General features: G+C 67.2%; 110 protein-coding genes and 1 tRNA gene (2 of these 111 only partly in view). 55 read left to right on the top strand and 56 right to left on the bottom strand.

The genetic code is table 11. The annotated features are described in order from the left end of the window. The 13 genes from motA to flhF form a co-directional block, all read left to right on the top strand. Positions 1-348: the 3' end of a flagellar motor stator protein MotA gene (gene motA / locus Q0263_RS14725; RefSeq protein WP_298017708.1), read on the top strand. 522 nt of this gene lie to the left of the window's left edge; only the last 348 of its 870 coding nucleotides appear in the window; its start codon lies beyond the left edge, outside the window; its stop codon occupies positions 346-348. Positions 349-360: 12 nt separating this feature from the next. Further along, positions 361-1,476, top strand: a complete 1,116-nt coding sequence (gene motB, locus Q0263_RS14720; protein WP_298017705.1) for a flagellar motor protein MotB — start codon at positions 361-363, stop codon at positions 1,474-1,476. Positions 1,477-1,478: 2 nt separating this feature from the next. Continuing rightward, positions 1,479-3,536 carry a chemotaxis protein CheA gene (gene cheA / locus Q0263_RS14715; RefSeq protein WP_298017702.1) on the top strand — a complete coding sequence of 686 codons (2,058 nt, stop codon included), beginning with the start codon at positions 1,479-1,481 and terminating at the stop codon, positions 3,534-3,536. A gap of 28 nt (positions 3,537-3,564) precedes the next feature. Continuing rightward, positions 3,565-4,062, top strand: coding sequence for a chemotaxis protein CheW (locus Q0263_RS14710; protein ID WP_298017699.1), 498 nt, complete (start codon positions 3,565-3,567; stop codon positions 4,060-4,062). Positions 4,063-4,120: 58 nt separating this feature from the next. After that, a complete protein-coding gene (locus Q0263_RS14705) occupies positions 4,121-5,848 on the top strand; it encodes a methyl-accepting chemotaxis protein (RefSeq protein WP_298017697.1) in 1,728 nt (575 codons plus the stop codon). Between the two features lie 14 nt (positions 5,849-5,862). Next, positions 5,863-6,708: a CheR family methyltransferase gene (locus Q0263_RS14700; protein WP_298017695.1), complete on the top strand. Its 846-nt coding sequence runs from the start codon at positions 5,863-5,865 to the stop codon at positions 6,706-6,708. A gap of 20 nt (positions 6,709-6,728) precedes the next feature. Further along, positions 6,729-7,796, top strand: coding sequence for a chemotaxis response regulator protein-glutamate methylesterase (locus tag Q0263_RS14695; protein WP_298017692.1), 1,068 nt, complete (start codon positions 6,729-6,731; stop codon positions 7,794-7,796). A gap of 57 nt (positions 7,797-7,853) precedes the next feature. Further along, a complete protein-coding gene (gene cheY / locus Q0263_RS14690) occupies positions 7,854-8,237 on the top strand; it encodes a chemotaxis response regulator CheY (protein WP_298017690.1) in 384 nt (127 codons plus the stop codon). Between the two features lie 10 nt (positions 8,238-8,247). Next, positions 8,248-8,892, top strand: a complete 645-nt coding sequence (gene cheZ, locus Q0263_RS14685) for a protein phosphatase CheZ (RefSeq protein WP_298017687.1) — start codon at positions 8,248-8,250, stop codon at positions 8,890-8,892. Positions 8,893-9,167: 275 nt separating this feature from the next. Beyond that, entirely contained in the window at positions 9,168-10,718 is a 1,551-nt protein-coding gene (locus Q0263_RS14680) for a methyl-accepting chemotaxis protein (protein WP_298017685.1), read from the top strand. 94 nt (positions 10,719-10,812) lie between these two features. Further along, positions 10,813-11,976 (top strand): flagellar biosynthesis protein FlhB, encoded by a 1,164-nt coding sequence (flhB, locus tag Q0263_RS14675; RefSeq protein ID WP_298017683.1) that lies wholly within the window; start codon positions 10,813-10,815, stop codon positions 11,974-11,976. Then, entirely contained in the window at positions 11,973-14,087 is a 2,115-nt protein-coding gene (flhA, locus tag Q0263_RS14670) for a flagellar biosynthesis protein FlhA (protein ID WP_298017680.1), read from the top strand. Before flhB ends, flhA begins: the two co-directional genes overlap by 4 nt. Then, a complete protein-coding gene (gene flhF / locus Q0263_RS14665) occupies positions 14,084-16,435 on the top strand; it encodes a flagellar biosynthesis protein FlhF (protein ID WP_298017678.1) in 2,352 nt (783 codons plus the stop codon). The genes flhA and flhF overlap by 4 nt, the downstream gene beginning before the upstream one ends. A gap of 22 nt (positions 16,436-16,457) precedes the next feature. On the opposite strand, the gene Q0263_RS14660 is transcribed toward flhF, so the two are convergent. Together Q0263_RS14660 and Q0263_RS14655 are read right to left on the bottom strand one after the other, a co-directional pair. Beyond that, entirely contained in the window at positions 16,458-16,895 is a 438-nt protein-coding gene (locus Q0263_RS14660) for a flagella synthesis protein FlgN (RefSeq protein WP_298017676.1), read from the bottom strand. 76 nt (positions 16,896-16,971) lie between these two features. Beyond that, the gene (locus Q0263_RS14655) at positions 16,972-17,877 is read right to left on the bottom strand and encodes an RNA polymerase sigma-70 factor (protein WP_298017675.1); all 906 of its coding nucleotides are present in this window, start codon (positions 17,875-17,877) and stop codon (positions 16,972-16,974) included. 190 nt (positions 17,878-18,067) lie between these two features. Between Q0263_RS14655 and Q0263_RS14650 the strand changes: the two genes are divergently transcribed. Continuing rightward, a complete protein-coding gene (locus Q0263_RS14650) occupies positions 18,068-18,547 on the top strand; it encodes a carboxymuconolactone decarboxylase family protein (protein WP_298017672.1) in 480 nt (159 codons plus the stop codon). A 95-nt stretch (positions 18,548-18,642) separates the two neighbouring features. Further along, positions 18,643-19,689: a LysR family transcriptional regulator gene (locus Q0263_RS14645; protein ID WP_298017670.1), complete on the top strand. Its 1,047-nt coding sequence runs from the start codon at positions 18,643-18,645 to the stop codon at positions 19,687-19,689. Position 19,690: 1 nt separating this feature from the next. Here Q0263_RS14645 and flgM read toward each other — a convergent pair whose 3' ends face one another. After that, positions 19,691-19,975, bottom strand: a complete 285-nt coding sequence (gene flgM, locus Q0263_RS14640; protein WP_298017668.1) for a flagellar biosynthesis anti-sigma factor FlgM — start codon at positions 19,973-19,975, stop codon at positions 19,691-19,693. A 95-nt stretch (positions 19,976-20,070) separates the two neighbouring features. After that, positions 20,071-20,814 (bottom strand): flagellar basal body P-ring formation chaperone FlgA, encoded by a 744-nt coding sequence (gene flgA / locus Q0263_RS14635; RefSeq protein WP_298017665.1) that lies wholly within the window; start codon positions 20,812-20,814, stop codon positions 20,071-20,073. 210 nt (positions 20,815-21,024) lie between these two features. Between flgA and flgB the strand changes: the two genes are divergently transcribed. The 13 genes from flgB to Q0263_RS14570 all read left to right on the top strand — a co-directional run bounded on the left by flgB (position 21,025) and on the right by Q0263_RS14570 (position 34,130). Then, a complete protein-coding gene (gene flgB / locus Q0263_RS14630; protein ID WP_298017663.1) occupies positions 21,025-21,441 on the top strand; it encodes a flagellar basal body rod protein FlgB in 417 nt (138 codons plus the stop codon). 22 nt (positions 21,442-21,463) lie between these two features. Then, complete coding sequence (gene flgC / locus Q0263_RS14625) at positions 21,464-21,871, top strand: flagellar basal body rod protein FlgC (protein WP_298017660.1); 408 nt, start codon at positions 21,464-21,466, stop codon at positions 21,869-21,871. 11 nt (positions 21,872-21,882) lie between these two features. Next, positions 21,883-22,569: a flagellar hook capping FlgD N-terminal domain-containing protein gene (locus tag Q0263_RS14620; protein WP_298017658.1), complete on the top strand. Its 687-nt coding sequence runs from the start codon at positions 21,883-21,885 to the stop codon at positions 22,567-22,569. A 76-nt stretch (positions 22,570-22,645) separates the two neighbouring features. Beyond that, positions 22,646-23,857, top strand: a complete 1,212-nt coding sequence (flgE, locus tag Q0263_RS14615) for a flagellar hook protein FlgE (protein WP_298017657.1) — start codon at positions 22,646-22,648, stop codon at positions 23,855-23,857. Positions 23,858-23,872: 15 nt separating this feature from the next. Then, positions 23,873-24,622 carry a flagellar basal-body rod protein FlgF gene (flgF, locus tag Q0263_RS14610; RefSeq protein ID WP_298017655.1) on the top strand — a complete coding sequence of 250 codons (750 nt, stop codon included), beginning with the start codon at positions 23,873-23,875 and terminating at the stop codon, positions 24,620-24,622. Between the two features lie 30 nt (positions 24,623-24,652). Then, positions 24,653-25,438: a flagellar basal-body rod protein FlgG gene (gene flgG, locus Q0263_RS14605; protein ID WP_298017652.1), complete on the top strand. Its 786-nt coding sequence runs from the start codon at positions 24,653-24,655 to the stop codon at positions 25,436-25,438. Positions 25,439-25,443: 5 nt separating this feature from the next. After that, positions 25,444-26,142, top strand: coding sequence for a flagellar basal body L-ring protein FlgH (locus tag Q0263_RS14600; protein ID WP_298017649.1), 699 nt, complete (start codon positions 25,444-25,446; stop codon positions 26,140-26,142). Positions 26,143-26,242: 100 nt separating this feature from the next. Then, a complete protein-coding gene (locus tag Q0263_RS14595; RefSeq protein ID WP_298019137.1) occupies positions 26,243-27,343 on the top strand; it encodes a flagellar basal body P-ring protein FlgI in 1,101 nt (366 codons plus the stop codon). A gap of 4 nt (positions 27,344-27,347) precedes the next feature. Then, positions 27,348-28,316: a flagellar assembly peptidoglycan hydrolase FlgJ gene (flgJ, locus tag Q0263_RS14590; RefSeq protein WP_298017647.1), complete on the top strand. Its 969-nt coding sequence runs from the start codon at positions 27,348-27,350 to the stop codon at positions 28,314-28,316. A 116-nt stretch (positions 28,317-28,432) separates the two neighbouring features. Then, on the top strand, positions 28,433-30,115 hold the full coding sequence (gene flgK / locus Q0263_RS14585) for a flagellar hook-associated protein FlgK (RefSeq protein ID WP_298017645.1): 1,683 nt from the start codon (positions 28,433-28,435) through the stop codon (positions 30,113-30,115). A 26-nt stretch (positions 30,116-30,141) separates the two neighbouring features. Further along, the gene (flgL, locus tag Q0263_RS14580; RefSeq protein WP_298017643.1) at positions 30,142-31,368 is read left to right on the top strand and encodes a flagellar hook-associated protein FlgL; all 1,227 of its coding nucleotides are present in this window, start codon (positions 30,142-30,144) and stop codon (positions 31,366-31,368) included. 141 nt (positions 31,369-31,509) lie between these two features. Further along, complete coding sequence (locus tag Q0263_RS14575) at positions 31,510-33,417, top strand: methyl-accepting chemotaxis protein (RefSeq protein WP_298017640.1); 1,908 nt, start codon at positions 31,510-31,512, stop codon at positions 33,415-33,417. Between the two features lie 2 nt (positions 33,418-33,419). Beyond that, positions 33,420-34,130, top strand: coding sequence for a hypothetical protein (locus tag Q0263_RS14570; protein ID WP_298017638.1), 711 nt, complete (start codon positions 33,420-33,422; stop codon positions 34,128-34,130). A gap of 70 nt (positions 34,131-34,200) precedes the next feature. On the opposite strand, the gene fliR is transcribed toward Q0263_RS14570, so the two are convergent. The 13 genes from fliR to fliF form a co-directional block, all read right to left on the bottom strand. Then, complete coding sequence (gene fliR, locus Q0263_RS14565) at positions 34,201-34,986, bottom strand: flagellar biosynthetic protein FliR (protein WP_298017636.1); 786 nt, start codon at positions 34,984-34,986, stop codon at positions 34,201-34,203. Positions 34,987-34,995: 9 nt separating this feature from the next. Continuing rightward, a complete protein-coding gene (fliQ, locus tag Q0263_RS14560) occupies positions 34,996-35,265 on the bottom strand; it encodes a flagellar biosynthesis protein FliQ (protein WP_298017633.1) in 270 nt (89 codons plus the stop codon). Positions 35,266-35,277: 12 nt separating this feature from the next. Beyond that, on the bottom strand, positions 35,278-36,072 hold the full coding sequence (gene fliP, locus Q0263_RS14555; protein ID WP_298017630.1) for a flagellar type III secretion system pore protein FliP: 795 nt from the start codon (positions 36,070-36,072) through the stop codon (positions 35,278-35,280). Then, a complete protein-coding gene (gene fliO / locus Q0263_RS14550) occupies positions 36,072-36,389 on the bottom strand; it encodes a flagellar biosynthetic protein FliO (RefSeq protein WP_298017628.1) in 318 nt (105 codons plus the stop codon). The genes fliP and fliO overlap by 1 nt, the downstream gene beginning before the upstream one ends. A 6-nt stretch (positions 36,390-36,395) precedes the next feature. Continuing rightward, entirely contained in the window at positions 36,396-36,950 is a 555-nt protein-coding gene (fliN, locus tag Q0263_RS14545) for a flagellar motor switch protein FliN (RefSeq protein ID WP_298017626.1), read from the bottom strand. Further along, the gene (gene fliM / locus Q0263_RS14540) at positions 36,947-37,963 is read right to left on the bottom strand and encodes a flagellar motor switch protein FliM (protein WP_298017624.1); all 1,017 of its coding nucleotides are present in this window, start codon (positions 37,961-37,963) and stop codon (positions 36,947-36,949) included. Before fliM ends, fliN begins: the two co-directional genes overlap by 4 nt. Next, entirely contained in the window at positions 37,963-38,427 is a 465-nt protein-coding gene (locus Q0263_RS14535) for a flagellar basal body-associated FliL family protein (protein ID WP_298017621.1), read from the bottom strand. Before Q0263_RS14535 ends, fliM begins: the two co-directional genes overlap by 1 nt. 76 nt (positions 38,428-38,503) lie before the next feature. Further along, positions 38,504-39,718 carry a flagellar hook-length control protein FliK gene (locus Q0263_RS14530; RefSeq protein ID WP_298017619.1) on the bottom strand — a complete coding sequence of 405 codons (1,215 nt, stop codon included), beginning with the start codon at positions 39,716-39,718 and terminating at the stop codon, positions 38,504-38,506. Positions 39,719-39,737: 19 nt separating this feature from the next. After that, positions 39,738-40,187, bottom strand: a complete 450-nt coding sequence (fliJ, locus tag Q0263_RS14525) for a flagellar export protein FliJ (RefSeq protein ID WP_298017615.1) — start codon at positions 40,185-40,187, stop codon at positions 39,738-39,740. Then, complete coding sequence (gene fliI / locus Q0263_RS14520; protein WP_298019134.1) at positions 40,177-41,589, bottom strand: flagellar protein export ATPase FliI; 1,413 nt, start codon at positions 41,587-41,589, stop codon at positions 40,177-40,179. The genes fliJ and fliI overlap by 11 nt, the downstream gene beginning before the upstream one ends. Positions 41,590-41,629: 40 nt before the next feature. Then, positions 41,630-42,418: a flagellar assembly protein FliH gene (locus Q0263_RS14515; protein WP_298017613.1), complete on the bottom strand. Its 789-nt coding sequence runs from the start codon at positions 42,416-42,418 to the stop codon at positions 41,630-41,632. Further along, on the bottom strand, positions 42,411-43,412 hold the full coding sequence (fliG, locus tag Q0263_RS14510) for a flagellar motor switch protein FliG (RefSeq protein WP_298017611.1): 1,002 nt from the start codon (positions 43,410-43,412) through the stop codon (positions 42,411-42,413). Before fliG ends, Q0263_RS14515 begins: the two co-directional genes overlap by 8 nt. After that, positions 43,399-45,069 (bottom strand): flagellar basal-body MS-ring/collar protein FliF, encoded by a 1,671-nt coding sequence (gene fliF, locus Q0263_RS14505; RefSeq protein ID WP_298017609.1) that lies wholly within the window; start codon positions 45,067-45,069, stop codon positions 43,399-43,401. The genes fliG and fliF overlap by 14 nt, the downstream gene beginning before the upstream one ends. Positions 45,070-45,401: 332 nt before the next feature. On the opposite strand from fliF, the gene fliE reads away from it, so the two are divergent. Beyond that, positions 45,402-45,740 carry a flagellar hook-basal body complex protein FliE gene (gene fliE, locus Q0263_RS14500; RefSeq protein ID WP_298017606.1) on the top strand — a complete coding sequence of 113 codons (339 nt, stop codon included), beginning with the start codon at positions 45,402-45,404 and terminating at the stop codon, positions 45,738-45,740. 25 nt (positions 45,741-45,765) lie between these two features. On the opposite strand, the gene Q0263_RS14495 is transcribed toward fliE, so the two are convergent. From Q0263_RS14495 to Q0263_RS14470, 6 genes are all read right to left on the bottom strand, one after another. Continuing rightward, positions 45,766-46,065 (bottom strand): EscU/YscU/HrcU family type III secretion system export apparatus switch protein, encoded by a 300-nt coding sequence (locus tag Q0263_RS14495; protein WP_298017604.1) that lies wholly within the window; start codon positions 46,063-46,065, stop codon positions 45,766-45,768. Continuing rightward, positions 46,046-47,356: a flagellar hook-length control protein FliK gene (locus tag Q0263_RS14490; RefSeq protein ID WP_298017602.1), complete on the bottom strand. Its 1,311-nt coding sequence runs from the start codon at positions 47,354-47,356 to the stop codon at positions 46,046-46,048. Before Q0263_RS14490 ends, Q0263_RS14495 begins: the two co-directional genes overlap by 20 nt. 3 nt (positions 47,357-47,359) lie before the next feature. Next, positions 47,360-47,695 carry a flagellar protein FliT gene (locus Q0263_RS14485; RefSeq protein WP_298017600.1) on the bottom strand — a complete coding sequence of 112 codons (336 nt, stop codon included), beginning with the start codon at positions 47,693-47,695 and terminating at the stop codon, positions 47,360-47,362. A gap of 17 nt (positions 47,696-47,712) precedes the next feature. Continuing rightward, positions 47,713-48,141 carry a flagellar export chaperone FliS gene (gene fliS, locus Q0263_RS14480; RefSeq protein WP_298017597.1) on the bottom strand — a complete coding sequence of 143 codons (429 nt, stop codon included), beginning with the start codon at positions 48,139-48,141 and terminating at the stop codon, positions 47,713-47,715. An 8-nt stretch (positions 48,142-48,149) separates the two neighbouring features. Beyond that, positions 48,150-49,526, bottom strand: a complete 1,377-nt coding sequence (fliD, locus tag Q0263_RS14475) for a flagellar filament capping protein FliD (RefSeq protein WP_298017595.1) — start codon at positions 49,524-49,526, stop codon at positions 48,150-48,152. A 103-nt stretch (positions 49,527-49,629) separates the two neighbouring features. After that, complete coding sequence (locus Q0263_RS14470) at positions 49,630-50,037, bottom strand: flagellar protein FlaG (RefSeq protein ID WP_298017593.1); 408 nt, start codon at positions 50,035-50,037, stop codon at positions 49,630-49,632. A gap of 171 nt (positions 50,038-50,208) precedes the next feature. Here Q0263_RS14470 and Q0263_RS14465 point away from each other — a divergent pair, with 171 nt between their 5' ends. The 7 genes from Q0263_RS14465 to trmD all read left to right on the top strand — a co-directional run bounded on the left by Q0263_RS14465 (position 50,209) and on the right by trmD (position 56,426). Further along, positions 50,209-50,961 carry an RNA polymerase sigma factor FliA gene (locus Q0263_RS14465; RefSeq protein WP_298017590.1) on the top strand — a complete coding sequence of 251 codons (753 nt, stop codon included), beginning with the start codon at positions 50,209-50,211 and terminating at the stop codon, positions 50,959-50,961. 119 nt (positions 50,962-51,080) lie between these two features. Beyond that, positions 51,081-51,509, top strand: a complete 429-nt coding sequence (locus Q0263_RS14460) for a hemerythrin domain-containing protein (RefSeq protein WP_298017588.1) — start codon at positions 51,081-51,083, stop codon at positions 51,507-51,509. Between the two features lie 151 nt (positions 51,510-51,660). After that, positions 51,661-54,288 (top strand): alanine--tRNA ligase, encoded by a 2,628-nt coding sequence (alaS, locus tag Q0263_RS14455; protein ID WP_298017585.1) that lies wholly within the window; start codon positions 51,661-51,663, stop codon positions 54,286-54,288. Beyond that, complete coding sequence (locus Q0263_RS14450) at positions 54,285-54,530, top strand: sulfurtransferase TusA family protein (RefSeq protein ID WP_298017582.1); 246 nt, start codon at positions 54,285-54,287, stop codon at positions 54,528-54,530. Before alaS ends, Q0263_RS14450 begins: the two co-directional genes overlap by 4 nt. 119 nt (positions 54,531-54,649) lie before the next feature. Beyond that, on the top strand, positions 54,650-54,910 hold the full coding sequence (gene rpsP / locus Q0263_RS14445; protein ID WP_298017580.1) for a 30S ribosomal protein S16: 261 nt from the start codon (positions 54,650-54,652) through the stop codon (positions 54,908-54,910). Between the two features lie 20 nt (positions 54,911-54,930). Beyond that, on the top strand, positions 54,931-55,554 hold the full coding sequence (gene rimM / locus Q0263_RS14440; RefSeq protein WP_298019131.1) for a ribosome maturation factor RimM: 624 nt from the start codon (positions 54,931-54,933) through the stop codon (positions 55,552-55,554). 65 nt (positions 55,555-55,619) lie between these two features. Further along, complete coding sequence (trmD, locus tag Q0263_RS14435; RefSeq protein WP_298019128.1) at positions 55,620-56,426, top strand: tRNA (guanosine(37)-N1)-methyltransferase TrmD; 807 nt, start codon at positions 55,620-55,622, stop codon at positions 56,424-56,426. Positions 56,427-56,479: 53 nt separating this feature from the next. On the opposite strand, the gene Q0263_RS14430 is transcribed toward trmD, so the two are convergent. Then, the gene (locus tag Q0263_RS14430) at positions 56,480-57,481 is read right to left on the bottom strand and encodes a PIG-L family deacetylase (RefSeq protein WP_298017577.1); all 1,002 of its coding nucleotides are present in this window, start codon (positions 57,479-57,481) and stop codon (positions 56,480-56,482) included. A 117-nt stretch (positions 57,482-57,598) separates the two neighbouring features. Continuing rightward, positions 57,599-59,656: a methyl-accepting chemotaxis protein gene (locus Q0263_RS14425; protein WP_298017574.1), complete on the bottom strand. Its 2,058-nt coding sequence runs from the start codon at positions 59,654-59,656 to the stop codon at positions 57,599-57,601. Positions 59,657-59,879: 223 nt separating this feature from the next. Between Q0263_RS14425 and Q0263_RS14420 the strand changes: the two genes are divergently transcribed. Beyond that, positions 59,880-60,719: a c-type cytochrome gene (locus Q0263_RS14420; protein ID WP_298017572.1), complete on the top strand. Its 840-nt coding sequence runs from the start codon at positions 59,880-59,882 to the stop codon at positions 60,717-60,719. 75 nt (positions 60,720-60,794) lie between these two features. On the opposite strand, the gene Q0263_RS14415 is transcribed toward Q0263_RS14420, so the two are convergent. Continuing rightward, positions 60,795-62,351, bottom strand: a complete 1,557-nt coding sequence (locus Q0263_RS14415; protein ID WP_298017569.1) for a methyl-accepting chemotaxis protein — start codon at positions 62,349-62,351, stop codon at positions 60,795-60,797. A gap of 305 nt (positions 62,352-62,656) precedes the next feature. Between Q0263_RS14415 and Q0263_RS14410 the strand changes: the two genes are divergently transcribed. Both Q0263_RS14410 and Q0263_RS14405 read left to right on the top strand, forming a co-directional pair. Beyond that, positions 62,657-63,238: a TMEM175 family protein gene (locus tag Q0263_RS14410; protein ID WP_298019125.1), complete on the top strand. Its 582-nt coding sequence runs from the start codon at positions 62,657-62,659 to the stop codon at positions 63,236-63,238. Beyond that, entirely contained in the window at positions 63,235-64,629 is a 1,395-nt protein-coding gene (locus tag Q0263_RS14405) for an MATE family efflux transporter (RefSeq protein WP_298017567.1), read from the top strand. The genes Q0263_RS14410 and Q0263_RS14405 overlap by 4 nt, the downstream gene beginning before the upstream one ends. A gap of 37 nt (positions 64,630-64,666) precedes the next feature. On the opposite strand, the gene Q0263_RS14400 is transcribed toward Q0263_RS14405, so the two are convergent. The 3 genes from Q0263_RS14400 to Q0263_RS14390 are packed head-to-tail and all read right to left on the bottom strand — an operon-like array spanning position 64,667 to position 66,991. After that, entirely contained in the window at positions 64,667-65,419 is a 753-nt protein-coding gene (locus Q0263_RS14400) for an amino acid ABC transporter ATP-binding protein (RefSeq protein WP_298017565.1), read from the bottom strand. Then, a complete protein-coding gene (locus Q0263_RS14395) occupies positions 65,403-66,158 on the bottom strand; it encodes an amino acid ABC transporter permease (protein ID WP_298017562.1) in 756 nt (251 codons plus the stop codon). Before Q0263_RS14395 ends, Q0263_RS14400 begins: the two co-directional genes overlap by 17 nt. A gap of 59 nt (positions 66,159-66,217) precedes the next feature. After that, the gene (locus Q0263_RS14390; protein WP_298017560.1) at positions 66,218-66,991 is read right to left on the bottom strand and encodes a basic amino acid ABC transporter substrate-binding protein; all 774 of its coding nucleotides are present in this window, start codon (positions 66,989-66,991) and stop codon (positions 66,218-66,220) included. Positions 66,992-67,222: 231 nt separating this feature from the next. Here Q0263_RS14390 and Q0263_RS14385 point away from each other — a divergent pair, with 231 nt between their 5' ends. Both Q0263_RS14385 and Q0263_RS14380 read left to right on the top strand, forming a co-directional pair. Further along, positions 67,223-67,693 carry a MerR family transcriptional regulator gene (locus tag Q0263_RS14385; RefSeq protein ID WP_298017557.1) on the top strand — a complete coding sequence of 157 codons (471 nt, stop codon included), beginning with the start codon at positions 67,223-67,225 and terminating at the stop codon, positions 67,691-67,693. After that, positions 67,620-68,009 (top strand): carboxymuconolactone decarboxylase family protein, encoded by a 390-nt coding sequence (locus tag Q0263_RS14380; protein ID WP_298019122.1) that lies wholly within the window; start codon positions 67,620-67,622, stop codon positions 68,007-68,009. Before Q0263_RS14385 ends, Q0263_RS14380 begins: the two co-directional genes overlap by 74 nt. Before the next feature lie 96 nt (positions 68,010-68,105). Here Q0263_RS14380 and Q0263_RS14375 read toward each other — a convergent pair. Further along, a tRNA-Ala gene (locus tag Q0263_RS14375) sits at positions 68,106-68,181 on the bottom strand. Between the two features lie 213 nt (positions 68,182-68,394). On the opposite strand from Q0263_RS14375, the gene argG reads away from it, so the two are divergent. Next, complete coding sequence (gene argG / locus Q0263_RS14370) at positions 68,395-69,738, top strand: argininosuccinate synthase (protein WP_298017555.1); 1,344 nt, start codon at positions 68,395-68,397, stop codon at positions 69,736-69,738. Between the two features lie 176 nt (positions 69,739-69,914). Here argG and Q0263_RS14365 read toward each other — a convergent pair whose 3' ends face one another. Further along, on the bottom strand, positions 69,915-70,229 hold the full coding sequence (locus Q0263_RS14365) for a DUF3579 domain-containing protein (protein ID WP_298017552.1): 315 nt from the start codon (positions 70,227-70,229) through the stop codon (positions 69,915-69,917). Between the two features lie 131 nt (positions 70,230-70,360). Here Q0263_RS14365 and argF point away from each other — a divergent pair, with 131 nt between their 5' ends. Further along, complete coding sequence (gene argF, locus Q0263_RS14360) at positions 70,361-71,299, top strand: ornithine carbamoyltransferase (protein ID WP_298017549.1); 939 nt, start codon at positions 70,361-70,363, stop codon at positions 71,297-71,299. 139 nt (positions 71,300-71,438) lie between these two features. On the opposite strand, the gene rpsT is transcribed toward argF, so the two are convergent. The 9 genes from rpsT to Q0263_RS14315 form a co-directional block, all read right to left on the bottom strand. Beyond that, positions 71,439-71,702 (bottom strand): 30S ribosomal protein S20, encoded by a 264-nt coding sequence (rpsT, locus tag Q0263_RS14355; RefSeq protein ID WP_298017547.1) that lies wholly within the window; start codon positions 71,700-71,702, stop codon positions 71,439-71,441. A 68-nt stretch (positions 71,703-71,770) separates the two neighbouring features. Next, on the bottom strand, positions 71,771-73,327 hold the full coding sequence (gene murJ / locus Q0263_RS14350; protein WP_298017544.1) for a murein biosynthesis integral membrane protein MurJ: 1,557 nt from the start codon (positions 73,325-73,327) through the stop codon (positions 71,771-71,773). Between the two features lie 127 nt (positions 73,328-73,454). Then, positions 73,455-74,213, bottom strand: coding sequence for a 3-hydroxyacyl-CoA dehydrogenase (locus Q0263_RS14345; RefSeq protein WP_298017541.1), 759 nt, complete (start codon positions 74,211-74,213; stop codon positions 73,455-73,457). Between the two features lie 13 nt (positions 74,214-74,226). Continuing rightward, complete coding sequence (gene adk, locus Q0263_RS14340; protein WP_298017540.1) at positions 74,227-74,895, bottom strand: adenylate kinase; 669 nt, start codon at positions 74,893-74,895, stop codon at positions 74,227-74,229. An 87-nt stretch (positions 74,896-74,982) separates the two neighbouring features. Continuing rightward, entirely contained in the window at positions 74,983-75,744 is a 762-nt protein-coding gene (kdsB, locus tag Q0263_RS14335) for a 3-deoxy-manno-octulosonate cytidylyltransferase (RefSeq protein ID WP_298017537.1), read from the bottom strand. Beyond that, positions 75,741-75,923 (bottom strand): Trm112 family protein, encoded by a 183-nt coding sequence (locus Q0263_RS14330; RefSeq protein WP_298017534.1) that lies wholly within the window; start codon positions 75,921-75,923, stop codon positions 75,741-75,743. Before Q0263_RS14330 ends, kdsB begins: the two co-directional genes overlap by 4 nt. Before the next feature lie 37 nt (positions 75,924-75,960). Next, complete coding sequence (lpxK, locus tag Q0263_RS14325; protein ID WP_298017531.1) at positions 75,961-77,046, bottom strand: tetraacyldisaccharide 4'-kinase; 1,086 nt, start codon at positions 77,044-77,046, stop codon at positions 75,961-75,963. Continuing rightward, positions 77,043-77,456 carry a biopolymer transporter ExbD gene (locus Q0263_RS14320; protein ID WP_298017529.1) on the bottom strand — a complete coding sequence of 138 codons (414 nt, stop codon included), beginning with the start codon at positions 77,454-77,456 and terminating at the stop codon, positions 77,043-77,045. Before Q0263_RS14320 ends, lpxK begins: the two co-directional genes overlap by 4 nt. Next, positions 77,453-78,061, bottom strand: coding sequence for a MotA/TolQ/ExbB proton channel family protein (locus tag Q0263_RS14315; protein ID WP_298017526.1), 609 nt, complete (start codon positions 78,059-78,061; stop codon positions 77,453-77,455). The genes Q0263_RS14320 and Q0263_RS14315 overlap by 4 nt, the downstream gene beginning before the upstream one ends. Before the next feature lie 345 nt (positions 78,062-78,406). Between Q0263_RS14315 and xseA the strand changes: the two genes are divergently transcribed. Next, on the top strand, positions 78,407-79,711 hold the full coding sequence (gene xseA, locus Q0263_RS14310) for an exodeoxyribonuclease VII large subunit (protein ID WP_298017524.1): 1,305 nt from the start codon (positions 78,407-78,409) through the stop codon (positions 79,709-79,711). A gap of 48 nt (positions 79,712-79,759) precedes the next feature. Next, on the top strand, positions 79,760-80,338 hold the full coding sequence (sodB, locus tag Q0263_RS14305; RefSeq protein ID WP_298017522.1) for a superoxide dismutase [Fe]: 579 nt from the start codon (positions 79,760-79,762) through the stop codon (positions 80,336-80,338). A gap of 99 nt (positions 80,339-80,437) precedes the next feature. Here sodB and Q0263_RS14300 read toward each other — a convergent pair whose 3' ends face one another. Together Q0263_RS14300 and Q0263_RS14295 are read right to left on the bottom strand one after the other, a co-directional pair. After that, positions 80,438-80,866 (bottom strand): DUF192 domain-containing protein, encoded by a 429-nt coding sequence (locus Q0263_RS14300; protein WP_298017520.1) that lies wholly within the window; start codon positions 80,864-80,866, stop codon positions 80,438-80,440. Positions 80,867-80,972: 106 nt separating this feature from the next. After that, positions 80,973-81,212 (bottom strand): cold-shock protein, encoded by a 240-nt coding sequence (locus tag Q0263_RS14295; protein ID WP_066454117.1) that lies wholly within the window; start codon positions 81,210-81,212, stop codon positions 80,973-80,975. 133 nt (positions 81,213-81,345) lie between these two features. Between Q0263_RS14295 and clpS the strand changes: the two genes are divergently transcribed. The 6 genes from clpS (at position 81,346) to putA (ending at position 91,636) form a co-directional block, all read left to right on the top strand. Then, a complete protein-coding gene (clpS, locus tag Q0263_RS14290; RefSeq protein ID WP_298017514.1) occupies positions 81,346-81,669 on the top strand; it encodes an ATP-dependent Clp protease adapter ClpS in 324 nt (107 codons plus the stop codon). A 126-nt stretch (positions 81,670-81,795) separates the two neighbouring features. Continuing rightward, entirely contained in the window at positions 81,796-84,114 is a 2,319-nt protein-coding gene (gene clpA / locus Q0263_RS14285; protein WP_298017511.1) for an ATP-dependent Clp protease ATP-binding subunit ClpA, read from the top strand. Further along, entirely contained in the window at positions 84,114-85,367 is a 1,254-nt protein-coding gene (locus Q0263_RS14280) for a PqiA/YebS family transporter subunit (protein ID WP_298017509.1), read from the top strand. The genes clpA and Q0263_RS14280 overlap by 1 nt, the downstream gene beginning before the upstream one ends. Further along, entirely contained in the window at positions 85,357-87,045 is a 1,689-nt protein-coding gene (locus tag Q0263_RS14275) for an MlaD family protein (protein ID WP_298017506.1), read from the top strand. The genes Q0263_RS14280 and Q0263_RS14275 overlap by 11 nt, the downstream gene beginning before the upstream one ends. 37 nt (positions 87,046-87,082) lie before the next feature. Next, on the top strand, positions 87,083-87,730 hold the full coding sequence (locus tag Q0263_RS14270) for an ABC-type transport auxiliary lipoprotein family protein (protein WP_298017503.1): 648 nt from the start codon (positions 87,083-87,085) through the stop codon (positions 87,728-87,730). 123 nt (positions 87,731-87,853) lie between these two features. After that, positions 87,854-91,636 (top strand): trifunctional transcriptional regulator/proline dehydrogenase/L-glutamate gamma-semialdehyde dehydrogenase, encoded by a 3,783-nt coding sequence (putA, locus tag Q0263_RS14265; protein ID WP_298017500.1) that lies wholly within the window; start codon positions 87,854-87,856, stop codon positions 91,634-91,636. A gap of 212 nt (positions 91,637-91,848) precedes the next feature. Here the strand turns inward: putA and Q0263_RS14260 are convergent, their stop codons facing one another. The 12 genes from Q0263_RS14260 to Q0263_RS14205 all read right to left on the bottom strand — a co-directional run bounded on the left by Q0263_RS14260 (position 91,849) and on the right by Q0263_RS14205 (position 103,872). Next, positions 91,849-92,130 (bottom strand): peptidylprolyl isomerase, encoded by a 282-nt coding sequence (locus Q0263_RS14260; RefSeq protein WP_298017497.1) that lies wholly within the window; start codon positions 92,128-92,130, stop codon positions 91,849-91,851. Between the two features lie 67 nt (positions 92,131-92,197). Continuing rightward, positions 92,198-92,908 carry an ABC transporter ATP-binding protein gene (locus Q0263_RS14255; protein ID WP_298017494.1) on the bottom strand — a complete coding sequence of 237 codons (711 nt, stop codon included), beginning with the start codon at positions 92,906-92,908 and terminating at the stop codon, positions 92,198-92,200. Next, a complete protein-coding gene (locus Q0263_RS14250; RefSeq protein ID WP_298017491.1) occupies positions 92,905-93,750 on the bottom strand; it encodes an ABC transporter ATP-binding protein in 846 nt (281 codons plus the stop codon). The genes Q0263_RS14255 and Q0263_RS14250 overlap by 4 nt, the downstream gene beginning before the upstream one ends. Continuing rightward, positions 93,747-94,745, bottom strand: coding sequence for a branched-chain amino acid ABC transporter permease (locus Q0263_RS14245; protein WP_298017488.1), 999 nt, complete (start codon positions 94,743-94,745; stop codon positions 93,747-93,749). The genes Q0263_RS14250 and Q0263_RS14245 overlap by 4 nt, the downstream gene beginning before the upstream one ends. Positions 94,746-94,748: 3 nt before the next feature. Continuing rightward, positions 94,749-95,651: a branched-chain amino acid ABC transporter permease gene (locus Q0263_RS14240; protein WP_298017485.1), complete on the bottom strand. Its 903-nt coding sequence runs from the start codon at positions 95,649-95,651 to the stop codon at positions 94,749-94,751. Between the two features lie 259 nt (positions 95,652-95,910). Continuing rightward, complete coding sequence (locus Q0263_RS14235; RefSeq protein ID WP_298017481.1) at positions 95,911-97,059, bottom strand: branched-chain amino acid ABC transporter substrate-binding protein; 1,149 nt, start codon at positions 97,057-97,059, stop codon at positions 95,911-95,913. A 282-nt stretch (positions 97,060-97,341) separates the two neighbouring features. After that, positions 97,342-97,806, bottom strand: coding sequence for a dUTP diphosphatase (gene dut / locus Q0263_RS14230; RefSeq protein WP_298017478.1), 465 nt, complete (start codon positions 97,804-97,806; stop codon positions 97,342-97,344). 83 nt (positions 97,807-97,889) lie between these two features. Further along, complete coding sequence (locus Q0263_RS14225; protein WP_298017475.1) at positions 97,890-98,213, bottom strand: DUF190 domain-containing protein; 324 nt, start codon at positions 98,211-98,213, stop codon at positions 97,890-97,892. A gap of 79 nt (positions 98,214-98,292) precedes the next feature. After that, a complete protein-coding gene (coaBC, locus tag Q0263_RS14220; RefSeq protein ID WP_298017473.1) occupies positions 98,293-99,492 on the bottom strand; it encodes a bifunctional phosphopantothenoylcysteine decarboxylase/phosphopantothenate--cysteine ligase CoaBC in 1,200 nt (399 codons plus the stop codon). Between the two features lie 10 nt (positions 99,493-99,502). Continuing rightward, complete coding sequence (gene lspA, locus Q0263_RS14215; RefSeq protein ID WP_298017470.1) at positions 99,503-100,084, bottom strand: signal peptidase II; 582 nt, start codon at positions 100,082-100,084, stop codon at positions 99,503-99,505. Next, positions 100,077-102,917 carry an isoleucine--tRNA ligase gene (gene ileS, locus Q0263_RS14210; RefSeq protein ID WP_298017467.1) on the bottom strand — a complete coding sequence of 947 codons (2,841 nt, stop codon included), beginning with the start codon at positions 102,915-102,917 and terminating at the stop codon, positions 100,077-100,079. The genes lspA and ileS overlap by 8 nt, the downstream gene beginning before the upstream one ends. Further along, on the bottom strand, positions 102,907-103,872 hold the full coding sequence (locus tag Q0263_RS14205; protein ID WP_298017463.1) for a bifunctional riboflavin kinase/FAD synthetase: 966 nt from the start codon (positions 103,870-103,872) through the stop codon (positions 102,907-102,909). Before Q0263_RS14205 ends, ileS begins: the two co-directional genes overlap by 11 nt. 57 nt (positions 103,873-103,929) lie before the next feature. Here Q0263_RS14205 and purN point away from each other — a divergent pair, with 57 nt between their 5' ends. The 4 genes from purN (at position 103,930) to Q0263_RS14185 (ending at position 109,795) form a co-directional block, all read left to right on the top strand. Next, entirely contained in the window at positions 103,930-104,622 is a 693-nt protein-coding gene (gene purN / locus Q0263_RS14200; protein WP_298017461.1) for a phosphoribosylglycinamide formyltransferase, read from the top strand. Between the two features lie 211 nt (positions 104,623-104,833). After that, the gene (locus Q0263_RS14195) at positions 104,834-106,114 is read left to right on the top strand and encodes an RsmB/NOP family class I SAM-dependent RNA methyltransferase (RefSeq protein WP_366140720.1); all 1,281 of its coding nucleotides are present in this window, start codon (positions 104,834-104,836) and stop codon (positions 106,112-106,114) included. Positions 106,115-106,226: 112 nt separating this feature from the next. Next, positions 106,227-107,435 carry a fatty acid desaturase gene (locus Q0263_RS14190; protein WP_298017456.1) on the top strand — a complete coding sequence of 403 codons (1,209 nt, stop codon included), beginning with the start codon at positions 106,227-106,229 and terminating at the stop codon, positions 107,433-107,435. Further along, positions 107,432-109,795 (top strand): UvrD-helicase domain-containing protein, encoded by a 2,364-nt coding sequence (locus Q0263_RS14185; protein WP_298017453.1) that lies wholly within the window; start codon positions 107,432-107,434, stop codon positions 109,793-109,795. The genes Q0263_RS14190 and Q0263_RS14185 overlap by 4 nt, the downstream gene beginning before the upstream one ends. Here Q0263_RS14185 and Q0263_RS14180 read toward each other — a convergent pair whose 3' ends face one another. Beyond that, positions 109,796-110,572 carry an ABC transporter permease gene (locus Q0263_RS14180; protein ID WP_298017450.1) on the bottom strand — a complete coding sequence of 259 codons (777 nt, stop codon included), beginning with the start codon at positions 110,570-110,572 and terminating at the stop codon, positions 109,796-109,798. Next, positions 110,572-110,643, bottom strand: partial view of an ABC transporter substrate-binding protein gene (locus Q0263_RS14175; protein WP_298017447.1) — the end only. It continues 1,155 nt past the right edge of the window; only the last 72 of its 1,227 coding nucleotides appear in the window; its start codon lies beyond the right edge, outside the window; the stop codon is at positions 110,572-110,574. The genes Q0263_RS14180 and Q0263_RS14175 overlap by 1 nt, the downstream gene beginning before the upstream one ends.

Here is a 110,643-nt window from a genome sequence, read left to right as displayed (position 1 = left end):
TTCGGCATCGTGGCCGCCGTGCTGGGCGTGGTGCATGCCCTGGCCGCCGTCGACCAGCCGCCCGCCGTGCTGGCCGACCTGATCGCCAAGGCCATGGTCGGCACATTCCTGGGCATCCTGCTGTCCTATGGTTTCGCCGCGCCGTTCGCCGCCGCGGTCGAACGCCAGTCCATCGCCGCCGTCAAGGTCCTGGAATGCATCAAGGTCACGCTGCTGGCCAGCATGAACGGCTATCCGCCCCCGCTGGCTGTCGAGTTCGGCCGCAAGGTCCTGTTCTCCACCGTTCGGCCCTCGTTCGCCGAACTGGAAGCCCACGTCCGGCAGGCCAAGAGCCAGGCTGCCAAGTAAGGGACGGGGGCCATGGCTAAACACGATACCGGCCGTGTTGTCGTCCGCCGCAAGCGCGCTTACGGCGAAGGGCATCATGGGGGCAGCTGGAAGATCGCCTACGCCGACTTCATGACGGCGATGATGGCGTTCTTTCTGGTCATGTGGCTGCTTCTGCTGGTGCCGAAGAACGAACTCCAGGGCATCGCCGAATTCTTCCGCATGCCGCTGATGACGGCCGTCACCGGCGGCCCCAATCTGGACACCAGCAAGTCGCCGATTCCGGGCGGGCAGCCCAGCGTCATTCCGAACAAGAACCCCATGACGCCGGCGGCCACGCCCGAGCAGGACCAGGAAGACCAGCAGGACCTGCAAAGCCTGGAAAACCTGAAGCAGAAGCTGGAAAACCTGATCGAGAACAATCCGGTGCTCAAGCAGTTCCGGCCGCAGCTGCTGCTGGACATGACGCCGGACGGCCTGCGCATCCAGATTCTGGATCAGCAGAACCGCCCCATGTTCGCCACCGGCAGCGCCCGTGTCCAGCCCTATATGCGCGACATCCTGCGCGAGCTCGCGCCGCCCGTCAATCAGCTGCCCAATTCCATCACCATTTCGGGCCATACGGATGCCATGCAGTATGCGGCGGGCGATCGCAGCTACAGCAACTGGGAACTGTCCGCCGACCGGGCCAACGCGGCTCGACGCGAACTGGTGGCTGGTGGTCTGGTCGAACGGAAGGTCAAGCGCATCCTGGGCCTGGGCGATACCGTCAATCTGATTCCCGATGACGCCATGGCGGCCGTGAATCGCCGCATCAGCATTCTGGTGCTGAACCGCCAGGCCGAACGCCGCATCGACGTCCAGAACAGGGCGGGCACCACCGGCAGGCAGGTTCATCAATTGCTGGAAGAACTCAGCCACCCGGGTCAGGCGGGCGGCGCGACGCCGGCAGGCGGTGCGGCGGCGCCCGGCGGCGCGCCCGCGGCGCCCGGTCCCGCATCCTCTCTTTCCCCGGCGGCAGCGCCCGCGGGGGCGGCATCACCGGCAGGCGCCGCGTCACCGGCGGGCGCGGCGCAGCCTGCGGCAAATCAACCATCCGGAGCACCGGCGGCACCCGCCCCGGCGCCGGGCAATCCAGGGCGAGGGTAATCATGAGTGCTGGTGTGGACCTCAGCGAATTCTACGATACGTTCTTTGACGAGGCCGACGAGCTGCTGGCCAATATGGAACAGCTGCTTCTGAATCTGGACCTGGCGAATCCCGACTCCGACGAACTCAACGGAATCTTCCGGGCGGCGCACTCCATCAAAGGAGGGGCCGGCACGTTCGGCTGCTTCGAAGAGCTCGCCAAGACGACCCATCTGCTGGAAAACCTTCTGGACCTGATTCGCCACGGAGAATTGGCCTTGCGTCAGGATATGATCGACATCTTTCTGGAAACCAAGGACGTGTTGACCGATCAAGTCGCCGCGTATCGCGGCTCGGAGAAGCCCGACCAGCAAGTCTACGAGCGCATCTGCGCCCAATTGCGCCAGCTGGCCCTCGAACATCAGCAGGGCGATTCCGCAGCTGCGGCGCCGGCGGTCCCCGCGGCGCCGGTCGCCCAGGCGCCTGCCGCGCCAGCCGCAGGCGCCGGGACCCTGCCCCTGCGGGTGCGCGTCAACCGCATCCAGGACAAGGACGTCGAACCCCTGTGCAACGAAATGGCGCTGATGGGCGCCATCCTGCATCGGGAACACCAGGACGGCAACCTGTCCCTGTGGCTGCAGACCAGCACGCCGGCCGCCGATCTCGAGGCGGTCTGCTGCTTCATCGTCAACGCCGACCAGGTGGACGTCGCCCCCGAGGCCTTGCCGGGCGCGGCGACGGCCGCTGCGGCAGCCGCTCCGGCGGCTGTCGACCCGGTCGCGGCGCCTGTGGCGGTGGAACCAACCGTTCCTGACGTTGACGCCGCATCGTCCGCCGCGTCGGCGGACCACCCCGCCGACGGCGGCGACAAGTCCGCCTCGCACAAGGCCAAGAAGGAAAGCGGCACCATCCGGGTCGGGGTGGAAAAAGTCGACCAGATCATCAATCTGGTGGGCGAGCTGGTCATCACCCAGGCCATGCTGGTGCAGACGTCGCAGTCCCTGGATCCGGTCCTGCACGACCGCCTGCTCAACGGCATCGAACAGCTGGAACGCAATGCCCGCGACCTGCAGGAAGCGGTCATGTCCATCCGCATGATGCCCATGGATTACGTCTTCAGCCGCTTCCCCCGGGTGGTGCGCGAAAACGCCCACAAATTGGGCAAGCAGATCAAGCTGGTCACCAAGGGCCAGGCCACTGAACTGGACAAGAGCCTGATCGAGCGCATCATCGACCCCTTGACCCACCTGGTGCGCAACAGCCTGGACCACGGCATCGAAACGCCCGAAGTCCGCATTTCGCAGGACAAGGACCCGGAAGGCACGCTCATCCTGTCCGCCCAGCACAACGGCGGGCAGATCATCATCGACGTGATCGACGACGGGGCGGGGCTGAACCGTGAAAAGATCATGAAGAAGGCCGTCGCGCTGGGGTTCCCGGTGTCCGACGCCACGCCCGACGACGAAATCTGGCAGTTGATCTTCGCGCCGGGCTTTTCCACCGCCGAAAAAGTCACGGACATTTCCGGGCGCGGCGTGGGCATGGACGTCGTGCGCCGCAACATCCAGAGCATGGGCGGGCACGTGCAGCTGTCGTCCCGCAAGGGGCAGGGCACGACCACGCGCATCGTGCTGCCGCTGACCCTGGCCATCCTGGACGGCATGTCGGTCAAGGTCGGCGAGGAAACCTTCATCCTGCCGCTGTCGCACGTGACCGAGTCCATGCAGGCCAGCGCCGAGCAGATCCATCGCATTTCCGACACCGAGCAGATGCTGCACGTGCGCGGCGAATACCTGCCGGTCGTGGCCCTGCATGAAGTCTTCAATGTGGGCGGAGCCGAGACCGATCTGACCAAGGCCATCGCCGTCATCCTGCAGGCCGAGGACCAGCGCTTCGCGCTGATGGTCGATCACCTGATCGGCCAGCATCAGGTCGTCGTCAAGAACCTGGAAACCAATTACCGCAAGGTGCCGGGGATTTCCGCCGCCACCATTCTGGGCGATGGCAGCGTGGCGCTGATCGTGGACGTCTTCGCGCTGCGCCGCGCCGCCTCCCTGCGCTCGCCGGCCACGGCAGCCTGATCCCCATCCTTTCCGCTACGGAGCCACCATGAATCTTACGGACGTCAAACAAGATCAGGCCGAAACCCAAGGCAAGGAATTCCTGATCTTCACCCTGGCCAGCCAGGAATACGGCATCGATATCCTGAAGGTGCAGGAGATCCGGGGCTACGACAGCCAGACCGTGACGCGCATCGCCAATGTCCCGTCCTTCATCAAGGGCGTGACCAATCTGCGCGGGGTCATCGTCCCCATCGTCGACCTGCGCATGAAGTTCAATATGGACAATGTGGAATACACCGCCCAGACCGTGGTGGTGATTCTCAACATCAGTTCGCGGGTCGTGGGCGTGGTCGTCGACGGCGTCTCCGACGTGCTGATCCTGCAGGCGTCGCAGATCAGTTCGGCGCCGCAATTCGGCTCGGCCTTCTCCACCGAGCACCTGACCGGCATCGGCACCGTGGGCGACCGCATGCTGATCCTGGTGGATATCGAGAAACTCATGACCAGCGAGGAAATGGCGCTGGTCGAAGACGCGGTCGCCTGAAGCCGGCCGGCCACCCATTGTTTCGTAGACACATTCATGCCCACGAGGTTCTGATTCCATGCAGGCAGGTCGAAAGCGTCTTTTCAGCGCGCTCAAGGTCCGCACCAGTCTGGTTCTGGTGCTTGTTTTTTTCTTCATCATGCTCATTTCGGGGGCTCTGCTCGGAGTCTTGTCCCTGAAGATGAACAATGACGCGCTTCAGCGCATCGCCAATCGGCAGGACGCTATTTCGGTGCTGGATGATGCGGTCGGCCAGTACCGCGATGGGCAGGTGCTGATGGGGCGCGCGCTGGCCAGCATCGTGGTCAACAGCGATTTGACGAACAATGCCATCTCGTCGGCGTGGAACGATGGCGACGGAAATTCCGCCGGCGAGCTCAGCCAGGATTCGCGCGCGCTGATCGCCTTGTCGCAAGCCGCGCTTGGCCGCTCGCGCGAAACCATGGAACTCTTCAATTCCTCGGCCAGCCAGTATTTCGGCCCCGACAGCGGCCGCGAGCAGATCAACCGGCTTTTTGGCGAGCTGGTTGGAGACATCTTGCCGGCGGCGCTCGCGCAGTTGCAGAGCGGCCACATGGATCAGTACGTCGCGCAACAGAAAAATCGCGTCCAGCCGGCCGAGCAGCAGTTCAGTGAGGCCTATGACGCGCTGAAGCGGAATCAGAGCATCCTCGCCGGACAGTCGATCGAAGCCGAAAGCGCCCACCTGCGGTGGGTGGTCATCATCGTCGGAGTGTCCATGGTGATTGCCTTGCTGGCGGCCGTGGCGGCTTACCTGTTCCTGCAGCGGGTGGTGTTGCGCCCCCTGCGACAGGCGGGGGAACATTTCGACCGGATCGCGGCGGGGGACCTGACGGCCTCGATCCAGGTGCCTTCGCGCAATGAGATCGGCGTGCTGTACCTGGCCATGCAGCGCATGCAGGAAGGCCTGGTGCGCATGGTTGCCCAGGTGCGCGGCGGCGTGGGCGAAATCCGCCTGGGGTCGCAGGAGATCTTCGCCGGCAACACCGATCTGAGCAGCCGCACGGAACAGCAGGCGGCTTCCCTGCAGCAGACCGCCGCCAGCATGGAACAGCTGGCCAGCACCGTGCGCCAGAATTCCGACAATGCCGCGCAGGCCGACCAGTTGGCCAAGGGCGCGGCCGACGTCGCCCAGCGGGGCGGGGCGGCGGTGTCCAGCGTGGCCGAGACCATGACGGGCATCACCGGCAGTTCGAAGAAGATCGCCGAGATCGTCAGCGTGATCGACGGCATCGCCTTCCAGACCAACATCCTGGCCCTGAACGCGGCGGTCGAGGCCGCGCGCGCGGGCGAACAGGGCAAGGGGTTTGCCGTCGTGGCGGGCGAAGTCCGCTCGCTGGCGCAGCGCAGCGCCCAGGCCGCGAAGGAAATCAAGGGCCTGATCGAGGACTCCGTGGTCCGCATCCGCGAAGGGTCGGAACGCGTTCAGGATGCGGGTCGCATCATGGAGGACATCGTCCGGTCGGTGCAGGGTGTGACGGCCATCATGAACGAGATTTCCTCCGCGTCGCGCGAACAGGCCGAAGGCATCGGCCAGATCAACGCCGCCGTCACCGACATGGACCAGGTCGTGCAGCAGAATGCCGCCCTGGTCCAGGAAGCCGCCAGCGCCGCCGGGTCCCTTCAGGACCAGGCCGAGCAGCTCAGCGCGGCGGTATCGGCCTTCCACATCCAGGAAGGCGGTCCGGTCATCGACGTGCACGGCGGGCAGTTGGGGTATTCCCCCTCGGCGGCGCACCCGCCGCTGGCGCTGGGCAGGGCTTGAGGCCAGGGCCCGCCATGATCCATGACGCCGCGTCCGTTTCCTATTTCTCGCAGCCGGCCCTGCCCAAGGCGGATGCGCAGGATCTCGGGCGGACCGTCGACCTCCTGCACAAGCGCGCCGGGATCGTGCTGGGGGATCACAAGAAGGACATGGCGGCGCGCACCCTGGGGTTGCGCGCGCATCATGCCGGCCTGGGCGCGGTGCGCGATTATCTGAACTACCTGGAACAGAATCCCCAGTCCGAGGAATGGGACCGCTTCATCAGCGCCTTCACCATCAATCACACGGCGTTCTTTCGCGAACAGCATCATTTCCAGATCCTGGCCGATTTCGTGCGTACCCGGCGCAAGCCCATTTCCATCTGGTGCTGCGCCTCGTCCACCGGCGAAGAACCCTATACACTGGCCATGACGCTGCATGACGCCTGCGGCCAGTCCGATGCGGGGATTTCCGTGCTGGCCACCGACATCGACCTCCAGGTGCTGGCGCAGGCGCGCAAGGGCGTCTATACCCTGGACCGCATCAAACCCATCCCGCCCGAGTTCCTGCGCCGGTACTTCCTGCGCGGCACGGGGCGGCAGGCCGGCATGGCGATGGTCAAGCCCGTGATCCGCAACCTGGTGACCTTCGAGGAATTGAACCTGGTCGCGCCCGCCTGGCCGATCAGCCAGAAATTCGACGCGATCTTCTGCCGCAATACGATGATCTATTTTGACAAGCCCACCCAGACCCGGATTCTGGAACGCTTCGTGCCCCTGCTGAAACCGGGCGGCCTCATGTTCGCGGGGCATTCCGAAAACTTTACTTATCTGACGAAATCCCTACGCCTGCAGGGGCAGACAGTCTATGCCCTCGCCTGATCCAGGGACACCTTGCTGATATGGCTGATTCAAAGAAAATTCGTGTCCTGTGCGTGGATGACTCGGCACTGGTGCGCAGCCTGATGACGGAAATCATCAACGCGCAGCCCGACCTCGAAGTCGTCGCCACCGCGCCCGACCCTCTGATCGCCCGCGAACTCATCAAGCAGCACAATCCCGACGTCCTGACCCTGGACGTCGAAATGCCGCGCATGGACGGCCTGGATTTCCTGGAGCGACTGATGCGCCTGCGGCCCATGCCGGTCGTCATGGTGTCCTCGCTGACGGAACGCAATTCCGAAGTCACGCTGCGGGCGCTGGAACTCGGGGCGGTCGATTTCGTCACCAAGCCCAAGCTGGGGCTGCGCGACGGCCTGATGGAATACGGCGACATGATCGCCGACAAGATCCGCGCGGCCTCCCATGCCCGCCTGCGGCCACGAACCGCGCCCGCCGGCGATGCGCCGGCGCGGCCCCGCCTGGCCGAGACCTTCTCCACGACGGAAAAGCTCATCATGATCGGCTCCTCCACGGGGGGCACCGAGGCCATCCGCCATGTGCTGGAGCCCCTGCCGGCCAACAGCCCGGCCATCATGATCACCCAGCACATGCCGGCGGGCTTCACCAAGTCCTTCGTGCAGCGCCTGGACGGCCTGTGCGCCGTGCACGTGCACGAGGCCGAGGACGGCCAGCGTGTGTTGCCCGGACACGTCTATCTGGCCCCCGGGGGCGTCGCCCACATGAAGTTGGCGCGGTCCGGGGCCAATTATGTCGTCAAGCTCGAATACACTGACCCTGTCAACCGCCACCGCCCCTCGGTGGACGTCCTGTTTCATTCGGCCGCCCAGGTGGCGGGCAAGAACGCGGTGGGCGTCATTCTGACGGGCATGGGCAAGGACGGCGCGCAGGGCCTGCTGGCCATGCGCCAGGCGGGCGCTCGGACCTTCGCCCAGGACGAGGCCAGCTGCGTGGTGTTCGGCATGCCTCGCGAGGCCCTGCTGATCGGGGCCGCCGAGCAGGCCGTCGCGCTGGACGACATCAGCGAATTGATTTTGAAAAGTGCGGGTGCCTACGGGCACCGTGTGTGAACAAACGGCAGGCCTTCGCCTCTGATCCTGCCCGATTTATTGACTGGAGAACGATCCGTGGTCCAAAAAACTTTGAAAATCCTGGTCGTCGATGATTTCCCGACGATGCGCCGGATCATCAAAAACCTGCTCAAAGACCTGGGTTACGAAAACGTCGACGAAGCCGAAGACGGCGCCCAGGGCCTGGAGAAACTGCGCAACGGCGGCTTCGAGTTCGTCGTGTCCGACTGGAACATGCCCAATATGGACGGTCTGACCATGCTGCAGAACATCCGCGCCGATCCGAACCTGGCCAATCTGCCGGTGCTCATGGTGACGGCCGAGGCCAAGAAGGAGAACATCATCGCGGCGGCCCAGGCCGGCGCCAGCGGTTACGTGGTCAAGCCCTTCACCGCGGCCACGCTCGAAGAAAAACTGAACAAGATCTTCGAGAAACTCTGAGGGGCGCATCATGGCAGAAGAACAATCCTCGACGGGAAATTCCGAACTGCAGACGCCTCCGGACCTGATCCACAGGATCGCGCAATTGACGCGCTCCCTGCGCGAGAACATGCGCGAACTCGGGCTGGACCAGGCCATCAAGGATGCCGCGCATGCCATCCCCGATGCACGCGACCGCCTGCACTACGTGGCGCAGATGACCGAACAGGCGGCCAACCGGGTGCTGAACGCGGCCGAGCAGACCCAGCCCTGGCAGGAATCCATGCAGAAGGACGCCAAGGCGCTGGACGCCCGGTGGCAGGACTGGTTCGACCATCCGGTGGAACTCGACCAGGCCCGTTCCCTGGTGGACGATACCCGCGCCTTCATCAAGGGCGTCCCGGAAAAGACCCAGGCGTCGCAGAACAATCTGATGGACATCATCATGGCCCAGGACTTCCAGGACCTGACCGGCCAGGTGATCATGAAGATGCTGGGGGTGATCGGCGCCATCGAAAGCGAACTGGTGCAGGTGCTGATCGACAACGCGCCCATCGAGAAGCGCGAGGAAACCCAGAACCTGCTCAACGGCCCCGTCGTCAACGCCCAGGGCAAGAACGACGTCGTCACCAATCAGGACCAGGTGGACGACCTCCTGGCCAGCCTGGGATTCTGACGGACTGCCGACAGTCCCCTGCGGACTGTCGGCAGCCGTCAGAATCGGAGCCACCTGCAGGTGGCGACGTGGGAAGAGACCATGACGCAGTCCCCTGCGGACTGTCGGCAGTCCGTCAGAATCGGAGCCATGGGGTTTTCCCTGGATAATGTGACATTCGGGCGACATGTAAGTCTCGCGTAAGTCTTGAAACTCAATATGACCTGGACCGGGCATGGCGGCGATGATCCGGCGGACTCATGGCCGGTGTCGGCCTCTTCCACACAGGAGGCAGCATGTCCTCTCTACGCAGGAGAACGCTGGGCCTGGGACGGCTGCTGCGGCAGTTGCGCCGGGGTCGGGCGACCTTGAACGACCGGGCCTGGACTTTCAACCCGCTGGCCTGGTCGGTCGGCTCCTTTCTAGGGGTCCTGCGCGAACGGCTGGTGGTCATGCGCCAGTCCAGCATCCGCATCGCCATCAATGCCGCCCGGCTGCAGGCGCATACCCAGGAATGCGAAACCATGGCCCAGGCGCAGGCCGCGGAAGCCGAGAACCTGTCCGCGCAGGGCGTGCAGATCGCGGGCCTGTCCCAGCAGACCAGCGACACCGTCCTGCAGGCCGCGGGGGTGTTCCGCACCCAGCTCGACGGGCTGCAGGCCACCCAGGACCAGCTGGCCGATCTGCAGCGGCGCGTGGCCCGGGTCACGGCCCGCATGCAGGCCTTTTCCCAGGTCGTCACGCAGCTGAGCCGGCGGGCGCGGTCCGTGGAGGACACCAGCCGTCTGATCAAGGACATCGCTCTGCAGACTCATCTGCTGGCGCTCAACGCGGGGGTCGAGGCCGCCCGGGCGGGCAAGGCGGGCCAGGGCTTCGCGGTCGTCGCCACCGAAGTCGGCAAGCTGGCCGAACGCGTCAATGCCGCCACCGGCGACATCGTGCAGCAGACGGGCGAAATCCTGGGGCTGGTCTCCGATTCCGAACAGCAGAGCCATGCCATCTATACCGACCTGCAGGCCTCGGACGGCCTGGTGGGCGATTTCGCCGGACAGTTCGGCTCGCTCGTGCGGGAGCTCGGCGCCGTGGGGGCGCAACTGGACGACATGAGCGCGCAGGCGGCCCAGGTCAATGACACGAACCAGGCCATGAGCGCCTCCATCGAGCGCGTGGCCGATCACAGCGCCGTGCTGCGCCAGCGCATGCAGTCCATGCGCGAACAGGTGCACGGCGTGCGCAATCAGACCGAAAGCCTGCAGGAAATGCTGGCGGCCTGGAGAACGGGGGCGACCCCCTTCGATCATCTGGAATCCTGCCTGGCGCAGTTGCGCGATCGGGCGGTGGCGCTGCTGCGCCAGGGGCAAGCGGACGGAGCCGACATCTTCGACAGGGCCTATCGGCAGATTCCCGGCAGCCAGCCGCCGCGCTACCACGTGGGCTACGACCGGAAGATCGACCAGGCCCTGCAGCAGATGCTGGACGGCGTGCTGGACCGCATCCCGCACGGGTCCTACGCCATCCTGATCGACGTGAACGGCTATGCGCCCACCCATAATCGCCGCTATTCCCAGACGCCGACGGGCGACGTGGCGCACGATACGGCGCATTGCCGCGACAAGCGGCTGTTCGACGACCAGATCAGCCAGGGAGCCATCCGCAATCGGGGCGGCGTGCTGTGCCAGACGTATATGCGCGACACGGGCGAGATCATCACGGACGTATCCATGCCCGTGGAGCTCGACGGCGCCCGCTGGGGCGCGGTGCGCATCGGCCTGGACTATCAGCGTTTCGAGCAAGCCAGCCAGCCCGCCGACGTCCCCGGCCCTGTCGCCCGCCTGGCAAGCCCTTGAATTGTCGCGGGTATTGCGCTTTTATCCGCTGTTCCCGCCCGGAGGCGGCAGACTACAATCCAGGCTGTTTTAACACTGCCGGATAGCCGCCCGCATGGCCGAGGACAGCGATCTCGAAAAAACCGAACCAGCCTCGCCCCGGCGCCTTGAAAAGGCGCGCGAGGAAGGCCAGGTCGCGCGTTCGCGCGAACTGGGCACCTTTCTTGCGCTGATCTGCGGGATCGGGGCGCTCTGGTTCGTCGGCGGCGACCTGTTCCGCACCCTGGAAGGCGTGCTGCGCAGCGGCCTGGGCTTCGATACCCGCATCGTGGGCGATCCCCAGGTCATGCTCAATGTCGCCGGCATGTCGGCCTGGCAGGGCCTGCTGCTCCTGCTGCCGATCTTCGCGCTGCTGATGGTCGTGGGCGTTTTCTCCTCCGTCGCCCTGGGCGGGTTCCTGCTCTCGCCCAAGGCGCTCGAACCCAAGTTCGAACGCCTCAATCCCCTGAAGGGCATGAAGCGCTTCGTGCAGGCCCAGACCCTGGTCGAACTCGTGAAGACGCTGGCCAAGGCGGTGCTGATCGGCTTCGTGGCCGTCAAGGTCATCTGGGCGTACCTGAGCGACATGCTGGCCTTGTCGCACATGTCGCTCGACGATGCCCTGGCCCGGGGGCTCAGCCTGGTGGCGCTGTGCTGCCTGCTGATCGCCTCGACCCTGATCATCCTGGTGCTGATCGACGTGCCCTGGCAGTTGTGGAACCACGCCAAGCAGCTGCGCATGTCCCGCGAAGACGTGAAGCAGGAACACAAGGACAGCGAAGGCGATCCCCACGTGAAGGGCCGCATCCGCCAGCAGCAGCGGGCCATGGCCCGGCGGCGCATGATGAGCGCCGTGCCCGACGCCGACGTCGTCGTCACCAACCCGACCCATTACGCCGTGGCCTTGCGCTATCGCGACGGGCAGGGCGGGGCGCCGGTGGTGGTGGCCAAGGGCGCGGGCCTGATCGCCGCCCAGATCCGCCAGTTGGCGCAGGACCACAAGGTCGCCCAACTGGAAGCCCCTCCGTTGGCGCGCGCTCTCTACCATCACGTCGAGCTGGACCAGGAAATTCCCGCCGCCCTGTACGCGGCGGTGGCCGAAGTCCTGGCCTGGGTGTACCAGGTCCGTACCTGGCAACATGGCTCGGGTACACTGCCGCAGGCGCCGCAGGCCTTGCAGGTCCCCCCCGAACTCGATCCGCAACACCGCCCTGAACCGGCTCACGCATTCGTCACATGAACAGTTTTCTGGATTTCCTCAAGAACCAAGGCTTCGGGCAGGCCCGTCTGATGGCCGGACCGGTGCTGATCCTCATGGTGCTGGCCATGATGATCCTGCCGTTGCCGCCGTTCATCCTGGACCTGCTGTTCACCTTCAACATCTCGCTGTCGGTGATGATCCTGCTGGTGGCCATGTTCACCCGCAAGCCCCTGGACTTCGCCGCCTTCCCCTCGGTGCTGCTGTTCGCCACCCTGCTGCGCCTGTCGCTGAACGTGGCGTCCACCCGCGTGGTGCTGATGAACGGCCACAAAGGCCCGGCGGCCGCCGGCCACGTGATCGAGGCCTTCGGACACTTCCTGGTCGGCGGCAATTTCGCCGTCGGGATCGTCGTCTTCATCATCCTGGTGATCATCAACTTCATCGTCATCACCAAGGGCGCGGGGCGCATCGCCGAAGTCGGCGCGCGCTTCACCCTGGACGCCATGCCGGGCAAGCAGATGGCCATCGACGCCGACCTGAACGCCGGCCTGATCGGCGAGGACGAGGCCCGCCGCCGCCGTTCGGAAGTCTCCCAGGAGGCCGAGTTCTACGGCGCCATGGACGGCGCCAGCAAGTTCGTGCGCGGCGATGCCGTGGCCGGCCTGCTGATCATGGTGATCAACGTCCTGGGCGGCCTGATCGTCGGGGTGGCCCAGCACGACATGTCCGTGGCCGATGCCGGCAACGTCTATACCCTGCTGACCATCGGCGACGGCCTGGTGGCCCAGATCCCCGCGCTGGTGATCTCCACGGCCGCCGGCGTGGTGGTGTCGCGCGTGGCCACCGACCAGGACGTCGGCCAGCAGATGCTGGGCCAGCTGTTCTCCAATCCGAACGTCATGTTCATCACGGCGGGCATCCTGACCCTGATGGGCCTGATCCCGAACATGCCGCACGTGGCCTTCCTTCTGCTGGCCGCCATCATCGGCGGGGGCGGCTGGGCCTTGTACCAGCGCCAGCAGCGCGACCTGAAGACGGCGGCCGGCCGTCCGGACCAGGAACAGGCCGCCGCCGTGGCGGCCGCCGCCGAAGCCAGCTGGGATGACGTGTCGCCCGTCGATCCGCTGGGGCTGGAGGTCGGCTACCGCCTGATTTCCCTGGTCGATCACCAGCAAAGCGGGGAATTGCTGCATCGCATCCGCAGCCTGCGCAAGAAGTTCGCCCAGGAAATGGGCTTCCTGCCGCCGGTCGTGCACATTCGCGACAATCTGGAAATCAAGCCCACGGACTACCGCATCCTGCTGTTCGGCGTGGAGATCGGCCGCGGCGTGGCGCAGACCGGCCAGTGGCTGGCCATCGATCCGGGCGGCGTCACCAGCCCGGTGCAGGGCGTGCCGACCAAGGATCCGGCGTTCGGCCTGCCCGCCGTCTGGATCGACCCGTCCCTGCGCGAGCAGGCGCAGATTTCCGGCTACACCGTGGTGGATGCCGCCACCGTCGTCGCCACGCACCTCAATCACCTGATGCACCGCTACGGGGCCAAGCTGCTGGGCCGCCAGGAGACCCAGCAGCTGCTGGATCACGTGGCCCGCGAAGTCCCGAAGCTCATCGAGGACCTGGTGCCCAAGACCATTGCGCTGCCGCAGCTGCAGAACCTGCTGCGCAGCCTGCTGGACGAGGACGTGCCCATCCGCGACATGCGCACCATCCTCGAAGTCGTCACCGAGCATGCGCCGCGTCTGGCCAGCCTCAACCCCGCCGGATCGGGGCCGAATCTGGACGAACTCCTGGCCCAGGTGCGGGTGGGGCTGGGCCGCGCCATCGTCCAGCACTGGTTCGCGGGCGAAGAGGAACTGCGCGTCATCGGCCTGGATTCCCGCCTGGAACGCGTGCTGATGCAGGCCCTGGGCGCCAACGGGGCGCTGGAACCGGGGCTGGCCGAGAACCTGCTCGCCGAAACCCAGCGCCTGGCCCAGGAACAGGAAGACCGGGGCAATGCGCCGGTGCTGGTCGTGCCCCCCATGCTGCGGGCGTCGCTGTCGCGGTTCCTGCGCCACCACCTGCCGCACATGGCCGTGCTGTCCAGCGCCGAGATCCCTGAGGAGCGTATGATTCGGATCACAGCAGTCATTGGCGGGAATCCCGCATGAACATCAGCCGTTTCTTTGGCGCCACGAACCGGGAAGCCATGCGTCAGGTGCGTCTGGCGCTGGGGTCCGAGGCCCTCATCATTTCCAACAAGCGGGTCAACGGCGGGGTGGAGATCCTGGCCACCGACGAAACCTCGCTGCCCGATCGCGATCGGGCTCCGGACCATCCGGCGCCCGCCGCGCCGCGCGCCGCCGTTCCCCCCGATCCCGCGCCTGCGGCTTCGTCCCCGGCCGTTCACCCGGCCGCATCGCCGCCGCGCGCCGCGCCGCCTCCCGGCGATGATCTGGCCAGCGTCATCGGCGAGCTGAAGGGTTCCCTGGAAAGCCGCATCGACGAACTGCTGTGGGGCAATCAGCTGCGCCGCTCGCCCCAGGCCGTCACGCTGTTCCAGAATCTGCTGCGCTTCGGCTTCAGCACGACCCTGCTGCGGGCCATGATCAAGACCTTGCCGGAACTCTCCGGCGACCGGACCGCCATCCAGTGGGCCCGCGGCGAACTGGTCAAGCACCTGCCCGTCCTGAAATCGGAAGACGACCTGTGGCAGCCCGGTCTGGCGCTGGCCCTGGTGGGACCCACCGGGGTCGGCAAGACCACCACGATCGCCAAGCTCGCCGCGCGCTGCGTGCGGCGCGGCGGCCCCGGCAGCCTGGTGCTGCTGACGACCGACACCTACCGGATCGGGGCGCATGAGCAACTGAAGATCTACGGCCAGATGATGCGGGTGCCGGTGCATGTCGTGCAGGACGTGCACGAATTGCGCCGCGTCCTGCAGACCGTGCGCCCGGACCAGACCGTGCTGATCGACAATGTGGGCATCAGCCAGCGGGACCGCTACGTGGCGGATCAGGCGGCGCTGCTGGCCGGCGCCGGCCGCCGGGTCGAGCGCCTGCTGGCCCTGAATGCGTCCAGCCACGGCGACACGCTGGACGAGGTCGCGCGTTCCTACGCGCGCGACGGCGGCACGCCCCTGCGCGGCTGCGTCATCACCAAGATCGACGAGGCCGCCTGCCTGGGGGCGGCGCTGGATACGGCCATCCGCTACCGTCTGCCCATCCATTACGTGTCCAATGGGCAGAAGGTTCCCGAAAACCTGCTCTTCCTGACGGCGGCCGAACTGGTGGACCGGGCGCTGGTGCCCCTGCAGTCGGCACGCCCGCAGTTCGCGCCCACCGAGGCCGATCTGGCCGCCTTGCTGTCGATCACCCAGCCGGAACACAGCGCGGAATCCGCCGCCGAGCGCCGCCGCCAGCAGGTGCTGCTGCCCCAGCTGCTGACGCAATCCCCTCAGGGCGATTCCCTGGGGCTGGACGAGCTGCGGGCCGCCGTGGCCCTGATGGACGAGGATCCGGTGCTGTCGGAAGCCTACGATCTGTGGCGCAGCCGCGCGGCCGGCGACCTGCCGGCCGCCGCCGACGCCATCGATCACCTGCGCCGGGTGGCGCGGGCGGCCGCTGGCGAATCGCGGGCGGCGCTGGTCGTGCATGACCGCCAGGCCCTGGCCTGGCAAGGGCGGCGCGGCGCATGGTCGGGGGCCGCCTGGTTCGACGACCGGTGCCGGCCCCTGGCGGCGGCCATCCAGCAGGCCGGCCTGGCCGACGGCTGGCATGCCCCGCAGGGGGCTTCGGCTGTGGCGCCTTCGCCCGCCGACGCCCTGTCGTTGCAGGTGGAACTGGAATCCGAGGGCCAGGCCCCGGCTCCGTGGCATGTCTTCGAGGGCGGCAGCCAGGCCTTGCTGCGGGCGCTCAGCGCCCGGGGCCATGCCTGGATTTCCGTCTGCGGCGCCCGCACCCGGATCCACCAGGACGGCGAAGCCTGCGTGGCGTCCGCCGCCGCCCAGCGTCTGCGCCTGCAGCCTCTGGCCGCGGACCTGTTCGCCGGGCTGCTGGCCCCGGCGGGTCTCGACGGGGCGCAGGCGGCCTGGTGGGCCGGCCTGGGGGATGCGCAGTTGCAGGCTCGCGGAGAACCCCCGCTGGCCGTGCGCCTGGTCTGCCTGCGGGCGGTGGATCCTCTGGATGGCCGCGTGCTGCGGGTCTGGCATGCCCTGATGGGCTGCGAGACCCCGGATCTGGAGCTGGCGGCGACGGCGATGGTCCTGCGCCAGGAATGCCATGCGGCCTGGCGCCTGGCGACGCCCTGGCTGGCCGATGCGAAAGGCCGGGAACCGCTGGTGGATCGGGCGGTCCTGGCCGCCCAGATGGGGCTGGCCGCCTGGCGTCTGGTGCAGGACCCGGTCCTGGCGCCGGCTGCCCGCGTGGCGGCCCGCATGCTGGGCGGCGATCAACTGGCGGTGCGCCAGTCGCCTGCCGGCCTGCTGAAACTGTATGCGCTGAAGGAACTGCTGGCCTGAAGCGGCCGGCGGTCGGGCGGGCTTATTTCTTCGACAGGCGCCCGCGGGCGTCGTACAGATCCTGGCCCATCAGGCCGCGCAAGGTGTCCAGCGCCTGCTGGTTGTGTTCCATGAAGGTCTTCAGGATCTGGCCGTTGTCCTGGTTCAGGGCGCTGGCGTGCGCCGCGCGTTCGAACAGGGTGTCGAAGGCGGGACGCAGGTCGGGATGCAGGGCGCAGACGACGTCGATGCTGGCGCGGTCGTCCGCCTGTCCCATGCTGGCCAGAGTCGCGGCGCGGGCCTGGTCCAGTTCGCTCAGGCGGCGGGCGTAGTCGTTCTTGCGCGTGGTGAGCGCGCCCAGCGCTTCGTTGGAAGGCGTTTCCAGCAGCAGGGCGCCTTCGGCTTCCAGGACCTGGATGAAATCGTTCAGCAGTTCGGATTGTTCGTCCACGCACTGCAGCAGCGCGTCGATGTGGCTCATGGTGGAATAATCCCGTCGGGCTGGAAAAGCGGTACGAAAATTATATCAGGCGCACCCCGGCGCTTCCCCGGGGCGTTCAGCTCGCCGGGCGCGCGCTGCGGGACTGTCCGTCCGGCGTCGCGGGAATATGGGCGAGCTTGTCCGGGTTGCGCTGCGCGTAGATCCGGAAAATCCCGGTGTCGTCGATCAGCAGGTGCTGCGCGGATTCCAGCGTCCCGTCGATGAATCGCAAGAAGCCCCATTCGCCGTTGATGCGGGTCGGCTGGTAGAGGACCCGCTCCGGGTAGCGCAGCGCGCTGGCCAGGTAGAGCTGCGCGATCCGCTCTCCTCCTTGCAGCGGCCTGCCGAAGCTGGGCACCTTGCCGCCGCCATCGCCGATCAGTTCCGCGTCGGCGGCGAACAGGGCCTTGAGGCTGGAAAAATCGCCCGTCGAAGCCGCGTGCGCGAATTCCCTCAGCAGGCGTTCCTGCGTGCGCGGGTCGACGCGGGTCCGCCTGTGCCCTTGCTGGATCTGTTTTCTGGCGCGGGCGACGAGCTGTCGGCACGCGGCCTGGGTCTTGCCCAGGGTGGCGGCGATTTCCGCGTAGTCTTCGTCGAAGATGTCGTGCAGCAGGTATGCCGCCCTCCCTTCGGGAGACAGGCGCTCCAGGACGCTGAGGAGCGCGAACGAGATGTTCTCGGATCGGTCGATGATCTGTTCAGGGGACCGGGCGTCGTCGGCCAGGACGGGTTCGGGCAGCCAGATGCCTTCGTAGTGCGCGCGGCGGACCTTGGCGGCGCGCAGCCGGTCTATGGACAGCCGCGTGACCGCCGACACCAGCCAGGCCTCGGCATTGTCGATGCTTTCCCGCGCGGATCCGTGCCAGCGCAGCCAGGCATCCTGGACCACGTCCTCGGCTTCGGCCCAGGAACCCAGCATCCGGTAGGCGATGCTCTTCAGGCGGGGCTGGTGGGACAGGAAAGTTTGCGTGCCGTCAGTCATGGGTGGGGGTCCTCCGGGGCGATGGGGCAGCTTACACCCGGCCCCGGCGCCGGGGCCTCGTTTTGATGCGCCCCGTGCAACACCGTGCGGCCTTCGGAAGGCCTACCGGGCGCCGGCGTGGCTGCCTAGAATTTCTCCGAGCCGCCGCCAATCGGACGGCGGGCATATGGATCATGATAGGAGTCTCGTGATGACGCAACGCCTCGATTACATTCAGCAGTCGCCGGATCTGTTCAAGAAGTTCCTGGAGTTCAGCAATGTTCTGACGAAAGGGGCCATCGAACAGCCGATCCGGGATCTGGTGTCCATCCGCGCTTCGCAGATGAACGGCTGCGGCTTCTGCCTCGACATGCACGTGAAGGAGGCGCGCCTGCATGGCGAGCGGGAACTGCGGCTGCATCATGTGGCCATCTGGCGGGAATCCACGCTGTTCGAGCCGCGCGAACGCGCCGCCCTGGCCTGGACGGAGGTCCTGACGGCGCTGCCGGCGCATGGCGTCCCGGACGAGATCTATGAACGGGTGCGCGCGCAGTTCAGCGAGAAGGAACTGTCCGACCTGACGTTTGGCGTGATGGCCATCAATGGCTGGAACCGGGCGAACATCGCGTTCAAGACCGTGCCGGGCTCGGCCGACAAGGTCTTCGGGCTGGACAAGGCCGGCCTCGCCTGAGAGACAGGTCATCCCGTGCAGGGGCGGCATGCCGTTCCGGGCGGACCGGCGCATGCCGGGTGTCACAAACCTCATGTCTGGCGCGTCTAGGGGGTATGAACACCAGCACCAGCATCCGGGTGTCGGACGATCGCCCGCGCGCGGCCGACACCTTCGCCAGCAGTTTCGCCACCAGCTATGCGGGCGTCGTCGCCTTTCTGGCGGTGGCCCGGGAAGGCAGTTTTTCACGCGCGGGCGACCGGCTCGGCATCGACCGTTCCGCGGTCAGCCGCAGCGTGCGCAAGCTCGAGGCGCAGCTGGACGCCCGCCTGTTCCTGCGCACGACCCGCAACACCTCGCTGACCCGCGAAGGTGAAATCTTCTACGAGAACTGCCTGCCCGGCGTGGAGCGCATCGTCCGCGCGCTGGACGACATGCGGGAATTGCGCGACGGGCCGCCGCGGGGCCATCTGTCCATTCAGGCCTCGCCGGGCTTCGGGCGCGGGGTGATCGCTCCGCTGCTGCACCGGTTCCATGCCCGTTATCCCGACATCACCACCGAATTGCTGCTGAGCCGGAAACCGGCCGATTTCGCCGGCGACCGCATCGACGTCGCCTTCCACGACGGCAGGCTGGAGGACAGCGACATCGTGGCGCGGCAGCTGATCCCGATGCCCTGGGTCGTCTGCGCGTCTCCCTCTTATATTGCGGCCCATGGGGTGCCGCGCGTCGTCGGGGACCTGGATCGCCACCAGTGCATCGCCTTTCGAGAGGCATCCGGCCGTCTCCGGGACTGGGAGTTCAAGGTGGGCGGCCAGGCTTTGCGGCGCCGGATATCCGGGCCCGATATCTTCAACGACCTGGATCTCATCCTGCAGGCCGCGAGGCAGGGCCGGGGCGTGGCCCAGCTGCCCGGCTATCTGGTGGGCGACGCCGTCCGGGCGGGCGGATTGATCGAGTGTCTTGCGCCGTATGCGCCCGATGACGGGGGGCATTACCTGTGTTACCTGAGCCGCAGGCACCTGCCCGCCAGGATCCGGGTCTTTGCCGATTACGTCACCGAGGAGATCCGCTTGCTGGAGAAGGAACGCGAGTCCGGGCGCGTCTCTGGACTGCCGCGATTCCGGGATGTGCCCAGCCTGTGCTGGTCTGTCGATTCTTGAATTATTTCAGCAGTTCGCGCACGCTGGCCAGCAGGCTGTCGGCGATGCGGCCCGCGTCGATCTTCAGTTCGCCGGAGGCCAGGGCATCGCGAATCTGCTGGACCCGCGCGGTCTGGACGTCGGCGTCGCTGTTGTTCAGTGCGGCCAGCTGCCGGGCGGCCGGGCTGAGGTCGACTTCGGAACGGCTGCTGCCCGCGTGGGACGCGGCATGGCCGGCGTTATCGCTGCGCGTATTCCCGGTAACCCCGTTGAGCAAGGGGTTGGACGATGTGGAATTGACTTTCAAGGCTCGTCTCCGGGTGAAAGGACAGGGTCAAATGGTGCACCCCTTGTTACGGCAGCGCGGCGCGAATCTTTAGCCCTCTGTGCGGCCGGCCGACATCACATCATAACCTGAACCGTATGCGCATCCAGCACCGTGCCGGTGATGATCTGGCCATTGGGGGTGCGCACCTGGATCTGCGTGCCCGGACTGCCCGATTCCAGGGCCTGGCCTTCGCCCGAAGCCACGAAACCCGTGCCGCGCGCCACGGTGCGCACCTGCTGGCCGCGCTGGACGGAATTCGGGTCGCGCAGGGCGCTGTCTTCGATCGGCCCGCCCGCGCGGATGCGGCGCGTGACGATCCAGCCGACCACGTGCGCCGGGTCGCTGATCACCCGGCGCAGGCGCAGCAGATCGCCTTCCCGTGTGTCCAGATCGTCCAGGCTGATGACGGCCCCGCGATCCAGCGTGCGGTTGGCCACGAAATAGCGGCCCGTGATCTGGACGCTGGCCTGCACGTACAGCGTCCAGGGCTGGGGGGCCAGGCAGCGGACCCCCACCGAGGTCCGCGACCGCAGTCCGCCGGATCCGGCCAGAAAGGTGTCCATCCGGCTGCAGGCCGCCTGATTGGTGATGCGCGGCGGATCCACCGTGATCGTGGCCGTGCCGGGGTAGGATTCCGCGCGGTCCTTCAGGAGCGCTTCCACTTGGGCGGCGATGGCGGCCGGATCCTGGACGGCGGCGGCCTGCGCGCTCGCCGCGCCGGGCAGGGCGCAGGCGGCCAGGCAGGCGGCGGCCGCCAGCCAGCGGCGGGCGATGGCCGCGATCGGGGCGGTGATCGGCGGGGCGGGGCGGATGCTCATGTCCGCATTGTAGAAGATGCCCGGCCCCGCATCCCGAAACGAAGCGGAGGCGACATTGCCTGAATAGCCCTTCAAACCCCGCTTTGTTCCGGCCTTTATGGCGCGAGGGGGAGCCGTACTATGCCACTGTGCGCTAAAGCCGCGAATGGTCAGGGATCATTTGGTGCCCGGTGGATGCGTACTTCAATTCACCTGAATGCATTGCATGCCATGATCGATCGAATCGGCAAGGACTTCGAGTTCTATCAGAAAGCCCTGGCCCTGCGTCAGCAGCGACAGGAACTTCTGGCGACGAACATCGCCAATTCCGACACGCCCAACTACAAGGCGCGCGACATCGACTTCAACGCTACGCTGCGCGAGGCGATGGGCGAGAACTCCGGCGTGCCCCGCCTGCCGGACACGTCCCTGACGCTGACCTCGTCGCGTCACATCCCCGCCCGGGCGCATTCCACCGGTCCGGCCGAGGAACTCTATCGCGTTCCCCTGCAGCCCAGCCTGGATGGCAATACGGTCGACATGAACGTCGAACGCGTCCAGTTCGCCGACAATACCGCGAAATACCAGACGGATCTGCAGGTGTTGAACGGCCGCATCAAATCCTTGCTGACGGCGCTGCAGCAGTAACCGGCCCACGGAAATCACGCACATGTCCACTCTCAGCATATTCCAGATCGCCGGTTCCGCCCTGGCCGCCCAGTCCGAACGCATGAACGTCACGGCCAGCAACATCGCCAACGCCGACAGCGCCGTCGGGCCGGATGGCCAGCCCTACCGGGCCCGTCAGGTCGTCTTCCAGATGACGCCGTCCGCCCAGTCGGAAGCCGTCGGCGGGGTGCGGGTCGCGGCCGTGCAGGAAAGCAACGCGCCCGCCCGCATCCAGTACGATCCGGGCAACCCGCTGGCCGACGCCCGCGGCTACGTCACCCTGCCCAACGTCGATGTCGTGGCCGAAACCGTCAACATGATTTCCGCTTCGCGCTCGTACCAGGCCAATGTCGAGGTCATCAACACGGCCAAGTCCCTGATGGCCAAAACCCTGACCATCGGTCAATAAGGAATCCGATCATGGCAACCGTCAACGACGTCTACGGATCCAACGCCGCCAGCGCGCTGGCCGGCGCCCAGACCAAATCCCTGATGGGCGACACCCAGGACCGCTTCCTGACCCTGCTGGTCACGCAGCTGCAGAACCAGGATCCGCTCAATCCCATGGACAACGCCCAGGTCACGTCGCAGATCGCGCAGCTGTCCATGGTCAACGGGATCCAGCAGTTGAACAACACCCTGCTGGCCCTGTCGGGCCAGATGGACATGTCCCAGTCCCTGCAGGCCGCCGGCCTGATCGGCAAGGACATCCTTTATCCGGGCGAAAAGATCTCCCTGGGCAGCGATCCTGCGTCCGGAGCCAAGACGGCCACGCCCTTCGGCATCGACCTGATGTCGGGCGCGACGAAGGGCAAGATCTCCATCCTGGATTCCGCCGGCAAGGTCGTGCGCGAATATGACCTCGGCGCCAAGGATGCCGGCGTCTATCCCATGAGCTGGGATGGCCTGGATTCCGCCGGCGCGCCGGTGCCGGACGGCGCCTACACCGTCCAGGTGAGCGCGTCCGACGACAAGGGGCAGCCGGTGTCCGTCCAGGCGCTCACGTCCGGCCACATCAACAGCATCGCCTACACCACCGAAGGCCTCAAGCTGAACCTGGCCCTGGGCGGCAAGATTTCCCTGCTGGACATCCGGCAGGTCATGTAATTCCAGGGGTCGGCAAGCGCGCCGTCCCGGTTCCAAGTCAACGATTCAACGCAGCACGCACTGAAAGAGGTCACTCATGGGTTTCGGTCAAGGTCTCAGCGGTCTGAACGCCGCCTCGCAAAACCTGGATGTCATCGGCAACAACATCGCCAACTCCGGCACGGTCGGCTTCAAGTCCGGCTCGGCCACCTTTGCCGACGTGTATGCCAGCTCCCGCGTGGGCCTGGGCGTGCAGGTGGCGTCCATCAACCAGCGCTTCACGACCGGCATCGTGTCGACATCGGGCAACCAGTTCGACATGGCCATCGATGGGGCCAAGGGCCTGTTCGTCGTCACCCAACCCAACGGCGCGACGCTGTACACGCGCAACGGCCAGTTCTTCGCCGACAAGGACCACAAGATCGTCAACGCCCAGGGCCAGCAGCTGATGGGCTACGCGCCGGGCGGCACCAGCCTGATCGGCATGACGGTGCCGGTGGGGAACATCAATCCGCAGGCGACCAGCACCATCACCAACAAGGTGAATCTGGACGCGGATGCGAAGGTGGTGCCTGCGGCGACTGCGTTCGATCCCACCAATGCCGACTCCTATTCCAACATGGTGCCGCTGACGGTCTACGACTCGCTGGGGAACTCGCATCGTGTGGAGCAGTACTACACCAAACGTGATCCTGTGGGCGGCAACAGCACCTGGGAAGTCAATTATGTCGTGGATGGCACGGCTCCTTCCGGTCCTCCCCCTGCGGCCAATACGGCGGTTCTGAGCTTCGACAATGCGGGCCGCCTTGTGTCAGGCTCGCCAGCCACCATCACGTTCACGCCGGGCGGCGCGACGTCGCCCGCCGCCCCGGTGTCGATCCAGGTCTCCTACGACGGCTCCACCCAGTTCGGCGGCAGCTATTCCCAGGACTTCGTCCAGAACGGCTACGCCACCGGCGAATACGCCAGCATGTCCATCGGCACCAACGGCGAATTGATCGCCAACTACACCAACGGCGCCAAGCAGACCATGGGCCAGCTGGCCCTGGCCGACTTCGCCAACCTGCAGGGCCTGCAGCCGGTGGGCGGCAACGCCTGGGCCGAAACCGCCAACTCCGGCCAGCCCATCATGGGCACGCCGGGCAGCAACGGCCTGGCCACCATCAAAGGCCAGGCCATCGAAGAATCCAACGTGGACATGTCCCAGGAACTGGTCAATATGATCATTGCCCAGCGCACCTACCAGGCCAATGCCCAGACCATCAAGACGCAGGACCAGATCCTGCAGACCTTGATCACCATGCGCTAAGCGCGGTAGCACGGCATGGATCGCATCCTGTACACGGCGTCCAACGGCGCCGCCCGCATCCTGGAGCAGCAGTCGGCCATTGCCAACAACATGGCCAATGTGTCGACGACGGGCTTTCGCGAACAGCTGGCCCTCTACCGGTCCGTGCCGGTGGTGCCGCAGGCGGGCGAACTGCCCACCCGCGTCAGCACGGTGGCGTCCACGCCCGGCAGCCGCTTCGGCCAGGGCGCCATGGTGGAAACCGGCCATGCCCTGGACACCGCCATCGCCGGCGAAGGCTGGTTCGCCGTGCAGACCCCCCAGGGCGAGGCCTACACCCGCTCGGGCGAATTCGCCGTCAACCAGGAAAACCAACTGGTCACGCTGGGCGGCCTGCCGGTGCTGTCCAATGACGGGCGCCCTATCGAAATCCCGGAACGCGGCAGCGTCACCTTCGCCACCGACGGGCAGATGAGCGCCCTGGGTGCTGGCGACAACCCGCGCGACATCCAGATGCTGGCCCAGCTGAAGCTGGTGAATCCGCCTCCCGCCCAGTTGCAGCGCGGCGACGACGGCCTGTTCCGCTTGGCGGGCGGGCAGCCGGCCCAGGCCGATGCGGCCGTGCGGATCGCCCCCGGTTTCGTGGAAAAGAGCAACGTCAACCCCGCCAGCGCCATGGTGGCCATGATTTCCAATGCCCGTCAGTTCGAATTGCAGATGCAGGTGATCAAGAACGCCAGCACCAACGAAGAACGCGGCAATTCCGTACTTTCCGTGGCGGGCTGACGCCCGGCGCCCTGAACAGGACTTTTCGAGATGATACGTTCCCTGTGGATCGCCAAGACCGGTCTGGAAACCCAGCAGACCAGCATGGACGTGATTTCCAACAATCTGGCCAACGTCAACACCACGGGCTTCAAGCGCGGCCGCGCCGTGTTCGAGGACCTGATGTACCAGACCGTGCGCCAACCCGGCGCCAGCGTCGGCGCGGCCAACCAGCTGCCCTCGGGCCTGCAGCTGGGCACCGGCGCGCGCGTGGTGGCCACCGAACGTATCCACACCCAGGGCAACGTCAAGGAAACCGGCAACACGCTGGACGTGGCTATCCAGGGCAATGGCTTTCTGCAGGTCGAAATGCCGGACGGGTCCTTCGCCTACACCCGCGACGGCAGCATCCAGCGCGACCAGAACGGCATGCTGGTGACGGCGGGCGGCTACACCATCCAGCCGGGCATCAACATCCCCGACAACGCCCTGTCCATCACCATCGCCCGGGACGGCACGGTGTCCGTCACCCAGCCTGGCGCCGCCGGCACCAACGTGCAGGTGGGCCAACTGCAGCTGGCGACGTTCATCAATCCCACCGGCCTGCAGAGCATGGGCGAGAACCTGTACGCGGAAACCGATGCCTCCGGGCCGGCCAATCTGCTGCAGCCGGGGCTGGACGGCGCCGGGGTGCTGCTGCAGAACTACGTGGAAACCTCCAACGTCAATGTGGCCGAGGAACTGGTCAACATGATCACGACGCAGCGCGCCTTTGAAATGAACAGCAAGGCCGTGCAGACGTCGGACCAGATGCTGGCGCGTCTGACACAGCTGTAATCAGGATGTCCATGAAGGGTTTGCGTCGTCTTGCAGGATCGTGGGTGGCCATGGCGGCCCTGTTGGTGTCCGGGTGCGCCCTGGTGCCGCCCGAGCCGGTGGTCACCGGCCCCCTGACGGCGCCGCCCCCGCCGCCGGCGCTGCCTTCCGCCGAGGCCAATGGCTCCATCTATCAGCCCACGGCCTACGGCAACTATCCCCTGTTCGAGGACCGCCGTCCGCGCAACGTCGGCGACATCGTCACCATCGTCATCCAGGAAAAGACCAACGCGGCGAAAAGCGTGGGCACCAGCACGGATCGCAACGGCAGCGCCAGCATGAATATCGGCCTGGAACCCGCCATCCTGCCCACGGACCTGGGCGCCAAGCAGAATTTCCAGGTCGGCAGCGGCAACAAGTCCGACGGCAAAGGTTCCAGCAGCGCCACCAACGCATTCACGGGCACGCTGACCACCACCGTGATCGGCGTGCTGCCCAACGGCAATCTGCAGGTGGCCGGCGAAAAACAGATCGCCATCAATCGCGGCAGCGAGTACGTGCGCTTTTCCGGCGTGGTGGACCCGCGTTCCATCACCGGCAGCGGCACCGTCTCGTCCACCCAGGTGGCCGACGCCCGCATCGAATACCGCAGCAAGGGCGTGATGGACGAGGTCCAGACCATGGGCTGGCTGCAGCGCTTCTTCCTGAACATTGCCCCGTTCTGACGTCATGATGGATAGGATTCTCGTGCACACTCCCACCCCGAGCCCCAAGCGGCGCGGCGGTCTTCCATCCGGCGCCGCCGGCGGCTGCCTGCGCGCCGGGCTGGCCGCGGCGCTGCTGGCCTGCCTGGGGACGCTGATTCCGCTGACGGCCGCCCAGGCCGAACGCATCAAGGATCTGGCCTCCTTCACCGGCGTGCGCGAAAACCAGCTGATCGGCTACGGCCTGGTGGTGGGCCTGGACGGCAGCGGCGACCAGGTGCGCCAGACGCCGTTCACCCAGCAGAGCCTGACCAACATGCTGTCGCAGCTGGGCGTCACCGTGCCCCAGGGCACCAACATGCAGGTCAAGAACGTCGCCGCCGTGATGGTCACCACCCGGCTGCCGGCCTTCGCCCAGCCGGGCCAGAGCCTGGACGTGGTGGTCTCCTCCATGGGCAACGCCAAGAGCCTGCGCGGCGGCACCCTGCTGATGACGCCCCTGAAGGGCGCCAACGGCCAGGTCTACGCCCTGGCCCAGGGCAATCTGCTGGTGGGCGGGGCGGGGGCTTCGCAAGGCGGGGCCAGCGTCCAGGTCAATCAGCTGAACGGCGGCATCATTCCCGACGGCGCCATCGTCGAGCGCGGCGTGCCGACCACCTATGCCCAGAACGGCACGGTGCGGCTGGAACTGAACACCAGCGATTTCGCGGTGGCGCAGAACGTCGTGTCGGCCCTGAACCGCCGTTTCGGCGGCCAGACCGCCACGGCCCTCAACGGCCGCACCATCGAACTGCGGGCCCCCGCGGATCCCCAAAGTCAACTGGCCTTCCTGTCGCAGGTGGAAAACCTGAACGTGACGCTGCCGCCGGCCCGCGCCCGGGTGGTGATCAACGCCCGCACCGGATCGGTGGTGATGAACCGCACCGTCATGATCGACGAGGCCGCTATCGCCTACGGCAATCTGTCCGTGACCATCAGCCCGCAGCAGCAGGTCAGTCAGCCCACCACGCCGTTCGGCGGCGGGCAGACCGTGGTCACGAACAACACCCAGATCGAAATGCGCAGCGACAACGGCTCTTTGAAGCGCGTGAGCACCAGCGCCAATCTGGCCGACGTGGTGCGGGCCTTGAACGCCCTGGGCGCCACGCCGCAGGACCTGCTCTCCATCCTGCAGAACCTGAAGAGCGCGGGCGCCTTGCGGGCCGACCTGGAGGTCATCTAGCGTCATGGCGTTCGTGGCCCATACCCCTCTGCCCAGTTCGGATGGCGCGCCCTCGGCGCTGGATTTCAGCAGCCTGAACAGTCTGAAGCGCGGGGTGCAGAAGGACCCGAATTCCGAAGACAAGCAGCGCGAGGTCGCCCGGCAGTTCGAGGCCATGTTCATCCAGCTGCTGATGAAGCAGGCCCGCCAGACGGCGGACCAGATGCCGTCCCTGTTCGATTCCCAGGCCACGCGCATGGCGCGCAGCCTGAGCGACGAGCAGACTTCCCTGGCGCTGGCCAATCCCGGCATTGGCCTGGCCGACGCGCTGATGGCGCAGATGCGGGGCGGGGTGCTGAACCAGCCCCTGGATCCGCTGGCCAACCCGCCCGAAGCCGCCCGTTCGCGCCTGCCCGGGCTGCAATCGCGCATCGGCGAGGGCCGTAGGCAGGTGGCCGATTCGATTTCTTCCCTGATCGATCTGCTGTCCCAGCGCAATCTGGGACAGAAAGTGCGCAGCGCCATCCAGGGGGCGCCGGACCACATCCGGTCCTTCGTGGACCAGATGGCCGCGGCCGCCGACGTGGCGGCGCGGCGCAGCGGCGTGCCCGCCAAGCTGATCCTGAGCCAGGCCGCCCTGGAATCGGGCTGGGGCCAGCGCGAGATCCTGCGTCCGGACGGCAGCACCAGCCATAATCTGTTCGGCATCAAGGCCGGCGGCAACTGGCGCGGCGACGTGGTGCGCGTGATGACGACCGAATACGTCGACGGCGAGCCGCGCAGGATGCTGCAGCCTTTCCGCGCCTATGATTCCTATGCCGATTCCTTTACGGATTACGCCAACCTGATCAGCAAGAGCGATCGCTACAGCGATGTGATGACGGCCCGCAGCGCCGAGGACGCCGCCCGCAAGGTGCAGGCCGCCGGCTACGCCACCGATCCGTCCTACGCCGACAAGCTGATCAGCATCATGGGGTATTTCAACGCGCGCTGACGGGAACGGGCGGATCCGTCCGCCGCTAAATTTTCCCGCTTTGCTGCCGTTATCAAGTAAGACGAATTCTCGCGGGTGTCGATCCGGCATCCGCCTCACAGACAGGATTGCAGCATATGAATCTGGCGAATCTGGGCAAGGCAGGCCTGCTGGTCGCGCAAAACCGTCTGGCGACGGCCGGGCACAACATCAACAACGCCGCCACGGCCGGCTACAACCGCCAGACGGTGCTGTCCCAGACCGCCGGCGCCACGCCGACCTCGGGCGGCTGGATCGGCCGCGGGGTGCAGGCCGTCAGCGTGCAGCGGTCCTACGACAATTTCCTGTACAACCAGCTGAGCTCGTCCATCACGCGCGGCGCGGCCCTGAAAACCTACGGCGACCAGGTCAGCCAGATCAACAACCTGGTGGCCGACCGCACCGTGGGCATCTCGCCCAATATCCAGAAATTCTTCGACGGCCTGGACGCCGTCGCGACGTCGCCGGCCGACGTGGCGGCCCGCCAGGAACTGCTGGGACGCGCCAACAGCCTGTCCTCGCAGATCCGCGACGCCAACGCCTTCCTGGACAGCCAGCGGCAGAACGTCAACACCCAGATCGAAACGACCGTCACCCAGGTCAACAGCTACCTGGACCGCATCCAGGACCTGAACCGCCAGATCACCACGGCCAAGGCCACCAACCCCGGCCAGCCGCCCAACGACCTGCTGGACCAGCGCGACCAGCTGGCCGCCGATCTGGGGCAACTGGTGGACATCAAGGTCTACGAGCAGGACGACCGCTTCAACATCACCATCGGCAACGGCCAGACCGTGCTGGGCGGCGATTCGGTGTACTACCTGCAGGCCAATCCCTCGGCGGCGGACCCGAGCCGCCTGGCGGTGAATTTCACCGTGACCGATGCCAGCGGCGCCCCGCGGCCGGTCGAAATGAAGGACAGCATGATCACCGGCGGCAAGCTGGGCGGCCTGCTGACCTTCCGCTCCGACGTGCTGGATTCCGCGCAGAATGAACTGGGCCGCCTGGCCCTGGGCATTTCCATCTCCATCAATCAGCAGCACACCCAGGGCTACGATCCTTCCGGCGCGCAGGGCACTGATTTCTTCACGGTGTCCAGCCCCAAGATCATCGGCAACGCCGGCAACGCCGCCACGGCGCAACCCACGGCTTCGATCTCGGACGTGTCCAAGCTGACCACCCAGGATTACCGCCTGGAGTTCGACGGCACCAATTATTCGGTCACGCGGATGCCGGAAGGCACGTCCGTGGGCACGATCGCCGGCGCGGGGACTCTGACGGTCGACGGCGTCGTCTTCGACACCACGACGATCGCCGGGGCCGCTGCGGGCGACTCCTGGCTGATCCAGCCCACGCGCGACGCGGCCGCCGGCATGAACGTCGCCCTGACCGACCCGGCCAAGATCGCCGCGGCGGGGTGGGACGCCGATGCGAACGGCGGAGCGGGCGGCCCGGCGGGTTCGGCCAACGGCGACAACGCCCTGAAGCTGGCCGCATTGCGTTCGGAAAAGCTTCTGGGCAACGGCACCATGGGCCTGAACGAGGCCTATTCCCAGCTGGTCAACAACGTGGCCGTCAAGACCCAGTCCAACACCACGGCGCAAAAGGCCCAGGAATCCCTCATTCAGCAGAACTTCGCCGCCCAGCAGGCCGTGTCCGGCGTCAACATGGACGAGGAATACATCAATCTGCAGCAGTACCAGGAACAGTATCGGGCCGCCGCGCGGCTGATCGACACGGCCTCGACCCTGTTCGACACCTTGCTCAGCCTGCGCAATTGATCGCGCCGCATCACTAGGAATTCATCATGCGTATCAGTTCCAGCCTCATGTTCCAGACGGGCCTGAACACCATCAATGCCCAGCAGTCCGATCTGATGCACCTGTATCAGCAGATCGGCTCCGGCCAGAAGATGGTGACGCCCGCCGACGATCCCCTGGGGGCGTCCCAGGCCATCAATCTGTCGCAGTCGCAGGCGCAGAACGCCCGCTACGCGGACAACCGGTCTGTGGCCAACCAGAACCTGGCCACGGAAGAAGACGCGCTCAATTCCCTGACGCTGCTGCTGCAGGACGTGCGCACCCGCATGGTGCAGGTCGGCAATGGCACGCTGTCGGACGCGGACCGCCAGACCCTGGCCAACGTGCTGCAGAATGCGCGCGACACGGCCCTGGGCATCGCCAACACCACCGACGGCAACGGGCAATATGTGTTTTCCGGTTCCCGGGGCAGCGCTCCGGCCTTCATGGCGGACGGCACTTACAACGGCGACGGCATGCAGCGCCTGATTCAGGCCGACGCCACCCGCCAGATCGCCGGCAGCGATGTGGGGCGGGACATCTTCGCGCGGTCGCAGCCGGGGACGCTGGCCTACGTCAGCACGGCGGGCGCCGGCAACACGGGGACGATGGTCGCCTCAGGGCCGTACATTTCCGATCGGGCCCAGAATCCGGACGCCCGCTATTCCTATGCGGTCAGCTTCACCAGCGCGACGGATTACACCGTCGTCGTCACGGATGAATCGACCGGCGTGGCGTCGGCGCCGGTCAACTACACCCTGACGCCCGGCGCCACGGAAATGGACCTGGGCCAGGGCACCAAAGTGCAGATCTCGGGCACGCCGGCCGCCGGCGACACCTTGGCCGTCGACCCCCTGAAGACCCAGGACCCCAACATCTTCCAGACCTTCGACAAGCTGATCGCCGCCCTGAATGCGCCGACCCAGGGCGATGACCAGGCCACGGCCAGCCTGCGCAACATCCTGAACACCGGCATGCAGCAGGTCGCCACCAGCTACGACAACGTCCTGACGGTGCGGGCATCCATCGGCGCCCGCATGAACGAACTGCAGGCGCTGGACGACAGCGGATCGCAGCGCAACCTGGGCTTCACCAAGGCGCTGTCCGGCATCGAGGACCTGGACTACTACGAGGCCACCACCCAGCTCAGCCTGCGCAAGATCGCTCTCGAAGGCGCCGGTCTGGCGTTCCAGACGATCCAGGGGCTGAGCCTGTTCAATCTGGGCCGCAGCTAGGGATTGCGATTTTTCAGGGCCTGGTCCGTGATCGCGGACCAGGCGCATTTCTGGTGAATAGGGCCTACAAGGCCCTATTTTCTTAGGAAGGACAACAGCAGGCGTATGGCATGCTGATGATAATCACAAAGGTGAGGTGACATGAAGCTTCGTTTCTGGAAAGGGCGCGCGATCGCCCTGTCTTTGCGGGCACGGCTGACGCTGGTGGTGGGGTTGCTGTCCTTGCTGACGTTCGCCGCCGTGGGCAGCGCCTGGTTCGTGCAGCAGCAGAGCCAGCGCACCATCGCGCAACTGTCCTCGGTGGGGGTACAGGCGAATTCCGATGTGAAGAACGCGCTGATCTATGCGCAGCAGGCGACGACCCAGATCGAAGGGGCGCTGGGCATCGCCAATGAAAAACAGCGCCTGTGGGAACTGGGGCAGGCCGATCAGTTGCTGCGGCGTTCCCGCGAACACATGCAATCCCTGCGGGACACCGGGGCGCTGGCCGGTTCCCAGGGCGAATCCCTGCAGCACATCCTGGAGACCACCTTCAAGGATTACTGGGCGCAGGTCGATCAGCTGCGCGGCTTTGCGATCGGGCAGGATGCCAAGGCCTTCGAGGCCTTGAAGCGCGGCCGCCTGCGAAGCGCCGCCCGGGGCATGGACCGCGCTTTCGGGCAATTCGATCAGTACATCCAGAACGGCAGCAATGAATCGCGGCAGGCGCTGGCCCGGCAGTTCGAATGGGCCAATTACGGTTTCATCGGCTTGCTGGTCGTCGCCGTCGTGCTGGCCCTGCTGGCGTATCGCACCCTGATCCGCACGGTGCTGCGGCCGATGCAGGGCGTGGGCCGCCACTTGCAGAGGATGGCGGGCGGCAATCTGGACGTGATGATCTATCCCAAGTCCCGCGATGAAATCGGGCAGCTGCTGTTCGGCCTGAAGGACATGCGCGAGGGCCTGGAGTCCCTGATCCTGGGCGTGCGCACCCGCATGGGCCGGATGACCGACAGCGCCCGGCGCATCGCCAGCGGCAATCTGGACCTGAGCAGCCGCACCGATCAGCAGGCCGCCGCTTTGCAGCAGACCGCCGCCAGCATGGAAGAGCTGGCCAGCACGGTCAAGCAGAATGCCGATCATGCCCGGCAGGCCAATCAGCTGGCCAGCACCGCTTCCCAGGTGGCCTCCCGTGGGGGGCAGGTGGTGGGCGAGGCCGTGCAGACCATGCAGGGCATTTCCGGCAGCTCGCAGAAGATCGCCGACATCGTCGGCGTGATCGACAGCATCGCCTTCCAGACCAATATCCTGGCCTTGAACGCGGCGGTCGAAGCCGCCCGCGCCGGCGAACAGGGACGCGGCTTCGCCGTGGTGGCGGCCGAGGTCCGCGCCCTGGCCCAGCGCAGCGCGGGCGCCGCCAAGGAAATCAAGGCGCTGATCGAGGATTCCGTCGGCCGGGTGCAGGCGGGCTCGGCCCAGGTCAATCGCGCCGGCGAGACCATGCAGGAAATCGTCCAGGCCGTGACCCGGGTGTCCGACATCATGAGCGAGATCACGGCGGCCACGGTGGAGCAGTCCTCCGGCATCGATCAGGTCAATCTCGCCATTGCGCAGATGGACGCGGTCACGCAGCAGAACGCCGCGCTGGTGCAGCAGGCGGCGACGGCGGCCGGGTCCCTGGAGACGCTGGCGGCGGAGATCAGCCAGTCGCTGGCCGTGTTCCAGCTCAGCCAGCAGGCCGTGGAGGCCGCCGCGTCGCGGGAAGCCTCGCTGCCGGCCGTCGAAGATTCGTCCGCGCCCGTCGAAGATCGTTTGCCCGCGCCCGCGCCCGCCCTGGATGCGCCCGAACCGGCGGGCCGGCGACGGGCGGCAGCATCGGTGTCCGGAACGGGGCGGCAGGCGGCAGCGGCATCTGCGGCGCCGAGGCCCGCAGCGGCGTCCGCCGCCCGTGGCGCATCGCCATCCGCCGCGGCCGCGCCGGAAAAAAATCGCCTGACCGCGCCCGCGCAGGCAGCGCTGCGGCCGGTGGCTCGAACGACTTCGGATACGGAAGAATGGGAGGAATTCTGAACATGGATCATCATGGGCAAGGACGCGCCGGGGCGCGCTTGGGCAGGGCGGCGGCCGTCCCCGCTGGCGATGCGACCATGCGCCGTCCGCGCCTGGCCGCATCGCTGGCGGCGGCCGTCCTGCTGGCCGGCTGCGCCTTCAGCGGCAATGGCCTGAATACGGCAGGACTGGATCGCATCGTGGTGGGGCGCACCACGCTGGCCCAGGCATCCGAGGATCTGGGCGCCCAGCCGACCGACACCTGGCAGCAGGGCGACAGCCTGCTGGCCCGCTGGGCCTACAAGGGCACGGTGGCCACCGACGCCTTTTACGCGCGCCAGGAAGTCTGGCTGCGCTTCGGGCCCGACGGCACCTTCCAGCGCATGGAAAACAGCATCAACGTGCCTGTGCTGCGTCACCCGAGGACCGCCGCCGAGGCCGACCGCGAAGCGGCCCGGCGGCGCGCCAAGGCCGCGGCGTCCGCGCCTGCGACGGTTCCGGCCTCCGCCCAGGCGCCAGCCGCCGATGAAGGCATGATCATGATTCCCGGCAACGGCGACGCGGCCGCTCAGGCGGCATCCTCGGCCGCCGGCCCGATCCCCGTGCCGCCGCCTCCGCCTTTGCCAGCCAGCCGGACCGCGCCTGCCGCCGACGCCGCGACTCGGCAGCCGCTCCTGCCCGCAGGGTCCACGATCCTGCCGGGCGTCACTTATCCCTTGCCGTCGAAACGCTGAAAGCCCTGGGTGATCCTCGATCCGGGCGCGGCCTGCGGGTTTCCGGCTCGACCTGCGGGCCCGATGCCGCCTACAGGCCGGCCAGGCTGCGGGCGATCCGCGCCATGGCCTGGTAGCCGTCCTCGAACAGCCGGGTCAGGAAATCGCTGCTCTGGGGGATGACGATGGCCAGCATGATCAGGCCCGTCGTCAGCGAGATCGGAAAGCCCACGGCGAAGACCGACAGCTGCTGCGCCGTGCGGTTCAGGATGCCCAGCGACAGGTTGATGGTCAGCAGCACGATGATGATGGGCAGGGCCAGCAGCATGCCGGATATCCAGATCTGGGCGCTCCAGTCCAGCAGGGCGCTCCAGCCCTCGGGGTGCAGCGGGGCGCCGATGGGGAACAGGTCGAAGGTGCGCATCAGGCCGTCGATCATCAGCAGGTGACCGTTGACCGCCAGGAACATCAGCATGGCGACCAGGTTGATCAGGCGGGACAGCACCGCCGTATTGGCGCCCGTGGCGGGATCGAAGAAGGATGCGAAGGCCAGCCCCATGGGCAGGCCGACGAATTCCCCGGCCATCATGGTGGCGGTGAAGATCAGCCGCATGCACAGGCCCAGCGTCATGCCGATCAGCACCTGCTGCGCCGCGATCAGCAGGCCCGCGTAGGATGCCGGCGCGATGGCGGGCACCGGACCGATCAGGGGCGACACGACGATGGTGAGGACCACGGACAGGCCGATCTTCACCCGCGCCGGGACGGAGGATTCGCCCAGGATGGGCGCCAGGGCCACCAACCCCGCGATGCGAAACAGCGGCCATAGCAGGCCGCTGATCCAGGCGTAGAGCTGGTCGATCTGGAAATCGATCATGGATCGCGGTCAGCTGGCCAGGCCGGGGATGGAGTCCAGCAGGGTGCGGATGTAATCGACCATCGTGGTGATCAGCCACGGCCCCAGCAGGACCAGCGCCGCCCCCACGGCCAGCAGCTTGGGAATGAATGACAGCGTCATTTCATTGATCTGCGTGGCGGCCTGGAAGATGCTGATCAGCAGGCCGACCAGCAGCGTCACCAGCAGCAGGGGACCGGCCATCACCAGGGCCACCCGCAGGGCCTGGTAGGTCATGGACATGACGGCTTCCGGTGTCATGGGAATACCCCCTTATTGGTAGAAGCTGCGGGCCAGGGAGCCCAGCAGCAGATGCCAGCCGTCGGCCAGCACGAACAGCATCAGTTTGAAGGGCAGCGAAATGGTGACGGGCGGCACCATCATCATCCCCAGGGCCATCAGCAGGCTGGCCACCACCAGGTCGATGATCAGGAAGGGGATGAAAATCGTGAAGCCGATCTGGAACGCGGTCTTCAGTTCGCTGGTGACGTAGGCCGGGACCAGCACCCGCAGCGGCGTGGCTTCGGGGGTGTCCAGCGGCCCGACCTTGGCCATCTCGGCGAACATGCTGAGGTCGGCCTCGCGGGTCTGGTGCAGCATGAAGGTCTTGAGCGGCTGGGCGCCCCGGTCAAGCGCCTGCTCGAAGCTGATCTGGTCGTTGGCCAGCGGCTGGTAGGCCTGGCTGTAGATCTGGTCGAACACCGGCGACATGGTGAAGAACGTCAGGAACAGGGCCAGCCCCACCAGGATGGTGTTGGGAGGGGACACGCCGGTGCCCAGGGCGTTGCGCAGCAGCCCCAGCACGATGATGATGCGGGTGAAGCTGGTCATCATCAGCAGGGCCGCCGGCAGGAAGGACAGCATGGTCAGCATGACCAGCGTCTGCACGCTGAGCGACCAGGTTTCCGTGCCGTTGGGGCCCGGCGTGGCCGTCAGCGCGGGCAGCGTCGCCTGGGCCAGCGTGCTGCCGGGCCAGATCAACAGCAGCAGCAGGCCGGCCGACAGGCCGCGCAACGCCAGAGCGCCGGCGGGGGTAAGGGCGTGTGTGCGGAAAAACCGGCGGAACATCAGGATCTCGACAGGGTCTTGCTCAGCGACTCGGCGAAGCTGGCCGGCTCGGCCGGCGCATCGGGCGCGGCCGGCAAGGTGTGCAGCAGCGTGACCTGCTGGGGCGTCACCCCGAGGACCAGGCGGGTGTCGTCGATCTGGACGACGGTCAGGGAACAGCGCGCCCCCAGGCTGTGGGAGCCCAGCACGCGCAGATTGGCGGCCCGGTTCGGGCTGCGGATCCAGCCTCCCCGGCGGGCCATCCAGGCCAGCGCCAGCAGCAGGACCAGGATGAACAGCAGCGCCAGGATGACGCGCAGGATCTGGGCCTGGTCCATCGGCGGTCAGCGGCGGTTGTTCAGCCGGGCGATCCGGTCTGAAGGGGTGATGATGTCCGTGACGCGGATGCCGTACTTTTCATCCACGACCACGACCTCGCCCTGGGCGATCAGGTAGCCGTTCACGTAGATGTCCATGGGCTCTCCGGCCAGGCCGTCGAGCTCGACCACCGAACCCTGGCCCAGTTGCAGGATGTTCTTGATGGTCAGGCGGGTGCGGCCCAGTTCGACCGACAGCTGGACGGGGATGTCCATGATCATGTCGATGTCGCTGTCGGCATCGGCGGCCTGTCCGACCAGGGGCTGGAAGACTTGCGCGGCCGCGGGTTGCGCGGCGGCGGCCGTCGGCGCGGCGGCGGCCGTCGGCGCGGCGGCGGTCTGCTCGGCCAGGGCGGCGGCCCAGTCGTCCTCGGCGCCCAGGCCGGCGGCCTGGGTGGGCTGGTCGTGCGCCGTCTGCTGCTGTTCGGCCAGCGCTGCGGCCCAATCGTCCTCCAGGTTGGGGGTCGGGGCGGGATCCGTCCGGCTGGGATCCTGGGTGTCGTCGTCTTTGATGTCGCTCATTTCTGTGTGCGGGCTAGCAGTTGGTCGGAATCCCCGGGCGTGGCCAGGATCTTGTGGACGCGCAGGGCATAACGGCCGTTGAAGGTCCCGTAGCTGCAATCCAGCACAGGAACGCCTCCGACGCGGGCCGTGACATTGGGTTGGACGTCGACCGGCAGCACGTCGCCGACGGACAGGTGCAGCAGTTCGGCGATGGACGTTTCGATGCGGGCGAATTCGACGCTGAGTTCGACCTCGGCGCTGCGAACCTCGCGCGAGAGCTGCTGGGTCCAGCGCTGGTCGATGGAGTCGGCGGCCGATTCCTGCAGCGGACGCGTCAGGATGTCGCGGATGGGCTCCAGCATGGAATAGGGCAGGCAGACGTTGAGCTTGCCGCCCGAGGCGCCGAGTTCGATGTTGAAGGTGGACAGCACCACCACGTCGTTGCCGGAACCGATGTTGGCGAACTTGGTGTGCATTTCCGATCGCATGTATTCGAATTCGATCGGATAGACGTTGTCCCAGGCCTGGCCGTAGCATTCGAGCGTCAGGTTGAGCAGCCGGCGGATGATGCGCTGTTCGGTATTGGTGAAGTCGCGGCCCTCGACCCGGGTGTTGTAGCGGCCATGGCCGCCGAACAGGCTGTCGATGACCAGAAACACCAGGTTGGGGTCGAAGGTGAACAGGCTCGTGCCGCGCAGCGGCTTCATGGCGACCATGTTCAGGTTGCTGGGGACCGGCAGGTTGCGCTCGAAGTCCGAGTACTTCTGGATCTTGATGGCGTTGACCGTGATGTCCGCGTTGCGGCGCATGAAGCCGAAGAACATGGACCGCAGGCGCCGCGCGAACCGTTCGTTGATCAGTTCCAGCGTCTGCATGCGATGGCGCACGACCCGGTCTGGAGACCCCAGGTCGTAGGGTCGCACGCCGTCCTGCGGCGTGTCGTCGGAAGCGGGCGCCGAGGATTCTTCGCCGGTGACCCCTGCCAGCAGGGCATCGACTTCATCCTGGGAAAGCATGCTCTGGTAAGGCATTACTGCACCACGAAGGCTGTGAACAGCACGTCGGTCAACTGGGGACCGGGCAATTGCGCCGCGAAGGGGCGGGAAAGCTCGGCCTTGATGGCGCCGCTGAGCGCCTGGCGACCGTCGGGCGTCTGGATCTTGGCGAGTTCCTGAGCGGACAGGACCTTCAGGATGCGGTCGCGGACTTCGGGCATGTAGTCCTGGATCTGCTTGCGCGAGGCGTCGTCGGCCAGGCGCAGGGTGATCGCGGTGTACAGGATGCGGTTGCGGGTTTCACCATACAGCGTGACGGTGAAAGGTTCGAGCTCTGCGAAGATGGGGGCCGGAATGACGGGCGGCGCCGCAGGGGCGGCGGCCTGCCCGGCGGGGGCGGGGCTGGACATGCCGGTTCTGTTCAGGAACAGCATCGTGCCGCCGATGGAGGCGCCGATGATGACGATGAGCAGAAGGATGAATTTAAGTAGCCTGAGCATGGTTCCGGTTCAATGTGTCACAGGGATCGGGAGGCTGCATTGTAATGCCTGGGTCGCCCGGTGTAACAAAAGGATTTCACACAAAGGTATCCACCAGGGCGTCCGGGCGGCTGACCGGACGGGGGGTGGATGCGGAAGCCGCCGCGCTGTTCGCCACCGTGGCGCCGCCATCCAGGCTGAAGGCCGAGCCGTCCGGGGATGCCGAGCCCTGGGGCGCCTGGCCGAACTGCTGCTGGCCGGGCTGCTGGTCGCTGACGTTGGCCTGGCCCAGCGACAGTCCGGCCTGGGCCAGTTGCTGTTCCAGGTGAGGCAGCGCGTTTTCCAGCGCCTGCCGGACATTGGCGTGCGGCGAGACGAAAGAGGCCTGGGCCAGCGCGTCGCCCAGGTGCAGGGTGATGTGGATCGGACCCAGTTCCGGCGGGTTGACGTGCATCGTGACGGTATGCCCGGCCGCCGCGCCCGATTGGGTGAGGCTCAGCACCTGGCGGCTGAAATCCTGGGGCCATTGGGGACTGCCGAGCGGCGTGGGCACGGCCAGCTGGACCGGCGCCTGGGCTGCGGGGCCGGAAGCTGCGGGCAGCAGGGTGGCGCCCAGCGGAGCGGCCTGCGCGGCTGCCGACATGTCCTGCGCGGCGGACACGGGCGCGGCCTGCGGTCGGACAGCGGCGCCGAGGGCGGCGGCAAGAGGCGTCGCCGCCGGGGTTTTGCCGTCGGCGGCGGCCGGCGGCAGGGCGCCTGCGCGGCTGCCAGCGGGGCGATGGGCCGAGGGAGCTTCGGATTCGGCGGCCTGGGGCCGTGTCTGCGCGCCGGCGGCGGAAATCGCCTGCCCGAGGTTTGCGCGGGCGGAGCGGGATGCCGGAGCGGCGTCGGCGGCGGGATCCGCCGGAGCGTCGGCGCGCGTAGGCAGGGGCGCGGCATCGGACACGCGCTTCGAGGAAGCCGCCGCGCCGGCCGCGGCATCGACGCCGTGCCGGGCCGCGCCGGTCTGGTGCCGCAGGGCGGCCGGTGTCTGGATCGCGGGCTGCATCAGCGGCAGGGCGGTGCTGTCCAGGATCAGGGCCAGGGTTTCGTCCGGGCCGAGCGGGTCCTGCTTCTTGCCAGCGTTGGCGCGCGCGGGATCGGCGCGGCCCGTCGAGGGCGCGGCCGCAGCCTTGTCGCCCGCCGCCGCGCCGCGCTGGCTGGAGAGCACGTTCGAAAATGCGGGAGTGTCCCGGGCCGCCCCCGCATCCGCCGCGCGCGCCGGAGTGTCGGCGGGCGGCTGGCTGGCGTGGGCGGCAGGAAGAACGGGCATGTTCATGGCTTGGGCGGATTCAGTGAGACTGTCGCAAACGTCGGTACAGACCGGCAGCGGCTTCGTCGCTGGCGCGCTGTTCGCGACGTTGTTCGCGAGCTTGGAGCTGGCTGAGCTGGCGGGCCTTCAGGGTTTCATACGAGTTCAGGCGACGCTTTTCGTCATGCCACTGCTGGCGTCCCGCGGCGATTCGCGTGTCGATCTGGGCGAGGATTCTATTTTGCTGGGAAATGGCCTCGTCCAATGTGGCAATAAAGTGCCTAAAGTTGTGGTAATTCGAGGCCGTTACACCGCCCTCGGTGGTGTTCTGCAGGCGCTGGGTGTAATCGCTGCGGTAGCCGTCCAGGGTGTTGAGCTGCCCCTGGGCTTCCCGGCGCTGGGTGCCGAGTTCCGCCAGCGCGCGTCCGGCCTCGTCCAGCTTGTCCTGAGTCAGGTTGATCAGGACGTCGAGCGGAGTTTCAGGATTCATGGGAGATCTCCTGTCCCAGGACGCCGGCCAGGGCGGCGACGGCGGCCGGGTAGTCCACTTGCACGTCGATACCCTGCTGCAGATAGCCTTCGAGCCAGGGATAGCGCTCGATGGCCTGGTCGATTTCCGGGTCGTTTCCCGCAGTATAGGCCCCCACCGCGATCAGGTCGCGGTTGCGCTGGTAGCGGGACACCATGCGCTTGAACTGATGGACGCAGCGGAACTGGCTGGCCGGCACGATGGCCGACATGACCCGGGAGATCGATGCCTCGATGTCGATGGCCGGGTAGTGGCCGGATTCCGCCAGGGTGCGCGATAGCACGATGTGGCCGTCCAGGATGGCGCGTGCGGAGTCCGCGATTGGATCCTGCTGGTCGTCGCCCTCGGTCAGCACCGTGTAGAACGCGGTGATGGAGCCGGCGGGGTGGTCGCCTTGCGGCGCCCCGTTGCCGGCCCGTTCGACCAGGGCGGGCAGCTTGGCGAAGACGGAGGGCGGGTAGCCCTTGGTGGCGGGGGGTTCGCCGATGGCCAGGGCGATTTCGCGCTGCGCCATGGCATAGCGCGTGAGCGAGTCCATGATCAGCAGCACGTGCTTGCCCTGGTCGCGGAAGAACTCGGCCAGCCGCGTGGCGTAGACCGCGCCCTGCAGGCGCAGCAGGGGCGAGACGTCGGCCGGGGCCGCGACCACGACCGAGCGGGCCAGGCCGTCGGCGCCCAGGTTCAGTTCGATGAATTCCTTGACCTCGCGTCCGCGCTCGCCGATCAGGCCGACCACGATCACGTCGGCCCGGGTGTATCGGGCCATCATCCCCAGCAGCACGCTTTTCCCGACGCCCGAGCCCGCGAAGAGCCCCATGCGCTGGCCCCGGCCCACGGTCAGCAGACCGTTGATGGCGCGCACGCCCACGTCCAGCACGGTATCGACCGGGGCGCGGGTCAGGGGGTTGATCTGGGTGGCCGCCAGGGGCGCCATGTCCAGGTCGGTGGGCAGCGGCCTGCCATCCAGCGGCCGGCCGGCGCCGTCCAGCACCCGGCCCAGCAGGGCCTGGCCGACGGGCAGGTGGCGCGCCTGGTCCGCGCCGACGGGGGGTGCGAAATCGACGCGCGGCGCGACGGGCAGGGGAACGGGGTCCAGCAGCAGGGTTTCCGCGGGCACCACGCGCGCGCCGGGAGGCAGGCCCGTGATGTCGCTTTGCGGCATCAGGTACAGCGTGTCGGCGTGGAAGCCGACGACTTCGGCGTCGGCCCACAGGTCGCGTCCCGGCGATACCTGCACCTGGCAGGCGGCGCCGACCGGCAATTGCAGGCCGGTGGCCTCCAGGACCAGGCCGGTGGCCCGAGTGACGCGGCCCTGGCGGCGCGTGGGCTGGCGGGCTTCGATCCGCTGCTCGCAGGTCTCCATCTGGGCGCGCCAGCGTGCGCCGGCGCTGTCCAGGGCGGAATCAGCGGCCGTCATGGCGGTGGGCCGCCGAGGCCCCCGTTTTCTGGCCCAGGGCCGACACGATGCGCTGCCAGCGGGTTTCCAGCGTCGCGTCCACGGAGCCCAGGGCGGTTTCCGCCATGCAGCCGCCCCGCGTAATGCGCTCGTCGGCGATCAGGCGGTAGCTGGCATGGTCGGGGGTCTGCTGCAGCATCGTGCTGACCAGCCCCAGGTCGTCGGGGTGCAGGCGCAGGTTCAGCGGGGCGCCGGGCTCCGGCCGGGATTGCAGCACGTCGCGGACGACCGCGAGAATGTGATCGGGGTGTTCCCGCAGCTGGTCGCGCAGCACCTGTTCGGCGATGCGGGTGGCCAGGCTGATCAGGGATTGGCCGACTTCCGCTTCCAGTTCGTTCAGGGCGCCGGCGCAGGCCTGGGCCATGGCGTCCAGCCGGGCAGCCTGTTCCCGGACCAGGGCGGCGCCTTCGGTGTGGCCGGATTCCAGGCCCTGGGCGTGGCCTTCGGCGCGGCCCGCCGCCAGGCCTTCCGCATGGCCTTCGGCCCGGCCGATCTCCAGGCCCTGGGCGTGGCCTTCGGCGCGGCCCTTGTCGTAGCCTTCCTGGTAGCCTTTTTCCAGGCCTTCCTGGCGCGCCTGGGCCAGGGCCTGGGCGCGGCGGCGCAGCGCGTCCGCCTGGGCCGGCTCGCTGTCGGAGGCCCGGCGCTTGTGCTGTGTCCGCAGGGATTCCAGGGAGTCCATTTCCCAGCGCTGCCAGCGGGCGCGCGTCTGGAGGTCCGAGGAAGGCTTGTCAGACATACTGATCGTTGCCCATGCTCAGGTTGATCTGGCCCGCGTCGGCCAGCTTGCGGGCCACCATGAGGATGGCCTTCTGTTCCGTTTCGACGCGGGACATGCGCACCGGGCCCTGGGCTTCGAGGTCGTCGCGCAGAATCTCGGCGGCGCGGTTGGACATGTTCTTGAAGAACTTGGCGCAGAGCTCTTCGCTGGCGCCCTTCAGGGCGATGGTCAGCGAAGCCGTGTCGATTTCCTTCAGGATCAGCTGGATGGCCGCATCTTCCACGTCGGCCAGGTTGTCGAAGACGAACATCTCGTCCACGATGCGCTGCGCCAGGTCGGCGTCGATCTCGCGCAGGCTGCTGACCACGGCTTCTTCTTCCGTGGTGTTCATGAAGTTCAGGATCTCGGCCGCGGTGCGCACGCCGCCCATCTTCGAGCGCTTGGCTCCCTGGCCGGACAGGACTTCGTTCAGGACGTCGGTCAGTTCGTGCAGGGCGGCCGGCTGCACGCCGCCGAAGGTGGCGATGCGCATCATCACGTCGTTGCGCGATCGCTCGTTGAGCAGGGCCAGCACCGCCGAGGCCCGGTCGCGTTCCAGGTGCACCAGGATCGTCGCGATGATCTGCGGGTGCTCGTCGGCGATGAGTTCGGCGACGTTGGACGGTTCCAGCCAGTTCAGGGCGTCGATGCCCGATCCCGTGCCTTCGCCGGCTTCCAGGATGTCCTCGATCAGGCCGGCGGCGCGATCGGTGCCCAGGGCCTTGGTCAGGACCGAGCGGATGTAGTCGTCGGATCCGAGGGTGACGGCCATGAACTGGTCCGCTTCACGGCGGAAGTCCTCCAGGACCTGGTCGACGTCGGCGCGCGTGACCTGCTTCAGATTGGCCATGGCCGAGCCGATCTGCTGGACCTCGCGCGAGGACAGGTATTTGAAGACTTCGGCGGCGGCATCCTCGCCCAGGGACATCATGAGGATGGCGCAGCGGTTCAGATCGGGTTCAGGATTTGGCATTCTTGGGGTCCATCCAGGATCGCAACACCATGGCGACGGCGCGCGGGTCGCGCTTGGCCAGTTCGCGGGCGGTGTCCAGGTTTTCCTCGTAGCGGTTCATTTCGGACGCCCTCAGTTCGTCCTGGCGGCGCTGCTCGCGCATGGTTTCCAGGTGGGCTTCGTTCTTGACGCGTTCGACCTGGGCGTTGGCAAAGCCTTGCACGATGGGGCGCACGACCGAGCGCCACAGGAAGAACAGCACCACCAGGATCAACAGGACCTTGCCGATCTGCAGCGCCAGGTTCTGGTATGCGGGGTTTTCCCAGGGCTTGAAGGCGGGTTCCTGGTTGGTGAATTCGCTGTTCACCACGCTGAGGGTGTCGCCCCGATCGGCCGAATAGCCCATGGCCTGCTTGACCAGGGCGTTGATGTTGTCCATCTCGGATTGATCCAGCGGCGCGGGTTTGCCGTCCTTGTCACGATAGTTCACGACGACGGCCACCGACAAGCGCTGGACCGTGCCCAGTTCGCTCTTGACGTGGCTGATCGTGCGATCGACTTCGTAGTTGACGGTCGCGTCGTTGCGCGCGGAGCCCCGACTGGCGGGCGTGGGCACGGGCACGCCGTTGACCGTGCTTTGCTGCTGGGTCTGGCCCTGGGCGCCCTGCTGGGCCGGGTTCTGGCCGTTGGCGCCAGCCTGGGCCGGCGGGGTGGCCGGCGTGGTCTGGATGGGGGCGGCGGCATTGGCCGGGGGCTGGTTGGTCAGGGCGCCGGGCACGCCTTCGGGCGAGGACACGCCGTTCTGCACGGAGTCGCTGGTCTGCTTGCTGCGCACCGCCGCCGTGCCCGGGGTTTCGTTGGGCCGGTAGACTTCGGAGGTCTGTTCGCGCTGGGAAAAATCGACGTCGGCGCTGACCTGGGCGCGGACGTTGCCCTGGCCGACGATGGGGGTCAGCAGCGTCAGGATGCGCTGGGAGGTGCGCTGCTCGATGTCGGTGACGAAGTTGCGCCGGGTGCTGTCCATGCCGGCTTCGCCGCCCGGCTTGGACAGCAGGTGGCCGTCCTGGTCGACGATGGACACGTTCTCGGCATTGAGCTTCGGCACGCTGGACGAGACCAGCCAGGTGATGGCCGAGACCTGGGCCTCGCTGAGGCTGCGGGCGGGGTACAGGGTGATCAGCACCGAGGCGGTGGGGGCTTCGCGGTCGCGCACGAACAGCGACTGGCGGGGAATGGCGAGATGCACCCGCGCCGATTTCACTGGCTGCAGGGCTTCGATGGAGCGCGCGAGTTCGCCTTCCAGGGCGCGCTGGTAGGTGACCTGCTCGGTGAACTGGCTGGCGCCGAACTGGGGTTTGTCCAGCAGTTCGAAGCCCACGCTGCCGCCGCGCGGCAGGCCCTGTTCGGCCAGCTGCAGCCGCAGCGCATAGACCTGGTCGGCGGGCACCAGGATGGTGGCGCCGTTGTCGGCGAATTTGTAGGGGATGTTGCGTTGGTTCAGGACCGACACGATGGCCCCGCCGTCGCGGGATTCGACGTTGGAAAACAAGGTCTTGTAATCGGGTTCGCGCATCCACATGGAGGCGACGACCAGTAGGGCGACGACGGCGGCGACCAGGCCGAGCAGCACGGGGCGCGGCAATGCGGTCAGCCGCGCCAGGGCGGGATTTTTGTTCATCCAGTCGGCAATCGGGTTCATCGAGCGGGAGATACAGAGGGGGCCGCCAGGCTGCGCCCGGGCCAGAAACCGTGGGTCTGGATGATGTGCATGCTGATGCGGCAGTATGGAAGGTGGATGGCCGCCATTATGGCGGGGATTGCGGTTCGGGCAAGCCCTGAAAAGCCCCGCTTTTGGGGCTTAGTTAAGTTGATATCGCGAATCGCTCAAATTGCCGGGACTTGTTCCCGCTATTGGCGGCCTAGCGATCAGGATGCCGCGCGTATAGTACAACGCGGGTCCATGCCGTCATGGGCCGGCATCCGTCAGCAACCTTTTTCGATGACTCCGACATGATCAATTCCCAGGCCCTGGCCAGCGTTGAAAACCTGCTTTCCCAGATGCGGGCGGTCACGCGCGCATCCCAGGGTCTGACGGCTCAGCCGGCCGTGGCTCAGGCGGATCAGGGGGGCGGTTTCGCGTCCGAACTGGCGCGGACCCTGGACCGGGTGTCCCACGCCCAGAACGCCGCCAATGCCCAGGCGCGGGCCTTCGAGATGGGCGACCCCAATGTGTCGCTCAGCAACGTCATGATCGACCTGCAGAAGGCCGGACTCTCGTTCCAGGCCACGGTGCAGGTGCGCAATCGCCTGGTCGAGGCCTACAAGGAAATCGCCAATATGGCGGTCTGACGACCGGCGCCGCCGTGTCGCGGCGCTAGGACGGTTTCTTCACGACGCCTTCGCCCCCGGTGTCCAGGGCGTACAGCCAGGCCAGCAGTTCGGCGATGGCGACGTACAGCTTGGGCGGAATATGGGCGTCCAGGTCCACCTGCATCAGGAGCCCCACCAGTTCCGGAGACTCATGGATGTACAGGCCGTGCTCGCGCGCTGTCCGGATGATGGTTTCCGCCAGGTTGCCGTAGCCCTTGGCGACGACGCGCGGCGCCTGATCGTCCTGATCGTAAGTGATGGCCACCGCGCTGGGGCGGTAGGAGTCAGCCGGCCGCGACTTCATGTTCTTCGGGATCCGAATCGGTGATGGGCGCGTCCGGGCCTTCCGGGTCGCGGTCCCGCACGGACAGCTGGCTGGCCTGCAGGCCCTGGGCCAGCAGGCGCGAACGCAGCGGCTCGATGGATTGACTCAATCGGTCGGCCGACTGCGGCGCCGTCAGACGCATCACCAGCTGGTCGCCCGACAGACTGAGCCGGGCCTCGACCTGGCCCAGCGTGGGCAATTGCAGGTTCAGGCGGGTGGCCCAGTGTTCCTCGGCGACGGCGGGCGTCTGGCCGTCGTCGGGCTGGCGGCGGCGGACTTCCCATTGCATGTCGGCGCCCGGCCAGGCTTCGCCCTGCCAGATGAAACCCTGGTTGGCCAGCACTTCCAGCTGCTGGCGCACCAGGAACTGGGCCTGCGGGTCGATGCCCGGGATGGGCATGTTCGGCGCGGGATTCTGGGATGCGGCGGCAGCATGGCTGGCGCCGGCCTGGGCCGCCGGAGCGCCGCTGTTCTGCGCGCCCGGGTCCTGGACGGCGGCGGCGTGGGTCTGCTGGATGATCGAGGACAGGGAGGCGGGCGGCCCGCCGGCCTGGGCGGCGGGAAGCGCGCGCCCCGCCATCTGGCCCTGGGGCTCCTGGCGCAGGGCCTGGGCGGACGTCTTGCCGGCCGCCAGTTGGGCCACGTGGGATTCGTAGAACAGGCCGCTGCCCTGGACGGACTGGGACAAGGCCTGGGCGAAGCGCGCCGCCAGGGCCCCGGGCTGATTCAGAGTGGTCGCCACCTGGGCCCAGATCTGGGTGGCGCTGGCGGCCTGGTTCGGAGCGCCGGCAGGGAGGGCCGGGGTTCCGGGGCCCGGCGCGGCGCCGGCCTGGGCGGCATTGCCCGCCGGCTGGCCGGAGGGCGTGAGCAGGGGCGCGCGGCCCTGGATGGTCTGATTGGCCTGCGGGAACTGGTTCAGCAGGGCCAGGATGATGCGCGCCGCGTACCCCAGCGTGGTGGGGGCGGATTGCGTGGCGCCCTGGAAGGTGGTCGAGCGCCCCAGCAGGTTGTCCAGCTGCATTTCCCGGCTGGCCTTGCCCACGGCGGCGCGGCGCTGCCCTTCGGCGCCGGCCTGGTCGACGGCTTCACGGGTGTCGCGCCGGGCGGGATTCTGCAGGGCGCTGGGGTTTTCGGGATTGCCCGGCTGGGGGACGGCCTGGGGGCCGGCTCCCGATGCGATGTTGGCTTGTTGCCCCAGCGTCGTGCCCAGCGCCGCGTCCAGGCGCTGGATGAGCAGGGTGCCGAGGTTGGATGGAGCCCCGATGCTCATGGCTTATTGCGGGCGTACGGTGCTGTAGTACGCCTGGAGGACGGTGCGCTGGCGCTTGATCGTGCCCAGCAGGTGGCTGAGGCGATCGAGTTCCGGCGCCACCAGTTGGCGGATCTGGGCGTCGTCGTCCAGGATCCGGGTCAGCAGTTCCCGCCGGGCGGCCTTTTCCTCGTCATCCAGGGGGTCGAGCTGCTTCAGCCGTTCGACCGCCTGGTGATACTCGGCGCCCAGCGTCACCAGGCTGTCCCACTGCTGCGATTGCGCCATCGCCCGCATGCGCGCGGAGATGTCGGCAATGGCCTGGTAATGCTGCAGGAGTGATTCTTTGGGTGTGCTCAATTGCCGGGCCCCCGAGCTTAGCCGTTGGACGAGGTTTTGAATTGCGGATCGACGGCGGTGTACCAGGCCTCGGCCAGATCGCCGAGCTGCTTTTCGGCGGAGGCGAGCTTGACGGCGTCGCCGTGCAGGTTGGCCTGCATGAGATCGCGGATGATGATTTCGTAGGATGCGATGAGCAGGCGGGCGATCTCGCCCCCCCGTTCGGTGTCGACTCCGGCCTTGAGGCCGGAATCGACGATGTCGATGGCTTTGGAGATGGCCTTGCCGCGTTCGGCGATGTTGCCGTTCTGCAGATGATGCCGCGCCTGCGCCAGCGAGGTCAGCGCCCCCCGGAACAGCAGCGAGATCAGCCGTTCGGGAGAAGCGCTGAGCACCTCGGTTTCAAGGCCGATGGTGGCGTAGGAGCCCGTGGCCCGGGCCGTGCGTGAACGAGGCGCGTACGTCATGATGTGTCTTATTTGCTCTTGGCGCCGTTCAGGGCGCTGAGCTGCTGCGAGAGATAACTGCTGAGCGAATTCATCTGGCTGACCATGGCGTCCAGTTGGGTGAACTGGGCGCGGTAGGTATCCATGCGCTGAGCGATGCGGTCGGACGTTTCTTCAAACTGCTTCTTGATGTCGGCCACGGTCTGGCTCATGCCGTCCTGCGCCGTGGTGAGGGTCCCGTCCGATTTGATGAAGGAGTCCGCCGTGTCGCTGACGCGCTTGCCGATGCCCGTGTCGCTGGTGAACAGCGATTTCACGCCTTCGGCGTTGTCCGCCAGGGCCTTGTCCAGCTTGGCTTCGTCGATGTTCAGTTCGCCGGTCTTGGGGTCGGTGGTGATGCCGATCTGGGACAGATTGGTGCCCTGCGTCGCGTCGAAGCCGCCGGAAACGGCGTCGCGCATGCGAGTCTGCACCGAACGGGCGACGGAGTCGCCGGTCAGGGCGGACGATGTCTGGCTGTCGACATTGTAGGCCGTCAGGGATTTGACGGTGCCCAGCAGGGTGTTGTAGGCCTTGACGAAGTCCTGGATGGCGGTCTTGGCGACGGAATCGTCTTTCGTCAGGTTCAGGCTGGTGGGCGTGCCGTTGGTGGCCTGGTTCAGCGTCAGGGTGACGCCGTCGATGACGTTGTCGATCGTATTGCTGGCGCTGGTGATGTCGATGCCGTTGATGGACAGCTGCGCGTCCTGGGCGGCCTGGCCCTGTTCGACGTTGGCGGCGTCGGCCCCGGCGTATTTCAGGAAGTTGTCCAGGTCGGTGTTGCCCGCGACGGAGATCGAGGTCATGGCGTTTTCCGCCCCGGTTTCGCGGCTGGTCAGCAGCAGGCGGTAGGGGGTGCCGCTGCCGTCGTTGACGACGGTGGCGTTGACGCCGATGTCCGCATCGGCGTTGATGGCCTTGGCCAGGCCGTTGAGCGAGGTGTCCGCGCCCAGGTCCAGCGTCTTGGTGTCGCCATTGGCCAGGGTGACCGACAGGGTGCCGCCGCTGCCGATGCTGGCGGCGCGGTCGGCCTGTCCGGCGTAGACCAGGGTCTGCGAGGTGGCCAGCTGGGTGACGTCAACCGAGTACTGGCCGGCGATGGCCTGGTTGGTCGTGGTGACGGAGATGGCGTCCGAGCCGGTCTTGGCGGCGATGGCGCCGAAGGAGTCGGTCTTGCCCACGGTGTCGGCGGCCTTCTGGAAGGCGGCCACGGCGTCTTTCAGCTTGCCATAGGCGGTGACCTTGGCTTCGGCGGCGGTCTGGCGGTCCTGGATGACGGCGAGGATCTGATTTTCGTTTTTCTGCAGGCTGTCGAGCAGAGTGGTCAGCGGCAGGCCCGAGAGGCCGAGAGAAGAGACGGTTGCCATGGTGGGTACTCCTTTGAAGCATTATGCGCTGGAATCGTGGTGGACAAAACCAGCGGGAGAGGGCGGATTCAGTTGCAGTTCAGTGTTTGGTGCCAGAATGCGGTCAGGCCTTGGTGTCCACGCCGGCGCCTTGCAACTGCACGATCATTTTCGCGATGCGCAGCATGGCTTCGGACGGGATGGTCTTGATGACCTCGCCGCTGGTGTTGTCGACGATGGAGATCACCAGTTGCTGGGCGTCCTTGTCCATCTCGAAACGGACGCCGGTGGCCCAGGCCTTCAGGCTTTCGTTGACGGATTCCAGGGCCTTTTCCAGAGAGGATTTCGGCGGTTCGGGATAGGGTTTCAGCGCCGAGTCCTGCTGGCCCGCCTGCCGGGAGGCGCCCGACTGGGCGTCTTCGCCGGGGGTGGCCTGGATGGCGGGTTCGGGCTTGCCGGCGAGTCGTTCGGAAGCCACGGGGGTCAGACCCAGGCTGGCAGGCGTCAGTTGGTTGCCGATGGGGTGAATCATGTGCATTCCTTTGCGGAAGTCATCCACGTGTTCCGAAAAACAACGACCGGGCATGGCCAGGCGTCGCCAGACTTGATTTCTCACACGGACATAACGGCAGACCCGGGGAAAAGTTTAGGGGATGAACTTGGTGCATACTTGCATTTTATGTTGCGGAGTCCGGATCGACCGATGCCCCTGTCCGAGGATCAGCTGATCGCCCAATACGCGCCGCTGGTGCGCCGCCAGGCCTTGTCGCTGGTCGGGCGCCTGCCCGCCAGCGTCGAACTCGATGACCTGATGCAGGCCGGCATGATGGGGCTGCTCGATGCCGTGCGCCGGTATCAGCAGCAGGCCGACGCCCAGTTCGAGACCTATGCCATCACCCGGATCCGCGGCGCCATGCTGGACGAACTGCGCAGCCAGGACTGGCTGCCGCGCAGCGTGCGCAGCAAGGCCCGGTCCATCGAAGAGGCCGTGCAGGCCCTGCACCACCGCCTGCTGCGCCCGCCCAGCGAAACGGAAATCGCGGACGAAATGGGTCTGGAGCTGTCGGATTACCAGACGTTGCTGGAAGAAGCGCGCGGCGTGCAGGTGCTGATGGTCGAAGACCTGGTGCAGCACCGGGAAGACGCGAGCGGCGACGCCGTGCTGGATTCCGTCGCCGGGTCGGGCAGCGCCAATCCCCTGGACTGGCTGCTGCGCGACGGCCTGCGCAATGCGCTGGTGGATGCCATCCGCAATCTGCCGGAACGCGAGCAACTGCTGCTGTCCCTGCAATTCGAGCAGGACCTGAACCAGAAGGAAATCGCGGCCGTGCTGCAGGTGACGGAAGGGCGGGTGTCCCAGTTGCGGTCCCAGGCCGTCGCGCGGATCCGGGCCTGGCTGTCCAGCCATTCCTGGGAACTCGACGCGGGCGAGGCCGATTTCGAGAATCTGTTGTAGCCGCCGGGACGCGGCGCGCCTGAGCGGCGCGGGGCGCGCTTGTGCGTCCAAAAAGATTTATATAAAATATATCTTATGCGACTGAGACAGCCGCCAGCCTATGAAGAGGGAATCTCGTCATGAACATCGATCGTTTCAAGCATCATCACGTCGAAATCCTGAGCGGCATCGCCGCGCTGCGCAAGCTGGCGCATCAGGGGGTGGCCGACCATGCCATCGACATCGCGCACGAACTGAAGGCCCTGTCGCAGATCGTGACCCAGCATCTGGCCGTCGAGGACCGCATCCTGTATCCTTCATTGGAGCGCAGCGGGGATCAGCGCATGGCCGGCATGAGCCGCGCCTACCAGAACGACATGCAGGGCATCGCCAGTTCGTTCATCAATTTCGCCCGCCGCTGGAGCAACGCCACGTTGCTGTCAAGAAACCCGGATGGCTTCCGCGACGAAGCCAACGTCGTGCTGAAGAACGTCCATACCCGCATGGTGCGCGAAAATCACGAGTTCTACCCCGCCATCGAGGCCATGGAAGAAGCGGTGCATGCATAAAGGTTTCGCGGTCCGCCGGTGATCGCGCCCCGGCTCCGCCCCCCAGGCCCCGTTCCGCTGGACGGGGCCTGATGCGTTTCGGCCGGGGCGCCCGGCGCGCGCCTGAAAGCCATCTATAATCCTTGCCTGGTTTCCCCTTGCGGCCACACGAATGAAAACCTCCGAAATCCGTCAGAAATTCCTGTCCTTTTTTGAATCCAAAGGGCATCAGATCGTTCCGTCCTCGCCGCTGGTGCCGGGCAACGACCCGACGCTGCTGTTCACCAACGCCGGCATGGTCCAGTTCAAGGACGTGTTCACCGGCAAGGACACCCGGCCCTATCACCGGGCCACGACCGCGCAGCGCTGCGTGCGCGCCGGGGGCAAGCACAACGACCTGGAAAACGTCGGCTACACCGCGCGCCACCACACCTTCTTCGAGATGCTGGGCAATTTCAGCTTCGGCGATTATTTCAAGCGCGACGCCATCAATTACGCCTGGACGCTGCTGACGGAAGTCTATGGCCTGCCCAAGGAAAAGCTCTGGGTCACGGTCTACCAGGAAGACGACGAGGCCTACGACATCTGGGCGCAGCAGGTGGGGGTGCCCGCCGAACGCATCATCCGCATCGGCGACAACAAGGGCGCGCGCTATGCGTCCGACAATTTCTGGCAGATGGCCGACACCGGCCCCTGCGGCCCCTGTTCCGAAATCTTCTATGACCACGGCCCCGAGATCTGGGGCGGCCCTCCGGGCTCGCCCGAGGAAGACGGCGATCGCTACATCGAGATCTGGAACCTGGTGTTCATGCAGTTCGAACGCGACGCCCAGGGCAACATGAATCCCCTGCCCAAGCCCTGCGTCGACACCGGCATGGGGCTGGAGCGCATCGCCGCCGTGCTGCAGCACGTGCATTCCAACTATGAGATCGACCTGTTCCAGAACCTGATCCGCGCGGCGGCCCGGGAAACCGGCGCCACGGACCTGGCCGACAATTCCCTGAAAGTCATCGCCGACCATATCCGCGCCTGCAGCTTCCTGGTGGTCGATGGCGTCATCCCCGGCAACGAGGGACGCGGCTACGTGCTGCGCCGCATCATCCGGCGCGCCCTGCGGCATGGGCACAAACTGGGGCAGAAGGGCGTGTTCTTCCATCGCCTGGTGGCCGACCTGGTCGCCCAGATGGGCGCCGCCTATCCTGAACTGGCCGCCCAGCAGGCGCGGGTCGAACAGGTGCTGCGTCAGGAAGAGGAACGCTTCGGCGAAACGCTCGAAAACGGCATGCGGATCCTGGAATCCGCCCTGGCCGACCTGGCGGCGGGGCAGCCGCTGGACGGGCAGACCCTGTTCACCCTGTACGACACCTATGGCTTCCCGGTCGACCTGACCGCCGACATCTGCCGCGAACGCAAGATCCAGGTGGACCTGGACGGCTTCGAGGCCGCCATGGCGCACCAGCGCGAACAGGCCCGGGCCGCCGGCAAGTTCAAGGCGGCGGCGGGCCTCAGCTACGATGGCGTGGATACCCGCTTCGACGGCTACGAGCGCCTGGAAGGCCAGGGCACGGTGACGGCCCTGTACGTGGACGGCGTCTCGGTCCCGTCCATCGCCCAGGGGCAGGATGCCGTGATCGTGCTGGACGCCACGCCCTTCTACGCCGAATCCGGCGGCCAGGTGGGCGACACCGGCCTGATCCATAACGCCGGGGCTCGCTTCCAGGTCGCCGATACGCAGAAGATCCAGAGCGCGGTCTTCGGCCATCACGGCAGCCTGGTCGAAGGCGCGCTGTCGGTGGGCGATGCGGTCCAGGCCCAGGTGGACGGCCAGCGGCGCGCCGACACCATGCGCAACCACTCGGCCACCCACCTGATGCACAAGGCCCTGCGCCAGGTGCTGGGCGAACACGTGCAGCAGCGCGGTTCGCTGGTGGACCCCGACAAGACCCGTTTCGACTTCGCGCACGACGCGCCCATGACGCAGGAACAGATCGCGCGGGTGGAAGCCATCGTCAATGACGAAGTCCTGGCCAATCAGGCGGTGCGCACCCAGCATCTCAGCTACGACGAAGCCGTGGCCGGCGGCGCGATGGCGCTGTTCGGCGAAAAATACGGCGACGTGGTGCGCGTGCTGGACATCGGCTTTTCCCGCGAACTGTGCGGCGGCACGCACGTGGCCCGCACGGGCGACATCGGCCTGTTCAAGATCGTCGCCGAAGGCGGCGTGGCGGCCGGCATCCGCCGGGTGGAGGCCATCACCGGCCGCAACGCCCTGGTCTGGGTGCAGCAGACCCGGGACGTGCTGGATCAGGCCGCCGGCCTGCTCAAGACCCAGCCCGCCGGCGTGCCGGAGCGCATCCAGGCCCTGCAGCACCAGACCCGCCAGATCGAGCGCGAGCTGGAACGCCTGCAGGACAAGCTGGCCGCCGCGGCGGGGTCGGACCTGGCCGGGCAGGCCGTGGACGTGGCCGGCGTCAAGCTGCTGGCCACGCGCCTGAGCGGCGTCGACCCCAAGGCTTTGCGCGGCATGGTCGATCAGCTGAAATCGAAGCTGTCCAATGCGGTCGTCCTGCTGGCGGCCGTGACCGATGACAAGATCAGCCTGGTGGCCGGGGTCAGCCCCGAACTGACCGCCCGCGTCAAGGCGGGGGATCTGGTCGGCGCCGTGGCGGCCCAGGTGGGCGGCAAGGGCGGCGGGCGCCCCGACATGGCCATGGGCGGCGGTTCCGATGTGGCCGCGCTGGACGGCGCCGTGGCCGGGGTCGCCGGCTGGCTGGCGGCCCGCCTGGGGGCGGCATCGTGACGGATGAACTGCCGGCGGCCGATCAGGAGATCGATGCGCGGGGCCTGAATTGCCCCCTGCCGATCCTGCGCACCAAAAAGGCGCTGGCGCAGCTGGCCAGCGGCCAGGTGCTGTCCGTGCTGACGACCGACCCGCACGCCGGCCGCGATTTCCAGGCCTTCTGCCAGCAGACGGGCAATGCCCTGCTGGCCCAGCAGACCCGGGACGATGCCGTCATGGTGCATTACGTCCGGCGGCGCTAGCGGCCGGCATTGTTGTTTTTCTTGGTCCGGCATCCAGCTTATCCTGAGTATCCATTGCGGAACCAGGATGCCTGATGCTAGAATTTCGTGTTTTACACCGGTTTATCAAAGGATTATCAATGGTTGTGATTCGTCTGGCCCGCGGCGGCTCGAAGAAGCGTCCCTTCTACAATGTCGTTGCTGCCGATTCGCGCAATCGCCGCGATGGCCGTTTCATCGAGCGCGTGGGTTTCTACAACCCCGTCGCCAATGAAGGGCAGGAAAACCTGCGCCTCGCCCTGGATCGCGTCCAGCACTGGGTGTCCAACGGCGCCCAGCTGTCCGGCACGGTGGATCGCCTGGTCAAGGAATACTCCGCCAAAGTCGCCGCCGCCGCCTGATTCAGGCGGCCCGGCCCGTGATGGTGGATACCCGCCCGGATGATGCCGTCCCCGATGACCTGGTCGAAGTCGGCCGGGTGGCGATGGCTCACGGGGTGCGCGGCTGGCTGAAAATCCAGCCTTATTCCCCGCAGGCCGAAGCGCTGCTGAATGCGCCAGTCTGGTGGCTGAAAGCGCCGGATTCCGTTCTGGAACCCGGCGCTTTGTCGCGTCTGCGCGGCATGGCCGTGCAGGCCTGCCGCCGGCAGGGGGGGCAGTTCCTGGTGGCCCAATTGGCCGGGGTGGGGGACCGGGACGCCGCGGAATCCCTGCGGGCCTTCACCCTCTGGGTGCCGCGCGCGGCGTTTCCCGCCGCCGAGGATGATGAATACTACTGGGTAGACCTGATCGGCTGCGATTTCTACGGCCAGTCCGAATCCGGCGCCTCCGTGCTGCTGGGACGGGTGGGCCAGGTGCTGGACAATGGCGCCCATGCCGTCCTGCAGGTCGACTGCGGCGCCTGCGACGACGCGCGCGTCTTCCAGGTCCGCCAGGATGCCAAGGGCCGTCCGGTCCAGGTCCTGGTGCCTTTCGTGGCGGCCCACGTGCATCGGGTCGATCTGCCGAATCGCCGCATCGACAGCGACTGGCCCGCCGATTTCTAGGAACCGCGCCGCCGCCGGTTCCCGCCTGTTCTCGTGCGCGGTCTTCCCGGCCGCGTTTTCCTGTGATGCGCTTTGATCTGATTACGCTGTTTCCCGAGATGTTCGCCGCCGTCCGCGACCATGGCGTCAGCGGGCGGGCGCATCTGCGCGGCCTGTGGTCGCTGCATGCCTGGAATCCCCGCGACTTCACCCACGACGTCCACCGCACGGTGGATGACCGGCCGTTCGGCGGCGGGCCGGGCATGGTCATGATGGCGGAACCGCTGGCGCAGGCGGTGCGGGCCGTCCGCGATGCGCGCCGGCAGGCGGAGGCGGATGCGCCGGACCGGCCCGCGCCGGTGGTGCTGCTGTCCCCGGCCGGACAGGTGCACGGCCAGGGTCTGGCCCGCCGGTGGGCCGGCGGCACGGGCGCGATTCTGGTATGCGGGCGCTACGAAGGCATCGATCAGCGCTTCATCGACCGCTATGTCGATCAGGAGGTGTCGCTGGGCGACTTCGTGCTGTCGGGCGGCGAACTGGGCGCCATGGTGCTGATCGACAGCGTCGTGCGCCTGCTGCCGGGGGTTCTGCACGATGCCGAATCGGCGGAACAGGATTCCTTCAATCCGGCACTGAGCGGCCTGCTCGACAGTCCGCACTACACCCGTCCGGAAGTCTGGGACGGCGCCGCGGTGCCCGAGACGCTGTTGTCCGGCCACCATGCCCGGATCTCCGCCTGGAGACGCCGGCAATCCCTGGCCCTGACCGCCGTCCGGCGGCCGGACCTGCTCGATCAGGCCCGCAAGGCCGGCGACCTGAGCCCCCAGGACGAGGCGGCGTTGGCGGCGGCCGCGGCGCTCGCTGCGGATGACAAGGCGGGCCCCGGCCGGTAATCCGCCGCCTGAGGCTGGTGTTCCCGGCTTTTTTCCATGCCGGGGAACCGGAATTATTGACGGGCCTGTTGCACGGGCGCCAGCGGCGCGCCGTCGGGTCCGATCCGGTATTGCCGCTCGACCCAGGCGCTTGCGGGCCCGTTGGTGCGGGAGCAGGGGGCGTGCGGCCGGCAGTAGCGCGGATCGTCGACCATATAGCGCAGGAAAGTCCCGGTCTTGAACGCCCGTTCGGTGGCGCTCAGGTTGGCCGGCTGTTCCTGACTGGGATAGCCCAGATAGGCCTGGGCCAGGTAGGTCCCGGGGGCCAGCAGCATGGCTTCCCGGACCAGCTTGGCCCCGGCGATGTGGTCCGGGTGGTCATGTCCCCGGCAGCGCCAGCAGAGCTGGGTATAGGGCGTGGCGATGGAAGCGTCCATCAGGCGGACGGTGGTGGGCTGGACGGCCTGGATCAGGCTGGCGATCCAGGTCACGAGGCTTTCCCGGGTATAGCGTTCCGGGTAAGGCGCATAGGCCTGTACGCCCGTGTTCGGCACGGATTCCATGCGGCTCAGGGGCGTCAGGCTGCCCCAGCCCGGGCCCAGCCAGGGGTCGGGGATGCGCAGCATGATCAGCTGTATCCGGGAGGATCCGATCAGCGTATGCCGCAGCACCGTGCGCCCGCCCACGGACCAGCCATCGTCGCGCCAGTGATTCGCGGCCCTGGCCATCCGGGCATAGGCCGCCATGATGCCGCGCTCGCGGGCCTGCAGGTAGGGCTGGCCTTCGCCGCGGTCGCCCGCCGTGAAGTACACCACGCGCATGCATTGTCCCTGGCGGATGGCGTCGGCCTGGTCGGGATTCATGAAGAGCAGATCATCGTCGGTGTGGGCGACGAAGGCCAGGACGGTGCCGCGCCAGCACTCGGGCAGCGGCGTCGCGCCGCCCGGCATGGCGACGCCCGGCGTCGTCGGGGCCGGGGCGGCCGGAACGGCCTGGCTGGCGAACAGACCGGCGAACAGGTAGAGCCCGAGGCAGACGGACAGGAAGGCCCGCCGGCGGGGACCATTTGCTTTCATCTGGAAAGAAAATGTCAAATTGATGGCGTCGTTATTCTACGCTCGCCGGACGGGGCGTGGCGCGGCTACGCTCAGCATCCCGTCAGCTGTGGGGGCGGCGCCACACGGCGCGCCCGCTCAGGCGGCCCCGGCCTGAAAACCCAGCGGCGCGGGCCGGCGCTCGGGAGCCCGCCGCGCAGGCGGCTCGTCGTTCTCCAGCTGGAACACCGCGACCATCCTCGCCAGGGTGTCGGCCTGATCCCGCAGGCTGGCCGCGGCCGCCACGGATTCCTCCACCAGGCCGGCGTTCTGGCGGGTGGAGTCGTCCATCCGGGTGACGGCAGTGTTGATTTCCTCGATGCCGGTCGCCTGTTCGCGGCTGGCCCCGCTGATTTCCCCCATGATGTCCGTGACCTGCTGAATGCCCGCGACGATGTCCCGCATCGTGGCTCCGGCGAGCGCCGCCTGTTCATTGCCCCGAGCCGTGGCCTGGACCGATGTCTCGATCAGATGCTTGATTTCCTTGGCGGCGGCCGCGCTGCGCTGCGCCAGGGCGCGGACTTCGGCGGCCACCACGGCGAATCCCCGGCCCAGCTCGCCGGCGCGCGCGGCTTCCACGGCTGCATTCAGGGCCAGGATGTTGGTCTGGAAGGCAATCGAATCGATCACGCCGACGATGTCGGCCACCTGGGCGGAGCGCCGGTTGATGTCCTGCATGGTATCCACCAGTTGCGCGACCAGGACGCCGCCATCGCCGGCCGTCCGGGCTGCGCTCTCCGCCAGACGGTTTGCCTGTTGGGCGTTGTCGGCGTTCTGGCGCACGGTGGCGGTGATCTGCTCGGTGGTGGCGGCCGTCTCGGTCAGGGAACTGGCCTGCTGTTCGGTGCGGGCGGACAGGTCCAGATTGCCCGCCGAGATCTGGGCCGAAGCCGTGGCGATGGCGTCGGCGCCGCCGCGCACATTGCCGACGATGGTCGCGAGTTGCGTGCGCATGTCGTGCATGGCGAACAGCAGGCTGGATCGGTCGCGGGGGTGCAGGCGGATCGGCACGGCCAGATCGCCGGCGGCGATGCGCCGCAGGATGGACGCCGCGTAATCGGGCTCGCCGCCCAGCTGCCGCAGCAGCGATCGCGTGATCAGCCAGTTGACCCAGGCGGCGATCAGGCAGAGCAGCAGGATGCCGCCGCCCAGCAGATAACGGGTCCGGACCTGGCTCCGGACGCGGGCGTCCAGCAGTTGCTCCAGTTGCGTCAGGGCGACTTCGTTCAGCTGGAACTGGGTGTCCACGGCGGCGGTGAATGCGGTGAAATAGTCGCCCGCCGGGAAATCCAGCGACCGGGCCTGGATCAGCTCGTTGCGGGCCAGGGCGATGGCTTTGCCGGCGGCATTCAGCGCGCTTGCGCCGGCGCTCTCCAGGGCATCCTTCAGGCCCGGATCCAGGCTGGCGGCGCTGTCCAGCGCGCGCGTCAGGCTGTCGTGATGTTCCTGCGCCCGCTCCAGCAGCACGCGGATTTCGATGCGCTCTTCGGGCGTGGCCGCCCGCCGGGTCAGCAGCCCCGCGCCCAGGGCCCGCGTCTGCCCGAAGAGTTCGGTCAGCATGGGCGCCTGATCCAGTGCGGCGTTGATCAGGTAGTAGCCCTGGGCGTCGGGATCGAAGCGCAGGCCGTGGTGCTGCAGCAACAGGGATTCCAGGCGCAGCAACCGGGAGTTCAGTCCGGTGTGCGCCGCGAAGCTGTCGCCGGCCGACAGGCGGCCCTGGCGCAGCTGGGTTTTGATGTGCTTCCAGGCGTCCTGGATGTCCCTCCAGGACGAGGCCAGGGCGGGATCCCGGACGCCGTCCTGATGCAGGGTCCGGTCCAGGGCGTCCATCGCCTCGTCGGTTTCGTCCTGCTTGGCCAGGCGCTTGCCCTGGGCGGCGGCGTCGCCGTTCAGGGCAAGCGCGGAGAGCCCGCGGTGCTGCTGGGCCAGTTGCAGGACTTTCAGGTTCTGGCGCAGGGGCGTCAGGCCCTGGGTTTCCCATTCGGAAGCGCGGATGATGCGGCCTGACTCGTTCAGATAGAGCAGCGATGGCAGAGCGACCAGCACGACTCCGATGGCGGCGAGCAGGGCGAATTTCTGCCATAGGCGCAGGCGGTTCAGGCAGGCGTCGATCAGGCTGGGCCTGAAGGCCGTGGTCGAGGCGGGGGACGTCGTCATCCTGGCTCCGGGATGTGAGTGGCTGGGGGCGGGTTCGTTCCGACGCTCGGGGCGAATCGGCGCAGCCATCGTACGGGACTCGGGAGGCGGCGGCGTTGTTGCAGATCAAGAAGAGGGCGTTGTGCGAAAGACCATTGACGTTCGCAAGGACAAGCCTATACTGATCAACCGTAAAAATTACTTACTTCGAGTATCAATCATGTGGGCATTGTCGAGATCCGCCGTGTATCTGGTACTCGTGCTTTCCGGCGCTCCGGCCTGGGCGCAGGACGACGCGTTGATGGCGCGCGGCGCCTACCTGGCCGAGGGCGTCGTCGCTTGCGCCAACTGCCACATCGCGCGCAGCGCCCAAGGCCGGCCGCTGTTCGATCAGGGCCTGTCGGGCGGCATGCTGTTCGACGATGCGGCCTTCAAGGCCTATGCGGCGAACATCACGCCCGATCCCGAAACGGGGGTCGGCAAATGGACGGATGCCCAGCTGGGCAAGGCCATCCGCGAAGGCATCCGGCCCGACGGCAGCCTGATCGGGCCCCCGATGCCCATTGCGTTCTACCGGAACCTGTCCGATGCCGATCTAGCCGCCATCATCGCTTATCTGAAGGCTCAGCCGCCCGTCCGCCACGTCGTCGAGAAATCGGTCTATCGCATGCCTTTGCCGTCCAGCTACGGCCCCCCCGTCGCCGGGGTGGAGACGCCCGCCGCGACCGACACCCTGAAGTACGGCGAGTATCTGGCCAATATCGGGCACTGCATGGACTGCCATACCCCCCGCAACGACAAGGGCATGCTGCTCATGAATCACCTGGGCGCGGGCGGCCAGACGCTGAAGGGCCCCGCGGGCGACGTGGTCACTCCCAACCTGACCCCGGACCCGAGCGGGCTCAAGACCTGGACGGATGCGCAGATCGAACGCGCCATCCGCGAAGGCGTCGACAAGCATGGCGCCCGCCTGCAGCCCATCATGGCCTTCGGCTGGTACAAGAACATCAGCGGCCCGGACATGAGCGCGCTGATCGCCTACCTGAGGGCGCTCAAGCCGCAGCCTTTCGCGGACCGGAAGTAAGGTCTGCGCGCAGCCTTGCTCCGGCCCGGGTTCCGGGCGCCCCGGCGGACGCGAGGCGGATGACGGCGTCCGGCATCAGGCCGGGGAGGGCGCCGCGCTCAGCCTGAAGGTGGCGACAAGATCGGCCAGCGTGTCGGCCTGCTGCTGCAGGCTGGCGGCGGCCGCCGCGGATTCTTCGACCAGACTGGCATTCTGGCGGGTGACGTCGTCCATCTGGGTGATGGCCGTGTTGATTTCTTCGATGCCGCTGGTCTGTTCGCGGTTGGCGGCGCTGATTTCATTCATGATGTCGGTCACGCGGCGGATGGCGTCCACGATGTCCTGCATGGAAGCCCCCGCGTTGCTGGCCTGCTGATTGCCGCTGTCGATGGCGGCCACCGAGGTGTCGATCAGATCCTTGATTTCCTTGGCTGCGCCAGCCGATCGCTGGGCGAGCGCCCGGACTTCGGCCGCCACCACGGCGAAGCCCCGGCCCTGCTCGCCGGCGCGGGCGGCTTCCACGGCGGCGTTCAGGGCCAGAATGTTGGTCTGGAAGGCGATGGAATCGATCACGCCGATGATGTCCACGATCTGTTGCGATTGCGTGTGGATGGAACCCATGGTGTTGACCAGTTCGGTCACCAGGGCGCCCCCGGCGGTCGCCGTCTGCTTGGCGGACGCCGCGAGACTGTTGGCTTGCTGGGCGTTGTCGGCGTTCTGGCGCACGGTGGCGGTGATCTCCTCCATCGTGGCGGCCGTTTCGGTCAGGGAGCTGGCCTGTTCTTCCGTGCGCGAGGACAGATCCAGATTGCCGGAGGTGATCTGGGCCGCGGCGGTGGCGATGGACGTGGCGCCGTTGCGCAGTTCGCCGACGGTATGTTTCAGGCCTTGCGACATCTGGTCCAGCGCCTGTTCCAGCGCCGTGATCTCGTCCTTGCCCTGGGGCCGGATCTGCCGGCTGAGGTCGCGGTCGGCGACGGATCTGGCGAGCGCCACGGTGGCGCGCAGCGGCCCGGTGATGGAACGGGTGACCTGCCAGGCGAACAGCAGCCCCAGCAGCAGGGCCGCCAGGGTGGCGATGGCCACCAGCAGCATGCCGGCGCGGTTGCTGGCGTGGAGGTCCCGGGTATTGCGGTCGATCAGTTCCTTCTGGTAGGCCAGCAGATCGCTGACGCTGCCGACGTAGGCGCTGAGGTAGTCGGCCATGTCGTGGTCGTAGAACTGCCGGGCGGCGGCCTGGTTCCCGGATTCCTGGGCCTTGATGGCCGCGGCCCGGGCGCCGGTGTATTCCGCGCGCTTCTTCTGCACGACGTCGAAGAGCTTGCGGGCCTCCGGATCGCGGATACTGGCGTCGACCTGTTTTTGCAGCGCGGAGATCTTCGCGCTGGTGGCCGTCATGTCTTTCTTGATCATGCCGCTCAGTTCGGCGTTGTCCGTCCTGGACACCGTCGTGGTGCGCAAAGCGTTCATGGCGGTGTTCTTTTCCCATTCCGCGATCAGCCGCTCGGTCTTCAGCAGGCCGTCGGTGATGTCGGCCGTCAGGGTGCTGCTGCCCTGCATGCGCCAGATGCTGATGCAGGCCGTGATCAGCAGGAGCAGGATGATCAGGCTGAAACCGAGAGTCAGGCGGGTGGCGATTTTCAGCGTGCGCATGAGAAGAGTCCCTGTGTCCGGATGGGGGTGTTGGTGGATATCTCAAACATTCTGTCTTAAAAGATACGTTTCGCCAACTTGAAAGTGCGCCGATGCGCCAGTCGGCATGAATCGATTGCCGAAGGCGTCGAACTGCAGGATACTGGCGGACCGCCGCCCGTGTCCGCCGCCGCCGGGTGCGGGGACGAATGCGGTTTTGTTCGCCGCGCAGCATGCGCGGCCGTGATCGGAGAGGCTGTCATGAACTCGATTTGCCGGAACCCGGACGCCCGCGAAGGACGATGATGGCGACACCCGCGCATCGCATGGATTCGGCCCGCCTGGAGGCCTTCACGGACGGCGTGATGGCCGTCGCGCTGACCATCATGGTGCTGGAACTCAAGCCGCCGCATGCGCCGCAATGGCGGGCGCTGGCGGCCCAGTGGCCGGTGGCCCTGAGCTACATCCTGAGTTTCATCTACATCGGCATCTACTGGAACAATCATCACCACCTCATGCGGGTGACGGAAGGCATCCGGGGGCGCGTTCTCTGGGCGAACCTGTACTGGCTGTTCTGGATGACGCTGATTCCCTTTGCCACGGCATGGCTGAGCGAAACGGAATTCGCCGCTGTGCCGGCTGCCCTGTATGGCTTCGTGCTCCTGATGGCGGCGGGCGGCTTCTTCCTGCTGCAGCGTGAAATCGTGCTGTGCAACGGGCGGGATTCGGCGCTGGCCAAAGCCGTGGGGCATGACGTCAAGGGCAAGATTTCGACGGCTCTTTATCTCGTCGCGTTGGCGGTGGTGTCCTGGCGGCCCTACTGGTCCTGCGTCCTGTATGCCATCGTGGCGGCGATCTGGTTCATTCCGGACCGCAGGTTCGAGCGGGCGGTGATGCGGCAGCGATGACCACGGTTCCAGTCAAAGCGTCCGCCCCGCTTTGGCGCGCCATCCTGCAGCAGGCCTGGCCCATTCTCGTCACGGCCTGGGCATCCACCGTATTCGCCGTCATGGGCACGGTCATGGTGGGGCACGCCAGCGCCGCCGATCTCCAGGCCATGGCGCTGGGCGCTTCCGTCTACGTGACCGTCTTCATCGGCCTGATGGGGGTGGTGCATGCGCTCATACCCATCGTCGCCCAGCAGGTCGGCGCGCAGCGCCACGCCGAAGCCGGGCGCATCTGGGGGCAGGGCATCTGGCTGGCCCTCGGCCTGTCGGCCCTCGGGTCCGCCAGCCTGCTTTTCCCCGACCTCTGGCTGCTGCTCTCGGGCCAGGTCGAGCCCCGGGTCCACCAGCGCGTCGCCGGCTATCTGATGGCGCTGGCCGGCGCGCTGCCCGCCGCGCTGGTGTTTCGCACCATCTATGCGACCGGCGCCGCCATTTCCCACACCCGGGAAGTCATGGCCATCAATCTGGGCAGCATCCTGTTCAAGCTGCTGTTCAATGCCTGGTTCATTTTCGGCGGGTGGGGGCTGCCCGCCATGGGGGCCGTGGGCGCCGGCGTCGCCACCCTGCTGACCAGCTGGATCGTGCTGGCCGCGGGCCTGTGGATGATCCGCCACCGGACCGCCTTTCGCATGCTGAAGCTTCGGCTGGGCCGGCCGCGCTGGGCGGACCAGAAGGAGCTTCTGCGCCTGGGGCTGCCCATGGGCGGATCCTATCTGATCGAAATCTGCGCATTCAGCTTCATGACGCTGCTCATCGCGCGCGACGGCCTGTATGCCAGCGGCGCGCAGCAGATCCTGGGCAATCTGATCACCCTGTGCTACATGCTGCCCATGTCGCTGAGCCTGTCGACGGCGTCGCTGACGGCGCGGGCCGTGGGCGGCGCCGATCATGCCCTGGCCCGCCGGGCCGGACGTTGCGGCATCCTGATGGTGGTCCTGTGTGCGCTGCTGACGGGCCTGATCCTGGCGGTCGCGCGTCCCTGGATCGTGCGCGCCTATACGGACGAGGCGCAGGTGGCGGCCCTGGCGCTGGCGCTGCTGCACATCGCTCCGTGGGCGCATTTCTGCGATGCCATGCATTGCGTCAGCGCCTACGTCCTGCGGGCTTACAAGGTCGCGATGGCGCCCATGCTGATACAGACCGTCGCGCTCATCGGCATCGGGCTGCTGGGCGGCTGGTGGCTTGCCTACGGCCCCGCCGCGGGCGCGCTCGCGCCCGTCGCGCGGTGGCTGTCGCCCGGCGCTCCGGCAGGCGCGGCGACCATGTGGATCATGACCATGGCCGGCCTGGCGGCGACGGCCGCGTCGCTGTTCGCGTGGTATGGCCGCGTGCTGCGGCGCTTTCCGCCGTGACAGGACACGTGATGCCTTCGGAGCCCCGAGGGCGCCGTCACGCGGCCCGCGGCTTATCCCCGGTCGGATGGAGGACCTTGTGCAGAAAGGCGCGGGTCCGCTCGTTGCTGGGTTCCGTGAAGATCCGGGACGGCGGCCCTTCTTCGGCGACGACCCCCTGGTCGATGAAGAACACTCGGTCGGACACCTCGCGCGCGAATGCCATTTCGTGGGTCACCACCACCATGGTCATGCCGTCGTGCGCCAGCGATTGCATGACCTCCAGGACTTCGCCGACCAGCTCTGGGTCCAGCGCCGAGGTCGGCTCGTCGAAGAGCATGACTTTGGGTTCCATGGCCAGCGCCCGGGCGATGGCCACCCGCTGCTGCTGTCCGCCCGAGAGCTGGTTCGGGTAGGCGTCGATCTTGTCGAGCAGCCCCACCCGGCGAAGCAGGGCTTCGGCCTTCGCCACCGCCTGGGCTCGGCGCAGGCCGCCGACTTCCATGGGCGCCATGATCAGGTTTTCCAGCACCGACATGTGCGGGAAGAGATTGAAGCGCTGGAAGACCATGCCGACGCTCGCGCGCAGGCGGTTCAGGTCCGCCTTGGGGTCGTGCACCTTGAAGCCGTTGACCACGACTTCCCCTCCCGATACTTCTTCGAGGCCGTTGAGGCAGCGCAGGAAGGTGCTCTTGCCCGATCCCGAGGGACCGATCACGCAGACGACCTCGTTGTCCGCGATGTCGCAGCTCAGGCCTTTCAGGATATGAGCACCGCCGAAGTGCTTCTGCAGATTACTGACGTGTATCACCCTTGCCGTACCTCGTTTCCAGATGCTGAACGAAAGCGGACATCAGCAGCGTGATGACCCAGTAAATGGCCGAAATCGTCAGGTACGGTTCCCAGTACCGGGCATAGGCGCCGGAAACCGTGCGTGCCGCGTAGGCCAGTTCGGCCAGGCCGATGGCCGACGCCAGCGATGAATCCTTGACGATGGCGATCGCGTTGTTGCCCAGCGGCGGCAGCATGCGCCTGAACGCCTGCGGCAGCACCACCTTGCGCAGCGTCTTGAAATAGCTCATGCCCAGCGACCGCGCGGCTTCTCCCTGGCCTTGGTCTACCGACTGGATGCCGGCGCGGAAGATTTCCGAGACGTACGCCCCCGCGTTGAGCGAGATGGCCAGCACGGCCGACACGAACGCCCCGTAGTTGGAGCGGATCTCGCGGGCCAGTTCGCCGCTGATGATGAGGCCGTCGCTGGGGTTGATCAGCGTGGGCATCAGGGCGAAGTGGATCAGCAGGATCTGCACGAACAGCGGCGTGCCCCGGAAGAAGCTGACGTAGAACCGGACCGGCAGGCGCACGCCGAAGCGCAGGAAATACTTCCAGAAGCCGTGACGGGCCTCGGCCAGCCGTCCCACTCCCAGCAGCAGGCCCAGGAAGGTGCCGGCGATCACGCAGATCACCGTGCATTTGAGCGTCATCAGGGTCCCTTCCACGAAAAGCGGAAGGTACTCGTCGATCATGCCCCATTGGAAGCCGAACATCATGTCCCCCGTCCCTCAGGTGCTAGTGCCGGACGAATCCGGCGCGTCGGCCAGCCGCCCGATCATTGAGCGGGCAAGGTCGGGACATCGCTGTCGAACCAGTTCGCGTAGATCTTGGCATACGTGCCGTCCGCGACGATCTTGGCCAGTCCGGCATTGATCTTGTCCAGCAGGTCCTGGTTGCCCTTCTTCACGGCGATCCCGAAGTATTGCTGCTTGAACGAGGCGTCCTTGACCAGCTTGAAGTGCTTGTCGGGGTGGCTTTTGACGTAGAACTTGATCACGCCGACGTCGCCGACGGCCGCATCCACGCCGCCGCCGGACAGGTCTTCGAGCATGAGCGGCGTGCTGTCGAAGCGCTTGATGGACGGGTTGGTCTTGCCCAGCACGCCGGACACGGAGATGTCGCCCGTGCTGGACGCCACCACGCCGACCTTCAGCGATTTCAGGCTCGCCAGGCTGTCGATCTTGGAGTCCGAGGGCGCCACGATGATCTGTTCCGCGGGAAAATACGGGTGGGAGAAATCCACGACCTTGCGGCGCTGGTCGGTGATGGTGATGCCCGACATGATCATGTCGCGGTCGCCGTGTTCGAGCGTGGCGAAGATGCCTTCCCAGGGCGTGTTGATGACCTTGACCTTGAAGTGCTCGGCGGCGCCGATGGCCTTGATGACGTCGATGTCGAAGCCGACGATCTCGCGCTGCGGGTTCTCGTATTCGAAAGGCCGGTAGGTCGCCCCCGAACCCACGGTGTAGGTGGGCTCTTCCGCCGCATGGGCGTGGGGGGCGGCGAAGGCTGCCGCCAGCAGGAAAGCGGTTGCGAATTGCTTGAGCATGGTGATGGGTCTCCATCCGGAGGGAGGGGACGTCTTGTCGGAGGGCCGGCGCGACGGTGTCGGAAAAGTACGGACGGATTTTAGCAGGGCCGACCGGCGCGCCGCGGCGCCGTCGGATGCTGGCCGCAGGCGCGCCCGCCTGGCGGCCTGGGGCGTGGCGAATTTGCGGGGCCGATCGGACAGGCATAAAGTGCTTGACTTGGAGTGCGCTCTAACTTTTAGGATCCTGTCATGGAATCCCGCCTGACCATTGATGAAGTCGCCCGGCGCACGGGCCTGACGGCACACACGCTGCGCTATTACGAGCGTATCGGCCTGATCGACCCGATCGGCCGCGCGCCCGGAGGGCAGCGTCGCTATGCGGCTTCGGACGTGGCCTGGATCGAATTCCTGCTGCGGTTGCGAACGACGCGCATGCCTGTGGGCAAGATGCAGGCGTTCGCGACATTACGTGGCGTCGGGGACTCGACGGTGCCGGATCGTCGCCGAATGCTGGAAGAACACTTGGTGGAAGTGCTTTCGGACATCGAGGCGATGCGGCAATCCGCGGCTGCTCTGCAGGCCAAGATCGAGCATTACCGCTCGGTCGAGCAATCCCTGGCGTCGGACTCGTTTTCCAATGAAGGACATGCTGATGAACACTCAGGATCGCTACGAGCGCGGACTCGCCAAACTACAGGAAATAGACGGCCAGGCCGGTGAACAGGTGCTGGAAAGCCTGGGCGGCATCGCCCCGGACTTCGCGCGCTATCTGATCGAGTTTCCGTTCGGGGACATTTATTCCCGGCCCGGCCTGGATCTGAGAAGCCGGGAGATCGCCGTGGTTGCCGCGCTGACCGCGCTGGGCAATGCCGCCCCGCAACTCAAGGTGCACATCCAGGGCGCCCTCAATGTGGGCGTGAGCCGGACGGAGCTCGTCGAAATCATCATGCAGATGGCGGTCTACGCGGGCTTTCCCGCCGCGCTCAACGGCTTGGCCGCCGCCAAGGAGGTCTTTGCCCGGAACGCGTCGGCGTAACCAGTCCGCGTTCCGTGGTTCCGGCCTCCGCATCGCGGGGCCGGGGCAGGGGGCCCGCAAAAAAAACCGCCTGACGAATCAGGCGGTTGGGATATCTGGTGGAGACGAGGAGGATCGAACTCCCGACCTTCGCATTGCGAACGCGACGCTCTCCCAGCTGAGCTACGTCCCCGAAAGACGGCAATTCTAGCATAGAAATGCCGTCTTGCATCGCCCCCGATCCGATCCGTTCGGCGCAACCGTCACGGATCTGCTGCCCGGACGGCATCGGAGAAGGACGGATCGCCGTTCAGGCGGCGGGGAAGGGGGCCGGGCGGTCGCGGGGTCCGGCCTTCGCGACGATATAATGGAAGTTTGTCTTTCACTCTGGCTAATTCGGATCCCCATGAGCACAACCATTCTAGAGAACCTGCCGGTCGGGCAGAAGGTCGGCATCGCCTTTTCCGGCGGCCTGGATACCAGCGCCGCGTTGCTGTGGATGAAGAACAAGGGTGCGATCCCGTTTGCCTACACGGCCAACCTGGGGCAGCCCGACGAGCCGGATTACGACGAGATCCCCCGCAAGGCCCTGCGCTACGGCGCGAAGGGCGCCCGGCTGGTGGATTGCCGCGCCCAACTGGTGGCCGAAGGCATCGCGGCGCTGCAGTGCAATGCCTTCCACATCTCCACGGGCGGGGTCACGTATTTCAACACGACGCCGATCGGCCGCGCCGTCACCGGCACCATGCTGGTGTCCGCCATGCGCGAGGACGAGGTGCATATCTGGGGCGACGGCAGCACCTTCAAGGGCAACGACATCGAGCGCTTCTACCGATACGGCCTGCTGACCAACCCGGACCTGAAGATCTACAAGCCCTGGCTGGACCAGCTGTTCATCGATGAACTGGGCGGCCGGGCGGAAATGTCCCAGTACCTGCAGGAAAACGGCTTCGACTACAAGATGTCGGCCGAGAAAGCCTATTCCACGGACTCGAACATGCTGGGCGCCACCCACGAGGCCAAGGACCTGGAGCACCTGGATTCCGGCATCCGCATCGTCGATCCCATCATGGGGGTGGCGTTCTGGAAGCCCGAAGTCGACGTGAAGGCGGAAGAGATCACCGTGCGCTTCGAGGAAGGCCATCCGGTGGCGCTGAACGGGGTGGAATACAGCGACGCCGTCGAGCTGATGCTGGAAGCCAACCGCATCGGCGGGCGCCATGGCCTGGGCATGAGCGACCAGATCGAGAATCGCATCATCGAAGCCAAGAGCCGCGGCATCTACGAGGCTCCGGGCATGGCCCTGCTGCACATCGCCTACGAGCGCCTAGTCACGGGCATCCACAACGAAGACACCATCGAGCAGTACCGCATCAACGGCCTGCGACTGGGCCGCCTGCTGTACCAGGGCCGCTGGTTCGATCCGCAGGCCATCATGCTGCGTGAAACGGCGCAGCGCTGGGTGGCGCGGGCCGTCACCGGCGAGGTCGCGCTGGAACTGCGCCGGGGCAACGACTATTCGATCCTGGACACCCGGTCGCCCAATCTGACCTATCATCCCGACCGCCTGACCATGGAGAAGGGCGAATCGATGTTCTCGCCGCTGGACCGCATCGGCCAGCTGACGATGCGCAACCTGGACATCGTCGACACGCGCGAGAAGCTGTTCACCTACACGCAGGTGGGGCTGCTGGCGAAAACCGGCCAGTCCGACATTCCCCAGATCCGCCAAGATACCGGCAAGCAGTAAGCCCTTCCGGGGCGCGGGCGGCCCCCTTCGGGCCTGTCCGCCGCTTCACGAATGCAGCCGGATGAACAAAGGCCGCTGAAATCGTCTTTCAGCGGCCTTTGTCGTTTCTGCGGGAACCGGAAGCGCGATGCGGGTCCGCCGGCGGATGCGCCCCGAGGGGCCGAGCCGGGCGCCGGTCAGGCGTCGGGCGCGTCTTCGATGGGATCGGCGATGCCGGTGGTCTGCAGATGGTTGCTGTCGGCGAAATCGCAGGCGAACTTCCAGGCCAGGGGTTCCAGCTGGCGCAGGCGCTGGTCGATCACGACACAGGGGGTGCCGTCGATGCTGCGCGGCATGGCGTAGGGGGAATAGGACAGCGGGTTGTGGATGGATCCGGCGGGACGAAACTGGGACAGCACGCCGGCGAGGCGTTCAGCCCAATCGCTGGGCCGGAATCGCTGGCCATCCAGGGTTTTGCCGTGGATGATCAAATGCTGGACGGGGTGGTTCATGTATGTTCCAAAGACGGGGCACGCCTGGCGGCCGGGTGCGCAACATCCCCTACGCCGCGCATTGTATCCGATCAGCGTTTTGCGCGTCCTGCGGGGGCACGGTAATATGGTCTCTTTGCATAAGGTTTCCCATGTCTGCAGCCAATCCCACCGGACCTTTGCGGCATTTTTTGCAGTTGCGTGATTTCTCGGAAGACGAAATCCACTACGTGATCGAACGCGCGCGCCTGATCAAGGACAAGTTCAAGCGCTACCAGCCGCATCACACGCTGCACGACCGCAATCTGGCCATGGTGTTCGAGAAGGCCAGCACACGCACCCGGGTGTCGTTCGAAGCCGGCATGTATCAGCTGGGCGGCTCGGTCATCTACCTGACCACGGAAGGCTCGCAGCTGGGGCGCTCCGAACCCATCGAAGACACCGCCCGCGTCATTTCGCGCATGGTGGACCTGGTGATGATCCGCACCTTCGAGCAGACCCGGATCGAGCGGTTCGCCGCGCATTCGCGCGTGCCGGTCATCAATGGCCTGACCAACGAATTCCACCCCTGCCAGATCCTGGCCGACATCCTGACCTTCGTCGAGCATCGCGGGCCGATCCGGGGCAAGACCGTGGCCTGGATCGGGGATGCCAACAACATGTCCTATACCTGGCTGCAGGCCGCCGAACTGCTGGGCTTCACGCTGCACGTCTCGGCGCCGGCCGGCTACCGCCTGGACCCCTTGCGGGTGGGCCAGCAGCCGGCATCCGTGCTGCGCGAATTCGACGATCCCCTGGAAGCCTGCCGGGGGGCTGACCTGGTCACGACCGACGTCTGGACCAGCATGGGCTACGAGACCGAGAACGAAGCCCGCCGCCTGGCCTTCGCCGACTGGTGCGTGGATGCGCAGATGATGGCCGCGGCGCAGCCGGACGCGGTGTTCATGCACTGCCTGCCCGCCCACCGCGGCGAAGAGGTCACGGGCGAAGTCATCGACGGCCCGCAAAGCGTGGTCTGGGACGAGGCCGAGAACCGCCTGCACGTGCAAAAGGCCTTGATGGAATTCCTGCTGCTGGGCCGTCAGGAATGAGCCTGGGCGCGGGACGGTCCGATGGATCGCCCCGCGCCTGGCGAATCGGGGCGGCCTGAGGGCCTGGGGGTCTTTCCGGCAAAAGAAAAAGGACGCCATCGGCGTCCTTTTCATTGCAGTACAAGCTGCGTTTCGTCGATCAGGCCAGGGCCTTGATCGCAGCCGACAGGCGGCTTTTATGGCGGGCGGCCTTGTTCTTGTGGATGATCTGCTTGTCGGCGACGCGGTCGATCACGCTGCTGGCCTTGCGGAAAACGTCGTTGGCGGCAGCCTGGTCACCCGATTCGATGGCCTGACGCACGCGCTTGATGGCGGTGCGCAGCATCGAACGCATGCTGGCGTTGTGTTTGTTCTGGGCAACGGCCTGGCGGGCGCGTTTACGGGCTTGTGCGGAATTGGCCATAAGGTGTTATCTGTTCGCGTAAATAGAAACGGTTGCTTGTGCTGCAAAGCAAAGACAGTAAGTTTATCCTACGACTGTCGGCGTGTAAAGTCTCTGGGTCGAAAACCGAATAAAAACAAGGTGCTGAAGTACGCCAGCGCCGCCGCCGCCAGGACCCCCATCAGCCAGGCGACCCGGGCGGCGGGATGGGCGCCCAGGGCCACCCAGTCCAGGTGCCGGTCCGCCCAGACCAGCACGGCGGCCAGGGCGCCCAAGGCGGGCAGCAGCTTCAGGGTGAATCCCCGCCAGCCGGGCAATGGCGCGTACAGCTTGCGCCGCCGCAGCAGGACCACCAGGCACAGCGCGTTGGCGCTGGCGCCCAGCCCGATGGACAGCGCCAGGCCCGCGTGGGCCAGCCAGGGCACCAGGACCAGGTTCATCAACTGGGTGAACACCAGCACGGCGATGGCGATGCGCACCGGCGTGCGGATGTCCTGCTTGGCATAGAAGCCCGGGGCCAGGATCTTGATGGCGAGCAGGCCCAGCAGGCCCGCGGCATAGGCGGTGACGGCCAGCTGGGTCTGCGCCACGTCGGTGGCGGAAAAGGCGCCGTAATTGAACAGCGTGGCGACCAGGCCGTCGGCCAGCAGGGACATGCCCAGCGCGGCCGGCAGGCCCAGCAGCAGCACCAGCCGCAGCCCCCAGTCCAGCAGGGCGTTGTAGGCGGTGTGGTCGTCGCGGGCGTGAGCCGCCGACAGGCTGGGCAGCAGGACCGTCCCCAGGGCCACGCCCAGCAGGGCCGTGGGGAATTCCATCAGGCGGTCGGCGAAGGACAGCCAGGTAACGCTGCCGGGCGCCAGCCAGGTGGCGATGTTGGTGTTGATGAGCAGCGACAGCTGGGCCACGGACACCCCCAGGGTGGCTGGCAGCATCTGCCGCAGGATGCGGCGCACGGTGGGATCCCGCCAGGCGGTCAGCAGCCCCTGGCCGTAGCGCGGCAGCAGGCCCAGGCGGCCCAGGGCGACCCACTGGACGGCCAGTTGCAGGATGCCGCCCGCCAGCACCCCGACGGCCAGGGCGTGGATGGGCTCTTCCATGCGGTCGGCCAGCAGCAGGCTGGCGCCGATCATGGACAGGTTCAGCAGGACCGGGGTGAAGGCCGGCACGGCGAAGCGGCTGAAGGTGTTCAGCACGCCGGATGCGAAGGCCACCAGCGACATGCAGATGATGTAGGGGAACATCAGCCGGGTCATCCAGATGGCTTCCCCGAATTCGTGGGCGCGCGCGGCCGTGCGCATGCCGCTGGCCATGGCGGTGACCACCCACGCGGCGCCCAGGATGCCGATCAGCGTGACGCCGCACAGCGCGACGAACAGCAGCAGCGCGACGCGATCCAGCAGGCGGCGCAGGGTGTCGTGGTCGCCGCGCTGGCGGACCTCGCCCAGGATGGGCACGAAGGCCTGTGAAAACGCCCCTTCGGCGAACAGGCGGCGCAGCAGGTTCGGGATGCGGAAGGCCACCCAGAAGGCGTCCGTCAGGGGGCCGGCGCCGTACACGCTGGCGATGAGCACATCGCGCAGCATGCCGGTCACGCGGGAAAACAGCGTCAGGCCGCTGATCGTGGCCGCCGACCGCAACAGGCTCATGGAAGAGCGGGTGGCGGGCAGAGCCTGCGTGATGTGAGAGCCTTTTGCCGCCGGGCCGCCCCAAGGCAAAAGAGCCCCCTCGGGGGGCAGCAAGCGGGCGCGAGCCTGCGCAGCGTGGGGGCCAACATCACTTCGGCGCCATCCGGATGGCGCCATCCAGGCGGATGGTCTCGCCGTTGAGCATCTCGTTGTCCAGAATGCCGAGGACCAGCTTGGCGTAGTCTTCCGGGCGGCCGAGGCGGGACGGGAAGGGCACGCTGGCGGCCAGGGAATCCTGGACTTCCTGGGGCATGCCGAACAGCATCGGCGTGCCGAAGATGCCCGGGGCGATGGTCATGCAGCGCACGCCCACGCGGGACAGGTCGCGGGCGATGGCCAGGGTCATGCCGACGATGCCGGCCTTGGACGCGGCGTATGCGGACTGCCCGATCTGGCCGTCGTAGGCGGCGACCGAGGCCGTATTGATGATGACGCCGCGTTCGCCGGTCGCCTGCGGATCGTTGGCGGTCATGGCCTGGGCGGCCAGGCGCGCCATGTTGAAGGAGCCCACCAGATTGATGTCGATGACGCGGCGGAACAGGGCGAGTTCGTGGGGGCCGGTCTTGCCGACGATGCGCGAGGCCGGCGCGATGCCCGCGCAATTGACCAGGACGCGAAGCGCGCCCTGCGCCGTGGCGGCGTCGACGGCCGCCTGGGCGTCGGATTCGGAGGTGACGTCGCAATGCACGTAGGTCTGGCCGAGTTCGGCCGCCAGCGCCCGGCCGGCTTCGTCCTGGACGTCGGCCAGCACGATGCGGGCGCCCTGGGCCGCCAGGGCGCGGGCGGTGCCGGCGCCCAGCCCGGAGGCCCCGCCGGTGATGAGGATGACTTGGTCGCGGATGTCCATGGCGGTCTTTGGCTCAGGCGGCTGAATGGGCGCGCAGGATGCCCAGGATGCGTTCGCGGATCTCGTCCACCGAACCCACGCCGGAGATCTTCGCGTAGTGCGGCGCGCGGGCGTCGCCGGTGGCGGCCCACTGGGAGTAGTAGTCCACCAGCGGGCGGGTCTGGTCGCGGTAGACCGACAGGCGGTGGCGCACGGTTTCCTCGCGGTCGTCGTCGCGCTGGATCAGCGGCTCGCCGGTCTCGTCGTCCAGGCCCGCGCGCTTGGGCGGATTGAAGGTGACGTGATAGGTGCGGCCGCTGGCCGGGTGCACGCGCCGTCCGCTCATGCGCTCGATGATGTTTTCCTCGGGCACGCTGATCTCGATCACGTAGTCCAGCGTGACCTGCGCGTTCTTCAGCGCGTCGGCCTGCGGGATGGTGCGCGGGAAGCCGTCGAACAGGTAGCCGCTCTGGCAGTCAGGCTGGGTGAGGCGGTCGCGCACCAGGCCGATGATGATGTCGTCGGACACCAGGCCGCCCTTGTCCATGATCTTCTTGGCTTCCAGCCCCAGCGGGGTTTGCGCCTTGACGGCCGCGCGCAGCATGTCGCCGGTCGAGATCTGCGGAATGCCGAACGTTTCCGTGATGAACGCGGCCTGGGTACCCTTGCCCGCCCCGGGGGGGCCTAGCAGAATCAAGCGCATGATTTCCTCCGAAAGTATTTTTCAAATTTTTCCGATTATGCCGCAATGCAGCAGACGCTGCAGAAGTGATTGAGACATAAGGCTTATTTATATATTGGAAAACAGGGCGCGCACCCGGGCGAGGTCCTCGGCGGTGTCCACGCCCCGGGCGGGAAGCGCTGGGGTCTCGTGGACGAAGATCGGAAAGCCCTGTTCCAGGGCGCGCAGTTGTTCCAGCGATTCGATGTGCTCCAGCCGCCCGGGAGGCAATTCCGGAAAGGCCCGCAGAAAGCCCGCGCGATAGGCGTACAGGCCGATGTGGTGCAGGGCGGGCAGGCCGGGCGCCAGGCGCTGCCGCCCGTCGGCCAGGGCGTCCCGGGCCCAGGGGATGGGCGCCCGCGAAAAATACAGGGCGCGCTGCCGGCTGTCGCACACGACTTTGACGGCGTTGGGATCGAACAGGGTGTCGGCGCTGCAGATCGGCGCGGCGCAGGTGGTGATGGCGGCGTCGGAATGCTGCTGCAGCAGGGCGGCGACGGCGTCGATCAGCGCCGGATCGATCAGCGGTTCGTCTCCCTGGACGTTGACGACGATGGCGTCGTCGTCCAGCCCCAGCCGCTGCGCGACTTCGGACAGGCGGTCCGTGCCCGTCGGGTGGTCGGGCCGGGTGATCAGGGCTTCGATGCCATGCGCATCGGCGGCCTGGAGGATGTCCGCGTGGTCGGTGGCGATGATGACGCGTGCCGCGCCCGACAGGGCGGCCTGGCGGGCCGTGCGCACCACCATGGGCAGGCCGCCGATGTCCAGCAGCGGCTTGCCCGGCAGGCGGGTGGAGGCGGCGCGCGCCGGGATGACGACCGTGAAGCTCATGTCTGGGCGGAGGCCGGGTCGAGTTCGCGGGCTTCGCCGGGCAGCATGACGGGCACCCCGTCGCGGATCGGGAAGGCCAGGCGGTCGGCCTGGCAGATCAGTTCCTGGTGCTCGCGGTCATGGCGCAAGGCGCTCTTGCAGATGGGGCACACGAGGATCTGCAGCAAACGGTTTTCCATGGAGGCGGGTATCGGGTGGGGTGGAGAAAGGAACAGTTTAATGCCTGGCGTCCCGCTTGTGCTGCAAAGCTGCGCGATGGGATCGCAGGCCGGCTTCCAGTGCGTCCAGCCACGCGGGATCGGAAAACACCGGAGCGGCATGCACGGACCAGAGCCGGGGATCGTGCGGAGGAGCGTACTTGACGGCGTCCTTGGCGGTGATCAGGATGGGACCCGGCGGCAGGGATCGCAGATCGTCCGGGGAGGGCGCCTGGTGGTCGGGGCTGCTCAGGGTGCGGACCAGATTCAGGCCCGCCTGCCGCAGCATGGCGAAGAACCGCTGCGGCTGCCCGATGCCCGCGGCGGCGCTGCAGGGAGTTTGCCCCTGCGCCGCGCTCCAGTCGGCCCAATCCTGCCGCCGGCCGCTGGCCAGGTGGGTCAGGGCGTCCGGCAGCAGACGCAGGGCCAGCTGGCGAGGCTTGCCGTCGGCGCCGACGGGCACGGCGGCGGGCGGCGCGTCGGCGGGGCCCAGCTGGGTGATCAGCCAGTCGGCCCGCAGGCGCCGGTCGGGCGGTTCGCGCAAGGGGCCGGCGGGCAGCAGCCGGCCGTTGCCGATGCCGCGCGCGTCCTGGACGATGATCTCCACGTCGCGCGCCAGGGCGGTGTGCTGCAGCCCGTCGTCGGCGATCAGCACGTCGATGTCGGGGTGGGCCCGCAGCAGGGCCGTCGCCGCCAGCGAGCGCCGGGGGTGCACGGCGACGGGCGCCCCCGTGATGGCGTGCAGCAGGGCGGGCTCGTCGCCCAGATGGGCGCTGTCCGCGGCCTGGTCGCTCAGCCTCGGGGCGGCGCCGGGACGGGTGCCGTATCCCCGGCTGAGGATGCCGGGACGCCAGCCCCGGGCCTGCAGGAAATGGCACACGGCGGCGGTGACCGGGGTCTTGCCCGTGCCGCCCACCAGGATGTTGCCGATGACGACAACCGGCACGGGCGCCCGCCAGGCCTGCGCGGCCTGCCGGGCCATGCGCCGCGCCGACAGGCGGCCGTAGAGCCAGGACAGCGGGGTCAGCAGGGCGCTGGCCGGGCCGCGCGCTCGCCAGATGTCCTGCAGTCTGTCTTCGGCCCGCCGGCGCGCGGCGGGGCTCATGGGCGGCCCTGGGTGAGGAAGGAGATCTTGCGGATGTCGGCCTGGCGGGCGGCTTCCAGGGCCTGCACCACGGTCGTGTGGGAAGCCTGGCCGTCCGCGTCGATGCGCAGCGGCGCGTCGGGGCGGTCGGCGGCCGCTCGGCGCAGCGCCGCCGCCAGGGCGTCCGGCGCGGCGTTGTCGATGTAATGCCCATCCAGGGCGTATTGCCCGTCGCGGCTGATGGCCAGTTCCAGCGCCGGACCGGCATCCAGGACCTGCGCCTGGGCCTGGGGCAGGGCGATGGGCAGCTGGCGCGTCTGCGTGAAGGACGTGGTCGCCGCCAGGAAGATCAGGATCACCAGCAGGACGTCGATCAGGGGGATCAGGTTGATCTCCGGATCTTCGTGGGAATGGCGGTGGCGGAAGTTCATGAGGCGGCGCGGCGGCTGATCAGGCGGTCCAGGGCGCCGGCTTCGCGTTCCATGGTGTGCAGGAAGTATTCCACGCGGGACCGGAAGTAGCGGTGAAAGATCAGCGCGGGAATGGCGATCAGGATGCCGAAACCGGTGTTGTACAGCGCGATGGCGATGCCATGGGCCAGCAGGGCCGGATTGCCGCCGGCCGGGTCGTAGGCGCCGAAGATCTCGATCATGCCGACCACCGTGCCGAACAGCCCCAGCAGCGGCGCGATGACCGAAATGGTGGCCAGGCCCGCCAGATAGCGGTTCAGGCGCCAGGAGACGTCGCGGCCCACGGCTTCGATGGCGGCCTGTCGCATGGCGTCGTTTTCCTGGCGCTGGGCGGCGACTTCGGCCAGGATGCGGCCCATGGGACTGTTGCGCCCCAGGCGCAGCACGGCGTCGGGCTCATCCTGCTGGCGGCGCATCAGTTCCAGCACCTGTTCGGGCAGGCCGCGCGGCATGACCTGGCTGGGGCGCAGGGCCAGGAAACGTTCTATGATGATCGCCAGCGTGATGACCGAGGTGGCCACCAGCAGCCAGATGGGCCAGCCGGCCGCGTGGATGATGTCCAGCAAGATCGATTCCTTTGTGATCGGTGGGGCGGGGCGACAAACCCCCATTCTATCCTGATCCGGCCGGCCGGGATCGGCCGTCGAGGGGGCGAAAGTCCCGCAGGACAAGGCTTTCCGACCAGTATCCACAGATTCTGTGGATAATTCTGTGTATAAAGACGCTCAGGCGCATGATTCAAGCCATCCGGCAGTCGATTGGCTATTTTTTGCACACATCGAATATATTTATAATTCCTTTTTTAATCAATTAGTTGCGTCAAATTCCTGAGGTTTTGCCTGATGATTGTCCCGCGCAAGCCCGAAAACAGGCCTGTTTGACAAGAAACGACTTTCTGTGGATAGGTTTTCATGAGTTTCCCGGATCAAGCGCCCGCCGACAGCGGCTTTCCAGCCGACGAGCCCGTGCTCAGCGTGGCCCAGTTGAATCGCCGGGTGGCCAGGCTGCTGGAATCAGGCGTTCCGCGCCTGTGGGTGGCGGGGGAGATCTCCAACTTCACCCGGGCCGCGTCCGGCCACTGGTACTTTTCCATCAAGGACGAATCCGCCGCCGTGCGGGCCGTCATGTTTCGCGGCCGGGCCCAGACGGTGGGCTTCGTGCCGGAAATCGGCGGGCGCTATGAATTCCGGGTCCAGGTGTCCCTCTACGAGCCGCGCGGCGACTACCAAGTGCAGGTCGAGGCGCTGCGGCGGGCGGGGCGCGGCGATCTGCACGAAGCCTTTCTGCGTCTGAAGGAGCGGCTCGGCCGCGAAGGGCTGATCGACCCCGATCGTCGTCGCGCCATCCCGGCCATGCCTCGGACCGTGGGCGTGGTGACGTCCCTGGCCGCGGCGGCCTTGCGCGACGTGCTGTCGGTCATGGCGCGCCGCGCGCCGCACGTGCGGGTGATCCTCTACCCCTCGCCCGTCCAGGGGCGCGAGGCCGCCGCCCAGCTGTGCCAGGCGCTGGATCAGGCGGCCGCCCGGGCCGAGATCGACGTGCTGCTGCTGGTGCGCGGCGGCGGCAGCCTGGAAGACCTGTGGTGCTTCAACGACGAGGCCCTTGCCCGGCGGATCGCGGCCAGCCCCGTCCCCGTGATCAGCGGGGTGGGGCACGAAACGGATTTCACGATTGCGGATTTCGTCGCCGACCTGCGGGCGCCGACGCCCACGGCCGCCGCCGAGCTCTGCTGCCAGAGCCGCGACCAATGGCTGGGACGGGTGCGGGCGGCGGCGGACGATCTGGCGCGCGCGCAGCGCCGCCGCCTGGAATACGCGGGCATGCGCGTCGACCGGGCGGCCGCCCAGCTGGTGTCGCCCGCGCAGCGCCTGCGCCTGCATCGCCAGCGCCTGGATGCCGCGATCCAGCGCCTGGCGCAGCCCATGCCCGGACGGATGCGCCAGCAGGCGCAGGATGTCCGGCGGGCCGGCGAACGCCTGCAGGCGGGCATGGATCGTCTGCTGCAGCGCGGCCGGCACAGGCTGGCGGTGTCCGAGGGCGCGCTGCAGGCCCTGGACCCGCGGGCGGTGCTGACGCGCGGCTATGCGATCGTGCGCGGGCCGGCCGGGGGCATCGTCAAAAATGCGTTAGACTTGAAAGTTGATGCGCGTCTCGATATCGAATTTGCGCAGGGCCGGGCTCAGGCCACGGTCATCCGTACCGATACGCTGCTCTAGGCTTGCGACCCCCTTTGGGTTCGTGTCACGTTTTTTGAAGGAAATGTCATGGCTTTTACTCTGCCGCCGCTACCCTATGCGATGGACGCGCTCGCGCCCCATATTTCCAAGGAAACCCTGGAATTCCACTACGGCAAGCATCATCAGGCCTACGTCACCAACCTGAACAAGGCGGTGGAAGGCACCGAGCTTGCCGGGCTCAGCCTGGAAGACGTCATTCGCAAGTCCACCGGGGGCGTGTTCAACAACGCCGCCCAGGTCTGGAACCACACCTTCTACTGGAACAGCCTGTCGCCCAAGGGCGGCGGCGAGCCCAGCGGCGCCCTGCGCAAGGCCATCGAGGCCAAGTGGGGCAGCGTGGATGCGTTCAAGGACGCCTTCAGCAAATCCGCCGCCGGCAATTTCGGTTCCGGCTGGACGTGGCTGGTGAAGAAGGCCGACGGGACGCTGGACATCGTCAACACCAGCAACGCGGGCACCACGGTGACGACCACCGACAAGGCCCTGCTGACCTGTGACGTCTGGGAGCACGCCTACTACATCGACTACCGCAACGCCCGTCCGACGTACCTGGAACACTTCTGGAACCTGGTGAACTGGGACTTTGCGGCCAGCAACCTGGGCTGACTGGTTTCGCGGCCGGATGGACGGGATCCCCGCCCGCCCGGCGCGGCGCTCCGAAAAAGGCAGCGATGGCTGCCTTTCTTTTTTGCCTCGGGGGAATCGCTAAGGCGCGGGAATGCCGCGCACGACGCCGCCCGTCTTGACGCCCGCCTTGTCGAACCAGCCCCGGTTCATTTCCAGGGTGGTCGTGATCGGTTCCGGGGGGCAGTGCGGCTCCAGGCTGCGCGGCTGCATGTCCTGGATGTCGACGATGCGTCCCCGCCGGTCGATGAAAGCGATCGAGAGCGGAATCAGGGTGTCCTTCATCCAGAAGCAGTAGATGTCGGGCGGCCCCAGCGCGAACAGCATGCCGGCGTCGGCCGGCATGGCGGTCCGGTTCATCAGGCCCGTGCGCAGGGCGTCCGGCGTGTCCGCCAGTTCGGCCCGGACCGTGTGCTCGCCGATCTGCAGCGTGACGACGGGCAGGGCCTGGCCGGCCCGCGCCGGCCCGCCGGCGAACAGCGCAGCCGCCAGGCCCCATAGGGCCATCATCCGCCGGATGCCGCCGCCGTGCCGCATGCGCCGCGCGCAAACGTAAAAAGCAGAGCCCGTGGCGGGCTCTGCATCGCGGTAAAATGCCAAAGAATATCCTGCGGAATCAGGCGGCGGTAATATTCAGGGCTTGTTTGCCTTTCGGACCCTGCGCGATATCGAAAGCGACTTTCTGGCCCTCTTTCAGGGTTTTGAAGCCGTTCATCTGGATCGATGAAAAATGAGCAAAAAGGTCTTCGCCCCCGTTGTCAGGGGTAATGAAGCCAAAGCCCTTGGCGTCATTGAACCATTTAACCGTGCCGGTCAGTTTTTGTGACTCTCCGGTGTTTTCGATGGATTCCGACATGCAAACTGCCTCTATGTGTAGGGTTAAGCGGCCCCGGCCTGCCAGAAATGTGGCAGCGGCCTGCGGGACACGACGATCATGCTGAATTCCACCGTCATCAGTCAACTATGGAAACCACTAGGTTTTAGCGCGCATGCCCACCGTCATCCAACATCAGCGTGAACGGGCGCGCGAGGCCCTGCCGGCGAGGCTGGCGCCTCCGCCCATGTATCAGGTCGTGCTGCTCAATGACGATTACACCCCCATGGACTTCGTCGTGCGCGTGCTGCAGCAGGTGTTCCACAAGACCGACGCCGAGGCCGAGCGCATCATGCTGCAGGTCCACCACGAAGGACGCGGGGTCTGCGGCATCTATACCCGGGACGTCGCCGCCACCCGGGTCGATGCCGTGCTGCACATGGCCCACGCGGACCAGCATCCCCTGCAATGCCTGATGGAACCCGTGCCCTTGTTCTGAGGCTCCGGCGGGCGCCGCGGCGGGGCTTGGGGATTGCCCCGAGCAGACGCGGACAACGCCGGGCTGTTTTAGTCATAGAATAGACACAACGGATTGCTTGGTCCGCTCCGAAACAATGGAGGAAGCGTGATTTCCGAAGAACTTGAAGTCAGCCTGCACATGGCCTTCGTCGAGGCTCGTGCGGCCCGGCACGAATTCATCACCGTGGAGCACTTGCTGCTCTCCCTGCTGGACAATGCTTCGGCAGTCGAAGTCCTGCGCGCCTGCGCCGCCGACGTCGAACTGCTGCGCCAGGATCTGCGCAAATTCATCGTCGAAAACACGCCGGTATTCCCGGGCGACGGCGAAGTCGACACCCAGCCCACCCTGGGTTTCCAGCGCGTCATCCAGCGCGCCATCATGCACGTCTCCTCGAACGGCTCGAACAAGACCGCCGTCACCGGGGCCAATGTGCTGGTCGCCATGTATGGCGAAAAGGACTCTCACGCGGTGTATTTCCTCGTGCAGCAGGGGGTGTCGCGCCTGGACGTCGTCAATTACCTGTCGCACGGCATCACCAAGGCGCCGGAAGAACCCCTGGCGGCGGACAATCCGCGCGTCGAGCCCCCGGCGGCCGACCCCAAGTCCGAACAGCAGAAATCCCCCCTGGAAACCTATGCCACCGATCTGAACGCGGAGGCCCTGAAAGGGCACATCGATCCCCTGATCGGCCGCGAGGACGAGGTCGAGCGGGTCATCCAGGTGCTGTGCCGCCGGCGCAAGAACAACCCGCTGCTGGTCGGCGAGGCGGGCGTGGGCAAGACCGCGATCGCCGAGGGGCTGGCCTGGCGCATCACCCAGGGCGACGTGCCCGAGGTCCTGAACCAGACCCAGGTCTATGCCCTGGACATGGGTGCCCTGCTGGCCGGCACCAAATACCGGGGGGATTTCGAACAGCGCCTGAAGCTCGTGCTCAAGGCCCTGAAAGACAATCACCACGCCGTGCTGTTCATCGACGAGATCCATACCCTGATCGGGGCCGGCTCGGCCTCGGGCGGCACCCTGGACGCGTCCAATCTGCTCAAGCCCGCCCTCTCCTCGGGCTATCTGAAGTGCATCGGCGCCACGACGTATACCGAATACCGGGGCATCTTCGAGAAGGACCACGCGCTGGCGCGCCGCTTCCAGAAGATCGACGTGCCCGAGCCGTCCGTGGAACAGACCGTCCGCATCCTGCGCGGGCTCAAGGCGCGCTTCGAGGCGCACCACCAGGTCCGCTATTCGGGTGCGGCCATCACGGCCGCCGCCGAACTGGCCGCCCGTCACATCAGCGACCGCTTCCTGCCGGACAAGGCCATCGACGTGATCGACGAGGCCGGCGCGGCCCAGCGGCTGCTGCCCAAGTCACGGCAGAAGAAAGTCATCGGCCGGGCCGAGATCCAGGCCACCGTGGCCAAGATCGCCCGCATTCCGCCGCAGAACGTGTCCAGCGACGACCGCAACAAGCTCGCGACGCTGGAGCGCGATCTGAAAGCCGTGGTGTTCGGCCAGGACCAGGCGATCTCCGCCCTGGCGGCGTCCATCAAGATGGCGCGCTCGGGCCTGGGGCGGCCGGACAAGCCGATCGGCTGCTTCCTGTTTTCGGGGCCGACCGGCGTGGGCAAGACCGAGGTCGCCCGCCAACTGGCCTTCGTCCTGGGCATCGAGCTGCTGCGCTTCGACATGTCCGAATACATGGAACGCCATACGGTGTCGCGCCTGATCGGGGCGCCCCCGGGGTACGTGGGGTTCGACCAGGGCGGGCTGCTGACCGAGGCCGTCACCAAGCAGCCGCACTGCGTGCTGCTGCTCGATGAAATCGAGAAGGCCCACCCCGACGTCTACAACATCCTGCTGCAGGTCATGGATCATGGCACCCTGACCGACAACAATGGCCGCAAGACCGATTTCCGCAATGTGATTCTGGTCATGACGACCAATGCCGGGGCCGACACCCTGAATCGCAGCACCATCGGCTTCGCGGCGCCGGAACGCGCCGGCGACGAAATGGCGGAAATCAAGCGCCAGTTCACGCCGGAATTCCGCAACCGCCTGGACGCCATCATCGGCTTCTCGGCGTTGCCCCGCGAAATCATCCTGCAGGTGGTGGACAAGTTCCTGATGCAGCTGGAAGACCAGTTGCACGAAAAGCACGTGGATGTCCTGTTCACGACGGCCCTGCGCGAGCATCTGGCGCATGCCGGCTTCGATCCGGCCATGGGCGCGCGGCCCATGCAGCGCCTGATCCAGGACACGATCCGCCGGGCCCTGGCCGACGAACTGCTCTTCGGGCGCCTGGTGCACGGCGGGAACGTCCAGGTCGATCTGGACGCCCACGGCCAGGTGGTGCTGAATTTCCCCGATGATCCGGCAGGATCCGGGGCCGTGCCGTCGCCGTCCCACCCCGAGCCCGAGCTCGTGGATTGATGGCTGCCGCCAGGGACCTCGGGCCCCTGATCGCCTGCCCGCATTGCGACACGCTGCATCGGCGGCCTGCCCTGGATGTCCGGGGCCAGGCCGCCTGCCGCCATTGCGGCACGGTGCTGTATCGGCGGGGCATGCTCAGTCTGAATCAATGGGTGGCGCTGGCCTGGGCCACTCTGCTGGTCTTCGCGCTGGCCCAGGGCTTTCCGCTGGCGCACCTGTCGGTGCAGGGGCTCGACGTCACGCTGACTTTCTGGGGCGCGCTGCGGCTGTGCTGGGACCGAGGCTATTACGGCGTGTCGATCATGACCGGCCTGGTCGGCTTCTGGATTCCCCTGCTGCAGATCGCCCTGACGCTGTGGGTGATGCAGGCCATCGCCGCGCGGCGCCTGCCGCCGGATCTGGGACGCGTCCTGCGCTGGCTGGCGCACCTGGCTCCCTGGTCGATGGCGCCGGTGCTGGTGCTGGGCCTGCTGGTGGCGATCGTCAAGGTGTCCGGCATGGCCAGCCTGCAGGTCGAACCCGGCCTGCTGGGGTTCTTCGCGCTCAGCTTCCTGCTCTCGGGCCTGTCGCGCTGGGATGCGCCGGCCTTGTGGCAGGCGGCGGAAGACGCCGGCATGGTGCCGGTGTCCGGCAGCCGGGGCGCGGGGGCGGTCTGCGAGTCCTGCGGCTATGTGCACGCGGCGCAGGGGGACGGGCGCTGCCCGCGCTGCCGCGCCGCCATGGGGCCCAAGCGCCATGGCACCGCGCCCGAAGTCTGGGCCCTGCTGCTGGCGGCGGTCATCTTCTACATTCCCGCCAACACCTTGCCCATCATGCGGGTGCAGACACTGTTTGGCAGCAGCAATCACACGATCCTGGGCGGCGTGGTGGAGCTCTGGCGCATGGGATCCTGGGACCTGGCCGTGATCGTTTTCGTCGCCAGCGTGCTGGTGCCGGTCACCAAGCTGCTGGCTCTGTCCTTTCTGCTGCTGCGCACACAGCCCCTGGGGGAGCGCATCGAGCGCCAGCGCACGCGCCTGTACTCGGTGGTGGAATTCGTGGGCCAGTGGTCGATGCTGGACGTGTTCGTGGTGGTGCTGATGGCCGCCATGGCCAATTTCCCCGGGCTGTCGCGCATCGACGTCGGTCCGGCGGCGCTGAATTTCGGGGCGGTGGTGGTGCTGACCATGTGGGCCGCCATGCGCTATGATCCGCGGCGAGGCTGGGACCGCCTGCGGGCGGCAGATTTCACCGGAAAGGCCGATGACGACTGAAGCAGAAGATACTCCGCAGCAGACACCCGATGCCCCGGCGGCCCCGGAAACGGAAACCCCGGTGATCCGGCCCGGCCGGTCGCTGCGCTGGTCCTGGGTCTGGCTGGTGCCCTTGCTGGCGCTGGCGGTGGCCCTGTCCCTGCTGGCCTCGGTCTGGGTGCGGACCGGGCCGGTGATCACCATCAGCTTCGCCTCGGCGGCGGGCATCGAGACGGGGCAGACCAAGCTGCGCTATCGCGACGTGGTGGTGGGCGAGGTCAAGGGCGTGCGGGTAGCGAAGGACCGGCAGCACGTGCTGGTCGACGTGCAGCTGGCCCGGGACGGCGCCAGCTACATCACGCAGAAAGACGCGAAATTCTGGATCGTGCGCCCGCGCGTCAGCCTGGCGGGGGTGTCCGGCCTGGATACGCTGCTCTCGGGCGTCTACCTGAGCGTGGATGCGCCCATCGGAGCGCCCAGGGGCGATGCCGTGACGTCTTTCCAGGGGCTGTCCAATCCGCCGGAGGTCCTGAGCGGCCAGGTCGGGACCCGCTTCCAGCTGGTCACCCGTTCGCTGGGTTCGCTGACCGTGGGCTCGCGGGTCTATTACCGCCGCATCGAGGTCGGGCGCGTGGTCAGCTACGGGATGACGCCCGACGGGCGCGCGGTCAACCTGCAGATCTTCGTGGAGGCGCCCTACGATCGTTATGTGACGCCGGACACGCGGTTCTGGGATGACGGCGGGGTGGACATGTCCATCACGACGGAGGGTGTGCAGATCCGCACCAGCGGCCTGACGGCCGTCCTGAACGGCGGCGTGGCCTTCGCCCAGGCCGACGAAGCCACGTCCTATGAAGGCAAGGTGGATTCGGCGCCGGCCGCGGCGGGCAGCACCTACACGCTGTTCGATTCGCGGGACCAGGCCCTGGCCGATCCCGACGGGGAACCCGAGGCCATCGAACTGCGCTTCGTGGATTCGGTGCGCGGCCTGCGGGTGGGGGCGGAGGTCGACTACCACGGCATGGCGATCGGCAAGGTCGTGGACATCGATCTGGAATTCGATCCCGAACGCAAGCGCTTCTATTCCCGTGTCCGGGCGCAGGTCTATCCCATGCGCTTCAGCCAGGCGTATACGGATCTGGTGAACGCCTCCCAGGGCGCCCAGGGCGAGGCCCTGCTCAAGCCCCTGGTGCGGCGCGGCCTGCGGGCGCAATTGCGCTCGGCCAGCCTGCTGACGGGGCAGCAGTACGTGGCGCTGGACTTCTTCCCCGACCAGGACCCGGCCAAGATCCAGATCCCGGGAGACCCGGACAAGGTGACGGGATTCCTGATCCCCACGGTGCCGGGGGATTTTGCGCAGATGCAGCGGCAGTTGAGCAGCATCGTGACGAAGCTGGACAAGATGCCGCTGGAATCCCTGGGGCAGGAACTGCAGGGCAGCCTGAGCAGCCTGCACAAGCTGTTGCGGCGCCTGGACACGCAAGTGGCCCCGCAGGCCAGCCGGACGCTGGAATCCGCCCGCCGCTCGCTGGACCGGGTGGGGGCTGTCCTGGGGCCGGATGCGCCCGTGGTCGGGGATCTGCAGGATACCTTGAAGGCCCTGGACGGGGCGGCCCGGGGCCTGCGCCTGCTGACCGATACCCTGCAGGCGCATCCCGAGTCCCTTCTGCGGGGGCCCGCCCAGGACCGCTTGCGTTGATGAGGCCGGCGGACCGGCGCGAACCAGGAGACGATTGATGCGGCGAAGAATACGGATGTTGGGGGTGGTGTGCGGGCTCGCCGGCCTGCTGGCGGCCTGCGCGGCGCCTTCCAGCCGCTACTACAGCCTGGCGCAGGCGCCGACGGCTGTCGCCGCCGACGAGTCCCGTCCGACCGGACGGACGGCGCCTTACGGGGTGTACGTGCAGGTGCTGGGCATTCCGGCGGAATCCAATCGCTCGCAGCTGCTGGTTCGCGATCCCGCGCAGAGTCCGGCCGTCGAGGTCCTGAACCAGTCCCTGTGGGCGGCTCCCCTGATCGACCAGATCCAGGCCGTGCTGGCCAGCCGGGTCTCGGCCCGGCTGGGGGCGCCCGACGTGCAGCGATTGCCGACCCTGGTTGGCCGGCCCTTGCGGCAGATGCAGGTCCGCGTGACGCGGTTCGACCTGGTCTGGGGGCGGGAGGCCGATCTGGCCGCCGTCTGGACCGACCGGGAACCCGGGGCGAGCGACCCCCGGATCTGCCAGGCGCGAATCCGGGTGCCCGCCGCCGAAGGCGTCGCGGCGCTGGTCGATGCGCAGCGCCGGGCGGTGCGTGTGCTGGCGGACCTGATGGCGCGCCAGGGCGCGCCCGCTCAGCCGGGTTCACCCGATGCCGGGGTCGATGCCCAGGCGGGTTGTACCTGATTGGTTCTCGGGTTATCCATAATGGCTGGAATGAGGTTAACCTCATACTATGCCGTATGGTGAGCGCCGCCCTTCCCCCTCTGGGGCGCGCGCTGTTCAATCCCCAATCCGAGAGCCCGAATCATGGCGACAGTTACCCTGGGTGTGAAGGTCGACGAGACCTTGCGTGAACGTCTTCGGCAGCAGGCCGACAAACTGGGGTGCACCCCGCACTGGCTGCACAAGCAGGCTTTGCTCAGCTACATCGAAGCCATCGAGCGCGGCCAGCTGCCGGCCGACATCGATTACCGCCCGGATGCGTCCGAGCCCGATGCCGTGACGGAGCCCGAGCCGCAGGCCTCGTTCCAGGAGTTCGCCCAGGAAGTCCAACCGCAGTCCGTGCTGCGGGCCGCCATCACGGCGGCCTATCGGCGCCCCGAACCTGAATGCGTCGCCATGCTGCTGGACCAGGCGGGTTCGCCCCGGGCCGAGCAGGTCGAGATCCTGGCCCGGCGCCTGGTGCAGACCCTGCGCGACAAGCGCACCGGCGGGGGGGTCGAAGGCCTGATCCAGGAATTTTCCCTGTCCAGCCAGGAAGGCGTGGCCCTGATGTGCCTGGCCGAAGCCCTGCTGCGCATTCCCGACCAGGCGACCCGCGACGCCCTGATCCGCGACAAGATCAGCCGGGGCGACTGGCGCGCGCACGTGGGTGAATCGCGTTCGCTCTTCGTCAATGCCGCGACCTGGGGCCTGCTGGTCACGGGCAAGCTCGTCAGCGTCAACAGCGAACAGAACCTGTCCCAGGCGCTGACGCGCCTGATCGCCAAGGGCGGCGAGCCCCTGATCCGGCGCGGCGTGAACATGGCCATGCGCCTGATGGGCGAGCAGTTCGTCACCGGCCAGACGATCTCATCCGCCCTGGCCAACAGCCGCAAGTTCGAGGAAATCGGGTTCCGCTATTCCTACGACATGCTGGGCGAGGCCGCCACCACGGCGGAAGACGCCGCCCGCTACTACCAGTCCTACGAACAGGCCATCCATGCCATCGGCAAGGCGTCCCAGGGGCGCGGCATCTACGAAGGCCCCGGCATCTCCATCAAGCTGTCGGCCCTGCACCCGCGCTACGCCCGCGCGCAGCGCGACCGGGTCATGGCCGAACTGCTGCCGCGCATGGTTGAATTGTCCGCCCTGGCGCGGCATTACGACATCGGCCTGAACATCGACGCCGAAGAAGCCGACCGCCTGGAACTGTCCCTGGATCTCCTGGAAGCCCTGTGCTTCGACGAACGCCTGCGCGGCTGGAACGGCATCGGCTTCGTCATCCAGGCCTATCAGAAGCGGGCGCCGTTCGTCATCGATTTCGTGATCGACCTGGCGCGGCGCAGCAAGCATCGCCTGATGGTGCGCCTGGTCAAGGGCGCCTATTGGGACGCGGAAATCAAGCGCGCCCAGGTCGACGGCCTGGAAGGCTTCCCGGTCTACACCCGCAAGGTCCACACGGACGTGTCCTACCTGGCCTGCGCCCGCAAGCTGCTGTCGGCCCCCGAAGCCGTCTTTCCGCAGTTCGCCACGCACAATGCCCAGACGCTGGCGTCCATCTACTATCTGGCGGGCGAAAACTACTATCCCGGCCAGTACGAATTCCAGTGCCTGCACGGCATGGGGGAACCGCTCTACGAAGAAGTCGTCGGGCCGCTGTCCAAGGGCCGCCTGAACCGCCCCTGCCGGGTGTACGCGCCGGTGGGCACGCATGAAACCCTGCTGGCCTATCTGGTGCGTCGCCTGCTGGAAAACGGCGCCAACACGTCCTTCGTCAATCAGATCGGCGACAAGGACATCCCGGTCGATCGCCTGATCGAGGATCCGGTACGCAAGGCCCGGGCCATCCAGCCGCTGGGGGCGCCGCACGACCGCATCCCCCTGCCGCGCGACCTGTACCGCAAGCATGAGAACCGCGCCAATTCCGCCGGCCTGGACCTGAGCAACGAGCATCGCCTGGGCTCCCTGGCCGCGGCCCTGCTCGGCAGCGCCGGGCATCCCTGGCGCGCCGCGCCTCCGGGGGACTGGTCCGCTGAGCGCGCCCGGGACGTCCTCAATCCCGCCGACCGGCGCGACGTGGTCGGCCAGGTGATCGATGCGGACGAGGCCGACGTGCAGGCGGCCCTGAAGCGGGCCGAGTATGCGGCTCCCATCTGGCAGGCCACGCCCGTCGAAGAACGCGCCCAGTGCCTGCGGCATGCCGCCCAGCTGATGGAAGACGAGATGCAGATGTCCATCGGCCTGATCGTGCGCGAGGCGGGGAAGTCCTTTCCCAACGCCATCTCCGAAGTCCGCGAGGCCGTGGATTTCCTGCGCTATTACGCCGTGCGCATCGAGGAAGAGTTTTCCAACGACAGCCACCGGCCGCTGGGGCCCGTGCTCTGCATCAGCCCCTGGAATTTCCCGCTGGCGATCTTCACGGGGCAGGTCAGCGCCGCGCTGGCGGCCGGCAACGTGGTGCTGGCCAAACCCGCCGAGCAGACCAATCTGATCGCCGCGTATGGCGTGTCGGTGCTGCATCGCGCCGGCGTCCCCGCGGATGCCGTGCAGTTGATGCCGGGCCGCGGCGAGACCGTGGGCGCCGCGCTGGTGGCCAGTCCCGTGGTGCGCGGGGTCATGTTCACCGGCTCGACCGAAGTCGCCAAGCTGATCGCCGCGACGCTGGCGAAACGGCTGGACGGGGCCGGGCATCCGGTGCCGTTGATCGCCGAGACCGGCGGCCAGAACGCCCTGATCGTCGATTCGTCCGCGCTGACCGAGCAGGTCGTCTACGACGTGCTCAGTTCCGCCTTCGACTCCGCCGGCCAGCGGTGTTCCGCCCTGCGGGTGCTGTGCGTGCAGGAAGATTGCGCCGACCGCACCCTGGCCATGCTGCGCGGCGCCATGCGGGAACTTCGGGTGGGGCGCCCGGAACTGCTGTCCACGGACATCGGTCCGGTCATCGATGCGGACGCCCGGGCCATGATCGAGCGCCACGTGCAAGCCATGCAGGGCGCGGGTCATTCGGTCGACCGCCAGGCGCTGGACGAGGATCAGGTCCGCTTCGGCACCTTCGTCGCGCCGACCCTGATCGAGATCTCCGAGATCGCCGAACTGGAGCGCGAGGTGTTCGGACCGGTGCTGCACGTGCTGCGGTATCGCCGGGAAGACCTGGATGGCGTCATCGACGCCATCAACGAGCGGGGCTATGGCCTGACCTTCGGCGTCCATACCCGCCTGGATGAGACCGTGCACCACGTCACCGAGCGCATCCGGGTCGGCAACATCTACGTCAATCGCAACATCGTGGGGGCCACGGTGGGCGTGCAGCCCTTCGGCGGCGAAGGGCTGTCGGGCACGGGGCCCAAGGCCGGCGGCCCCCTGTATCTGCACCGCCTGCTGTCGGTGTCGTCCAATACGCTGCCGGTCGAGGGCGTGGTGGGGCGGGATGCCCGGGCGCTGGATCTGCCCGGGCCCACGGGCGAAACCAATCGCTATCGCCTCAAGCCCCGGGGCACGGTGCTGTGCCGCGCCGTCAGCGCGGCGGGCGCCCGCGCCCAGCTGCAGGCCTGCCAGCGCACGGGCAATGCGATGCTGTGGGTGGATACGCCCGAAATGAGGCCGCTGCGCGAGCAGGAAGGCCTGCAGGCGGCGCAATGGGTGGACACCGGCGCCCTGGACGCGGCGGATTTCCAGGTCGTGCTCTTCGAAGGCGACGGCGACGACCTGCTGGCCCTGACCCAGTCCGTGGCGGCGCGCCCGGGGCCGATCGTCCCCGTGCTGGCCCGCCGCTCGCACGAGCTGTCCGGCGGCCAGGGCTACCCCCTGGAAATGCTGGTGCGCGAGGTGTCCGTCTGCATCAACACCGCCGCCGCCGGCGGCAACGCAACGCTGATGATGGTTGGATGAGATCGGACACAGCAGGGTCCCTGCGGACCCTGCTGTGCCGATCGAATCCGAGCGGCTTGCAAGCCGCGAGGTGGAGGGATGCCCCGGCTTGAGAAGGGTCCCTGCGGACCCTGCTGTGCCGATCGAATCCGAGCGGCTTGCAAGCCGCGAGGTGGAGGGATGCCCCGGCTTGAGAACAACAGCCCCTGCGGGCTGTCATGTGCTGGGGACGATCAGTCTTCCCGATCGGTCACTTCCACCAGGTGATACCCGAACTGCGTGCGCACCGGTCCCTGGACCACGCCGACCGGGGCGCTGAACACCACCGAGTCGAATTCCGGGACCATCTGGCCGCGCCCGAAGGTGCCCAGATTGCCGCCGTCGCGGCTGGACGGGCAGCTGGAATGTTCACGGGCGACGGCGGCGAAGTCGGCGCCGTTCTCGATGTCGGCCTTCAGCTTCAGGCACTGTTCTTCGGTGTCGACCAGGATGTGGCGGGCGGAGGCTTGGGTCATGTGAGGTTCCTGTATAAAGCGGGAATAAGAACCTGAAAGGATAACCCGGATTGTCCGCGCGCCTGTGTCAGTGCCCCAGATAGGCCGCCTGGATTTCCGGCGAGGCCAGCAGTTCGCGCGCCGGGCCTTCGTGAGACAGCTTGCCGACCTCCAGCACGTAGCCGCGATCCGCCAGCTTCAGGGCCATGCGGGCGTTCTGCTCGACGATCAGGATCGTGACGCCGGTTTCGCGCACGTCGCGCAGCACCTGGAAGATGTTGCGCACGATGATCGGCGCCAGGCCCAGGCTGGGTTCGTCCAGGAGCAGCAGGCGGGGCTTGGTCACCAGCGCGCGGCCGATGGCCAGCATCTGCTGTTCGCCGCCCGACAGGGTGCCGGCCAGCTGGGCGCGGCGTTCATACAGGCGCGGGAAGATCTTGTAGACGTGCTCGCAGCTTTCGGTGATTTCCGCCGGCGGCCGGGTGAAGCCGCCCATGCGCAGGTTCTCGGCGACCGACAGCGTGCCGAAGACGCGCCGGCCCTCGGGGGACTGGCCGATGCCCAGGCGCACGATCCGGTCGGCGCCCATGCGGGTGGTGTCGTGGCCGGCGAAGGTGATCTTGCCGGAATGCGGGGTCAGCAGGCCGCTGAGCGTGCGCATCAGCGTGGTCTTGCCCGCGCCGTTGGCCCCCAGGATGGCGACGACTTCCTTTTCCTGGACTTGCAGCGAGATGCCTTTCAGGGCCTGGATGTGCCCGTAGTTGACGCGCAGGTCTTCGATTTCTAGCAGAGAAGTCATGACTGGGCCTGTTCTTCGTGGATGGCGTTCATCAGGGGATCGTCCTCGTCGTCGTCCTGGCCCAGGTAGGCCTCGATCACCAGCGGGTTGACGCGGATGTCTTCGGGCTTGCCCTCGGCGATCTTCTTGCCGAAGTTGATGACGACGATGTTGTCGGTGACGTTCATCACGACGCTCATGTCGTGCTCGACCAGGATGACGGTGATGCCGGCATCGCGGATGGCGCGGATGGTGTCGTTCAGCCCGGCGGATTCCTGTTCGTTCAGGCCGGCGGCCGGCTCGTCCAGAATGATGAGTTCGGGCTGCGCCACCAGGGTGCGCGCCATTTCAACGCGACGCTGGGCGCCGTAGGGCAGGGACGTGGCGATTTCCTGGGCGACGTCGGCCAGGTCGAGCTGTTCCAGCACGGCCATGGCCCGTTCGATCAGGAGGTGCTCCTCGCGGCGCTGGGCCGGCGTGCGCAGCAGGCCCTGCCACCAGGATTGCTTCATCTGCAGGTGTTGGCCGGCGATGACGTTTTCCAGCACGGTCATGTCGGTGAACAGGCGGATGGTCTGGAAGGTGCGCCGGATGCCGGCTTCGGCGATCCGGTGGGGGGGCAGGCCGGTGACGTCCCGGCCATGCCAGCGGATGTGGCCGTCCGTGGGCTTGTAGACGCCGGTGATCATGTTGAAGACCGTCGTCTTGCCGGCGCCGTTGGGGCCGATCAGGCCGACGATCTCGCCGCGCCGGACCTGGAAGCTGAGGTCGTCGACCGCCCGCAGGCCGCCGAAGCTGATGCCGATCCGGTCCAGTTCGAGCAGGACGTCGGACGGCGAAGTGGGGGACAGGGGCGAATTCATAGGGCTCCCTTGCGCGCGGGCCAGATGCCCTGCGGACGCAGAATCATGACCAGGATCATGGCGATGCCGAAGACCAGATAGCGGTACTGGGCGAATTCCGTGAAGATCTGCGGGACCACGAACATCATGGCCGTGCCCAGCAGCACGCCCGGCACCGAGGCCTGGCCGCCCACCAGCACGATGGCGAACAGCACGACCGAGTCCGTGAACTGGAAGGATCCGGGGCTGACGGCGGACAGCTGCATGGCGAACAGGGTGCCCGCCAGGCCCGCGACGCCGGCCGACAGGGCGAAGGCCGCGACTTTGTAGTTGCGGGCATTGACCCCCAGCGTGGTGGCCGCCAACTCGTCGTACTTGATGTAGCGGAAGGTACGGCCCAGCGACGAGCGGTCGAGGTTGCGCATCAGCCACAGCACGATGGCCAGCACCACCCAGTTCAGGTAGAACAGGTCGCTCTGCGTGCCGAACATGTGGCCGAAGAGCGTCGGGCCGCTGACGCCGAACAGGCCGTCGGCCCCGCCGGTCAGGCCGAACAGGTTGTTCTTCATGGCCAGCACGAAGATGGCGTTGAAGCCGATGGTGACCACCAGCAGGTAGTCGCCGCGCAGCTTGACGATGGGGGCCGAGAGGATCGCCCCCAGCGCCGCCGAGAGCACGATGGCCACGGGAATGGTCCAGAGGATCGGCCAGTTGAAGGACAGGGACAGGATGGCGCTGGTGTAGGCGCCGATGCCGAAGAACACGGCATGACCCATGTCGTACATGCCGGCGCGCCCCAGGACGATGTCCTGCGACAGGGCGACGATGGCGTAGATGGCGAAGATGCCGCCGATCGTGATCCAGGCGGGCGACATCACGGAAGGGATGGCCAGGCCGACGATCCACAGGACGGGCCCCAGCACGCGCAGGAACCGGGTGCCGGCGCTGGCGGGCGGCGTCACGCTGGCGGGAATGGCGGCGGACATTTCGGCGGAATTCTGTTTGGATTGAGTCATGGCTTAGACCTTTTCGGCAACGCGTTCGCCCAGCAGGCCGGAGGGGCGCACCAGCAGGATGCCGATCAGCAGCGCGAAGGTGATGGCGTCCTGCCAGGAACTGGAGATGTAGCCCGCCGCGAAGGCATTGAACAATCCCAGCACCAGGCCGCCCAGCATCGCGCCGGGGATGTTGCCGATCCCGCCGATGATGGCGGCGATGAAGGCGTTGAGCCCGTAGGACCAGCCCATGGTGAAGAAGGTCTGGCGGTAATAGAGGCCGATGAACAGGCCGCCGATGGCGCCCAGCACCGGGCCGATGATGAACACCAGGGCGATGACGCGGTTGACGTTGATGCCCATCAGGCGGGCGGCGTCCTGGTCGATGGCCGTGGCGCGGATGGCGGTGCCCAGCCGGGTGTGGTGCACGAAGAAATACAGGGCGGCCATCAGCAGGAAGGCGCAGATGATGATCAGCAGCTGGACGAAGCTGAGGTACGCGCCGCCGATCTGCCAGGTGATGTTGGGCAGCAGGTTGTTGGGGAAGACCTGCACGTTGGGGGACCAGATCAGCATGATGCCGTTCTCGATCAGCATCGAGGCGCCCAGGGCCGAGACCACGGCCGACAGGCGGTGGGCCTTGCGCAGGGGCTTGTAGGCGAACTGGTCCAGCAGCGTGCCCGCGACCGCCACGATGATCATGGCGATCAGGAATGCCAGGACCAGCAGCACCGGCGTGGACAGGCCGCCGAAGGCGCCCGAGGTCAGGGTGGTCAGGCCGATGAAGGCCCCCAGGATGCACAAGTCGCCGTGGGCGAAGTTGATCATCTTCAGCACCCCGTAGACCATCGTGTAGCCCAGGGCGATCAGGGCATAGATGCCGCCGACCGTAACCCCGTTGATGAATTGCTGGAGGATAAAGTCCATCGATCGGTTTCCGTGGTGAAGGAAGGGGCCCCCACGCCGCACAGGCTTTGCCTGTTTGCTGCCCCCCAAGGGGGCGCTTTTTCCCTTGGGGCGGCCCGGCGGGAAAAAGGCCGATTTGGCGGGGAGGGGGCTAATGTAACGCTAGTGGCGAAGATGCTGCGCGCAAGCCGCAATGTGCTCACATCGCGGCTTGCATGCCGCTCCGATTCGTCTGGCACAGGACGATCCGCAGTGGACCGCCCCATGCCTCGACTCATCCTTACTTTTCCACCGGATAGATGGTCTTGTAGCCGCCGCCGGCCTGGACTTCGAAGGCGGACATCGGGCTGCCGATGCGTTCGCCCTTGGCGTCCCAGGTGAAGGGGCCGGTCAGACCGTTGAAGGGTTGCTTCATGTCGTGCAGCCACGGGATGAGCTTGGAGGTGTCCGTGCTCTTGGTGGCTTCGATGGCGGCCAGCACGGCCCGGAAGCCGTCCGCGTTGGTGAAGGTGTAGATGCTGGGGGGCGGCGCGCCGAAGGCCTTGGTGTAGTCGGCCAGGAACTGCTTGGCTTCCGGATAGGGCAGGTTTTCCGGGGCCGGCACGTTGACGATCACGGCGCCCGCGGCGGCATTGCCGGCGATCTTGGCGAAGTTCTCGTTCTGGTTGGCGTCGCCGCCCACGAACACGGCTTCCATGCCCAGCTGCTTCATCTGGGCGCGGATCAGGCCGCCGTCGGTGTAGTAGCCAGAGAAGAACAGCACGTCCGGATTCTTGGACTTCAGCTTGGTCAGCACGGCGCTGTAGTCCTGCGTGCCGGCGTTGATGAAGTCCTCGCCCACGAGGTTGCCGCCCGCTTTCTTGATGGCGTCGGTCGTGGCCTTGGCCAGGCCGGTCGCATAGCTGGAGTGGTCGCTCAGCACCGCGATGCGCTTGTATTGCTTGACCTTGACGAAGTAGTTGGCGACGAACTGGGCTTCGTCGCTGTTGGGCGGCGCGTTGCGGAAGAAGGTCTTCCAGCCTTTCTGCGTCAGTTCGTCGCTGGTGCCGTCCGAGGTCTGGATGACGTTCGCGGCGGAATAGATCGGGGCGGCGGCCAGGGCGGCGCCGCTGGTGTAGGTGCCGATCACGGCGGTGACGCCGTCGTTGACCAGCTTGCGGCCGCAGATGGCGGCCTGGGCGGCCTTGCCTTCGTCGTCGCAGACGATGACTTCGATCTTGCGCCCCAGCACGCCGCCGGCGTCGTTGTGCTGCTTGGCGATCAGCCGGACGCCGTTTTCGATGCCCTGGCCTTCGGCGGCGTATTCGCCGGTGATGGGGGCCTGCACGCCGATCTTGATGGGGCCGTCGGCCGCCACCGCCGTGCCCATGCCCAACAGGGCCAAGGAAACCGCCGCTGAAAGCGTGGAAAGTTTTGTCAGCCTGCTCATGTCTGGATTCTCCTTTGCATGGACCCGGGTGGAGCCATATATTCGTAATATATTAATACAGTGTTTGTGACACCATGGGGGTATTCCCGGGGGCCGGACAGGCCGGCCGACCGGAAACACGAAAGCCGGAGATTGCGATTCAGAGAGACTGCCCCGGCCGGGTTCGGCTTGTCCGGGTACGGATGGTTATGCCAAAGGTGCAACCCATCCGGGACAAGAAAACCGTCCTGAAGTTTAACTACCGTTGCAGATAGGTACAACCAGGGGTTTTACTAATAGGGTTCAATGTCGGCCCGTGCTGCCGAAACCGCCCGCGCCGCGTTCGGTTTCGGTGCTGAAGGCGTCGACCTGGTGAAGGCTGACCTGGATGACCGGCTGGAACATCAGTTGAGCGATGCGCTCGCCCGGCTGGATCTCGTAGGCCTGTTCGCTGTCGTTGGTCAGCAGGACCTTGATTTCCCCGTGATAGTCGGCGTCGATGACGCCGATGCCCTGCGCGACGCGGATGCCGTGCTTCAGGGACAGACCGGATCGGGAGGCGACGATGGCGACCAGGCCCGGATCCATCATGTTCAGGGCCAGGCCGGTGGGGACCAGGATGCGCTGGCCGGGATCCAGCGGCAGGGGCGCCGCCACGCAGGCGCGCAGGTCCATGGCGGCGGATTCGCCGGTGGCGTAATCGGGCAGCGGAATGGCGTCCGTGCCCAGCAGGGGGTTGACGATTCGGGTTTCGATTTTTCTGGGCATGTGAGCGTCTTGAAAAAGAGTGGGTCGTGGGTCTGCCGCCGGCAGTGTCTGGAGCCCGGGGCGTTCGGGGCGCCCCGGGATATTCATTCCTCGCCGCCGATGGTGCCGAATTCGATGGGCGTCCTGGAGTAGAAGAGCCGCAGTCCGGGTTCCTCGCGCAGGCGCTTCATGAGTGCGTCGCATTCGGCGCCCGAGACCGACATGGTGATTTCCACGGGCTGGTCGGCCAGGTCGAAGAACCGGGCCGAGTGGACCTTGTGGTGGGCGCCGATGCCTTCCTGCGCGGTCAGCACGGTGGCGCCGCGTATCTCCATGGATCGAGCCAGTTCCAGAAGCCATTGGTGCATCGGCTGGCGGCCGTGCATGCGATCCTGTTGCGTGAAGAAGGTCAGTTGATAGCCTTGCATGATAGCCTCGCTTTCCGCCGCGGTTGCGCGGCGGTTCCTACGTATCGGGCTTGCCTCGTTCGTTCACATTACGCTGATTTCAGGCGCGGGGCATGTGTTCGGCGATCCAGGCCACCAGTTGGCGGGCGGCCTGCAGCTTGGCCTGGCGCGGCAGGGGGTGGGCGCCCGCCTCGTCGAAGATGACCAGTTCGGTGTCGCTGGCGTCCATGGCCTGCTGGGCCAGATTGCCGACGATCACGGGGATGTTCTTGCGCTGGCGCTTGGCCTGGGCGTGCTCGTGCAGATGATCGGTTTCCGCCGCGAAGCCCACGCACCAGGGGCCGTCGGGCAGCGCGGCGACGTCGGCCAGGATGTCGGGGTTCTGGATGAAGTCCAGGGCGGGCGGCTGGCCGCCGGCCTGTTTCTTCAGCTTGAGGGCGGACGGGTTGGCGATGCCCCAGTCGGCCACGGCCGCCACCGCGATGAACAGGTCCGATCGGGGCGCGTGCGCCAGCGCGGCGGCATGCATGTCGCGGGCCTGGGACGCGTCGATGCGCGTGACGCCGTCGGGACACGGCAGGGCCGTGGGGCCCGAGATCAGCGTGACCTGGGCGCCGGCCTCGGCGGCCGCTCTGGCCAGGGCATAACCCATGCGCCCGGATGAGCGGTTCGTCAGCACGCGCACCGGATCGATGACTTCACTGGTGGGGCCGGCGGTCAGCAGCACGCGCCGGCCGGCCAGGACCTTGGGCTGGAAGAACGCGATCACGGCGCGCAGGATCTGGTCCGGCTCCATCATGCGGCCGGACCCGCTTTCCCCGCAGGCCTGGCTGCCTTCGGCCGGGCCGATCAGGGTGACGCCGTCGGCCCGCAGCTGGGCGGCGTTGCGCTGGGTGGCCGGGTGGGTCCACATCTCGTGGTTCATGGCGGGCGCCGCCAGCAGCGGCACCGAACCGCGGGCCACGCACAGGGTCGCCAGCAGGTCGTCGGCCAGGCCGTGGGCCAGCTTCGCCAGGAAATCGGTGCTGGCCGGCACGATCAGCACGGCGTCGGCGCCGCGCGTCAGGTTGATGTGGGCCATGCGGTTGTCCATCCGGCTGTCCCAGGCGTCGACCCAGACGGGCCGCCCGGACAGGGCCTGCATCGTCGCCGGCGTGATGAAGCCGGTGGCGGCCTCGGTCATGACGACGTCCACCGTGGCGCCTTCGTCCTGCAGGCGGCGCAGCAGTTCGGCGGATTTGTAGCAGGCGATTCCGCCCGTCAGCCCCAGGATGATGCGTTTGCCTGACAGATCCGGCATGGCGGGTCCCCTATGATCGGTGGGCGCGGCGGCTGCGCAGGATCTCGTCCAGGATCAGCAGCCCGGCGCCGCAGGTGATGGCGATGTCGGCCAGATTGAAGGCCGGGAAATACCAGTCCCGCCAGTAGAACAGCAGGAAGTCCACGACGTGGCCGTGCATCAGGCGGTCCAGGGCGTTGCCCAGGGCGCCTCCCAGGATGCCGGCCAGCGCCGCGCACAGCAGGCGCTGGCCGGCGTGGGTGTAGAGCCAGCGCAGGATCAGCACGGCGGCGATCAGGGCGATGCCCGTGAAAAGCCAGCGCTGCGAGCCCCCGCCGTCGGCCAGGAAGCTGAAGGCGGCGCCCGTGTTGAACAGCAGGGTCAGGTCGAAGACCGGCAGGACGTGGATGCGCTGGGCATAGACCAGGCTGCCCGAGACCCAGGCCTTGGTGGCCTGGTCCAGCAGCACCAGCGCCGCGGCCAGCAGCAGCCATCCCGCCAGGGAACGCAGCCGGCTTCGCACCGACCGGGCCGGGGCGTCGGCCGGCGGCGCGACCAGGGCGGAGGCGGCGGGTTGCGCCACGTCGCGGCGGGTGGACGGCGCCTTAGGCATGGCTGCGCCGTTCGCCGTCGCCGAACAGGTTGTCGGCGCAGCGTCCGCACAGTTCGGGGTGCTGCGCGTCGCGGCCCACGTCGGCCCGGTGGTGCCAGCAGCGCCCGCACTTCTCGTGCGTCGTGGCCTGAACCTGGATCGCCAGGGCGCCCTCGGCGGCGTGCGCGTCGGCGCGCGACACCAGCATGACGAAGCGCAGGTCCTCGCCCAGGCTTTGCAGCAGGGCCAGATCCTCGCCGCTGGCGCGGTAATCGACTTCCGCCGCCAGCGAGGAGCCGATTTCCCCGCGCGTGCGCACGGCTTCGATCTCGCGCATGGTGTCGGCGCGGATCTCGCGCAGGCGGGCCCAGCGGGTCGCCAGCTGGGCGGCGTCGGCCGGCACGGGCACGGCGTGGAAACGTTCCGTGAAGATCGTGGGCGATGCCGGGTTGCCGCCCAGGTCGGTCCAGGCTTCTTCCACCGTGAACGACAGGATCGGAGCCAGCAGTTTCAGCAGCGCATGCGTGATGTGGTGCAGGGCGGTCTGGGCGGCGCGGCGGGCCTGACTGTCCTTGCCGGTGGTGTAGAGACGGTCCTTCAGAACGTCCAGGTAGAAGGCGCCCAGATCCTCGGAACAGAAGATCTGCAGCCGGGCGACGGCTGTGTGGAACTCGTAGCGTTCGTAGGCGGACAGGACCTCGGCCTGCATGGCGGCCGTCATCTGCAGGGCGTAGCGGTCGATTTCCAGCAGTTCATCGGGCGCCAGCAGGTCGGCGGCGGGGTTGAAATCCGCCAGATTGCCCAGCAGGAACTTCAGCGTGTTGCGGATGCGCCGGTAGGATTCGACGACCCGGTCCAGGATCTGCTTGGAGATGGACAGTTCGCCGGAATAGTCGGTGGACGCGGTCCAGAGGCGCAGGATTTCCGCGCCCAGGGAATTGGCGATTTCCTGCGGATAGACCACATTGCCCACGGACTTGCTCATTTTCTTGCCCTGGCCGTCGACCACGAAGCCGTGGGTCAGCAGGGCTTTGTAGGGCGGGCGGCCGTAGAGCATGCAGCCGGTCAGCAGGGACGAGTGGAACCAGCCCCGGTGCTGATCGGAGCCTTCCAGGTACAGATCGGCCGGCCAGCCCAGCTGATCGGCGTGGGAGCCCTTCAGGCGATGATCCTGGCCGCCCAGCACCGTGGCGTGGGTGGTGCCGGAATCGAACCAGACGTCCAGCGTGTCGCGGTTCTTTTCGTAGAGATCGGCCTCGTCGCCCAGCAGGTCGCGGGGATCCAGGGTCTGCCAGGCCTCGATGCCGTCGCGTTCGACGCGTTCGGCCACCTGATCCAGCAGTTCCGGCGTGCGCGGATGCAGGGCGCCGGTTTCCTTGTGCACGAAAAAGGCCATGGGCACGCCCCATTGGCGCTGGCGGGACAGCGTCCAGTCGGGCCGGTTGGCGATCATGGCGTGCAGCCGGGCGCGGCCCCAGGCCGGGTAGAAGGCGGTGTTGTCCACGCCCGTCAGGGCCATTTCGCGCAGGGTCGGGCCGCTGGCGGGCTGCACGTCCATACCCGCGAACCACTGGCTGGTGGCGCGATAGATGATCGGCGTCTTGTGGCGCCAGCAGTGCATGTAGCTGTGGGTGTGCGATTCGGTGTGCAGCAGGCTGCCGGCCTGGTCCAGGGCCTCGACGATCTTCGGGTTGGCCTTCCAGATCAGTTCGCCGCCAAAGAGCGGCAGGCTGTCGGCGTAGTAGCCGTTGCCCATGACGGGATTGAGCATGTCCGCGTCGCTCAGGCCGTGCGCCTTGCAGGAAATGAAGTCCTCCACCCCGTAGGCGGGGGCGGAGTGCACCACGCCCGTGCCCGAATCCAGGGTGACGTAGTCGCCCAGGTAGATGGGCGACAGGCGGCGGTAGCCGGCGTCCGCGTCGTGGAGCGGGTGGCGGAACGCCAGGCCGGCCAGGGCCTGGCCGGACGCGCGGGCGATGATCTCGCCTTCCAGACCCCAGCGCTGCAGGCAGGATTCGGCCAGTTCGCTGGCGACGATCAGCAGGGGGCCGGTGGCGCGGGGCTGGCGCAGCCGCAGCAGCGCGTATTCGTGGTCCGGGTGGATGTTGAGCGCCTGGTTGGCCGGGATGGTCCAGGGCGTGGTCGTCCAGATGACGATGGCGCCGGCGTCGACTTCGCCGGGCAGGCCGAAGGCGCGGGCCACGGCGGCGCGGTCCTCGAAGGCGAAGGCCACGTCCACGGACGGATCCTTGCGGTCGGCGTATTCGACCTCGGCTTCCGCCAGGGCGGAACCGCAGTCGAAGCACCAGTTCACGGGCTTCAGGCCGCGGAACACGAAGCCTTTTTCCATGATGCGGGCCAGCGCCCGCAGTTCATCCGCCTCGTTGTGCGGATTCATGGTCAGGTAGGGGTTGTCCCATTCGCCCAGTACGCCCAGGCGCTTGAAGTCGGTGCGCTGGCGCTCGATCTGTTCGGTCGCGTAGGCGCGGGCCTTGGACTGGACCTCCGCGACCGGCAGGTGCTTGCCGTACTTCTTTTCGATCTGGATCTCGATCGGCATGCCGTGACAGTCCCAGCCGGGCACGTACTGGGCGTCGAAGCCGGCCATGTCGCGGCTCTTGACGATGATGTCCTTGAGGATCTTGTTGACGGCGTGGCCGATGTGGATATCGCCGTTGGCATACGGCGGGCCGTCGTGCAGCGTGAATTTCGGCCGTCCCTTGGCGGCTGCCCGAATGACTGCGTAAATCTTTTTTTCCTCCCAGGCGGCGATCCAGCCCGGCTCGCGTTTGGCCAGGTTGCCCCGCATGGGGAAAGGGGATTCGGGCAGGTTCAGGGTGTCTCTATAGTCCATGGGAGGCGAAATAGTCGCGAGCGCCTTGCACGTCCTGGCGGATGGCGGCGATCAGGGTGGTTAAGTCAGGAAAGGATTCCTCGTCGCGCAGAAATTCGAGGAATTCGACGCACACCAGTTTACCGTAGGCGTTCACCTGCTGATCGAGGATGTGGGTCTCCAGCAGCAGGGGGCCGTCGCGGGTCACGGTGGGCCGCACGCCCAGGCTGGCGACGCCCGGCAGCGGGGCTCCGTTCAGGCCGTGCACCCGCACGATGTAGATGCCGGAACGCGCCGCGCAGGGCGCGGGAACGCGCAGGTTCAGGGTCGGGAAGCCCAGGTCGCGCCCCAGCTTCTGGCCGTGGACGACGTGGCCGCTGATGCGGAAAGGGCCGCCCAGCAGCTCGCAGCTGTGGGTCAGATTGCCCACGGCCAGCGCCGTGCGCAGGGCCGAACTGGAAATGCGCTGCCCGTGGCCGTCGTTGACGTCGGCGATGGTCTCCACCGTGAAGCCGTGTTCCCGGCCCATGCGCCGCAGCAGGTCGATGTCGCCGCTGCGCTTGTGGCCGTAGCGGAAGTCCTCGCCCACCAGCAGCCAGCGGGTGTTCAGGCCCCGCACCAGCAGCCGGCGGATGAAGTCTTCCGCGCTCATGTCGGCCAGGCGCTGGTCGAAGCGCTGGATGACGATCTGGCGCATGCCCTGGTCCGCGAGCAGGGCGACCTTGTCGCGCAGGCTGCTGATCTGGGTGGGGATGAGTTCCGGCCGGCCGCCCCGGCGGGCGAAGAAGGCCCTGGGGTGGGGTGCGAAGGTCATGACCGTGGGCTCCAGTCCCCGGGCCTGAGCCTGGCCGCGCACTTGCGCCAGGATGGCCTGGTGCCCCCGGTGCACGCCGTCGAAGTTGCCGATGGTCAGGGCGCTGGCGGCGCTGGTGTCGCGCCGGGGCAGCGCGCGGTAGAGGCGGGGAACGGATTTCACGTCGGAGAGTTTACAATTTCGGGTTTAGCCCTTGATTTTATGTCGGAGAGCACGCGCATGGAGCATACCCCCGAACGGCCGTTGCGGGCGGTCATCCTGATTTCGGGCCGGGGCTCGAACATGCAGGCGCTGGTGGACGTCGTCGCCGCCGACCGCCTGCCGGTGCGGATCTGCGCCGTGCTGTCCAACCGGGCCGATGCGGCGGGGCTGGACTGGGCGCGCGCCCGGGGCCTGCCGGCCGAATGCCTGTCGCATCGGGACTTCGACAGCCGCGACGCCTTCGATGCGGCCCTGCTGGCCCGGCTGGATGCGCTCGAGCCGGACGTCATCCTGCTGGCCGGCTTCATGCGGGTGCTGGGCAACGATTTCGTGCGGCATTTCAATGGCCGCGTCATCAACATCCATCCGTCCCTGCTGCCGACGTTTCCGGGCCTGCACACGCACCAGCAGGCGCTGGCCCAGGGGGTGCAGTGGCATGGCTGCACTGTGCATTTCGTCACGCCCGTGCTGGATCATGGCCCCATCATCGCCCAGGGCGTCATTCCCGTGCTGGCATCCGACACGCCGGACAGCCTGGCGGCCCGCCTGCTGCCGGTCGAACACCGGGTGTACGCGCAGGTGCTGCGCTGGCTGGCCGAAGGCCGGGTGACGCTGGAAGAGGACGGCAGGGTACGGGTGGCCGGCGTCCAGCACCGGGCCTGGATGGGCGACACACTTTTTGAATCACAGGATCGTCATGAGCACGAATGAATCGCGGGATCGGTCCCGCACACGCCCCTCGGACAGCCGTCCCCGGCGCGCCGACGACCGGCGGACGCAGGGCGCCGCGGGGCGCGAGCGTCCTCCGAAGCGCGCTTCGGGGGATCGCCCCGCGCGTTCGCCCGCAAGCCGGCAGGGCGCGGACCAGGCGCCGGCGCGGCCCTATGTCATGGCCGCCGCCCGCATCGAACAGGTCCGCCAGGTGCTGGGCGAAGTCCTGCAGTGGCAGTACCCGGCCGATGCCGTGCTGTCGCACTGGTTCCGCGCCCATGGCAATGCCGGGCCGCGCGACCGGGGGGAAATCGCCGAAGCCGTGTTCGACGTGCTGCGCCACCTGCGCCGCTACCGGCAGTTCGCCGAAAGCGGCCAGGGCGCCGCGACCCGCCGCCTGGCGGTGCTGGGCCTGGCGTCGGTCTGGCCGCGCAGCACGCTGGACACGGGGCTGGACGAGCACGAACGCGCCTGGCTGGATTATGTCCAGGCCTTCGCGGTGGACAGCCTGCCCGTCGGCGTGCGCTACAGCGTGCCGGAATGGCTGGAAACGCGTCTGGCCGGCCTGGCCGATGCCGAGTCCCTGCTGCAGGCCCTGAATCAGCCGGCGCCGCTGGACCTGCGCGTCAATCCGTTCAAGACGGACCGGGCCGCCGTGCTGTCCGCCTGGGCGCAGGGGCCGGAGGCCCGCTGGGCGGCGCAGGCCACTCCTTATTCGCCCTGGGGCATCCGCATCCAGGGGCGTCCGCCGGTGAATCGCTGGGCCTCCTTCGAGCGCGGCGACATCGAGGTGCAGGACGAGGGCAGCCAGCTGCTGGCCGCGCTGGTCGCCCCCAAGCGCGGGGAGATGGTCATCGACTACTGCGCCGGAGCCGGGGGCAAGACGCTGCTGCTGGGGGCGCTGATGCGCTCCACCGGGCGCCTGTACGCCTTCGACGTGTCGCCCGCCCGCCTGGCGCGGGCCAAGCCGCGCTTCGCCCGCAGCGGCCTGTCAAACATCGTCCCGGTGGCGATCGCCGAACGCCACGACCAGCGCGTCAAGCGCCTGCGCGGCAAGGCGCACCGGGTGCTGGTGGACGCGCCCTGCAGCGGCCTGGGCACCCTGCGGCGCAATCCGGACCTTAAATGGCGCCAGCATCCCGAATCGCTGGAACAGCTGCGCGCGACCCAGGCGGCCATCCTGCAGGACGCGTCCGCCTGCGTGCGGCCGGGCGGCCGGCTGGTCTATGCCAGCTGCAGCCTGCTGCCGGAGGAAAACGAACAGCAGGTGCAGGCCTTCCTGGACGCGCATCCCGAGTTCACCTTGCTGGACGCCGGCGCCATCCTGCGCGAACGCGGCATCGAACTGAGCCTGGACGGGCCGATGCTGCACTTGCGCCCCGACGTGCATGGCACGGACGGCTTCTTTGCCGCCGTCATGCAGCGCCGCGCCCCCGAGGCATCCCCGGCCGCGCAGGCCGCGGATCCGGATCCGGAGGCCGATCCGGCCTGACGGGGCAGTCGCGCCCGGCTCGCGCCGGGCGCGACACCCATTCTTCCCGTGCGGGCCCCCGTGGTCTACACTGAAAGCATTCCCCGAATCCGCGGACACCCACTCGAACACCATGAATACCTGGCTATCCTTTTTGCAGGGCGGCGTCCTGCAGCTGGGCCCCTGGGCCTTGCTGGCCGTCACCCTGGTCCTGACCCACGTCACCATCGTGGCCGTCACCCTGTACCTGCACCGCAGCCAGGCGCACCGGGGGGTGGACCTGCACCCGGCCGTGGTGCATTTCTTCCGGTTCTGGCTGTGGCTGACCACGGGCATGATCACGCGCGAATGGGTCGCCATCCACCGCAAGCACCACGCCAAATGCGAACGCGAGGGCGACCCTCATTCGCCGGCCGTCTTCGGCCTGGCGCAGGTGTTCTTCCGGGGCGCGGAACTGTATCGCGACGAGGCGCAGAACGAGGAAACCCTGCGGCGCTACAGCCACGGCACACCCGACGACTGGCTGGAACGGCATCTGTACCGCCGCCATAACCTGCTGGGCATCGGCCTGATGCTGGCGATCGATCTGGCGCTGTTCGGCGTGATCGGCCTGACCATCTGGGCCGTGCAGATGGCCTGGATTCCGTTCTGGGCCGCCGGCGTGGTCAACGGCCTGGGGCATGCCTGGGGCTACCGCAATTTCGCCTGCCCGGACGACAGCACCAACGTGTCGCCCTGGGGCCTGCTGATCGGCGGCGAGGAACTGCACAACAACCACCACGCCTACGGCACCTCGGCGAAGTTCTCGTCCAGATGGTACGAAATCGACCTGGGCTGGGGGTATATCCGGGTGCTGCAGGCCCTGCGCCTGGCGCAGGTGCGCCGCGTGGCGCCGCGCCTGCAGTGGCAGGCCGGTGGGCCGGTGGCCATCGAATCCCTCGGCCAGGATCAGCTTCAGGGCATCATCGCCCACCGCTACGACGTTCTGGCCCGCTATTCCCGCATGGTCAAGGCCACTGTGGCGCACGAACTCAAGGCCCTGAAACTGCGCCGCTGCCTGGCCGAACGCCAGTTGCTGCGGCAATGCAGGAAATGGCTGGTGCGCGATCCGCAGGCGCCGGCGCCTGTCGGGCAGGCCCAGGTGGCGCACGTGCTGTCCGCGGCGCCGGCCCTGTCCACACTGCTGCAGATGCGCCGCGAACTGACGGCCCTGTGGGAATCCTCCAGCGCCAGCAGCGACCAGTTGCTGGCCGATTTGCGGGCCTGGTGCCAGCGGGCGCAGGCCAGCGGCATCGAGGGCCTGGAACAATTCGCGTATCGACTACGCTCCTATGCTGCATGATTGAAGGTCTGAACGAACAACAACGCGCCGCCGTCACCCTGCCGGCGCAGCATGCTCTCGTCCTCGCGGGGGCGGGCAGCGGCAAGACCCGGGTGCTGACCACGCGCATGGCGTGGCTGATCCAGACGGGCCAGGTCGGCCCCTTCGGCCTGCTGGCCGTCACCTTCACCAACAAGGCCGCCCGCGAAATGCTGTCGCGGCTGTCGGCCCTGCTGCCCATCAATACGCGCGGCATGTGGGTCGGCACCTTCCACGGCCTGTGCAACCGCCTGCTGCGGGCGCATTTCCGCGAGGCCGGCCTGCCGCAGACCTTCCAGATCCTGGACAGCGCCGATCAGTTGTCGGCCATCAAGCGCATGCTCAAGGCCAACGGCGTGGATGACGAGCGCTTCCCGCCGCGCGACGTGCAGCGCATGATCAACGGCGCCAAGGAAGACGGTCTGCGTCCCAAGGACCTGGACGTGCATGACAACCATGCGCGGCGGCTGGCGGACCTGTACCAGCGCTATCAGGACCAGTGCGAGCGCGAGGGCGTGGTGGACTTCGGCGAACTGCTGCTGCGGGCCTACGAACTGCTGCAGCGCGAGGCCACGATCCGCGAACATTACCAGCGGCGTTTCCAGCATATCCTGGTCGATGAGTTCCAGGATACGAACGTGCTGCAGTACCGCTGGCTGATGCTGCTGGCGGGCAACTTGACGCCCGTCTTCGCGGTGGGCGACGACGACCAGTCCATCTACGCCTTCCGGGGGGCGAACGTCGGCAATATGGCGGATTTCGAGCAGCGCCATGCGCACGGCAACGTCATCCGCCTGGAACAGAATTACCGCTCCCACGGCCACATCCTGGACGCCGCCAACGCCCTGATCGCGCACAATGCCCACCGCCTGGGCAAGAACCTGTGGACCGAGGCGGGCGACGGCGAACCCCTGCGCGTGGTGGAACAGGCCTCCGACCAGATGGAGGCCCAGTGGCTGGTCGACGAGATCCGGGCCCTGTTGCGCGAGGGCCGGCCGGCGCACCAGATTGCCGTGCTGTATCGCAGCAACGCGCAATCGCGGCCCATCGAACACGCCCTGTTTTCCGCCCGCGTGCCGTATCGCGTGTATGGCGGCCAGCGCTTCTTCGAGCGCCAGGAAATCAAGCATGTCCTGGCCTATCTGCGCCTGATCGACAATCCGCACGACGACACCTCCTGGATGCGGGTGGTGAATTTCCCCACGCGCGGCATCGGCGCGCGGACACTGGAACAGCAGGCCGACGCGGCCGCGCAGTACGGCACCAGCCTGGCCGGCGCCGTCGCCTACGTGCCGGGCAAGGGCGGCGGCAGCCTGGCCCGTTTCGCGACCCTGATCCGCGAGATGGCCGAGGCCGCCCAGTCCCTGGATCTGCCGGAACTGATCGGCCACGTGGTGCATCACAGCGGCCTGGAGGCCCACTACCGGGCCGACCGCGAGGGGCAGGACCGGTTGGACAACCTGCAGGAACTGGTCAATGCGGCCGCCGCCTTCGTCGCGGAAGCCGGCCTGCAGGGCCTGGTGGCGGGCAGGATTCCGGAATTCGGCGCAGGCGGCGTGACGCCGGAGGCCGTCGATCTGGGGGCGGCGAACGCCGCTTCGGACGCGGCGCCGGCCGCCGAAGCCTTCCCGTCGGCTGATCCCGGCTTCGATGCGGGCGTCGCGCCGCCCGCCGTGATGTCGCCGCTGGGCGCTTTTCTCAGCCACGCGTCGCTGGAGGCGGGCGACAACCAGGCGCAGGCGGGCGAAGACGCGGTGCAGCTGATGACCGTGCATGCCGCCAAGGGCCTGGAATTCGACGTCGTGTTCATCACCGGTCTGGAAGAAGGCCTGTTCCCGCATGAAAACAGTCTGCTGGACGCCGGCGGCCTGGAAGAGGAACGGCGCCTGATGTACGTGGCCATCACGCGGGCGCGCGAACGCCTGACGCTGACCTTGGCGCAAAGCCGCATGCTGCATGGCCAGACGCGCTACGCGTTGCGCTCGCGGTTCCTGGATGAAATCCCCGAACAGGATCTGAAGTGGATCACGCCGCGCCAGCGCGCGACGGCGCCGGAACAGCAGCCCGCGTGGCGCGGCGCTTTCAGGCGTGGGGCGGGAGGATGGCAGGGCGATGGCGGCAGCAGCTTTGCGCCGCGCGTGCCGCGCACTCGCACGCCCGACGTCACAGTCGGAGATCAGTGTTTCCGCATTGGCGCCACTGTGCGCCACGGCCGCTTCGGCGAAGGCACCATCGTGTCCCTGAGCGGTTCCGGCGCCGAGGCCCAGGCCCGCATCGAGTTCCATGATGTCGGCACCAAAACCCTGGCGCTGGGCGTGGCGAAGCTGGATATCCTGGGCTGATCAGCGCCCGCGCCCCCAGCGCCGGTGCAGGCGCTGGGCGGTGGCGTCCAGGGTGAATCCCAGGGCGCCGATCAGGATGATGACGGCCATCAGTTCGGAATAGGCCAGGCGGTCGCGGGTATCCAGAATGAAGTAACCCAGGCCGGAACTGACGCCCAGCATTTCGCAGGGCACCAGGATGATCCAGACGATGCCGATGGCCAGGCGCAGGCCGGTCAGCATGTGGCCCAGGGAACCGGGGATCACGATCTTCCAGAGAATTTCGGCGCGGGTGGCGCTCAGGCTGCGGGCCAGCATCAGCCAGCGGGCGTCCAGCTGGCGCACGCCGGCGCTGGTGTTCAGGATGATGGGCCAGACTGCGGCGAAGCTCAGCAGGAAATAGATCGGCGCGTCGCCCACGCCGAACAGCATCACGGCGATCGGCATCCAGGACAGCGGCGAGATCATGCGCAGGAACTGGAAGGCGCCGCTGGTCGCGGATTCCAGGCGGCGGGACAGGCCGATGGCCAGCCCCAGCGGAATGCCGAACACCAGCGCCCAGAACAGGCCCACCGCCACGCGTCGCAGGCTGACCAGGGTGTGCAGGGTCAGCTGGTTGTCCGCGATCAGGTGCGCCAGGCTGGGCAGCGCCTGGCCGGGCGCGAACAGGCGCGCCATGGCGAGGTCCTGGCCCAGCAGACCGATGCCGGCGGCCCACAGCAGCAGGAGCGTCAGCAGGCCGCCCAGGCTGAGCAGCAGGCGCTGGCGGGACGACAGGGCGGAGGAACGGGAGCTCATCAGCTGACCTCGAAAGTTTCCGTGCGGGTATAGCCGCCCTCGACGCCGAAGGCCGACAGGCCGCCTTGCGC

It is taken from the genome of uncultured Castellaniella sp. (assembly GCF_937988725.1).
Taxonomy (GTDB): Bacteria; Pseudomonadota; Gammaproteobacteria; order Burkholderiales; family Burkholderiaceae_B; genus Castellaniella.
This window is presented reverse-complemented; position numbering and strand designations above follow the sequence as displayed.

Excerpts from the sequence above, each read along its gene's own strand:
- motB (WP_298017705.1), top strand. The coding sequence starts at position 361 with ATGGCTAAACACGATACCGGCCGTGTTGTCGTCCGCCGCAAGCGCGCT.
- cheA (WP_298017702.1), top strand. The coding sequence starts at position 1,479 with ATGAGTGCTGGTGTGGACCTCAGCGAATTCTACGATACGTTCTTTGAC.
- Q0263_RS14710 (WP_298017699.1), top strand. The coding sequence starts at position 3,565 with ATGAATCTTACGGACGTCAAACAAGATCAGGCCGAAACCCAAGGCAAG.
- Q0263_RS14705 (WP_298017697.1), top strand. The coding sequence starts at position 4,121 with ATGCAGGCAGGTCGAAAGCGTCTTTTCAGCGCGCTCAAGGTCCGCACC.
- Q0263_RS14700 (WP_298017695.1), top strand. The coding sequence starts at position 5,863 with ATGATCCATGACGCCGCGTCCGTTTCCTATTTCTCGCAGCCGGCCCTG.
- Q0263_RS14695 (WP_298017692.1), top strand. The coding sequence starts at position 6,729 with ATGGCTGATTCAAAGAAAATTCGTGTCCTGTGCGTGGATGACTCGGCA.
- cheZ (WP_298017687.1), top strand. The coding sequence starts at position 8,248 with ATGGCAGAAGAACAATCCTCGACGGGAAATTCCGAACTGCAGACGCCT.
- Q0263_RS14680 (WP_298017685.1), top strand. The coding sequence starts at position 9,168 with ATGTCCTCTCTACGCAGGAGAACGCTGGGCCTGGGACGGCTGCTGCGG.
- flhB (WP_298017683.1), top strand. The coding sequence starts at position 10,813 with ATGGCCGAGGACAGCGATCTCGAAAAAACCGAACCAGCCTCGCCCCGG.
- flhA (WP_298017680.1), top strand. The coding sequence starts at position 11,973 with ATGAACAGTTTTCTGGATTTCCTCAAGAACCAAGGCTTCGGGCAGGCC.
- flhF (WP_298017678.1), top strand. The coding sequence starts at position 14,084 with ATGAACATCAGCCGTTTCTTTGGCGCCACGAACCGGGAAGCCATGCGT.
- Q0263_RS14660 (WP_298017676.1), bottom strand. The coding sequence starts at position 16,895 with ATGAGCCACATCGACGCGCTGCTGCAGTGCGTGGACGAACAATCCGAA.
- Q0263_RS14655 (WP_298017675.1), bottom strand. The coding sequence starts at position 17,877 with ATGACTGACGGCACGCAAACTTTCCTGTCCCACCAGCCCCGCCTGAAG.
- Q0263_RS14650 (WP_298017672.1), top strand. The coding sequence starts at position 18,068 with ATGACGCAACGCCTCGATTACATTCAGCAGTCGCCGGATCTGTTCAAG.
- Q0263_RS14645 (WP_298017670.1), top strand. The coding sequence starts at position 18,643 with ATGAACACCAGCACCAGCATCCGGGTGTCGGACGATCGCCCGCGCGCG.
- flgA (WP_298017665.1), bottom strand. The coding sequence starts at position 20,814 with ATGAGCATCCGCCCCGCCCCGCCGATCACCGCCCCGATCGCGGCCATC.
- flgB (WP_298017663.1), top strand. The coding sequence starts at position 21,025 with ATGATCGATCGAATCGGCAAGGACTTCGAGTTCTATCAGAAAGCCCTG.
- flgC (WP_298017660.1), top strand. The coding sequence starts at position 21,464 with ATGTCCACTCTCAGCATATTCCAGATCGCCGGTTCCGCCCTGGCCGCC.
- Q0263_RS14620 (WP_298017658.1), top strand. The coding sequence starts at position 21,883 with ATGGCAACCGTCAACGACGTCTACGGATCCAACGCCGCCAGCGCGCTG.
- flgE (WP_298017657.1), top strand. The coding sequence starts at position 22,646 with ATGGGTTTCGGTCAAGGTCTCAGCGGTCTGAACGCCGCCTCGCAAAAC.
- flgF (WP_298017655.1), top strand. The coding sequence starts at position 23,873 with ATGGATCGCATCCTGTACACGGCGTCCAACGGCGCCGCCCGCATCCTG.
- flgG (WP_298017652.1), top strand. The coding sequence starts at position 24,653 with ATGATACGTTCCCTGTGGATCGCCAAGACCGGTCTGGAAACCCAGCAG.
- Q0263_RS14600 (WP_298017649.1), top strand. The coding sequence starts at position 25,444 with ATGTCCATGAAGGGTTTGCGTCGTCTTGCAGGATCGTGGGTGGCCATG.
- flgJ (WP_298017647.1), top strand. The coding sequence starts at position 27,348 with ATGGCGTTCGTGGCCCATACCCCTCTGCCCAGTTCGGATGGCGCGCCC.
- flgK (WP_298017645.1), top strand. The coding sequence starts at position 28,433 with ATGAATCTGGCGAATCTGGGCAAGGCAGGCCTGCTGGTCGCGCAAAAC.
- flgL (WP_298017643.1), top strand. The coding sequence starts at position 30,142 with ATGCGTATCAGTTCCAGCCTCATGTTCCAGACGGGCCTGAACACCATC.
- Q0263_RS14575 (WP_298017640.1), top strand. The coding sequence starts at position 31,510 with ATGAAGCTTCGTTTCTGGAAAGGGCGCGCGATCGCCCTGTCTTTGCGG.
- Q0263_RS14570 (WP_298017638.1), top strand. The coding sequence starts at position 33,420 with ATGGATCATCATGGGCAAGGACGCGCCGGGGCGCGCTTGGGCAGGGCG.
- fliR (WP_298017636.1), bottom strand. The coding sequence starts at position 34,986 with ATGATCGATTTCCAGATCGACCAGCTCTACGCCTGGATCAGCGGCCTG.
- fliQ (WP_298017633.1), bottom strand. The coding sequence starts at position 35,265 with ATGACACCGGAAGCCGTCATGTCCATGACCTACCAGGCCCTGCGGGTG.
- fliP (WP_298017630.1), bottom strand. The coding sequence starts at position 36,072 with ATGTTCCGCCGGTTTTTCCGCACACACGCCCTTACCCCCGCCGGCGCT.
- fliO (WP_298017628.1), bottom strand. The coding sequence starts at position 36,389 with ATGGACCAGGCCCAGATCCTGCGCGTCATCCTGGCGCTGCTGTTCATC.
- fliN (WP_298017626.1), bottom strand. The coding sequence starts at position 36,950 with ATGAGCGACATCAAAGACGACGACACCCAGGATCCCAGCCGGACGGAT.
- fliM (WP_298017624.1), bottom strand. The coding sequence starts at position 37,963 with ATGCCTTACCAGAGCATGCTTTCCCAGGATGAAGTCGATGCCCTGCTG.
- Q0263_RS14535 (WP_298017621.1), bottom strand. The coding sequence starts at position 38,427 with ATGCTCAGGCTACTTAAATTCATCCTTCTGCTCATCGTCATCATCGGC.
- Q0263_RS14530 (WP_298017619.1), bottom strand. The coding sequence starts at position 39,718 with ATGCCCGTTCTTCCTGCCGCCCACGCCAGCCAGCCGCCCGCCGACACT.
- fliJ (WP_298017615.1), bottom strand. The coding sequence starts at position 40,187 with ATGAATCCTGAAACTCCGCTCGACGTCCTGATCAACCTGACTCAGGAC.
- fliI (WP_298019134.1), bottom strand. The coding sequence starts at position 41,589 with ATGGAGACCTGCGAGCAGCGGATCGAAGCCCGCCAGCCCACGCGCCGC.
- Q0263_RS14515 (WP_298017613.1), bottom strand. The coding sequence starts at position 42,418 with ATGTCTGACAAGCCTTCCTCGGACCTCCAGACGCGCGCCCGCTGGCAG.
- fliG (WP_298017611.1), bottom strand. The coding sequence starts at position 43,412 with ATGCCAAATCCTGAACCCGATCTGAACCGCTGCGCCATCCTCATGATG.
- fliF (WP_298017609.1), bottom strand. The coding sequence starts at position 45,069 with ATGAACAAAAATCCCGCCCTGGCGCGGCTGACCGCATTGCCGCGCCCC.
- fliE (WP_298017606.1), top strand. The coding sequence starts at position 45,402 with ATGATCAATTCCCAGGCCCTGGCCAGCGTTGAAAACCTGCTTTCCCAG.
- Q0263_RS14495 (WP_298017604.1), bottom strand. The coding sequence starts at position 46,065 with ATGAAGTCGCGGCCGGCTGACTCCTACCGCCCCAGCGCGGTGGCCATC.
- Q0263_RS14490 (WP_298017602.1), bottom strand. The coding sequence starts at position 47,356 with ATGAGCATCGGGGCTCCATCCAACCTCGGCACCCTGCTCATCCAGCGC.
- fliS (WP_298017597.1), bottom strand. The coding sequence starts at position 48,141 with ATGACGTACGCGCCTCGTTCACGCACGGCCCGGGCCACGGGCTCCTAC.
- fliD (WP_298017595.1), bottom strand. The coding sequence starts at position 49,526 with ATGGCAACCGTCTCTTCTCTCGGCCTCTCGGGCCTGCCGCTGACCACT.
- Q0263_RS14470 (WP_298017593.1), bottom strand. The coding sequence starts at position 50,037 with ATGATTCACCCCATCGGCAACCAACTGACGCCTGCCAGCCTGGGTCTG.
- Q0263_RS14465 (WP_298017590.1), top strand. The coding sequence starts at position 50,209 with ATGCCCCTGTCCGAGGATCAGCTGATCGCCCAATACGCGCCGCTGGTG.
- Q0263_RS14460 (WP_298017588.1), top strand. The coding sequence starts at position 51,081 with ATGAACATCGATCGTTTCAAGCATCATCACGTCGAAATCCTGAGCGGC.
- alaS (WP_298017585.1), top strand. The coding sequence starts at position 51,661 with ATGAAAACCTCCGAAATCCGTCAGAAATTCCTGTCCTTTTTTGAATCC.
- rpsP (WP_298017580.1), top strand. The coding sequence starts at position 54,650 with ATGGTTGTGATTCGTCTGGCCCGCGGCGGCTCGAAGAAGCGTCCCTTC.
- rimM (WP_298019131.1), top strand. The coding sequence starts at position 54,931 with ATGGTGGATACCCGCCCGGATGATGCCGTCCCCGATGACCTGGTCGAA.
- trmD (WP_298019128.1), top strand. The coding sequence starts at position 55,620 with ATGCGCTTTGATCTGATTACGCTGTTTCCCGAGATGTTCGCCGCCGTC.
- Q0263_RS14430 (WP_298017577.1), bottom strand. The coding sequence starts at position 57,481 with ATGAAAGCAAATGGTCCCCGCCGGCGGGCCTTCCTGTCCGTCTGCCTC.
- Q0263_RS14425 (WP_298017574.1), bottom strand. The coding sequence starts at position 59,656 with ATGACGACGTCCCCCGCCTCGACCACGGCCTTCAGGCCCAGCCTGATC.
- Q0263_RS14415 (WP_298017569.1), bottom strand. The coding sequence starts at position 62,351 with ATGCGCACGCTGAAAATCGCCACCCGCCTGACTCTCGGTTTCAGCCTG.
- Q0263_RS14410 (WP_298019125.1), top strand. The coding sequence starts at position 62,657 with ATGGATTCGGCCCGCCTGGAGGCCTTCACGGACGGCGTGATGGCCGTC.
- Q0263_RS14405 (WP_298017567.1), top strand. The coding sequence starts at position 63,235 with ATGACCACGGTTCCAGTCAAAGCGTCCGCCCCGCTTTGGCGCGCCATC.
- Q0263_RS14395 (WP_298017562.1), bottom strand. The coding sequence starts at position 66,158 with ATGATGTTCGGCTTCCAATGGGGCATGATCGACGAGTACCTTCCGCTT.
- Q0263_RS14390 (WP_298017560.1), bottom strand. The coding sequence starts at position 66,991 with ATGCTCAAGCAATTCGCAACCGCTTTCCTGCTGGCGGCAGCCTTCGCC.
- Q0263_RS14385 (WP_298017557.1), top strand. The coding sequence starts at position 67,223 with ATGGAATCCCGCCTGACCATTGATGAAGTCGCCCGGCGCACGGGCCTG.
- Q0263_RS14380 (WP_298019122.1), top strand. The coding sequence starts at position 67,620 with ATGCTGATGAACACTCAGGATCGCTACGAGCGCGGACTCGCCAAACTA.
- argG (WP_298017555.1), top strand. The coding sequence starts at position 68,395 with ATGAGCACAACCATTCTAGAGAACCTGCCGGTCGGGCAGAAGGTCGGC.
- Q0263_RS14365 (WP_298017552.1), bottom strand. The coding sequence starts at position 70,229 with ATGAACCACCCCGTCCAGCATTTGATCATCCACGGCAAAACCCTGGAT.
- argF (WP_298017549.1), top strand. The coding sequence starts at position 70,361 with ATGTCTGCAGCCAATCCCACCGGACCTTTGCGGCATTTTTTGCAGTTG.
- rpsT (WP_298017547.1), bottom strand. The coding sequence starts at position 71,702 with ATGGCCAATTCCGCACAAGCCCGTAAACGCGCCCGCCAGGCCGTTGCC.
- murJ (WP_298017544.1), bottom strand. The coding sequence starts at position 73,327 with ATGAGCCTGTTGCGGTCGGCGGCCACGATCAGCGGCCTGACGCTGTTT.
- Q0263_RS14345 (WP_298017541.1), bottom strand. The coding sequence starts at position 74,213 with ATGGACATCCGCGACCAAGTCATCCTCATCACCGGCGGGGCCTCCGGG.
- adk (WP_298017540.1), bottom strand. The coding sequence starts at position 74,895 with ATGCGCTTGATTCTGCTAGGCCCCCCCGGGGCGGGCAAGGGTACCCAG.
- kdsB (WP_298017537.1), bottom strand. The coding sequence starts at position 75,744 with ATGAGCTTCACGGTCGTCATCCCGGCGCGCGCCGCCTCCACCCGCCTG.
- Q0263_RS14330 (WP_298017534.1), bottom strand. The coding sequence starts at position 75,923 with ATGGAAAACCGTTTGCTGCAGATCCTCGTGTGCCCCATCTGCAAGAGC.
- lpxK (WP_298017531.1), bottom strand. The coding sequence starts at position 77,046 with ATGAGCCCCGCCGCGCGCCGGCGGGCCGAAGACAGACTGCAGGACATC.
- Q0263_RS14320 (WP_298017529.1), bottom strand. The coding sequence starts at position 77,456 with ATGAACTTCCGCCACCGCCATTCCCACGAAGATCCGGAGATCAACCTG.
- xseA (WP_298017524.1), top strand. The coding sequence starts at position 78,407 with ATGAGTTTCCCGGATCAAGCGCCCGCCGACAGCGGCTTTCCAGCCGAC.
- sodB (WP_298017522.1), top strand. The coding sequence starts at position 79,760 with ATGGCTTTTACTCTGCCGCCGCTACCCTATGCGATGGACGCGCTCGCG.
- Q0263_RS14300 (WP_298017520.1), bottom strand. The coding sequence starts at position 80,866 with ATGATGGCCCTATGGGGCCTGGCGGCTGCGCTGTTCGCCGGCGGGCCG.
- Q0263_RS14295 (WP_066454117.1), bottom strand. The coding sequence starts at position 81,212 with ATGTCGGAATCCATCGAAAACACCGGAGAGTCACAAAAACTGACCGGC.
- clpS (WP_298017514.1), top strand. The coding sequence starts at position 81,346 with ATGCCCACCGTCATCCAACATCAGCGTGAACGGGCGCGCGAGGCCCTG.
- Q0263_RS14280 (WP_298017509.1), top strand. The coding sequence starts at position 84,114 with ATGGCTGCCGCCAGGGACCTCGGGCCCCTGATCGCCTGCCCGCATTGC.
- Q0263_RS14275 (WP_298017506.1), top strand. The coding sequence starts at position 85,357 with ATGACGACTGAAGCAGAAGATACTCCGCAGCAGACACCCGATGCCCCG.
- Q0263_RS14270 (WP_298017503.1), top strand. The coding sequence starts at position 87,083 with ATGCGGCGAAGAATACGGATGTTGGGGGTGGTGTGCGGGCTCGCCGGC.
- putA (WP_298017500.1), top strand. The coding sequence starts at position 87,854 with ATGGCGACAGTTACCCTGGGTGTGAAGGTCGACGAGACCTTGCGTGAA.
- Q0263_RS14260 (WP_298017497.1), bottom strand. The coding sequence starts at position 92,130 with ATGACCCAAGCCTCCGCCCGCCACATCCTGGTCGACACCGAAGAACAG.
- Q0263_RS14255 (WP_298017494.1), bottom strand. The coding sequence starts at position 92,908 with ATGACTTCTCTGCTAGAAATCGAAGACCTGCGCGTCAACTACGGGCAC.
- Q0263_RS14250 (WP_298017491.1), bottom strand. The coding sequence starts at position 93,750 with ATGAATTCGCCCCTGTCCCCCACTTCGCCGTCCGACGTCCTGCTCGAA.
- Q0263_RS14245 (WP_298017488.1), bottom strand. The coding sequence starts at position 94,745 with ATGACTCAATCCAAACAGAATTCCGCCGAAATGTCCGCCGCCATTCCC.
- Q0263_RS14240 (WP_298017485.1), bottom strand. The coding sequence starts at position 95,651 with ATGGACTTTATCCTCCAGCAATTCATCAACGGGGTTACGGTCGGCGGC.
- Q0263_RS14235 (WP_298017481.1), bottom strand. The coding sequence starts at position 97,059 with ATGAGCAGGCTGACAAAACTTTCCACGCTTTCAGCGGCGGTTTCCTTG.
- dut (WP_298017478.1), bottom strand. The coding sequence starts at position 97,806 with ATGCCCAGAAAAATCGAAACCCGAATCGTCAACCCCCTGCTGGGCACG.
- Q0263_RS14225 (WP_298017475.1), bottom strand. The coding sequence starts at position 98,213 with ATGCAAGGCTATCAACTGACCTTCTTCACGCAACAGGATCGCATGCAC.
- coaBC (WP_298017473.1), bottom strand. The coding sequence starts at position 99,492 with ATGCCGGATCTGTCAGGCAAACGCATCATCCTGGGGCTGACGGGCGGA.
- lspA (WP_298017470.1), bottom strand. The coding sequence starts at position 100,084 with ATGCCTAAGGCGCCGTCCACCCGCCGCGACGTGGCGCAACCCGCCGCC.
- ileS (WP_298017467.1), bottom strand. The coding sequence starts at position 102,917 with ATGGACTATAGAGACACCCTGAACCTGCCCGAATCCCCTTTCCCCATG.
- purN (WP_298017461.1), top strand. The coding sequence starts at position 103,930 with ATGGAGCATACCCCCGAACGGCCGTTGCGGGCGGTCATCCTGATTTCG.
- Q0263_RS14190 (WP_298017456.1), top strand. The coding sequence starts at position 106,227 with ATGAATACCTGGCTATCCTTTTTGCAGGGCGGCGTCCTGCAGCTGGGC.
- Q0263_RS14185 (WP_298017453.1), top strand. The coding sequence starts at position 107,432 with ATGATTGAAGGTCTGAACGAACAACAACGCGCCGCCGTCACCCTGCCG.
- Q0263_RS14180 (WP_298017450.1), bottom strand. The coding sequence starts at position 110,572 with ATGAGCTCCCGTTCCTCCGCCCTGTCGTCCCGCCAGCGCCTGCTGCTC.